The 115091-nt window shown below is 63.2% G+C and carries 105 protein-coding genes, 1 tRNA gene and 2 pseudogenes (2 of these 108 only partly in view); 40 read left to right on the top strand and 68 right to left on the bottom strand.

Annotated elements, in window-relative coordinates; translation table 11 throughout:
• Positions 1-436: the 3' portion of a sulfite exporter TauE/SafE family protein gene (locus X756_RS163200; RefSeq protein WP_023728418.1), read on the top strand. 329 nt of this gene lie to the left of the window's left edge; 436 of the gene's 765 nt are visible here — the last part of the coding sequence; its start codon lies off the left edge, out of view; its stop codon occupies positions 434-436.
• Here the strand turns inward: X756_RS163200 and X756_RS163205 are convergent.
• Both X756_RS163205 and X756_RS163210 read right to left on the bottom strand, forming a co-directional pair.
• Positions 433-1329 (bottom strand): MBL fold metallo-hydrolase, encoded by an 897-nt coding sequence (locus X756_RS163205; protein WP_023728417.1) that lies wholly within the window; start codon positions 1327-1329, stop codon positions 433-435. The two genes, X756_RS163200 and X756_RS163205, sit on opposite strands and share 4 nt — an antisense overlap.
• An 18-nt stretch (positions 1330-1347) precedes the next feature.
• Positions 1348-2397 (bottom strand): low specificity L-threonine aldolase, encoded by a 1050-nt coding sequence (locus tag X756_RS163210; protein WP_023728416.1) that lies wholly within the window; start codon positions 2395-2397, stop codon positions 1348-1350.
• A gap of 509 nt (positions 2398-2906) precedes the next feature.
• On the opposite strand from X756_RS163210, the gene gltB reads away from it, so the two are divergent.
• Together gltB and X756_RS163220 are read left to right on the top strand one after the other, a co-directional pair.
• Entirely contained in the window at positions 2907-7658 is a 4752-nt protein-coding gene (gene gltB, locus X756_RS163215) for a glutamate synthase large subunit (protein WP_023728415.1), read from the top strand.
• 140 nt (positions 7659-7798) lie between these two features.
• The gene (locus tag X756_RS163220) at positions 7799-9253 is read left to right on the top strand and encodes a glutamate synthase subunit beta (RefSeq protein ID WP_023686414.1); all 1455 of its coding nucleotides are present in this window, start codon (positions 7799-7801) and stop codon (positions 9251-9253) included.
• On the opposite strand, the gene X756_RS163225 is transcribed toward X756_RS163220, so the two are convergent.
• Both X756_RS163225 and X756_RS163230 read right to left on the bottom strand, forming a co-directional pair.
• Positions 9250-10455 (bottom strand): DUF459 domain-containing protein, encoded by a 1206-nt coding sequence (locus tag X756_RS163225; RefSeq protein ID WP_023728414.1) that lies wholly within the window; start codon positions 10453-10455, stop codon positions 9250-9252. The genes X756_RS163220 and X756_RS163225 overlap by 4 nt on opposite strands.
• 104 nt (positions 10456-10559) lie before the next feature.
• Positions 10560-11783, bottom strand: coding sequence for a lytic murein transglycosylase (locus X756_RS163230; protein WP_023691763.1), 1224 nt, complete (start codon positions 11781-11783; stop codon positions 10560-10562).
• A 199-nt stretch (positions 11784-11982) separates the two neighbouring features.
• Here X756_RS163230 and galU point away from each other — a divergent pair, with 199 nt between their 5' ends.
• Positions 11983-12888: a UTP--glucose-1-phosphate uridylyltransferase GalU gene (galU, locus tag X756_RS163235; protein ID WP_023671956.1), complete on the top strand. Its 906-nt coding sequence runs from the start codon at positions 11983-11985 to the stop codon at positions 12886-12888.
• Here the strand turns inward: galU and X756_RS163240 are convergent, their stop codons facing one another.
• Positions 12889-14673, bottom strand: coding sequence for an outer membrane beta-barrel protein (locus X756_RS163240; RefSeq protein WP_031201344.1), 1785 nt, complete (start codon positions 14671-14673; stop codon positions 12889-12891).
• Between the two features lie 150 nt (positions 14674-14823).
• On the opposite strand from X756_RS163240, the gene X756_RS163245 reads away from it, so the two are divergent.
• Positions 14824-15819, top strand: a complete 996-nt coding sequence (locus tag X756_RS163245) for a KpsF/GutQ family sugar-phosphate isomerase (protein WP_023728412.1) — start codon at positions 14824-14826, stop codon at positions 15817-15819.
• 88 nt (positions 15820-15907) lie between these two features.
• Here the strand turns inward: X756_RS163245 and X756_RS163250 are convergent, their stop codons facing one another.
• The 11 genes from X756_RS163250 to X756_RS163305 all read right to left on the bottom strand — a co-directional run bounded on the left by X756_RS163250 (position 15908) and on the right by X756_RS163305 (position 30200).
• Complete coding sequence (locus X756_RS163250) at positions 15908-16372, bottom strand: NfeD family protein (RefSeq protein ID WP_023671953.1); 465 nt, start codon at positions 16370-16372, stop codon at positions 15908-15910.
• Between the two features lie 37 nt (positions 16373-16409).
• Positions 16410-17360, bottom strand: coding sequence for an SPFH domain-containing protein (locus tag X756_RS163255; RefSeq protein WP_023695711.1), 951 nt, complete (start codon positions 17358-17360; stop codon positions 16410-16412).
• Between the two features lie 158 nt (positions 17361-17518).
• Positions 17519-18583 (bottom strand): ferrochelatase, encoded by a 1065-nt coding sequence (gene hemH / locus X756_RS163260; protein WP_023683248.1) that lies wholly within the window; start codon positions 18581-18583, stop codon positions 17519-17521.
• 155 nt (positions 18584-18738) lie between these two features.
• Positions 18739-20757: a bifunctional UDP-sugar hydrolase/5'-nucleotidase gene (locus tag X756_RS163265; RefSeq protein ID WP_023728411.1), complete on the bottom strand. Its 2019-nt coding sequence runs from the start codon at positions 20755-20757 to the stop codon at positions 18739-18741.
• 197 nt (positions 20758-20954) lie between these two features.
• Complete coding sequence (locus X756_RS163270; RefSeq protein WP_023671949.1) at positions 20955-21332, bottom strand: hypothetical protein; 378 nt, start codon at positions 21330-21332, stop codon at positions 20955-20957.
• Positions 21333-21520: 188 nt separating this feature from the next.
• A complete protein-coding gene (locus X756_RS163275) occupies positions 21521-22966 on the bottom strand; it encodes a homospermidine synthase (RefSeq protein ID WP_023691759.1) in 1446 nt (481 codons plus the stop codon).
• A 1368-nt stretch (positions 22967-24334) separates the two neighbouring features.
• A complete protein-coding gene (locus X756_RS163285; protein WP_023728409.1) occupies positions 24335-25258 on the bottom strand; it encodes a DUF3445 domain-containing protein in 924 nt (307 codons plus the stop codon).
• 52 nt (positions 25259-25310) lie between these two features.
• Positions 25311-25973 carry an aminotransferase class IV family protein gene (locus X756_RS163290; protein ID WP_031237768.1) on the bottom strand — a complete coding sequence of 221 codons (663 nt, stop codon included), beginning with the start codon at positions 25971-25973 and terminating at the stop codon, positions 25311-25313.
• The gene (locus X756_RS163295; RefSeq protein ID WP_023728407.1) at positions 25922-27067 is read right to left on the bottom strand and encodes an aminodeoxychorismate synthase component I; all 1146 of its coding nucleotides are present in this window, start codon (positions 27065-27067) and stop codon (positions 25922-25924) included. Before X756_RS163295 ends, X756_RS163290 begins: the two co-directional genes overlap by 52 nt.
• Positions 27068-27230: 163 nt before the next feature.
• Positions 27231-27947: an NADH:quinone oxidoreductase gene (locus tag X756_RS163300; RefSeq protein ID WP_023683256.1), complete on the bottom strand. Its 717-nt coding sequence runs from the start codon at positions 27945-27947 to the stop codon at positions 27231-27233.
• A gap of 414 nt (positions 27948-28361) precedes the next feature.
• The gene (locus tag X756_RS163305) at positions 28362-30200 is read right to left on the bottom strand and encodes a M3 family oligoendopeptidase (RefSeq protein WP_023728406.1); all 1839 of its coding nucleotides are present in this window, start codon (positions 30198-30200) and stop codon (positions 28362-28364) included.
• 145 nt (positions 30201-30345) lie between these two features.
• On the opposite strand from X756_RS163305, the gene X756_RS163310 reads away from it, so the two are divergent.
• From X756_RS163310 to X756_RS163320, 3 genes are all read left to right on the top strand, one after another.
• The gene (locus X756_RS163310; RefSeq protein WP_023728405.1) at positions 30346-31884 is read left to right on the top strand and encodes a sigma-54 dependent transcriptional regulator; all 1539 of its coding nucleotides are present in this window, start codon (positions 30346-30348) and stop codon (positions 31882-31884) included.
• Between the two features lie 389 nt (positions 31885-32273).
• A complete protein-coding gene (locus X756_RS163315; RefSeq protein WP_023728404.1) occupies positions 32274-34100 on the top strand; it encodes a DUF882 domain-containing protein in 1827 nt (608 codons plus the stop codon).
• Between the two features lie 120 nt (positions 34101-34220).
• Positions 34221-34294, top strand: a tRNA-Gln gene (locus tag X756_RS163320).
• A 136-nt stretch (positions 34295-34430) separates the two neighbouring features.
• On the opposite strand, the gene X756_RS163325 is transcribed toward X756_RS163320, so the two are convergent.
• On the bottom strand, positions 34431-35069 hold the full coding sequence (locus X756_RS163325; protein WP_023728403.1) for a 2-dehydro-3-deoxy-phosphogluconate aldolase: 639 nt from the start codon (positions 35067-35069) through the stop codon (positions 34431-34433).
• A gap of 174 nt (positions 35070-35243) precedes the next feature.
• Between X756_RS163325 and X756_RS163330 the strand changes: the two genes are divergently transcribed.
• Positions 35244-36170 carry a rhodanese-related sulfurtransferase gene (locus X756_RS163330; RefSeq protein WP_023728402.1) on the top strand — a complete coding sequence of 309 codons (927 nt, stop codon included), beginning with the start codon at positions 35244-35246 and terminating at the stop codon, positions 36168-36170.
• Between the two features lie 23 nt (positions 36171-36193).
• Here X756_RS163330 and X756_RS163335 read toward each other — a convergent pair whose 3' ends face one another.
• Positions 36194-36556, bottom strand: a complete 363-nt coding sequence (locus X756_RS163335; RefSeq protein ID WP_023728401.1) for a nuclear transport factor 2 family protein — start codon at positions 36554-36556, stop codon at positions 36194-36196.
• A 204-nt stretch (positions 36557-36760) separates the two neighbouring features.
• On the opposite strand from X756_RS163335, the gene X756_RS163340 reads away from it, so the two are divergent.
• Together X756_RS163340 and X756_RS163345 are read left to right on the top strand one after the other, a co-directional pair.
• Positions 36761-37498 carry a tellurite resistance TerB family protein gene (locus tag X756_RS163340; protein WP_023671935.1) on the top strand — a complete coding sequence of 246 codons (738 nt, stop codon included), beginning with the start codon at positions 36761-36763 and terminating at the stop codon, positions 37496-37498.
• 332 nt (positions 37499-37830) lie between these two features.
• Positions 37831-38592, top strand: a complete 762-nt coding sequence (locus X756_RS163345; protein ID WP_023728400.1) for an SDR family oxidoreductase — start codon at positions 37831-37833, stop codon at positions 38590-38592.
• A gap of 12 nt (positions 38593-38604) precedes the next feature.
• Here X756_RS163345 and X756_RS163350 read toward each other — a convergent pair whose 3' ends face one another.
• Entirely contained in the window at positions 38605-39789 is a 1185-nt protein-coding gene (locus tag X756_RS163350) for a pyridoxal phosphate-dependent aminotransferase (RefSeq protein ID WP_023728399.1), read from the bottom strand.
• Between the two features lie 83 nt (positions 39790-39872).
• On the opposite strand from X756_RS163350, the gene X756_RS163355 reads away from it, so the two are divergent.
• The 4 genes from X756_RS163355 to denD are packed head-to-tail and all read left to right on the top strand — an operon-like array spanning position 39873 to position 42806.
• A complete protein-coding gene (locus tag X756_RS163355; RefSeq protein ID WP_023728398.1) occupies positions 39873-40559 on the top strand; it encodes a GNAT family protein in 687 nt (228 codons plus the stop codon).
• A gap of 15 nt (positions 40560-40574) precedes the next feature.
• Positions 40575-41546: a cation diffusion facilitator family transporter gene (locus X756_RS163360; RefSeq protein ID WP_023728397.1), complete on the top strand. Its 972-nt coding sequence runs from the start codon at positions 40575-40577 to the stop codon at positions 41544-41546.
• Positions 41547-41604: 58 nt separating this feature from the next.
• A complete protein-coding gene (locus X756_RS163365) occupies positions 41605-41811 on the top strand; it encodes a hypothetical protein (RefSeq protein ID WP_023686390.1) in 207 nt (68 codons plus the stop codon).
• Positions 41812-41822: 11 nt separating this feature from the next.
• On the top strand, positions 41823-42806 hold the full coding sequence (gene denD, locus X756_RS163370; protein WP_023728396.1) for a D-erythronate dehydrogenase: 984 nt from the start codon (positions 41823-41825) through the stop codon (positions 42804-42806).
• A gap of 10 nt (positions 42807-42816) precedes the next feature.
• Here the strand turns inward: denD and X756_RS163375 are convergent, their stop codons facing one another.
• The 4 genes from X756_RS163375 to X756_RS163390 all read right to left on the bottom strand — a co-directional run bounded on the left by X756_RS163375 (position 42817) and on the right by X756_RS163390 (position 46851).
• Positions 42817-43995 carry a nickel/cobalt transporter gene (locus X756_RS163375; protein ID WP_023728395.1) on the bottom strand — a complete coding sequence of 393 codons (1179 nt, stop codon included), beginning with the start codon at positions 43993-43995 and terminating at the stop codon, positions 42817-42819.
• Positions 43992-44660 carry a DUF1007 family protein gene (locus X756_RS163380; RefSeq protein WP_023671926.1) on the bottom strand — a complete coding sequence of 223 codons (669 nt, stop codon included), beginning with the start codon at positions 44658-44660 and terminating at the stop codon, positions 43992-43994. The genes X756_RS163375 and X756_RS163380 overlap by 4 nt, the downstream gene beginning before the upstream one ends.
• An 89-nt stretch (positions 44661-44749) precedes the next feature.
• Positions 44750-45649, bottom strand: a complete 900-nt coding sequence (locus tag X756_RS163385; RefSeq protein ID WP_023686387.1) for a LysR family transcriptional regulator — start codon at positions 45647-45649, stop codon at positions 44750-44752.
• Between the two features lie 2 nt (positions 45650-45651).
• The gene (locus X756_RS163390) at positions 45652-46851 is read right to left on the bottom strand and encodes an amidase (protein WP_023728394.1); all 1200 of its coding nucleotides are present in this window, start codon (positions 46849-46851) and stop codon (positions 45652-45654) included.
• Positions 46852-47392: 541 nt separating this feature from the next.
• Between X756_RS163390 and odc2 the strand changes: the two genes are divergently transcribed.
• Positions 47393-48526, top strand: coding sequence for an ornithine/lysine decarboxylase (odc2, locus tag X756_RS163395; protein ID WP_023728393.1), 1134 nt, complete (start codon positions 47393-47395; stop codon positions 48524-48526).
• Between the two features lie 90 nt (positions 48527-48616).
• Positions 48617-49213, top strand: coding sequence for an N-acetyltransferase (locus X756_RS163400; protein WP_023728392.1), 597 nt, complete (start codon positions 48617-48619; stop codon positions 49211-49213).
• Between the two features lie 69 nt (positions 49214-49282).
• On the opposite strand, the gene X756_RS163405 is transcribed toward X756_RS163400, so the two are convergent.
• From X756_RS163405 to flhA, 7 genes are all read right to left on the bottom strand, one after another.
• Positions 49283-49567: an SCP2 sterol-binding domain-containing protein gene (locus X756_RS163405; protein ID WP_023683274.1), complete on the bottom strand. Its 285-nt coding sequence runs from the start codon at positions 49565-49567 to the stop codon at positions 49283-49285.
• A gap of 194 nt (positions 49568-49761) precedes the next feature.
• Positions 49762-50310, bottom strand: a complete 549-nt coding sequence (locus X756_RS163410; RefSeq protein WP_023683275.1) for a hypothetical protein — start codon at positions 50308-50310, stop codon at positions 49762-49764.
• Positions 50311-50338: 28 nt separating this feature from the next.
• Entirely contained in the window at positions 50339-50755 is a 417-nt protein-coding gene (locus tag X756_RS163415) for a hypothetical protein (RefSeq protein ID WP_023671919.1), read from the bottom strand.
• A 13-nt stretch (positions 50756-50768) separates the two neighbouring features.
• Positions 50769-51341 (bottom strand): rod-binding protein, encoded by a 573-nt coding sequence (locus tag X756_RS163420; protein ID WP_023683276.1) that lies wholly within the window; start codon positions 51339-51341, stop codon positions 50769-50771.
• Between the two features lie 291 nt (positions 51342-51632).
• Positions 51633-52016, bottom strand: coding sequence for a hypothetical protein (locus tag X756_RS163425; protein ID WP_023728391.1), 384 nt, complete (start codon positions 52014-52016; stop codon positions 51633-51635).
• Between the two features lies 1 nt (position 52017).
• Positions 52018-52770: a flagellar biosynthetic protein FliR gene (gene fliR / locus X756_RS163430; protein ID WP_023691740.1), complete on the bottom strand. Its 753-nt coding sequence runs from the start codon at positions 52768-52770 to the stop codon at positions 52018-52020.
• Positions 52767-54854, bottom strand: coding sequence for a flagellar biosynthesis protein FlhA (gene flhA / locus X756_RS163435; RefSeq protein ID WP_023671908.1), 2088 nt, complete (start codon positions 54852-54854; stop codon positions 52767-52769). The genes fliR and flhA overlap by 4 nt, the downstream gene beginning before the upstream one ends.
• 123 nt (positions 54855-54977) lie before the next feature.
• Between flhA and X756_RS163440 the strand changes: the two genes are divergently transcribed.
• A complete protein-coding gene (locus X756_RS163440) occupies positions 54978-55277 on the top strand; it encodes a putative quinol monooxygenase (RefSeq protein WP_023691739.1) in 300 nt (99 codons plus the stop codon).
• A 39-nt stretch (positions 55278-55316) separates the two neighbouring features.
• Here X756_RS163440 and X756_RS1000000168535 read toward each other — a convergent pair whose 3' ends face one another.
• Complete coding sequence (locus tag X756_RS1000000168535; RefSeq protein ID WP_155921527.1) at positions 55317-55631, bottom strand: hypothetical protein; 315 nt, start codon at positions 55629-55631, stop codon at positions 55317-55319.
• A gap of 170 nt (positions 55632-55801) precedes the next feature.
• Here X756_RS1000000168535 and X756_RS163445 point away from each other — a divergent pair, with 170 nt between their 5' ends.
• The 8 genes from X756_RS163445 to X756_RS163480 all read left to right on the top strand — a co-directional run bounded on the left by X756_RS163445 (position 55802) and on the right by X756_RS163480 (position 62596).
• Positions 55802-56071 carry a hypothetical protein gene (locus X756_RS163445; RefSeq protein WP_023728390.1) on the top strand — a complete coding sequence of 90 codons (270 nt, stop codon included), beginning with the start codon at positions 55802-55804 and terminating at the stop codon, positions 56069-56071.
• 90 nt (positions 56072-56161) lie between these two features.
• Positions 56162-56815, top strand: a complete 654-nt coding sequence (locus X756_RS163450) for an XRE family transcriptional regulator (RefSeq protein WP_027049833.1) — start codon at positions 56162-56164, stop codon at positions 56813-56815.
• Positions 56816-56852: 37 nt separating this feature from the next.
• A complete protein-coding gene (locus tag X756_RS163455) occupies positions 56853-57929 on the top strand; it encodes an extracellular solute-binding protein (RefSeq protein ID WP_023728389.1) in 1077 nt (358 codons plus the stop codon).
• A 22-nt stretch (positions 57930-57951) separates the two neighbouring features.
• Positions 57952-58824: an ABC transporter permease gene (locus X756_RS163460; protein WP_023728388.1), complete on the top strand. Its 873-nt coding sequence runs from the start codon at positions 57952-57954 to the stop codon at positions 58822-58824.
• On the top strand, positions 58824-59621 hold the full coding sequence (locus X756_RS163465) for an ABC transporter permease (protein WP_023695739.1): 798 nt from the start codon (positions 58824-58826) through the stop codon (positions 59619-59621). Before X756_RS163460 ends, X756_RS163465 begins: the two co-directional genes overlap by 1 nt.
• Entirely contained in the window at positions 59618-60733 is a 1116-nt protein-coding gene (locus X756_RS163470) for an ABC transporter ATP-binding protein (RefSeq protein WP_023728387.1), read from the top strand. The genes X756_RS163465 and X756_RS163470 overlap by 4 nt, the downstream gene beginning before the upstream one ends.
• Positions 60734-60783: 50 nt before the next feature.
• On the top strand, positions 60784-62169 hold the full coding sequence (locus X756_RS163475) for an FAD-binding oxidoreductase (RefSeq protein WP_023728386.1): 1386 nt from the start codon (positions 60784-60786) through the stop codon (positions 62167-62169).
• Positions 62170-62227: 58 nt separating this feature from the next.
• Positions 62228-62596 carry a cupin domain-containing protein gene (locus X756_RS163480; RefSeq protein WP_081725355.1) on the top strand — a complete coding sequence of 123 codons (369 nt, stop codon included), beginning with the start codon at positions 62228-62230 and terminating at the stop codon, positions 62594-62596.
• Between the two features lie 23 nt (positions 62597-62619).
• Here X756_RS163480 and X756_RS163485 read toward each other — a convergent pair whose 3' ends face one another.
• The 32 genes and pseudogenes from X756_RS163485 to X756_RS163635 form a co-directional block, all read right to left on the bottom strand.
• Positions 62620-64263, bottom strand: coding sequence for an MFS transporter (locus X756_RS163485; RefSeq protein ID WP_023728385.1), 1644 nt, complete (start codon positions 64261-64263; stop codon positions 62620-62622).
• Between the two features lie 223 nt (positions 64264-64486).
• A complete protein-coding gene (gene asnB / locus X756_RS163490) occupies positions 64487-66355 on the bottom strand; it encodes an asparagine synthase (glutamine-hydrolyzing) (protein WP_023728384.1) in 1869 nt (622 codons plus the stop codon).
• Between the two features lie 71 nt (positions 66356-66426).
• Entirely contained in the window at positions 66427-66693 is a 267-nt protein-coding gene (gene fliQ / locus X756_RS163495) for a flagellar biosynthesis protein FliQ (protein WP_023671896.1), read from the bottom strand.
• 24 nt (positions 66694-66717) lie between these two features.
• Positions 66718-67125 (bottom strand): flagellar hook assembly protein FlgD, encoded by a 408-nt coding sequence (flgD, locus tag X756_RS163500; RefSeq protein WP_023728383.1) that lies wholly within the window; start codon positions 67123-67125, stop codon positions 66718-66720.
• Positions 67125-67568, bottom strand: a complete 444-nt coding sequence (gene flbT, locus X756_RS163505; protein ID WP_023695743.1) for a flagellar biosynthesis repressor FlbT — start codon at positions 67566-67568, stop codon at positions 67125-67127. The genes flgD and flbT overlap by 1 nt, the downstream gene beginning before the upstream one ends.
• On the bottom strand, positions 67565-67912 hold the full coding sequence (gene flaF / locus X756_RS163510) for a flagellar biosynthesis regulator FlaF (RefSeq protein WP_023671893.1): 348 nt from the start codon (positions 67910-67912) through the stop codon (positions 67565-67567). The genes flbT and flaF overlap by 4 nt, the downstream gene beginning before the upstream one ends.
• Positions 67913-67942: 30 nt before the next feature.
• Complete coding sequence (locus X756_RS163515) at positions 67943-68986, bottom strand: flagellar hook-associated family protein (RefSeq protein WP_023728382.1); 1044 nt, start codon at positions 68984-68986, stop codon at positions 67943-67945.
• Positions 68987-68989: 3 nt separating this feature from the next.
• Complete coding sequence (flgK, locus tag X756_RS163520; protein WP_023728381.1) at positions 68990-70444, bottom strand: flagellar hook-associated protein FlgK; 1455 nt, start codon at positions 70442-70444, stop codon at positions 68990-68992.
• 176 nt (positions 70445-70620) lie between these two features.
• Positions 70621-71874 carry a flagellar hook protein FlgE gene (locus X756_RS163525; protein ID WP_023671890.1) on the bottom strand — a complete coding sequence of 418 codons (1254 nt, stop codon included), beginning with the start codon at positions 71872-71874 and terminating at the stop codon, positions 70621-70623.
• A gap of 91 nt (positions 71875-71965) precedes the next feature.
• Positions 71966-72634 carry a response regulator transcription factor gene (locus tag X756_RS163530; protein ID WP_023728380.1) on the bottom strand — a complete coding sequence of 223 codons (669 nt, stop codon included), beginning with the start codon at positions 72632-72634 and terminating at the stop codon, positions 71966-71968.
• A gap of 220 nt (positions 72635-72854) precedes the next feature.
• Positions 72855-73447 (bottom strand): annotated as a pseudogene (locus X756_RS01000000165090) (transglycosylase SLT domain-containing protein).
• Entirely contained in the window at positions 73374-74759 is a 1386-nt protein-coding gene (locus tag X756_RS163535; protein ID WP_023728379.1) for a flagellar hook-length control protein FliK, read from the bottom strand. Before X756_RS163535 ends, X756_RS01000000165090 begins: the two are co-directional and overlap by 74 nt.
• Positions 74756-76183, bottom strand: coding sequence for a chemotaxis protein (locus X756_RS163540; protein ID WP_023728378.1), 1428 nt, complete (start codon positions 76181-76183; stop codon positions 74756-74758). The genes X756_RS163535 and X756_RS163540 overlap by 4 nt, the downstream gene beginning before the upstream one ends.
• A complete protein-coding gene (locus X756_RS163545) occupies positions 76180-77526 on the bottom strand; it encodes a MotB family protein (RefSeq protein ID WP_023728377.1) in 1347 nt (448 codons plus the stop codon). Before X756_RS163545 ends, X756_RS163540 begins: the two co-directional genes overlap by 4 nt.
• Before the next feature lie 31 nt (positions 77527-77557).
• Positions 77558-78184 (bottom strand): hypothetical protein, encoded by a 627-nt coding sequence (locus X756_RS163550; protein WP_023728376.1) that lies wholly within the window; start codon positions 78182-78184, stop codon positions 77558-77560.
• Between the two features lie 3 nt (positions 78185-78187).
• Positions 78188-79828, bottom strand: coding sequence for a flagellar basal-body MS-ring/collar protein FliF (gene fliF, locus X756_RS163555; RefSeq protein WP_023683301.1), 1641 nt, complete (start codon positions 79826-79828; stop codon positions 78188-78190).
• 192 nt (positions 79829-80020) lie between these two features.
• Positions 80021-80905: a flagellin gene (locus tag X756_RS163560; RefSeq protein WP_023683302.1), complete on the bottom strand. Its 885-nt coding sequence runs from the start codon at positions 80903-80905 to the stop codon at positions 80021-80023.
• Positions 80906-81187: 282 nt separating this feature from the next.
• Entirely contained in the window at positions 81188-82072 is an 885-nt protein-coding gene (locus X756_RS163565; protein ID WP_023683303.1) for a flagellin, read from the bottom strand.
• Positions 82073-82282: 210 nt separating this feature from the next.
• Positions 82283-83014, bottom strand: a complete 732-nt coding sequence (fliP, locus tag X756_RS163570) for a flagellar type III secretion system pore protein FliP (RefSeq protein ID WP_023686348.1) — start codon at positions 83012-83014, stop codon at positions 82283-82285.
• Positions 83011-83511, bottom strand: a complete 501-nt coding sequence (locus X756_RS163575; protein WP_023673655.1) for a flagellar basal body-associated FliL family protein — start codon at positions 83509-83511, stop codon at positions 83011-83013. The genes fliP and X756_RS163575 overlap by 4 nt, the downstream gene beginning before the upstream one ends.
• Positions 83512-83528: 17 nt before the next feature.
• Positions 83529-84233 (bottom strand): flagellar basal body L-ring protein FlgH, encoded by a 705-nt coding sequence (flgH, locus tag X756_RS163580; RefSeq protein ID WP_023691727.1) that lies wholly within the window; start codon positions 84231-84233, stop codon positions 83529-83531.
• Positions 84230-84811, bottom strand: coding sequence for a MotE family protein (locus tag X756_RS163585; RefSeq protein ID WP_027049841.1), 582 nt, complete (start codon positions 84809-84811; stop codon positions 84230-84232). Before X756_RS163585 ends, flgH begins: the two co-directional genes overlap by 4 nt.
• A 3-nt stretch (positions 84812-84814) precedes the next feature.
• On the bottom strand, positions 84815-86056 hold the full coding sequence (locus X756_RS163590; protein WP_023728375.1) for a flagellar basal body P-ring protein FlgI: 1242 nt from the start codon (positions 86054-86056) through the stop codon (positions 84815-84817).
• Positions 86053-86580, bottom strand: a complete 528-nt coding sequence (gene flgA, locus X756_RS163595; RefSeq protein ID WP_023728374.1) for a flagellar basal body P-ring formation chaperone FlgA — start codon at positions 86578-86580, stop codon at positions 86053-86055. The genes X756_RS163590 and flgA overlap by 4 nt, the downstream gene beginning before the upstream one ends.
• 6 nt (positions 86581-86586) lie before the next feature.
• Complete coding sequence (gene flgG, locus X756_RS163600) at positions 86587-87375, bottom strand: flagellar basal-body rod protein FlgG (RefSeq protein WP_023673650.1); 789 nt, start codon at positions 87373-87375, stop codon at positions 86587-86589.
• 12 nt (positions 87376-87387) lie between these two features.
• Complete coding sequence (locus X756_RS163605; RefSeq protein WP_023673649.1) at positions 87388-87723, bottom strand: flagellar hook-basal body complex protein FliE; 336 nt, start codon at positions 87721-87723, stop codon at positions 87388-87390.
• The gene (flgC, locus tag X756_RS163610) at positions 87723-88139 is read right to left on the bottom strand and encodes a flagellar basal body rod protein FlgC (RefSeq protein ID WP_023686341.1); all 417 of its coding nucleotides are present in this window, start codon (positions 88137-88139) and stop codon (positions 87723-87725) included. The genes X756_RS163605 and flgC overlap by 1 nt, the downstream gene beginning before the upstream one ends.
• A 2-nt stretch (positions 88140-88141) precedes the next feature.
• Positions 88142-88522: a flagellar basal body rod protein FlgB gene (flgB, locus tag X756_RS163615; protein ID WP_023683310.1), complete on the bottom strand. Its 381-nt coding sequence runs from the start codon at positions 88520-88522 to the stop codon at positions 88142-88144.
• 84 nt (positions 88523-88606) lie between these two features.
• Positions 88607-89473 carry a hypothetical protein gene (locus X756_RS163620; RefSeq protein ID WP_031237708.1) on the bottom strand — a complete coding sequence of 289 codons (867 nt, stop codon included), beginning with the start codon at positions 89471-89473 and terminating at the stop codon, positions 88607-88609.
• Complete coding sequence (gene fliI / locus X756_RS163625; protein WP_023710976.1) at positions 89460-90881, bottom strand: flagellar protein export ATPase FliI; 1422 nt, start codon at positions 90879-90881, stop codon at positions 89460-89462. Before fliI ends, X756_RS163620 begins: the two co-directional genes overlap by 14 nt.
• A gap of 4 nt (positions 90882-90885) precedes the next feature.
• Entirely contained in the window at positions 90886-91611 is a 726-nt protein-coding gene (gene flgF / locus X756_RS163630) for a flagellar basal-body rod protein FlgF (protein WP_023691721.1), read from the bottom strand.
• A gap of 7 nt (positions 91612-91618) precedes the next feature.
• Complete coding sequence (locus X756_RS163635) at positions 91619-93430, bottom strand: DUF1217 domain-containing protein (protein ID WP_023728372.1); 1812 nt, start codon at positions 93428-93430, stop codon at positions 91619-91621.
• Between the two features lie 144 nt (positions 93431-93574).
• Between X756_RS163635 and motA the strand changes: the two genes are divergently transcribed.
• The 6 genes from motA to X756_RS163665 are packed head-to-tail and all read left to right on the top strand — an operon-like array spanning position 93575 to position 98432.
• On the top strand, positions 93575-94450 hold the full coding sequence (gene motA, locus X756_RS163640; RefSeq protein WP_023671751.1) for a flagellar motor stator protein MotA: 876 nt from the start codon (positions 93575-93577) through the stop codon (positions 94448-94450).
• Positions 94451-94485: 35 nt separating this feature from the next.
• Positions 94486-95418 carry a FliM/FliN family flagellar motor switch protein gene (locus X756_RS163645; RefSeq protein WP_023728371.1) on the top strand — a complete coding sequence of 311 codons (933 nt, stop codon included), beginning with the start codon at positions 94486-94488 and terminating at the stop codon, positions 95416-95418.
• A 33-nt stretch (positions 95419-95451) separates the two neighbouring features.
• Complete coding sequence (fliN, locus tag X756_RS163650) at positions 95452-95841, top strand: flagellar motor switch protein FliN (RefSeq protein ID WP_023671753.1); 390 nt, start codon at positions 95452-95454, stop codon at positions 95839-95841.
• A gap of 44 nt (positions 95842-95885) precedes the next feature.
• Positions 95886-96902 carry a flagellar motor switch protein FliG gene (locus tag X756_RS163655; protein ID WP_023728370.1) on the top strand — a complete coding sequence of 339 codons (1017 nt, stop codon included), beginning with the start codon at positions 95886-95888 and terminating at the stop codon, positions 96900-96902.
• 13 nt (positions 96903-96915) lie between these two features.
• Positions 96916-97998: a flagellar biosynthesis protein FlhB gene (flhB, locus tag X756_RS163660; protein ID WP_023728369.1), complete on the top strand. Its 1083-nt coding sequence runs from the start codon at positions 96916-96918 to the stop codon at positions 97996-97998.
• Complete coding sequence (locus tag X756_RS163665; protein WP_023728368.1) at positions 97995-98432, top strand: hypothetical protein; 438 nt, start codon at positions 97995-97997, stop codon at positions 98430-98432. Before flhB ends, X756_RS163665 begins: the two co-directional genes overlap by 4 nt.
• Positions 98433-98469: 37 nt before the next feature.
• Here the strand turns inward: X756_RS163665 and X756_RS163670 are convergent, their stop codons facing one another.
• Both X756_RS163670 and X756_RS163675 read right to left on the bottom strand, forming a co-directional pair.
• On the bottom strand, positions 98470-99240 hold the full coding sequence (locus tag X756_RS163670; protein ID WP_023728367.1) for a helix-turn-helix transcriptional regulator: 771 nt from the start codon (positions 99238-99240) through the stop codon (positions 98470-98472).
• Positions 99237-99947, bottom strand: coding sequence for a helix-turn-helix transcriptional regulator (locus X756_RS163675; RefSeq protein ID WP_023671758.1), 711 nt, complete (start codon positions 99945-99947; stop codon positions 99237-99239). Before X756_RS163675 ends, X756_RS163670 begins: the two co-directional genes overlap by 4 nt.
• Positions 99948-100454: 507 nt before the next feature.
• On the opposite strand from X756_RS163675, the gene X756_RS163680 reads away from it, so the two are divergent.
• Positions 100455-103355 (top strand): pitrilysin family protein, encoded by a 2901-nt coding sequence (locus X756_RS163680; RefSeq protein ID WP_023728366.1) that lies wholly within the window; start codon positions 100455-100457, stop codon positions 103353-103355.
• A 64-nt stretch (positions 103356-103419) separates the two neighbouring features.
• Positions 103420-104613: a TMEM43 family protein gene (locus X756_RS163685; RefSeq protein WP_023728365.1), complete on the top strand. Its 1194-nt coding sequence runs from the start codon at positions 103420-103422 to the stop codon at positions 104611-104613.
• Between the two features lie 112 nt (positions 104614-104725).
• Here X756_RS163685 and X756_RS01000000165085 read toward each other — a convergent pair.
• The 3 genes and pseudogenes from X756_RS01000000165085 to X756_RS163695 form a co-directional block, all read right to left on the bottom strand.
• Positions 104726-106038: pseudogene (locus X756_RS01000000165085) on the bottom strand (ImmA/IrrE family metallo-endopeptidase).
• 326 nt (positions 106039-106364) lie between these two features.
• Positions 106365-107396 carry a histone deacetylase family protein gene (locus X756_RS163690; protein WP_023728364.1) on the bottom strand — a complete coding sequence of 344 codons (1032 nt, stop codon included), beginning with the start codon at positions 107394-107396 and terminating at the stop codon, positions 106365-106367.
• Between the two features lie 24 nt (positions 107397-107420).
• Positions 107421-108074 (bottom strand): TetR/AcrR family transcriptional regulator, encoded by a 654-nt coding sequence (locus tag X756_RS163695; RefSeq protein ID WP_023686329.1) that lies wholly within the window; start codon positions 108072-108074, stop codon positions 107421-107423.
• 277 nt (positions 108075-108351) lie between these two features.
• Here X756_RS163695 and X756_RS163700 point away from each other — a divergent pair, with 277 nt between their 5' ends.
• The 6 genes from X756_RS163700 to X756_RS163725 all read left to right on the top strand — a co-directional run.
• Positions 108352-110031: an amidohydrolase gene (locus tag X756_RS163700; RefSeq protein ID WP_023728363.1), complete on the top strand. Its 1680-nt coding sequence runs from the start codon at positions 108352-108354 to the stop codon at positions 110029-110031.
• Between the two features lie 156 nt (positions 110032-110187).
• The gene (locus X756_RS163705) at positions 110188-111288 is read left to right on the top strand and encodes an ABC transporter ATP-binding protein (RefSeq protein ID WP_023699750.1); all 1101 of its coding nucleotides are present in this window, start codon (positions 110188-110190) and stop codon (positions 111286-111288) included.
• Positions 111289-111290: 2 nt separating this feature from the next.
• Positions 111291-112211, top strand: a complete 921-nt coding sequence (locus X756_RS163710; protein WP_023728362.1) for an ABC transporter permease — start codon at positions 111291-111293, stop codon at positions 112209-112211.
• Positions 112204-113004, top strand: coding sequence for an ABC transporter permease (locus tag X756_RS163715; RefSeq protein WP_023671766.1), 801 nt, complete (start codon positions 112204-112206; stop codon positions 113002-113004). Before X756_RS163710 ends, X756_RS163715 begins: the two co-directional genes overlap by 8 nt.
• Positions 113005-113027: 23 nt before the next feature.
• Complete coding sequence (locus X756_RS163720; protein WP_023671767.1) at positions 113028-114062, top strand: extracellular solute-binding protein; 1035 nt, start codon at positions 113028-113030, stop codon at positions 114060-114062.
• A gap of 62 nt (positions 114063-114124) precedes the next feature.
• Positions 114125-115091, top strand: the 5' portion of a protein-coding gene (locus X756_RS163725; protein WP_023728361.1) for a serine hydrolase. Its footprint extends 230 nt past the window's final position; the window shows 967 of its 1197 coding nt (coding positions 1-967); it begins with the start codon at positions 114125-114127; its stop codon lies off the right edge, out of view.

Genomic DNA, 115091 nt, shown 5'->3' with positions numbered 1-115091 from the left:
CGGGGCGGCGCTGATCGTCTATGCCGTCTATACGCTGCTGGCGCGGCAGTTGACGGTTCCCGCGTCAGCCGAGCGCTGGTCGTCGCCCATCGTCGGTTTCCTTACCGGCATCGTCACCGGCGGCACCGGCGTGTTTGTCGTGCCCGCTGTACCTTACATTCAGGCGCTGGGCTTGAGCCGTGACGATCTGATCCAGGCGCTCGGCCTGTCCTTCACCGTGTCGACGATCGCGCTCGCTGCCGGCCTTGCCTCGCACGGCGCGTTCCAGGTCGGGCATGTCGCCATGTCGTCGCTGGCGGTTGCGCCGGCCTTGCTCGGCATGTGGCTCGGACAGTTGCTCCGGCAGCGGATCAGCCCGGCGACCTTCCGGCGCTGGTTTCTTATTTTCCTGATCTTGCTTGGCCTCGAGCTTTTGGCGCGGCCTTTCCTTGCTTAGCGACCGGTGCCGGTTGCGAGAACGGCCTCGACGTTTTGCCGGTGGACGGGCTCGTACAGCGCGAAGTACTCGACCGCGCCCGTGGCGAACATGTCGGCGCCGAAGGTTTTCAGATCCTGCTTCGCAAGATCAGGCTCATGCCGGCAGCGAAGCAGTTTTTGAACGTAGGCTTGCGTGGCGGCGATGAGGCCTTTGTCGTAGCCGCCTCGCTCAATCGCTTCGAGCGAGCCGTGATTGGGCAAGATGCGGTCTATCGGCCACCCGCTCATGCGTTCGAGATCGACCAGATGTTGCGCCAGCCGATCCGCCTCGCTGACATAGGTGATTGGATCCTCGAGCGTGTCGCCCGCCAGCAGCAGGCCGTTCCCAGGCATGAACAGCACCGTGCCGTCATGGCTGTGGATTTCGACCTGACGCAGCTCGACGGCGATCGATCCAACGGTGAGGTCAAGACCGCCTGCGAAGGTCCTGTTCGGCAGCACGAGAGGCTTGATCGGTGGAACACTGCTTTCGATCTCCGCCCGGTTGTTCGCGAGCGCCGAGGCGGTGAGCGTGTTGGCGATAATCTCGCAATCCTGAAACACCTCATTGCCGGCAATATGATCGTCATGCCAGTGGCTGAGCACGACTCGGATCGATGTTGCGCCCATGTCTTCGAGCGTCTGCCTGATGAAGCGCGCGTGAGGCAGCGAAATATGCGTGTCGTAGACAAGCGCCTGCGAGCCATCGACGATCGCATAGGTGCAGATGCCGAGGGCATAGGCGCCGTCGTCCAGCCAGTTCGGCTCGTCCGACCAGGCGCGAACGCCGTCAACGCGGCCATCATAGAAGCCGAGCACGTTTGGCGCCGGGCGAACCAGCCGCATGGTTGAGCCGAGAGGTGGCTTTGTCATTGGCGCGGTCTCGCGGGTTCAGGCGATCATCTGCCCGAAGCGATCGACCTCATCTGAAGTCGTGGCAAAGCTCGTGACGAAGCGATAGAGCAACTCGTCGTCGCCGACATGGCCGTCGAAGCCGTGCGGCCTGTGCCAGTCGTAAAAGGCGGCGCCGAGGGATTGCAGCCTTTCGGCTTCCGCCTTTTTCATCACCGCGAACACCTCGTTGGCCTGCGGCAACCAGGCGAGCTTAGCCGTTGCCGAATCCTCGATCGCAGCCGCCAGGCGCGCGGCCATGGCATTGGCATGACGGGCCATGTCCAGCCACAGGCCGTCCGTGAAGTAGGCGTCGAACTGCGCTGCGATGAAGCGCGACTTGGAGAACAGCTGTGCGGCGCGCTTGCGCAGGAAGGACAGCTCCTTGGCGCGGTCTAGATCGAACAGCACCACCGCTTCGGCGCACCAGCAGCCGTTCTTGGTGCCGCCGAACGAGACGATATCGACGCCGCGCTTCCAGGTCATTTCGGCCGGCGTCGTCTCAAGCGCGACCAATGCGTTGGCAAAACGGGCGCCGTCCATATGCAGCGGCAGGGAAAAGCGTTTGGCGATCTCCGAAATGGTGGAAATGTCGTCGAGCCCGTACACTGTGCCGACTTCGGTCGATTGGGTGATCGAGACGGCCGTCGGGCGTCCCCAATGGACGATTTCGGGTGCGAAACGGGCGACGGCCCGTTCAAGATTGTGCGGGTCGATCTTGCCCAGGGCGCCGTCGACAGCATGGAGACGCGAGCCGCCGCTGAAATATTCCGGCGCGCCGCATTCGTCCTCGATGATGTGCGATTCGCGGTGCGCAAAGGAAATGCCGCCGGGCTTGTTGTAAGCGGCCAGGGACAGCGAGTTGGCCGCCGTGCCGGTAGCGACGAAGAACACCGCGACCTCGCGTTCGAAGATCTCGCTGAAACGCTGGTAGACGGCGCGGTCGAGATCGCCATCGCCATAAGCGGTCGAAAAGCCGCCGGCGTTGGCTGACAGCCCGGCGGCAATGTTGGAATGGACGCCCGCCCAGTTGTCGGATGCAAAGAACATCAGGAAAGTCCCTGTCTGGTTGAGAAAGTCTGGTTGCGACAAGAGCGCGACCATGGCCGTTTCGGGGTTTGACGCGCAAGGGCCAAGGGCTGAAAAAGCGGTAAAGCCAAAGGCGATCACGAAGGAGTGCCGGGACCGAAATTTCGTTTCGACAGCGCCTGACGTAATTTTCTGTCGCCAAACGTCCAAGAATTTGGTGAATCGGTCTTGTGTGCGCCCAGGATTTCTGCCATAAAAATTTAGGACAGTAGTGCTGTCTTATTTTGTCGCACAAGTCAGGCTGGATTGGCGTATCATTTGGGCCACTCCGGCCGTTGCCGCGAGCGACGGGTAGACGGCTCGGCTGTGGCCTGTACGATACCGGATACGAACCGGCGGTGCACCGCACGGTCCGCCAAGGATTTCGAAAAGACGTGCCGCAAGAATGAGAGCGGAAGCCAGTCGCTTCCCAAGGTAGACCAGCGCCCCAAATGCTAGACGTGCAAGGGGCCGGAACGGAGGACAGGACGATGACGGAACTGACGCCATCTGCGATTATCGGCCAGGCCGCGCAGACGAAAGCGGCAGCCGTTAAAAATACCGTTCTGACCAAAGAAGGCCAGACCACCAACGGCCTGACCACCAATGGCATGGCCGCGCAGGGTCTCTACGATCCGCGCAACGAGCATGACGCGTGCGGCGTCGGCTTCATCGTCAACATGAAGAACGTGAAGTCGCACCAGATCGTCAAGGACGGGCTCTTCGTGCTCGAAAACCTGACGCATCGCGGCGCTGTCGGCGCCGATCCGCTCATGGGCGACGGCGCCGGCGTGCTGGTGCAAATCCCCGATCGTTTCTTCCGCGAAGAGATGGCGGCCCAGGGCGTCGAACTGCCGGCGGCAGGCCAATACGGCGTCGGCCACTGGTTCATGCCGCAGGATGCGGCACTGCGCGCCCATATCGAAGAGATCATCGCCGAATCGGCGCTGTCAGAAGGGCTGCCGCTTTTAGGCTTTCGCGACGTGCCAGTCGACAATTCATCGCTGTCGAAGGCGCCCGATATTGCGGCCTCCGAACCGTTCCATCGCCAGGTCTTCATCGGCCGCACATCGGACATTCCAGATGACGAGGAATACGAGGCCAGGCTGTACCTGCTGCGCAAGGTGATTTCCGGCCGTATCTACGCCGAGAACAACAACAAGGATATCGGCGCCTACTGTGTGTCGCTATCGGCGCGTACCATTGTCTACAAGGGCATGTTCCTGGCCTACCAGGTCGGCGCCTATTACAAGGATTTGTCGGATCCGCGTTTCGAGACCGCGCTGATCCTCGTCCACCAGCGCTTCTCGACCAACACCTTCCCGTCCTGGAAGCTGGCGCACCCCTACCGCATGGTCGCGCATAATGGCGAGATCAACACGGTGCGCGGCAACAACAACTGGATGGCGGCGCGCCAGGCCTCGGTCGATTCCGAACTGTTCGGCAACAACATCTCGAAGCTGTGGCCGATCTCCTATGACGGCCAGTCCGACACGGCGTGCTTCGACAATGCGCTCGAGTTCCTGTTCCAGGGCGGCTACAGCCTCAGCCATGCCATGATGATGCTGATCCCCGAAGCGTGGGCCGGCAACAAGCTGATGGATGCCGACCGCAAGGCTTTCTACGAATACCATGCAGCCCTGATGGAGCCGTGGGACGGGCCGGCCGCGGTCGCCTTCACCGACGGCCGCCAGATCGGCGCCACGCTCGACCGCAACGGGCTGCGGCCGGCGCGCTACATCGTCACCGACGACGACCGCGTCATCATGGCGTCAGAGGCCGGCGTGCTGCCGGTGCCGGAGGAGAGGATCGTCAAGAAGTGGCGGCTGCAGCCCGGCCGCATGCTTCTGATCGACCTCGCCAAGGGCCGCATCATTTCCGACGAGGAGATCAAGTCGGAGATCGCCACCAGGCATCCCTACAAGACCTGGCTCAACAACACGCAGCTGATCCTCGAGGATCTGAAGCCGGTGGAGCCGCGCGCGCTGCGCAAGGATGTCAGCCTGCTCGATCGCCAGCAGGCTTTCGGCTACACGCAGGAAGACACCAAGCTGTTGATGTCGCCGATGGCGACCACCGGCCAGGAAGCCGTGGGTTCGATGGGCACCGACACGCCGATCTCGGCGATGTCGGACAAGTCGAAGCTGCTCTACACCTATTTCAAACAGAATTTCGCCCAGGTCACCAACCCGCCGATCGACCCGATCCGCGAGGAGCTGGTGATGAGCCTGGTGTCGTTCATCGGGCCGCGGCCGAACATCTTCGACCTGGTCGGCAATTCGCGCCGCAAGCGGCTCGAAGTGCGCCAGCCGATCCTGACCAATGGCGATCTGGAAAAGATCCGCTCGATCGGCCACACCGAGGACCGTTTCGACACCAAGACCATCGACATCACCTACGGGTCGAGCGAGGGCGCGGCCGGCATGCAGGGCGCCGTCGAGCGTCTGTGCGAGCGGGCGGAAGCCGCTGTCGCCGGCGGCTACAACATCATCATCCTGTCCGACCGCCAGGTCGGTCCCGACCGTATCGCCATTCCGGCACTGCTGGCGACGGCTGCCGTGCACCACCATCTGATCCGCAAGGGTCTGCGCACCGCGGTCGGCCTGGTCGTGGAATCCGGCGAGCCGCGCGAAGTGCATCATTTCTGCTGTCTCGCCGGCTACGGCGCCGAGGCGATCAACCCCTACCTTGCCTTCGATACGCTGCTCGACATGCACAAGCGTGGCGAACTGCCGGCTGAGGTCGACGCCTACGAGGTGGTCTCGCGCTACATCAAGTCGATCGGCAAGGGCATCCTCAAGGTGATGTCGAAGATGGGCATCTCCACCTACCAGTCCTATTGCGGCGCGCAGATATTCGACGCCATCGGGCTGAAGTCGGATTTCGTCGAGAAGTACTTCACCGGCACAGCGACGCTGATCGAAGGTGTCGGTCTGGACGAGGTCGCGGCCGAGACGCTCAGCCGCCACACCGACGGTTTCGGCAACGATCCGGTGCTGCGCAACAGCCTCGAGGTCGGCGGCGAGTACATGTACCGCATGCGCGGCGAAGCCCATATGTGGTCGCCCGACGCCGTCGCCACCTTGCAGCACGCCGTGCGTCAGGGCTCGTGGGAGACGTTCAAGGAGTATTCCGCGCAGATCGACAGCGAGACGGCCCGTGCCCAGACCATACGCGGCCTGTTCAGGATCAAGCTTGCGGAAGAGACCGGCCGCAAGAAGGTGGCGATAGAGGACGTGATGTCGGCGGCCGATATCGTCAAGCGCTTCTCGACCGGGGCGATGTCGTTCGGCTCGATCTCGCGCGAGGCACACACGACGCTGGCGCGCGCCATGAACCAGATCGGCGGCAAGTCGAACACCGGCGAGGGCGGCGAAGAGGCCGACCGCTATCTGCCGCTGCCCGGCGGCAGCAAGAACCCCGAACGTTCGGCGATCAAGCAGGTCGCCTCGGGGCGCTTTGGCGTCACCGCCGAGTATCTCGTCAATTCCGATGTCATGCAGATCAAGGTCGCGCAGGGCGCCAAGCCCGGTGAGGGCGGCCAGCTGCCCGGCCACAAGGTCGACGCCACCATCGCCAAGGTCCGGCACTCGACGCCCGGCGTCGGCCTGATCTCGCCGCCGCCGCATCACGACATCTATTCGATCGAGGATCTGGCGCAGCTGATCTACGATCTGAAGAACGTCAACCCGGCGGCCGACGTCTCGGTAAAGCTGGTGTCGGAAGTCGGTGTCGGTACGGTTGCGGCGGGCGTCGCCAAGGCGCGCGCCGACCACATCACCATCTCCGGCTATGATGGCGGCACCGGCGCGTCGCCGCTGACCTCGCTCAAGCATGCCGGCAGTCCATGGGAAATGGGCCTTGCCGAGACGCACCAGACGCTGGTACTGAACGGGCTGCGCTCGCGCGTTGCGCTGCAGGTCGATGGTGGCTTGCGCACGGGGCGCGACGTCATCATCGGTGCGCTGCTCGGTGCCGACGAGTTCGGCTTCTCGACCGCGCCGCTGATCGCGGCCGGCTGCATCATGATGCGCAAGTGCCACTTGAACACCTGCCCGGTCGGCGTCGCGACGCAGGACCCGGTTCTGCGCAAGCGTTTCAAGGGCACGCCCGAGCATGTCATCAACTTCTTCTTCTATGTTGCGGAAGAGGTGAGGGGGCTGCTGGCCGAGATGGGCTACACCCATATCGACCAGATCATCGGCGACAGCGACCTGCTGGAAAAGCGCGAGATGATCCAGCATTGGAAGGCGCGCGGGCTCGATTTCGGCAAGATGTTCTTCAAGCCGGACGCGCCGCATGAGGCGGTGCACTGGACCGAACGGCAGAAACACCCGATCGACGATGTACTCGATCGCAAGCTAATCGAACTGGCGAAGCCCGCGCTCGAAAGCAAGCAGCCGGTCAAGATCGAGGTCGACATCCGCAATGTCGATCGCTCCACGGGCGCCATGCTGTCGGGCGAAGTCGCCAAGCGCTTCAGGCACAAGGGCCTGCGCGAGGACACGATCCAGGTGAAGCTGACCGGCACCGCCGGCCAGTCGTTCGGCGCCTTCCTGGCGCGCGGCATCTCGTTCGATCTCGTCGGTGCGGCCAACGACTATGTCGGCAAAGGCCTGTCGGGCGGACGCATCGTCATCCGGCCGCCGGAGGAGTCCAGGATCGTCGCGGCGGAATCGATCATCGTCGGCAACACCGTCCTCTATGGCGCGACCGAGGGCGAGGCCTATTTCGCAGGTGTCGCCGGCGAGCGCTTCGCGGTGCGCAATTCGGGCGTCGCCGCCGTCGTTGAAGGCGTCGGCGATCATGGCTGCGAATACATGACCGGCGGCATCGTCGTCGTCATCGGCCAGACCGGTCGCAACTTCGCTGCCGGCATGTCGGGCGGCGTGGCCTATGTTCTGGATGAGGCCGGCGATTTCGCCGCGCGCTGCAACATGGCGATGGTCGAGTTGGAGCCGGTTCCGGAAGAAGACGATCTGATGGAAAGGCTGCTGCATCATGGCGGTGACCTCGACCACAAGGGTCGCGTCGACGTCTCGGGCGACATGACCACCCATGACGAGGAACGGCTTTACCAGCTTATCTCGAACCACGTCCATTTCACCGGTTCGGTACGCGGCCGCGAGATACTCGACGACTGGACGACCTTCCGGCCGAAATTCCGCAAGATCATGCCGGTCGAATACCGCCGCGCGCTGATCGAGATGGAACGCATGCGCATGGGCGTGGCGGCGGAATAGGTTTTTCGACTTGCCGGGAGGCGCAGGCTTCCCGGCGGAACTTTCAGCGACAGTTTGACCTCGGATGCAAGGTTGCCACGGCTGCCTCAAGGGGTTAACGGGTGCGAAAACCGCACCATCTGGACAGCAGGAACTGGACTATGGGCAAGGTAACAGGCTTTCTCGAAATCGACCGGCAGGTGCACAAGTACCAGCCGGCCTCCGACCGCATCCGGCATTTTCGTGAATTCACGCTGCCGATGTCGGACAAGGAGGTCGAGAAACAGGCGGCGCGCTGCATGGATTGCGGCATCCCGTTCTGCCACGGGCCGACCGGTTGCCCGATCCACAACCAGATCCCGGACTGGAACGACCTCGTCTACAATGGCGACTGGGACAATGCGATCCGCAACCTGCATTCGACCAACAATTTCCCCGAGTTCACCGGCCGCATCTGCCCCGCGCCCTGCGAGGAAGCCTGCACGCTGAACCTCGAGGACATTCCGGTTGCCATCAAGACTGTCGAACAGGCAATCGCCGACAAGGCTTATGAAACCGGCCATATCCGGCCTTATCCGCCAGAGAAGAAGACGGGCAAGCGGGTCGCTGTCATCGGCTCCGGCCCGGCAGGGATGGCGGCGGCGCAGCAGCTTGGCCGCGCCGGCCACGAGGTCAGCGTTTATGAGCGTGAGAGCCGTCCCGGCGGGCTGATGCGCTACGGCATTCCCGACTTCAAGATCGAGAAGCACTATATCGACCGCCGCATCGAGCAGATGCAGGGCGAGGGCGTGACCTTCCATTGCGGCGTCAATGTCGGCGTCGACAAGCCGGTGGCAGAGTTGCTCGCCGGATACGATGCGGTGCTCTATTGCGGCGGTTCGGAATCGCCGCGTCCGGCCAACATTCCGGGCGACGATCTCGGCGGCGTCTATGACGCCATGCCCTATCTGGTGCAGCAGAACCGTCGCGTCGGCGGCGAGCCGATCCAGTCGGTGGCCTGGCCGTCGCATCCGATCATCGCCGGCGGCCAGCATGTCGTCGTCGTCGGCGGCGGCGATACCGCGTCCGACTGCGTCGGCACCGCCTTCCGCCAGGGCGCGGTGCGCGTCACCCAGCTCGACATCCGCCCGCAGCCGCCGGAGAAGGAAGACAAGCTTTCGGTCTGGCCTTACTGGGCGACCAAGATGCGCACCTCGTCCTCACAGGCCGAAGGTGCGGAGCGCGAATTCCAGGTGGCGACGCTCGAATTCATCGGCGAGGACGGCCAGCTGACCGGCGTCAAATGCTGCGAAGTCGACGAGAAGCGCAAGCCTATCCCCGGCACCGAATTCGTCATCCGTGCAGACCTCGCCTTCATCGCCATCGGCTTTGCCGGACCGGCTGCCGCCGGCGTCGCGAAAGAGCTGGACGGTGAGATGAAAATCACCACCGACAGCCGCCGTTCCCGCAATGTCGAAGCCAACGATCGCGACTACAAGACCAGCGTCGACAAGCTCTACGCCGCAGGTGATGTGCGCCGCGGCCAGTCGCTGGTTGTGTGGGCGATCCGCGAAGGCCGCCAGGCCGCGCGCTCGATCGATGAAGCGCTGATGGGGTCGACGGTACTCCCCCGTTAACGGTTGATCGCCGTCGTCGTATCCGTCGCGGCAGCGGCCTTGGGCGGCCAGGAGAAGTCGTCGGCGCGACCGGGCGAGGCCTCGGGCGCCTTGCCTTCGAGGATTAGTTTTTCGCCGGGCAGATCCGGATTGGCTTTCGGCGCCGCCGCCGCACCGAGAAGCTCGGTCCCGCCGTCGAGCGCCGGATCGTTGAGCAGCATTGGAACGGTGCGGTCGACCACGATCGGGGCGGCGGGCAGCGACGGCGCCTCGACCGGGGCGCCGGCCGGTGCGGCAGCCGTCACCACGCTTCCCGGCGCTGCCAGGCCGAGGATCTTGGCCAGCGGCTTTTCGGTGTAGAAGGCGAGCTTTCGCTTGCCGGCTTTCGAGACGTTGATGCCGTCGTCGGAGCGCAGCCGCACGGCCTGGCCGTTAATGTCGGGGCCGGTCGAGACAAAGGCGCCGTTCTCGTCGACGAACCCATCCCAGACATCGACGAATTCGCCGCCGTTCTTCTCGGCAGCCGAGTGGTAGATGTCGTTGAATGCCAGCATGTCGGAGGTCATCTTCGGCGTCTTGAAGGCTGGCATGCCGACCCACAGATAAGGCACCTTGGTCGCCGCCAGTGCCTTTCCCAAGGCTTCGGTCCGGCGTTCGTATTCCTTGGTCCAGTTCTCGGAGCGCGGCTGCTCGCGCACATCGTTGACGCGCATCTGCTGGCGGTCGTTGGAGCCCAGCATGACGACCACGGCGGCGGGCTTCTCGGTCTCGACCAGCGATTTGACCTGTTCGGGCCAGTTGTAGACATCATCGCGCACGAAACCCGAAGAACCGTTGGCGCGCTCGACGATCCTGACGTTGGCATTGTCGGCAAAGGCTGTTTCGAGGCCTTCGGCCAGGCCGTTGGCCATGAAATCGCCGATCACCAGAACGACGCGGGAATCCGGTGTCTTCTCGACAATCGGAGCGGAAGGTTCAACGGGTGCACGGGGCTTCTTCTTGACCTTCGGCTTTGCCTTGCGGACGTCGAGCGGCGGCTCGATGCGTTCGCTGCGGCGCGGGAACAGAAGGTCGCGCAGCGACCAGCCGCGGTTCTGCGGTTGTTCCTGCGCCAAAGCCGGTGTGTGGAAAGTGCCGGCGAGTCCCGTCGCCAGGACAACGATGGCCAGAACGAGGATCGGCAAGCGGAAAACGATCACACGGATACGCGTTGCCGAAACCAAGCACCCTCTCCATCCCTTGGTGCATGGCCCTCGCAGGGGATCATGCACAGACCGATGCTACGGCATCCCTTGCGCGTCACAGATGCGCGCTGCCGTCGCCGGCTCTATTTCTTTCTGAGCCATTTGAGCACTTCCATGCTCGGATACCCGTCCTGGGTCAAGCCGACCGTTGCCTGATAGGTCATGATGGCGGTTTTCGTGCCGTCACCGATCTTGCCGTCGAACTTGCCGTCGTAAAGTCCGTGCTGCGAAAGCCGCTTCTGCAACTCCTGCCTTTCCTCGAAGGACAGTTTGGTGAAGGGCCGCTTCCAGTCCTGCACCAGACCATTAGAGCCGGCGATTTCGTCGGCAAGAAGGCCGACGGCCAGGGCATATTTGTCGGCGTTGTTGTAGGCCTTGATGACGGAGAAGTTCTTGATCATCAGGAAGGCCGGTCCGCCGCGGCCGTCCGGCACTTTCAGGGTCGCCTTGTCGGTTGCGTTCTTGAACGGCTTGCCATTGGCCCTGGCGACGCCGAGCGCCTGCCACTGCGCCAATGTCTTCGAGCCGGCCGGCAGTTTGCCCGCCGGAATGGTGACCTCGTAGCCCCAGGTCTTGCCGCCCTGCCAGCCATTCTTCTTCAGCAGATTGGCTGATGTCGCCAACGCATCGGGGATCGAATTCCAGATGTCGCGCTTGCCGTTGCCGTCCATGTCGACGGCATAATGCTGGTAGCTGGTCGGGATGAACTGGGTCTGGCCCATGGCGCCGGCCCAGGAGCCCATCAGGTGGCTTTCGTCGATGTCGCCGGTCTGCAGGATTTTCAGCGCGGCGACCAATTGGGTGCGGGCGAATTTCGAACGCTTCGGGTCGCCATAGGCGAGGGTTGCCAGCGAGCGGATGACATTGCGCATGATGTCGTCGCGCTTGAGGATCTCGCCATAATTCGATTCCATCGACCAGATGGCGAGCAGGATGTAGCGGTCGACGCCGAACCTCGCCTCGATCCGTTCCAGCCACGGCTTCCATTTTTTGGCCATCTGCTGGCCGACGGCAACGGACTGGTCGTGGACGCGGTTGTCGAAATAGTCCCAGGCAGGTGCGGTGAATTCGGGCTGGGTGCGTGCCTTTTCCAGCACCACCGGGTCGGGCTCATTGATGCCCCGGAACGCTCGGTCGTAGACCCCGCCGGAAACGCCGCCCGCCACGGCCGTGGCGCGGAAGCCGGCGACCCATTGCCGAAAACCGGCATCGGCGAAGGCCGGTCCGGCCGGCATCAGCAAGGCGAGCGAGAGGCTGGCCGCCGTCAGCACGCTGGTAAAGAGTTTTGCGGCACTGCGAACGGACATATTTTCCCCTTTCTCTATCTCAGGAAAGACCATTCATCGCCGAACCGGGTTAGCAATTGGTTTACCATAGGCGGCGCCTGGAACGAAAAGACACGTGGATGCTTTACCGGTTGATGTTTCCCTCAATGGCCCGATAATCCACAATTCCGGCGCGAGAATGTCGCGAGGCCGGGCACGCCCTCAAACGGATAATTGACGCATGAAGCGAGTTCGCAAGGCAGTTTTCCCGGTCGCCGGTCTCGGCACACGGTTTCTCCCGGCCACCAAGGCCATTCCCAAGGAGATGCTGACCGTCGTCGACCGGCCGGTCATCCAGTATGTCGTCGATGAGGCGCGCGAGGCCGGCATCGAACATTTCATCTTCGTCACCGGCCGCAACAAGGCGGTCATAGAAGACCATTTCGATATCCAGTTCGAGCTCTATGATACGCTGGCACAGCGCGGCAAGGACGATCAGCTGGCCCGCTTGCAGCGGCTGCAGCCGGCGCCGGGGCAGACCTCGTTCACCCGCCAGCAGGTGCCGATGGGGCTCGGCCACGCCGTCTGGTGCGCCCGCGAACTGGTCGGCGATGAACCCTTCGCGCTGTTGCTGCCCGACATGATCATGCAGTCGGAGAAGAGCTGCACGAAGGCCATGGTCGAGCTCTACGAGGAGACGGGCAACAACATCATCGCCGTACAGGAATGCGATCCGGCCGAGACCCACAAATATGGCATTGTCGGCCGCGGCGAGGACACGCATCACGGCTTCCGCATCACCGAGATGGTCGAAAAGCCGAAGACCGGCACCGCGCCGTCCAATCTCTACATCAACGGCCGCTACATCCTGCAGCCCGAGATTTTCAAGATCCTCGAAAGCCAGGAAAAGGGCGCCGGCAACGAGATCCAGCTCACCGACGCGATGCTGAAGCTGGAAAAGCAGCAGCCCTTCTTTGGCTACCACTTTCAGGGCCGCACCTTCGATTGCGGCTCGCCGGAAGGCTTCGTCGAGGCCAATGTCGCCTTCGCGCTGTGGCGCAGCGACATGAACGAGAACATGGCCGGCGTCATCCGCACGCTGCTCGATGAGATGAAGCCGTCCGAGCGTCGCGGCGCTGCTTTTTAGCTACCGCTGCAGCTTCAGCCCCAAATAGATGCTGTTGGCGGTGTAGTTGCGCCCGGGCAGATTGCTGGTCAGCTTTTCGGTGCGGGCGCGGCTGGTGAGGCCGACATAGCGGTTCAGCCACCAGGTCAGCCCGGCCTCTGCACTCAGCGTCATGTCATGGCCGTCGGAGCCGGTGTAATTGCGCCAGTCGAGCCCAAGGGCTGCGTTGCCGGTCAGGTCGGCGCGGATCTGCCGCTCGCCGGTGAGGCGGCCGGAATAGAGGATGTCGCCGCTCTTACCGGCATTCGTCGTGCCTTCGACCGTGGTTCGCCCGGTGAGGCCGATGATGGTACCGCGCTCGGGCGACCATTTGAGGTCGGCATTGATGGTGGCTCCCGAAATCGCCTCCAGGTTCTTGTCGTCGATCGCCTCCCTCAGCCAGCCGGCCGAGAACTCACCCTTGAGCTTCTCGCCCATGTCGACTTCGATACCGGCGCGCGCGCCAAGCCGGGTCGAAGAGCGCTCGAAGCCCTTGTTGTCGATCCGTTGGTCATATACCCGGCGGCCGAGCTCAATCTCAGCAAAGGGCGTCAGAGCCGGGGAAATTTCATAGCCGGTCCGCAACGTTGCGGTGTAGAGCGTGTTGTCCTGGTCCTTCTGCGACAGCGAGGTGCCATCGGTAAGTTCGGCATCGCCATAGATGTCGTGGGAGACGGCGCCGGTCAGCGCAAAGCGCATCTTGCCGACGTCCTTCTCGACGCCGAGGCTGCCGTCGACCGTCTGGCGGATCGGCTGCGATTTGACGCCGGCAATGGCGTCGGGCGCGGAGGCCGATTCCGGTGCAATCTCGTAGCCGAGCTTGGCGATGGCGCGCAGTTCATTGTCGAGGTCGACATTGTACGTGCCTTGGATACGGCCGCGTGCCTCATTGATCTTCTGGCCCGAAATGGTGTTGCGGAAATTACCGTAGCCGTCGATGACCGCCGAATTCTCGCGCCAATCGGAGGCGGCGGAGAAACGCAGCGCCGTTTCGGACAGCACCGCCGACTTGCCGCCAGCGCTGGAATCGGCGTTCGACGTGACGGCAACGCCCTGCTCGAGCGCCGGCCGCAGCAGGAACGAGCCGACCTTGATGCCGGTTGCCGCGTACGGGTCGTCCTCGAGCTTCTTCTTCAGGCCCTCGATGGCGTCGGTGCGCTCGGCGCCGGGGTCGAGCTTTCGTCGGTCGACGCCGTCGACGGTGAGGACACGGCGGTTGGCTATGTCCTGATCGGCGTCGCCTGCCGCAGTGCCGTCCGGAGTCGTTCCGGTGGTGGTCTGGTCCGTGGCTTTGCCAGGCTTCTTCTTGTCGGCAGCCTTGGTTTTGTCCTTGGCCTTGTCTGCATCCGCGTCGGCGCGTTGCTTTGCCGTCGACGGGCGGCGTGGCAGGACGGTTGGCGGCTTGTCGGCGAACGAATCGTCGATGGTCGCCGGCGGGTCGAAAATGCTGTTTGCGCCGGCCTGTGACGGGTCGGTGTCATCAGGCAAGGCGCCATCGCTGGCCGGCACATAAGCGGTTGGCGTGTTTCCCGTGGGGGCGGTGTCGGCAGGGGCGGGCTTGACCTGCGTGTTGGCCTTGCTCAATTGCCTGGCCCGGCGCTGCTGGTCGGACAGGATCGCCGATTCCGAAACTTCGCCGCGCAGCTCGGTCTCCTGGGCATGAAGCGCAGTTGGCCGCAGCAAAGCGAGCACGCTCGTCGCCAGAAGCAGAGCGCAAAACGCTCTGCCCGTTCGACCTTTTTTCTCTTGAGGTTGGGCCCGCGACATCGTCACCACTGCTTGCGCGGCGCAAGCGCGCCATACTTACCGAACCGTAAACGGGGATGGTTAACGGAGGGTTGAAGGGGTGCCTGTCGGACATGGCTGGACGGCAATTCTGTTGGACAGGCGAACGGCAAAGCGCTAATCGCATCAGCCATGCATGCGGGATCCCAAGAAAAGAAGCCTTTGGAGGCTTCGATCGCCTCGGCGCTGAGAACGGTAGCCACGGAACAGGCCGGCGTGGCGGCATTGGCCGCCGCGCTGGAGAACGAACTGGCCGAACCTTTCGCCCGCGCCGTCGACATGGTGTCGCGCATCAATGGCCGCGTCATAGTCACCGGCGTCGGCAAAAGCGGCCATATCGGCACTAAGATCGCGGCCAGTCTGGCTTCGACCGGCACGCCTGCCTTCTTCGTCCATCCGGCGGAGGCCAATCATGGCGACCTTGGCATGATCGCCAGAGACGATGCCATCATCGCCATGTCATGGTCCGGCGAGAGCAGAGAATTGATGGGCATCGTCGCCTATTCCAGGCGCTTCTCGATCCCGCTGATTGCGATTACCGCGGGCGCGGCCTCGGCGCTGGCGCGCGCGGCCGACGTGGTGCTGCTCCTGCCGTCCGTGCCGGAAGCCTGCCCGCACGGCCTGGCGCCGACGACATCGACCCTGCTGCAACTGGTGGTCGGCGATGCGCTGGCTATCGCGCTGCTCGAAGCGCGCGGCTTCACGCCCGACCATTTCCGCACATTCCACCCCGGCGGCCAGCTCGGCGCCAATCTCACGCAGATCCACGAGATCATGCATGTCGGCGACAGGCTGCCGCTGGTGTCTTCCGGCACGGGCATGCGCGAGGCGATCCTCGAATTGTCGAACAAGGGCTTCGGCTGCGTGGCGATCGCGACGGCGGATGGCGCGTTGGTGGGCATCATCACCGATGGCGACATCAGGCGTCACATCGGCAGCAATCTCATGGAAATGAGCGTCGATCAGGTGATGACGAAAAAGCCGAAGACGGCCACACCGGACACGCTGGTGGCGACGGCGCTGCAGATTATCAACAATTCGGCCATTACGAGCCTGATGGTGGTCGAAGGCAGGCGGCTCGTGGGACTGGTTCATCTGCACGACCTGCTGCGCATCGGCGCCGCCTGAAAAAATCAAAGGACGCGTCGCGTTCGGGAAGCCCTAGGCGACGCGGCCTGATTTTTCCGGATCGAAAGCGCCATGCGCTTTCGAAATGTCAAACTGCCTCGACGGTCAGTTCCAGATCGGTGTCGGCCGAACTGACGACGCGCACCTGCGTGCCGGCCGGCAGGTCGGGACCGGAGACGCGCCACAGTGTGTCGCCGAGTTTGATGCGGCCGCGACCGTCCTTGATCGGCTCGGCCAGCGTTGCCATCCTGCCGACCAACTGCGCGCCGCGCCGGTTGAGCAGCGGCTGGTCGCTAGGGGTATTACGCCCACCAACCAGCTTCTTTCCGGCAAAGGCCGAGACCAGCGACAGGGCCAGGAAGGCGAGGACCTGGACTTCCCAGGCCCAGAAGCTTGCGTCCCAGACGAGCAGGGAAATCACACCGATCACCAATGCGGCGATGCCGATCCACAGCATGAATATTCCTGGCGCGATGACCTCCATCACCAGGAGGACGAAGCCCAGAACCATCCAGTTCCACGGACCAAGTTCGGAAATGATGCGGTCGAACATGGGAGTGCGCTCCTATGATCTCAGTTCTCAGCTAGCCTCAATTCTCGCCTGGGCGAACCACCGGAGGGCGGGCGGCCTGCCTGGCGGCGCCGGCGGTGCCTTCGCTGCGGAACACCTCCCTGGCGATCTCGCTTATGCCGCCGAGCGTGCCGATCAGCGCCGAGGCTTCCATCGGCATCAGCACGACCTTGCTGTTGTTGGCGGTACCGATCTTGCCCATCGCTTCGGTGTATTTGAGCGCCACGAAGTAGTTGAGTGCCTGCACGTCGCCCTTGGAGATGGCTTCCGATACAACCTGGGTGGCTCGCGCTTCGGCCTCGGCCGAGCGTTCGCGTGCCTCGGCGTCGCGGAAGGCGGCTTCCTTGCGGCCTTCGGCCTCAAGGATCTGCGACTGCTTGAGGCCTTCGGCGGCGAGGATCTGCGCACGCTTGTTACGTTCAGCCGTCATCTGACGACCCATCGATTCGATGAGGTTGGCCGGCGGATTGATGTCCTTGATCTCGACGCGGGTGATCTTGATGCCCCACGGATGCGCCGCTTCGTCGACGACGCGCAGCAGGCGCTCGTTGATGGCGTCGCGGTTCGACAGCAATTCGTCGAGGTCCATCGAGCCCATGACGGTACGGATGTTGGTCATCGTCAAATTGAGAATGGCGTTCTCCAGGCCGGCGACCTGGTAGGCGGCCTGCGCCGCATTGAGGATCTGGTAGAAGGCGATGCCGTCGACGCCGACAATGGCGTTGTCGCGCGTGATGATTTCCTGGCTCGGAACGTCGAGCACCTGCTCCATCATGTTCATCTTGGCGCCGATTCGGTCGACGAACGGCACGATGAGGTTGAGGCCGGGGCTTAGTGTTTTGGTGTAACGACCAAAGCGCTCCACCGTATAATTATAGCCTTGCGGGATTGTCCGGATGCCTTTGATAAGAAGCACCAATACCAGAAAGGCAAGCGCACCAATCGCAATACCGAAACCACTGAAGTCCATTTGAATCTCCCTCAGATGCCGGCCATGGCGTTGATTCCATGCAACCGACTTCACCAAACACTTAGGTGTGTTTCAATAATGTTACAATCAGGTGATCGTTGATTATTAGTGCATGGAATAGCGCAACTGCGGCGATCGATCGCCGCAACGTGGCGGCCTCAGACCCAGCCCGACAGCTCGCGCCGCACCATCGCCTCGATCACCGCCATGCCTTCTGCACTGTCGTTGAGGCACGGGATGTGGGCGAATTTCTCGCCGCCGGCGTGATGGAAGGTCTCGGCCGCCTCGCGGCCGATTTCGTCCAGCGTCTCGATGCAGTCGACGGAAAAGCCTGGGTTGACGATGGCGATCGATTTCACGCCGTCCTTCGCCAGTTTCTCGACCGTCTTGTCGGTGTAGGGCTGCAGCCATTCCTGGGCGCCGAAGCGCGACTGGAAGGTGATGATCAGCTTCTTTTCATCCCACCCCAGTCGTTCACGCAACAGCCGTGTCGTCTTCTGGCAGTGGCAGTGATAGGGATCGCCCTTCTCGAAATAGGGCTTCGGGATGCCGTGATAGGAGGTGATGACCACCTCGGGCTCGAAGTCTAGCGTTGCCAGATGCCGTTCGATCGAATGGGCGAGCGCCTCGATGTAGACCGGCTCGTCATAGTAGGGCGGAACACTGCGCACGGCAGGCGCGCGGCGCATCTTCATCAAGGCGCGAAACAGCTGGTCGTTGGCGGTCGCGGTGGTGGTCGCGGAGTATTGCGGGTAGAGTGGGAACGACAGGATGCGGTCGCAGCCTTGCTCGACCAGCCTTTGAGCGACGCTCGCGGTCGAGGGGTTGCCGTAGCGCATCGCCCAGTCGACCACGACATCGGGTAGGTCGATGAGCGCTGCGGCCAGCTTTTCGCCCTGCGCCCGGGTGTAGGTGCGCAGCGGCGACTCGTTCCTCTCGCGGTTCCATATCCTGGCGTAATTGGCGCCGGACTTGTTCGGTCTCGTGGTCAGCACCAAGCCGTAGAGGATCGGATACCAGATCGCCTTGTTGAGCTCGATGACCCGCGGATCGGACAGGAATTCGCGGAGATAGCGCCACATCGGCTTGAAGTCGGTACCGTCCGGCGTGCCGAGATTGACCAACATGACGCCGATCTTGCCTGCCTTTACCGGCGGATGTCCGGCCGGCAGCGGGTCGAGCGCTTTCGCGGCTTTGGGGTCGACAGGCGTGGAAAGCGTCATGAAGGTCTCCCGACACCGCGAAACCGACGATGTCGGGCGAACCTAGCAATGTGGCGCGAGTTTTCAATGCCGCCTCTGGCCGCACCTTACCCTGAAAGCCAAAAACCCGCCCGTTTTGCCGGACGGATTTTGCTGGTCGCAAGCGCGAAGCGAGGTTACTTCGCCGGAATGGTCAGGGTCGCGCCGACAGGAAGCCGGCGTGGCTCGTAGCCTTTGTTGGCCTCGGAGATCACCTTCCACTCGGCGCCGTCGCCATAGGCCTGCTTGGCGAGTTCCCAAAAGGTATCGCCGGCGACGATGACATGGCTGGCTTCGGCCGGGGCGGCGTCAGCCGGCTTTGCCGGAGCAGGTTCGGCTTCGGCCGGTTTTGCCGGTGCCGGCGTTGCCGGGGCGGTTTCCGCCGGGACAGTCGGCGGCGTGGTGGTGATGTCGCCGGAGCCTGCCGGCAATGCGGGCATCGCCGGCTCCGCCGGTGCAGCCTCGGCCGGTTTTGCCGGTTCCGCTGGAGCAGGTGCCGGTTCGGCTGGTTTTGCCGGCTCGGCGGCCGGGGCAGCCGCTACGGTTGCGGCAACCTCGGTGATGCGGCCGTCGAGCTTGGGCGTGTAGGGCCGGTGCGCGGCGAGATAGTCGGCGACCACCTGTTCGAGGCCCGGGCCGTAATCATAGGCGTTCTTGGCCTTCTCGGCGAAGACCTTGTAGCCGTCGCCGCCCTGGCGGACGTAATTGTTGGTGGCGACCAGATAGTCCTTGTCCGGTTTGATCGGCGCCCAGGTACCGTTCTGCATCACCTCGACCGACTTGACTCGGCCGGCATTGGGCGCGACCGACTTGTCGAAGGAGTATTTGAGACCTGCCACCTGCGGGAAGCGGCCGCCGCCGTCCTCGACCTGGCTGACGCCGTTTTCCAGCCCGGCAACCAGATCCTTGCCGGAAATCTGGAAGGTCGCCAGCGTGTTCTGGAACGGCAGCACGGTCAGCACCTCGCCCATGGTGACGGTGCCCTTGTCGATCGAAGCACGCAGGCCGCCGCCATTCGAGACGACGATCTCGACGCCCTGTCCCTTGACGCGGTCGAGGATGGCGTCGGAGACGAGGTTGCCCATCGCGCATTCCTTGGTGCGGCAGCTTTCGCGGCTGCCGTCGATGGCCTCGGTGGTCTCGGCCACTTCCTTGTTCTTCAGCGCCTCGATCGGCGCGCCAAGCTCCTTGATGCGGGCAAGAACGGCCGGATCGGGAGTGATCGACTTGTCGAGGAAGATCGGGTCGCCGCTGGCTTCCTTGACGTTGCCATTGTCGTCGAACACGACCTTGAATTCGCCGAGATATTTCGAATAGGACGCGGCCTGCACCACAGGCACCTTGGAGCCGTCGGGGTTGTCGACCATCGTCGGGTAGGGGCCTTCAGCCTTCGGGTCGGTGTTGGACAGAAGCGAATGGCTGTGGCCGCCGACCACCACATCGATGCCCGGGATCTTGGCGATGACATCGCGCTCGCGCCTGTAGCCGATATGGGTGACGGCAATGATCTTGTTGACGCCTTGCGCCTTCAGCTTCTCGACCTCGGCGGTGATCGACTTGACGTCGTCCTCGATGGTAATGTTGGGGCCGGGAGAGGCGAGTTCCGGCGTGTCGTTGGTCACGGCGCCGACAATGCCGATCTTCTGGCCGCCGACCTCAAGCACAATCGACGGCTTGATCTTGCCTGCGGCGCCGGACTTGTCGTTGGGCACGACATTGGCGCTGACGATCGGGAACTTCGCCTTGTCGAGATAAGGCACCAGCGCGCTCTCGCCATCGTCGAATTCGTGGTTGCCGAGCGTCACCGCGTCGGGCTTGATCTGATTGAGGAATTCCTCCTCCGCCGTGCCCTTGTAGGTGATGTAGAACAGCGATCCCTGAAAGCTGTCGCCGGCATTGAGCAGCAGCACGTTCTGGCCTTCGAGCTTCTTGCGCTCCTGTGCGATCGCGGTGACCAGCCGGCCGGCGCCGCCGATGCACTCACCCTTGGTCTCTTCCTCGGCCGAGCAGGTCGACTCGTATTTGTTGTTGCCTTCGATGCGGCTGTGCCAATCGTTGAAATGCAGGATGTTCAACGTGTAGTCGGCAAAGGATGGTGCGGCCGACAGGCCGAGTGTCGAGGCAGAGAGGGCGGCAATGGCGGCGAGCTTCTTCATCTTCGTCTCCCGGATATGATCAAAGGCGTTTAACGCTCTTGCCCGACTGCAGGATAACAGCCAGCATTTCGGGTATGTTCACATCGCGGTTGTGGCGATGCAAGAAGAATCAGGGCGGATAACCGGCATCGGTTTGCCGGCATAAAAGAGGCGGCGGCATCGCGGCGCCGCCATCCGCAAAGCCGCATGGGAAAGGTTCAGCCGCGCCTGGTCAGCACGAAGTTCTGCCCGGCGGAGCTGGTGCAATTCAGCTGGTTTATGGACACCAGCAGGCAGTTGAAAGCGATTGGCTGCTGCCGGATAAGCGAGGTTCCGTTGATCTCGACCGAGGTGGCGCCGGTCTTGGTGTAGCTGCCGTCAGCGAATTTCTCACCGGTCTCCGCCGAAACGGTGGTGAAGACGCCGCCGTTCAATGTCGAGACCGCCTTGCCTTCGGCGTTCAGCCATGAGCCTTCGACGCCTCGCGCCTGCGATGAGATCGGTGGCCCGTCGGAGCCGCCGGTGGTGCAGGCGGCAAGCATCGTCGCAAGAACGCCCGCCGCGCCCGCAGAAAGAATTTTGCGCGCAATCGTCATATCAAATCCTCTCCTGACGCATCGGCCCAATCGTCAAACGACGTTTTGGGGAACACGATGTGCGTGGCCTCAAGTTTCCAGAGCCGTCCCTCGTGCGTCCAAATGGATGCACACTGCTCTCGTCCGCATCCCTTCAATCGCCCGATTTCCGGGCGATTGCAAGGCAGTGAGGCAGGGGTATGGAACCGCTATCGAACGAGGATGTTGCGGAATTGCCACGGGTCGCTTTTGTCGAGGTCTTCGGGAAACAGGCCCGGACGGTTATCGAGCGGCGTCCAGTCGGTGTAGTAGCCCTTGACCGGTCCGAGATACTGGGACTGCACTTCCAGGCAGCGCTTGTAGTCCATCTCGTCGGCCTCGACGATGCCGGCTTCCGGGTTTTCCAGCGCCCAGACCATGCCGGCGAGCACGGCCGAGGTGACCTGCATGCCGGTAGCGTTCTGGTAGGGCGCCAGCTTGCGGGCTTCGGCCAGCGACAGCTGCGAACCGTACCAGTAGGCGTTCTTGGCATGGCCGTAGAGCAGCACGCCAAGCTCGTCGACGCCGTCGACCAGCTCGTTTTCGTCGAGCACATGGTGGACCGGCTGCGGCTTGCCGGCAGCGCCGAACATTTCGTGGAGTGACAACACGGCGTCGTTGCAGGGGTGATAGGCATAGTGGCAGGTCGGGCGGTATTGGACCTTGCCCTTCTTACCGCGCACGGTGAAGAAGTCGGCGATCGAGATCGCCTCATTATGCGTCACCAGGAAACCGTATTGCGCGCCCGGCGTCGGGCACCAGGAGCGCACGCGGGTGTTGGCGCCGGGCTGTTCGAGATAGATCGCAGCCTTGGAGCCATGCTTGTGCTCCTTGCCGTTCTTCGGCATCCATCTCTCATGCGTGCCCCAGCCGAGCTCGGCCGGCTGCAGCCCTTCCGAGATGAAACCTTCGACCGACCAGGTGTTCCAGAACACGTTCATCGGCTTCGGCTTCTTGGTGCGCTGGGTGTCGCGCTCGGCGATGTGGATGCCCTTGACGCCGGCCTTCTTCATCAGCTTCGCCCAGCCGTCACGGTCGTCCTGCGCGGGTTCGGAAAACTCGAGGCCGAGGTCGCCGGCAAGGTTCAGCAGCGCCTGCTTGACGAACCACGAGACCATGCCCGGATTGGCGCCACAGGTCGAAACCGCGGTAGCGCCGCCGGGCTTGTCGTGCTTCTCCTTGATCAAGGCTTCGCGCAGCGCGTAGTTGGTGCGGCTGGCATTGTCGGCCTTGGCGTCGAAATAGAAGCCGAGCCACGGCTCGACGACGGTGTCGATGTAGAGCACGCCGAGCTTGCGGCAGAGCCGCATCAGGTCGACCGAGCCGGTATCGACCGACAGATTGATGCAAAAGCCCTGGCCGCCACCATTGGTCAAAAGCGGCGTCAGCAGTTTCTTGTAGTTTTTCTCGGTCACGTGCTCCTGCACGAAGGCGATGCCGCGCTCGTCGAGCAGCTTGCGGTCGGTGTCGAGCGGGTCGATGACCGTCATGCGCGACTTGTCGAATTTGAAATGGCGCTCGATCAGAGGCAGCGTTCCCCGTCCGATCGAACCAAAGCCGATCATCACGACAGGGCCGGTGATTTCACCGTAAACGGGCCAGTTTTCATTCGCCATTTTATCGAGCACTCCTTCAAGCAACGCGCCAAAACGGCCGTTCGACCGCCGCGCGACAAACCATAGATCATTGTCACAATAAAGCGAAAAGCAGGGATAAGGTTAGTTCCCGACGGCGCAGATGCGCGCCTACGGTTCGAGCAGTTTCGCGAATTCCGGTGTGAACAGCGCTTGTGCTTCGGAGACCGGCATTTCAACGAGATCGTCGCCGCAAGCCTGGATGACGTTGGGCAAACCTTGCAGCCCGAAGACCAGAACCNCTGTCGCCATCGCGCTTCAGGCTGGCGTCTAGATAGTCGCCGATCAAATCGTCGATGCCGCATTCGGCCTCGTAATCCACCGCGGTCTGGTCGCTTGGCTTCTTGCGGTTTTCCCTGACGAAGGCGGCCAGCGAGGGGCCTGGCTTGCCGTCGCCCGTATCGGAAAACATGTCCTGAAGGGTAAGCAAGGCGCCACGGCGCACGTCCATGACATAGGCGTCGGAATAGTTGTTCGGATGCGCACCGCCGCAATAGAGGCTGCCGGATTCCGACCAGCTCATCAGCTTCGGCGTCAATGACGTCACTTTGGACGTCGTGTCTTCGTAGCCGCCAAGCGAATCGTCATCCATGCCCTCCATCGGTGGTCCATCGTGGAAGCCGGCGTATTGCAGCGCCGCGCAGGTCAAGGCGCTGAGGCTGTCATGCCAATGGCGGTTCTGCAGCAAGGCATTGGCGGCTTCGATCGGCGCGCCGCCGGCGAGATCGACGATGCGCGGCCTGGCGAATTTGGTGCGTGGATCGGTGACATAGCTGTAGGCTGCATCCGGCCAACCTTCCTTGGCGTCTGCCTCGGGCGCGAAATCCAGCTTGAGATAGTCGTAGGGCGATGCCGCCATGGTGATCGGCGCATCGTCGCCCGAGAATGTCATGTCGGTGAAATCATAGAGATCGCGTGGCGTCGTCGCCGGCGTCTCTGTCTGGGCACGGCTGGCGATCCTTGTCAGCTTCAGCGGCAGGGTCTTTTTGGCCGTCCAGGTGCCTTCCAGCGTCTTGCCCTTGTCGGCGGAACTCAACCGCCAGACGGCGCCGATGGGTGGAGCCTGGCCGTCGCCGCACTTCTTGGCATCGCAGGCTTCTTCCTCGGCCAATTGAAAGGTGGCGCCCTTGCTCGACTTCGCCTGCAGAGGAATATCGATGCCCTTGGAGCGGTAGAAATAGCGCGCCGCCAGTGCCTCTCCAGCCGTCGCCGGATCGCCGGTAAACTCGACGACGATGTCGATGTTGCCGAGCTTGCCGGCATAGGTGACGGGGTCGGCGAGCGCCGTTGCCGGCAACGCCAGCAATGCACCGAGCAATACGGCTTGCTCCAGGATTTTTCGGATCATCGTCACTCCAGCGTCATGGCTTGCAGGCGTTGCACCAGCCTGTCACGGTCTGACGTCATCCCCTTATAGTCGAGTTGAGCCTCATCCAGCGCCTGCAATTGCGCCGCGAAAGAGGCGGCAAGCGTTGCCCGGTCGGGATGCCGCGCCAGCACTTTCAGCGGGTCGAGGTGGATGCGGATGGTGAACAGGATGTCGCGCGACAGAGGCAGTTTGCGCAGCGTCTGGCGCTCGACGCGGATGAAGGCGTGGATGTTGACGTCGCCGTCGGGAAATCGCGAGGGGCGCCTGGTGGCGCGGTCGATGCGCTCGACATTGGAGAGCGGATGATAGAGCGCGTCGTCGGCCTGGATCGACCAGTTGAAGCGTTCGACAGCCTGACCCTGCAGGCCGTCGAACATGCGGTTGATGAGCTCGGCCGGCCTGGTGCCCGGACCGAAGCCCGGCACCGGTGCGTGGATCTGCTGCAGCGGCCGGCCGAATTTTTCGACCAGCGACCAGGATGACGGGAAGCACAGCGAGCCGGCGGCGAGTCGCCAGCCGGTGTCGTCACGGCGCATCAGGATCAGGTCTTCCTGGACGAGCAGCGACGCTGCGACCAGCGGGGCATCGGGGAAGGTGGCGTCAGAGTCGGCTTTGGCGCCAATGACCTCAACCCCGGCATTGGTGCGCCGGTACATCCCGGGAAATGTCGACAGCAGATGTGCTTCGATGAGGCCGCGCACTTCGCGCTGGGCGTCGCGCGTGCCGTCTTCCTCGACAAACACCTTGTCGGGGATTTCGGCATACAGCCGGCGCTTTTCGGCGAGATGGTCGAAGAGATACCGGTCGACCTCGATCCACTTGTCGAGTTCGAGCGGCTTCAGCCCGATGGTGAAGAGCTTTGAGGAGCCATCATAGGGCGTGTGCGTGGGCTGACGAGAATTCATGCTTCGCTAGAAAGTGTCCAATGCCGGCGGTTATTCTCGCAGCCGCTTCGTATCAGGCCAATGTTGCCGGGATCAAGCCGCGCAGAGAATTGCCGACGAACAGTGTTTTGGCGGATTTCAACTCGTCATAGCTGTAGATCGCCTCTTGGGCGCGGCCTTCGTCCAGCAGCTCGGCGCGCAATACGCCAGGCAGCAGGCCGCAGTCGAGCCTGGGTGTCATCAGCATGCCATCACCGAAATCGGCGAAGACGTTAGTGATGGTGCCTTCGCAGATTTCGCTGCGCTCATTTGCGAGCAACACTTCGTCGGCCTGGGTGATCAGATATTCGGAGCGGGCGTGGGTGTAGATCTGTCGCCGGCTGGTCTTGTGGCGCAGCAGCGCGTCCGAGGAAGAGAGCCGGACCCGCGCCAGTCGCAGCCGCCAGACCTTGTCGGCGGCGAACGGCTCATAGGGCTGGACCGAGGCGGTCACTTCGCCATTGCGCTGCAGGACGAGCCGGGTGCGCAGCGCCGTCTGCTGCGCCCCGATAGTATTCGCCAGCACCTCGCCGATCCGCTGCGGATCGCAGGCAAAGCCGAGTTCTTCCGCCGAGCCGTAAAGGCGCGCGAGATGGCGTTCGAAGCGCAGAAAGCCCTGGCCGGGCTCCCAGCGCATGGTCTCGATCAGCTCGAAATCGGCGGTGTCCCCGTCGCGAAGCGCGCCTTCAGCAGACACTCCTGATACTCCTCTTGCGCCGTCGAATCGAAGACGACGCCGCCGCCGACATTGTAAACGGCCTCGCCACTGGAAAAGAGCGATATGGTGCGGATCGCCACCGAAAAGCGCATCATGCCGCCAGGCGCGATCCAGCCGATGGCGCCGCAATAGACGTCGCGCGGTGTGTCTTCCAGCTCGTGCAGGATTTCCATCGCGCGGATTTTCGGCGCGCCGGTGATCGAGCCGCAGGGAAACAGCGCGCCAAAGATTTGGCGGATGCCGAGATCAGGCAGAAGCTTCGCCCGCACACGGCTCACCATCTGGTGGACGGTCGGGTAGCTCTCGATGCGGAACAGTTCCGGCACTTCCAGCGTGCCGACCTCGCTGATCAGTGAGATGTCATTGCGCAGGAGATCGACGATCATCCGGTTCTCGGCCTGGTTCTTTTCGTCGCTGCGCAAGAAGGACTTCAACCGCGCGTCCTCGGCCTTGGTCGCGCCGCGCGGTGCGGTGCCCTTCATCGGATGGGTTTCGATCATGCCTTCGGCATTGATCTCGAAGAACAGCTCGGGCGAACGCGACAAGACGATGGGATCGCCGAGCGAAATCAGCGCGCCATACTTGACCGGCTGGCGTCCTGTCAGTGCGTCGAAGGCAGCAAGCGGATCGCCCGACCATTGGGCACGGACCGGAAAGGTCAGGTTGCCTTGGTAGCAATCGCCCTTGCGGATGTGGTCGTGAAGGCGCGCGAAGCGTCTGGCGTAGTCCTGAGCGGACCAACTGGCCCTGGCGTCGAAGATGGGGCCATTGGTGGCCGGCGCATCGTTGCGCGGCACGGCCTCTTCGGCCGGAGCATCGAAGACACCCAGACAAACCAATGGCGCGCGCCGGCCTTCAGGCAGCAGCGGCACGAGTTTCGGTTCGAGCAGATAGCCCGCTTCGTAGGAGAAATAGCCGGCCAGCCATTTGCCGGCATCGCTCGCCGCCTGCGCGGCCGCCAGCGCCGGCAGAAAATCCTTGGCATCATAGGCAATGATGATGTCGGCCGGGTGGTCGAATACCAACTGACGGCCGCTTTCATCGTTGCGGAAAATGGCAGAGGGCAGGGGCATGGGGCTCGGGTACTGCGGTCGACAACGCCAGAACCGCTCTATATGGGGGCCGGGCGGCGTGCAATCGAGGGAGCGGCGTCGCAGGGCGCAAAGACAGTGGCGAATGCAAAAACAAAGACGGCGCCCGAGAGCGCCGCCTTCTGGTTATGTTGCCGATGACAGATCAGCTGTTGTTGGCGGTCCCGGCGCTCGGGAATTGGCGTGCGAACTCCTTTTCGTCGCCGGCGGCAAGCAGCTTGGCCTGCTCGACCCACTTTTCGCGAGCGATGCGGCCGTCGAAATTCAGCGTGTCCTCGATGCGCTTGACGTCGGCCGCGGTCCAGCCGGCGATCTGCGCGTAGGTCGTGACGCCAAGGCCCTTGAGCAGTTTGTCGTTGACCGGGCCGATACCGATCAGGCGACGCAAATTGTCGGCCTTCCCAGCTGCCGGGGCGGCCTTCTTCGGGACGGCGGCGGGCTTTGAAGCCGCGGCTTTGGGCGCGGCCTTGGCGGCGGCAGGTTTGCTGGCCGCTGGTTTTGCGGCCGCGGATTTGGCCGCAGCTGGTTTGGCCGCGGCGGGTTTGGCGGGGGCAGGTTTCGCGGCCGAGGCGGACTTGGCCGTTGCCGCTGTCGACACCAGCGCGGCCGGCGCCGAACTGGAAGGCTTGGCGGATGGAGTCGATGTTTCACGCAGCCGGCGTTCGAGATCGGCGCGGGTCTTGCCGCAGGCGTCGAGTTCGCCAGTCAGACGATCGGCGTCGGCACGCAGTCTGTCACGCTCGCTGCGGGTGCGGTCGAGATCGCCGCGCAGGCTGTCAAGTTCGCCGCGCAGCCGGCCCCAGATAAACCAGCCAACCAACACACCTACAAGGAACGCCAGGACAATGTAAAAGAAGGTCATCGTCTCTCTCCAGTCGGATCCGTCCGCCGCCGTCCCAAGTCATGACCTTGGCAGATCGGATCATCCAATGTGGTTCGGCGGCTCAGGGAACAGCCGGTCTGTCGTCGACTGTCGGCGTTCGGCTTTCCCGCCCATTGCCAACCGTCGCTGTCGCATTCGTCAGACCGCTGCCGTGGGCCGGGATGCTGTCCGGCCTTAAGCCGCGCGCCCGGCTGAGCTTCGGTCGGAAAGCTATCATACGGCTTCGGGAAAGCTAACGGAAAATTTCGCCGGAGAGTTATTCAAGAACAGATATTTAGAACAAGAACAACGCTGCCGTCACATGCATTCCGGCTAAACTGTTCTGCGATTCCGCAAAGTCGAGACCGCTCCTGAACCTGTCACTCTGCGCCATCGGTCCAATGGGTGCGCGCATTAACTGTCGAGCGCTTCCAACTCGTCGATCAGGCCGCCGATCACGCCAAGCCCGATCTGCCAGAAGGCGGGGTCGGTGGCGTCGAGGCCGAAGGGGGCGAGAAGCTCCGAGTGATGCTTGGTGCCGCCGGCGCGCAACATCTCGAAATACTTGTCCTGGAAGCCATGCTCGGCGTTCTGGTAGACCGCGTACAGCGAGTTCACCAGGCAGTCGCCAAAGGCATAGGCGTAGACGTAGAAGGGGGAGTGGACGAAGTGCGGGATGTAGGTCCAGAAGACCTCATAGCCCTCGCGCAGCTTGATCGCCGGCCCCAAGCTTTCTGCCTGCACCTCGAGCCAGAACTGGCCGAGCTTGTCGGAGGTCAGTTCGCCGTTCTTGCGCTCTGCATGCACCTTGCGCTCGAACTCGTAGAAGGCGATCTGGCGCACGACCGTGTTGATCATGTCCTCGACCTTCTGGGCGAGCATCGCCTTGCGCTCGCGCTTGTCGGTGGTCTGGTCGAGCAGCGAACGGAAGGTCAGCATCTCGCCGAACACCGAGGCCGTCTCGGCCAAAGTCAGCGGCGTCGAAGCCATCAGGGCGCCCTGGCCGCCGGCCAGCACCTGATGCACGCCGTGGCCGAGTTCATGCGCCAGCGTCATCACATCGCGCGGCTTTCCCATGTAGTTTAGCAGCACGTAAGGGTGCGCCGAAGGCACGGTCGGATGGGCGAAGGCGCCGGGCGACTTGCCGGGCCTGACCGGCGCGTCGATCCAGTTGCGGTCGAAGAAGGTGCGGGCGATCTCCGCCATGTCGGGTGAAAAGCGCTGATAGGCCGACAGCACAGTGTTCCTGGCATCATCCCAAGGAATCACCGCTTGCGGCGTTTCGGGCAAGGGGGCGTTGCGGTCCCAGTGGTTCATCACCTCCATGCCGAGCCAGCGCGCCTTCATCGCGTAGTAGCGATGAGACAGGCGCGGATAGGCCTCGCGCACGGCCGATGCCAGCGCGTCGACCACGCTGCGCTCGACACGGTTGGCGAGATGGCGTGAGTCGGCGATGTCCTCGAAGCCGCGCCAGCGGTCGGAAATCTCCTTGTCCTTGGCCAGCGTGTTGGTGATCAGCGTGAAGGTGCGCAGGCTCTTGCGGAAGGTTGTGGCCAGCGCTTCGGAGGCGCGGCGGCGGACCTCCCCATCGGCGTCCTGCAGGCGGTTCAGCGCCGGCTCCAGCGCCAGTTCCTCGCCGTCTATGTCGAAACGCAGATCGGTCATCGTCTCGTCGAACAGCCGGTTCCAGGCACCGCGCCCGGTGATCGACTTCTCATGGAACAGCTGCTCGACCCGATCCTCGAGCTGGTAGGGCTTGTCCATTCTGAGGTCGAGCACCCAGGGCCGGTAATGGGCAAAGCCGGCGTCGGCGGCGAGGGCGGATTCGAGCGCCTTGTCATCGATCAGGTTCAGTTCCAGCGCGAAGAACAGAAGATGCGCGCTGGCGTCGGTCATCTTTTCCTGGATGTCGCCATAGAGCTTTGCGCGCTGCGGATCGGCGGTGTTGCCGGCATAGATCAGGCCGGCATAGGAGACGATGCGGCCGATCAGTTCCTCCAGCGCCTCATAGGCTGTCAGCGCCTCGCCAAGCCTGCCGGCGCTGCCGCGCTCGGCCTCCGCAGCCAGCGTGCCCTTCCAGCGGTTCTCGAAGGCGACGGCATCGGCCGCCGCCTTGGCAAGGTCGCGCTTCAGTTCGGGTGCTTCCATGCCGGAATAGAGGTCGGCGAGATTCCATTCCGGCAGGTCGCCGAGTTCCGCCGCGCCCTGACCGGACGCTACCGCCGCAAGCTGCCGACCGAGAATCCTGCTCATCAACAATTACCTTCTGGAATCAAGGGGAAAGGACAAGCCGGTCAAATCCTAAGGAATTCGTTCACCGGGTTTTTTGAAACCTTGTTTAGAACCCTGTGCCAAGATGATCCATGGGAATTTCCCAGGCGGGCAACTCAAATCAGTCATGACAGGTTCCATTCTTATAGTCGATGACGATCCCGTGCAGCGCCGGCTGCTCGAGGCGGCGGTGACGAAATTCGGCCACAGCGCCATCGTTGCCGATGGCGGCGAGGCCGGTCTGAGCGCGCTTGACGGACCCAATGCGAGGGATATTTCGGCAGTCATCCTCGACCTTGTCATGCCGGGCCTCGACGGCATCGGCGTGCTGAAGGCGATGCGCGAGCGCGGCATCACTGTTCCCGTCATCGTGCAGACTGCGCAGGGCGGCATCGAAACGGTGGTTTCGGCGATGCGCCACGGCGCCTTCGATTTTGTCGTCAAGCCGGCGTCTCCCGACCGGCTGCAGACCGCGATCGGCAACGCGCTCAAGGTCGAGGCGGTCGAGGACGAGGTCAAGCGCACGTCGCGGCGTCGCGGCGGCCACCTGACCTTCAAGGACATGATCACGCACAGCCCGGCGATGGACCGGGTGATCCGCCTCGGCCAGAAGGCTGCGGCCTCCAACATCCCGATCCTGATCGAGGGCGAATCGGGCGTCGGCAAGGAATTGGTGGCGCGCGCCATCCAGGGCAGCGGCGAACGCCGCACAAAGCCGTTCGTCACCGTCAATTGCGGCGCCATCCCCGACAATCTGGTCGAATCGATCCTGTTCGGTCACGAAAAAGGTTCGTTCACCGGCGCCACCGAAAAGCACACCGGCAAGTTCGTCGAGGCGCATTCGGGCACCCTGTTCCTGGATGAGATCGGCGACCTGCCGCTCGACGTGCAGGTCAAGCTGTTGCGCGCCGTGCAGGATGGCGAGGTCGATCCGGTCGGCGGCCGTTCCACCGTCAGGGTCGACATCAGGCTGATCTCGGCCACGCACCGCAACCTTCTGCAGCAGGTCAAGGACGGCAAGTTTCGCGAGGACCTGTTCTACCGGCTCAACGTTTACCCGATCGTCGTGCCGCCGCTGCGCGACCGCCGCGACGACATCCCCTATCTGGTCAAGCATTTCATGGACAAGGTGGCGCCGGCGGGCAATCGCCTGCACGGCATCTCGGATGCCGCACTGGCCATGCTGCAGGCCTATGATTGGCCGGGAAACATCAGGCAGCTGGAAAACGCCGTGTTCAGGGCCTCGGTGCTTGCCGAAGGCGATGTGCTCACGACTGACGAATTTCCGCAGATCCGGGCGCAGGTCGACGGCACCGTCAATCTCGACGCCGATGCGTCCTTGTCGGACCCCGGCATGGCCTTGAGCACCGGATCGCAAGGCGATGGCGCGCAGACTGATGACGCCGGTACTGCAGCTGCCGAGCTCGCCGCTCCGGCCAGGTTGCTTCAGCGTTTCGGCACATTGAGGGCGCTGGACGAGCGTGGCAATGTGCGTGCGCTGGCCGATGTCGAACTCGAAATGATCAAGCTCGCCATCGACCATTACAACGGCCAGATGAGCGAGGTCGCACGGCGTCTCGGCATCGGCCGCTCGACGCTCTACCGCAAGCTCAAGGAATACGGCATCGACCCGGAAACCGGCCGCCTCGACCGCCTTGCCTCCTGAACGCCGAATTCCACAGCTTGCCAACGCAAGGCCGGGACCAGCTTGCCATGCCACATCCGGCGCTGCATAAGGGTTGGGGCGGGAATATGGCTGATGCGGACAGCGTTGTTCACGCATTAAGGCCAGCGGTAACAGATCGTGTAGCGCGAAAAGGCTGAATCTTGATCTAAACCAGCAGTTTACCAAGAAATCCTGTGTATTATTTTTGACGGGATATCGCCACGGTGTTACCGCATTTCGGCTTCAATAAGCGATGATTAACCATTAGGATCGATATTCGGATGTGAGAACCACGCATCCGTTTGGACAAATCCGGGGACAAACGGCAGCCTGCAAGGCCTTTTGATTTGAACAAAGTCGAACGACACAGAAACGGGCGGCGCGATCACATGGGCGTCTGGCCGAGATGGCTGGCAGCGTTGATCGTTGCGTTCGCTTTCCTCGCCGCAACTGCTGCCGGCGCCAGCGCTGAAACGCGCTCGCTCAAGCTCTATCACCTCCACACGCACGAAAAGGCCGAGATCGTCTACAAGCGCAATGGCCGCTACGATCCGGCAGGCCTCAGGAAGATCAACATCATCCTGCGCGACTGGCGTCGCAACGAACCGACCAAGATGGATCCGCGCCTGCTCGATCTGGTGTGGGAAGCTTACCGGCAGGCCGGCGCCACCGACTATATCCAGGTCGTCTGCGGCTATCGCTCGCCGTCGACCAATTCGATGCTGCGCAGCCGCAGCCGCGGTGTCGCCAAGGAAAGCCAGCATATGCTGGGCAAGGCGATGGACTTCTACATTCCGGGTGTGCCGCTGAAAAAGCTGCGTAACATCGGACTGAAGATGCAGGGCGGCGGCGTCGGCTACTATCCCTCGTCGGGTTCGCCCTTCGTCCACATGGACGTCGGCAATGTGCGGCATTGGCCAGGCATCAGCCGCCAGGAACTGGTCAGCCTGTTCCCCAATGGCAAGACGCTGCATGTGCCGAGCGACGGCAGGCCGTTGCCGGGTTATGACCAGGCGCTCGCCTCCTACAAGGCGCGCAAGGGCGCCGGTTCTCCTGCCATCATGATGGCCAGCGCAGGCGGCAGCACCAAGAAATCCGGTGGCTTCCTGTCCGCGTTCTTTGGCGGTGGCGGTGAAGACGAAGCCGACGACAGCGCCGATGTCGCTACCGCCGCGCCGCCGCCGAGAAGCGTGAAGCCGGTGCTGGCTGCCACGAGCAACAACAACAGCAATCTGCCTGGCATCGCGATCGTGTCGCCGCAGAACGCCAAGCGCGCCAACATTCCGCAGCTTGCCGACGACAGCGCTGACGATTCGGAGCCGCAGGACACGCCGGAGACGATCATCGCCGCGCTGCCCGCCAAGGAAGTGCCGCTGCCCGCTTTCGCACCGCGGCCGAAGGCCGATGTCGGCGCGCAACAACCTGAGACCGTGCCGTTCGGCGTGGCCGATGCCACCACCGAACAGACGGTGGCGACGGCGCAGGCGCCGGCCAATGTGCCGTTCGGCACGGCCGATGCGAGCAATGCCGACCAGGGGGCCGATCAAGCTGCCGCTCCGGCGCAGGTCGCGGTCAACGTCCCGTTGCCGACCTGGCGTCCCGACCGCTCTTCGCCGCCGGCTGAGCTTGCGCCGCAGGACAAGGGCGTTCTGCTGGCGCTGGCCGATACGGCTGCCCACAAGCAGACCGCAACCGACGCGTTCTCGGTGCTGCCGTCGCAGCGTCCGGACGAGGTCAAGGCGGTTCTCGAACAGGCCAGCGCCGCCGATACAGCCGGTGCTACCGACGACTATCAGGTTGCGTCGCTCGAGCCTCGCTCGGCGTTCAACGATCCGTCAGGTGTCGATGCCGCATCGCCGCGCGGTGCTATTGCTGCCCGTCCCGCCGGTACCGATCCAGCCTCGGTGATCGGCGCCGGCGTCAAGACGACACGCAAGGAAGCAAGGGCTTCGGCTCGCGACCTGAAGCCAGGACCGAAGGCAGTGGTGGTGGCGGCCGAACCGCAGGCGGCGCGCTGGGCGCTGAGCAGCGGCGACAACATCGCCACCGTTTCCAGCCCGACGACTGCGCCGCGCTATGCCTACAACATCGTGCATACGCCGCCGAGCGAGGTCTACACCGCAGGCTTCCAGGCGGACAACCAGATGGCCGATGCCAACCGCTTCACCGGCAATGCCGTAAAATTCCTTTCGGTCGCCCGCTTCCAGACGAAGTAAGGGCGTGACCGGGGCGTTATCGACTCGAAGCCGCGCTGGGCAACCTGTGCGGCTTTTGTTTTTAGCGAGATCTCGAGCACTGGCTTCCATCGCCACAGAATGCTAACCACCAAGCTGCATTCCCGCTTCGTCTAATGGTAGGACAGCGCCCTTTGAAGGCGTGAATCGTGGTTCGAGCCCATGAGCGGGAACCAAAATCTCAACGCGTAGCAAACCCGGTCGGCGCAGCTGGCGGGTTTTGTGCCGAGTGCAATCCGGGAACACTGTGATTTTCCCGGAAAAGCGCGGAGCGTTTCCCTTGGGAATTGCGCAAAGATAAAGTAGCGGAGGTTATTTTCCGAGCTTGCTCGCGGTCTGTGCGAGCGCCTCGATCTCATCCCACTTGCCGGCCTTGACCAACTCGTCCGGCGCCACCCACGAGCCGCCGACGCAGATAACGTTGGACAGGCTGAGATAGTCGGCCGCGTTCTTGGCCGAGATGCCGCCGGTCGGGCAGAATTTCACGTCGGCCAGCGGCGAGGCAAAGGCCTTCAGCGAGGCGATGCCGCCGGATTGTTCGGCCGGGAAGAATTTCAGGAACCGCAGGCCGGCCTCGCGGGCAGCCATGATCTCGCCGGGCGTGATGGCGCCGGGCAGCAAGGGAACGTCGCTGTCCTTGGCCGCCGCCAGCAACTCTCGCGTGATGCCGGGGCTGACGATGAATTTCGAGCCAGCGGCCGCTGCCTCGTCGAACTGCTTGGCATCGAGAATTGTGCCGGCGCCGACAATGGCGCCCTCGACCTCACCGGCGACGCGGCGGATCGCTTCCAGCGCATCGGCGGTTCTCAACGTGATCTCGATTGCCGGCAGGCCGCCGGCGGCTAGCGCCCGGGCGAGCGGGACGGCGTCCGCGACTTTGGCGATCTTCAGCACCGGAATGACCGGCTGGCCATTGAGCAGCGACAGGAGCGTTTCGGTCTTGCTGAGCATTGGCTTGTCTCTCCCTAGGTGATTTCAACCGATTAGCAGAAGGCCGATTCCGAGTCCACGAAACCCGGCCTGCCGCGATGTCACGTGTCGGCCAACGAGCCTGCGGGCGAATACCGACGAAGTGTCCTTAGCTCTGCCTTGAATCCGCTTTGACCACGGTTTAGTGGCTTGGCGATGACCAACCGTGAACCCGTGCGCGTTGCCGCACTCTACAAATTTGCGAGGCTGGGCGACTTCGAGGCGCTGCGGGTCTTGCGCACGCCACTTGCCGCCTTCTGCTGCGGGCGGGGCATCAAGGGCACATTGCTTCTGGCGCAGGAAGGTATTAACGGCACGGTCGCCGGCAGCGAAACCGACATAGCCGACCTGATCGCTTATCTTGAGGCCATCGAGGGTCTTGCCGATCTCGAGGTCAAATACAGCACTGCCGCCGAAATGCCGTTCCATCGCATGAAGGTGCGGCTGAAGCGCGAGATCGTCACCATGGGCGTCGAAGACCTCGACCCGGCGACGGGTGCGGGGACCTATGTCGCGCCGGCCGACTGGAACGCGCTGATCTCGGACCCCGGCACCATCGTCATCGACACACGCAACGCGTACGAAGTGTCGATAGGCACGTTCGAGGGTGCGGTGGATCCACGCACGTCGAGCTTTCGCGAATTCCCGGCCTGGGTGGAAAAACACCGCGACCAACTCGACGGCCGCAAGGTTGCGATGTTCTGCACCGGCGGCATCCGCTGCGAAAAGGCGACGGCCTATGTGAAGTCGCTCGGCTTCGAGGATGTGTTCCATCTCAAGGGCGGCATCCTCAGATATCTTGAAGAGGTGCCGGCCGAAGACAGCCTGTGGCAGGGCGAGTGTTTCGTCTTCGACGAGCGGGTCTCGGTGTCGCATGGGTTGACCGAAGGCGAGGCCGAACTCTGCCGCGCCTGCCGGCATCCGCTGACGCCGGAGGACCGGCTGTCGCCGCATTTTTCCACCGGCGTGTCATGCCCGCATTGCTACGAGGCACGCTCGGATGAGGATCGCACCCGCTATGCCGAGCGCCAGCGCCAGGTCGAACTTGCGCAGGCGCAGGGCAGGGGACATATCGGCAGTTAAGTGCCGCCGACGCCCTGACTGGATCACCACACGACAGAATAGCGGTCGATCACCCACAGCCATGTGCCGTCGGCCTGCCGGCGCGCGATCTCTGAGGTTATCGATCCGTCGGCAAGCCTGGTCGACGTCAACGCGAGGTCGCCGTTGATCGCCGCCGGGCGCTGCTCGCCGCGCTGGAATTTTCGCCCGCTCGCGGCAAAGGCTTCGAACAAAGCGCGGACCGCCTCGTGGCCACGCGTCAATTCGGCTGCTCCGGTGTCGATGACGGCATCGGGTTGGAACAACGCCACCATGCCGTCAATGTCTCCGGCCCACTGCCGGTCGATCAACAAACGTTCCAGATCCTGCGGATCGCGCGCCGGTTCCCGGCCAGGTTGATCGGTCACAGCAAGGTTCCTCCCTCGGCAATGCGGCGGCGACATTAGCGCAAGCCGAGGCCGGTATCGACACACGGATCACCGATTTGCGGCATTGCCGGCGCCGATAGCAAAGCGCGCCTCCGTCATTGTAATGTCAGTGTGCGGGACCTACGTCTGCAACGTCCAAAACCTGCCCGTCCACGTTGGTGCGGGCCCTTTTCTGGAGGCACCATGTTCGACCCCAAGAAGCTTCTCGACGATCTGCTCGGCTCGCAAGTTCCCGGCACAACCGGCACCGTTCGCGACAAGGCCGGGCAGGCTGTGCAGATGGCCAAGGACAATCCGCTGGCCGCCGGTGCGCTGGCCGCGGTGCTGCTTGGAACCGGCACGGGACGGCAGGTCACCGGCACGGCCGTGAAGCTCGGCGGACTGGCTGCGATCGGCGGTCTCGCCTACAAGGCCTACCAGAATTACAAGGCCGGCAATGCACCCGAGCAGGCGCCGGCGGCCGGCCAGCCGGAATTGCTGCCGCCGCCCGCCGACACCGGCTTTCATCCTTCACAGGCGCCACAGGGGGAGGACGAGTTCACGCTGACCCTGGTGCGGGCGATGATCTCGGCGGCCAAGGCCGATGGCCATGTCGATGACGCGGAACGCCAAAAGATCGCCGGCAAGCTCAGTCTGGCCGGCATCGGCACGGAAGCGGAAAAGTTTCTGATGGCCGAGCTGGATAGCCCGCTCGACCTCGATACGCTGGTCGCAGGCGCCAAGACCGATGAGCAGAGGCTCGAGCTCTACACGGCGTCGCGACTGACGATCGACCCCGATACGCGCGCCGAACGCGGCTATCTCGACCTGCTCGCCGGCCGGCTCGGCCTGCCGGATGCGCTCGTCGATCATGTCGAGGCGACGGTGTCGGCGGCCAAGGTGCCGGTTCCGTCAGGCACGGCGCCGAACCCGCGCTGGTAGACAACGCAGCCGCGGCGGGAAAAGCGTTAACTGCTCGTTTACCGAGGAAGCGCATGATTTTAGTCAGTCGGATCGGCTTTTCCTCCTCCCAAGCCCGGTTCAGATCAGGGGGCGGTCGCCAATGACCGCCCTTTTTGTCGGACCGATCACATAAAGCGCGTGGCGCTTCATGTTTTTGTCCTGATGCATGTCGTTCTCTCAGAACCGGGGCCACTTTTGAGCGACATGCATTAGTGTCCGACTTGCCATGATCGCCTTCATTTGCGATGGGTCGGTGCATTCGGATGCACCCCGATCTGTGCCGGGATGCGCGGCGCGCAGGAGCAAAATCCATGACAGCCTTCCCAGAGAAAACCGCCATCGTCACCGGCGCCGGCACCGGCATCGGCAAGAGCGTCGCCACGGCGCTGCTGAAGGCGGGCTGGAACACGGTGTTTTGCGGCCGCCGCAAAGCGGTGCTCGACGCCGCCATTGCCGAAGCCGGGAAAACGGACGCCAAGGCGCTGGCGGTTGCCTGCGACATCAGCAAGGCCGGCGAAGTCGATGATCTGTTCGAGACGGTGGCCGCAGCCTTCGGCCGCGTCGACCTGCTCTTCAACAATGCCGGTATGAGCTACAAGTCGACGCCGATCGACGAGATACCGGTCGAGGTTTGGAACGATATTGTCGGCGTCAATCTCACCGGATCCTTCCTGTGCGCCCGCGCCGCCTTCGGCGCCATGCGCAAGCAAAAGCCGATGGGCGGCCGCATCATCAACAATGGCTCGGTGTCGGCCTATGCGCCACGGCCGGGCTCGGTGCCCTACACCGCGACCAAGCACGCCATATCGGGGCTGACCAAGACGCTGGCGCTCGACGGCCGGCCTTATGATATCGCCTGCGGCCAGATCGACATAGGCAACGCGCTGACCGATATGGCGCATGCCATGACGGTCGGCGTGCCGCAGGCCAATGGCACCATCGCCGCCGAAGCGGTGATGGACGTCCAGCGCGTCGCCGACGCAGTCGTCCACATGGCCAGCCTGCCGCTCGACTCCAACGTGCTGTTCATGACGGTGATGGCGACCAAGATGCCGTTCGTTGGGCGTGGGTGAACAGCCGAAGGCCTACTTCTTCAAAAACGCCTCGATCCGCTCCAGCGCGTGCAAGATGTTCTCTTCGGAATTGGCGTAGGAGAGCCTGATATAGCCTTCGCCTAAAATGCCGAAATCGGGGCCGCCGATCAGCGCCACGCCGGCATCTTCGAGCAGCGCCGAGGCAAGTTTCTTCGCCTTCCAGCCGGTCTTCGAGACATTGGGGAAGGCATAGAAGGCGCCCTTGGGCGTGATGCAGGAGACGCCGGGCAGCGCGTTCAGGCCCTCGACCACGATCTTCCTGCGGTTGTAGAAGGCGCGCATCATCTTGTCGACATCGTCCTGCGCGCCGTCGATGGCGGCGATGCCGGCGAACTGGCTCGGCGCGTTGACGCAGGACCAGCAATTGACCGCCAGCTTGCGGACCTTGTCGTAGAGATGCCCGCCCTTGTCGCCATTCGGCCAGATCGACCAGCCCATGCGCCAGCCGGTCATCGCCCATGTCTTCGACCAGCCGTTGAGCACGATCAGCCGGTCGCGAATTTCCGGAAAATTGAGCAGCGAAAAATGCGTCTCGCCGTCATAGGTCATGACGTCGTAGATTTCGTCGGAGAGGATAGCGACCTGCGGATGCGCTTGCAGTCCCTTCACCAGCTTCTCGATCTCGGCGCGCGGCGTGACGCCGCCGGTCGGGTTGGCCGGTGAGTTGAGGATTAGCAGTCTGGTCTTCGACGTGATCAGCGCCAGCGTCTCTTCTGCCGAGAAGGCAAAGCCGTTCTCCTCGCGGATCGGCACCGGAATGGGCGCGGCGCCGGTGAACTCGATCATCGAGCGGTAGATCGGAAAGCCTGGGTCTGGATAGAGGATCTCGGCGCCGGGTTCGCCGAACATCAAGATGGCCGCGAACATGGTCGGCTTGCCGCCGGGCAGGATCATTACATTCTCGGGCGAGACCTCGACGCCGGTGGTGGTCAGCGTGCGCCGCACCACCGCTTCGCGCGTCGCCAGCAGGCCATTGGCCGGGGTGTAGCCATGGTGGCCGTCGCGCAGCGCCTTGATCGCGGCCTCGACAATGTGCTGCGGCGTTTTGAAGTCGGGCTGGCCGATGCCGAGATTGACGATGTCGCGGCCCTGTTGAGCCAGTGCGGTCGCCCGCGCCAGCACGGCAAAGGCGTTTTCCTCGCCGAGACGGTCGAAGGCCGAAATCGTGTGGAGCATTTTTCCCGTCCGTGTGGTTCTTGCTGTTAGGTCGCGTTTTTGCGAGCGTCTGCTCACAAAAGTCAAACGGATTGGAGTTTTGCGTGTCGGAAAATCTCAAAGATTGGCAAGCGCGTCCGCGGCCCGAGCGCAAGCCCATTGACGGCCGCTATGTCCGGCTCGAACCGCTGAGCGCCGAAAAGCACGGCGATGGGTTGTACGAGGCGTCCTCCGTGCCCGACATCGATGGACGCTTTGCCTGGCTGCCCGACTACCCGCCACAAACCCGCGCCGATTTCCAGCCATGGCTAGACAAGGTCGAGGCGAGCGAGGATCCGCTGTTCTTCGCCGTCATCGACAAGGCCAGCGGCAAGGTCGCCGGGCGACAGACGCTGATGCGCATCGATCCCACCTATGGCGTCATCGAGATCGGCAACATCTATTGGGGGCCGCTGATCTCGCGCAAGCCGGCAGCGACCGAAGCGCAGTTCCTGTTCATGAAGTACATTTTCGACGGGCTCGGCTATCGCCGCTACGAGTGGAAATGCAACAACCGTAACGACCCTTCGAAGCGCGCTGCGGAGCGGTTCGGCTTCAAGTTCGAGGGCATTTTCCGCCAGCATCTTGTGGTCAAGGGTGAAAACCGCGATACGGCATGGTACTCGATCATCGACAAGGAATGGCCGGCGCTGCGCAAAGCCTATGAGGCATGGCTCGATCCTGCCAATTTCGATGGCGAAGGCCGGCAGAAGCGGCGGCTCGAGGATTTCCGCGCCGAGTTCGGCGCGTAACAGGAGTTTTTTCCGATGGCGCACAGCCATGATCATGGTTTGCATGCTGGGCATGGCGCCGGCCACGTGCATGGCTCGACCGACAAGAAGCGTGTGCTGATCGCAGCCTGCCTGACCGCCGGCTTCATGGTGGCCGAAGGGCTTGGCGGCCTTTTGACGGGATCGCTGGCGCTGCTGGCCGACGCCGGCCACATGCTCGCCGACTCGATTGCGCTTGGCCTTGCCTGGTACGCCTTCCATCTTGGCGGGCGGCCGGCGACGGTGCGCCTCACCTACGGCTTCGGCCGAGTCAAGACGCTGGTTGCCTACACCAACGGCATTGCCATCTTCGCGATTGCGCTGTGGATCGTCTACGAAGCCTGGGGCCGGCTGATGACGCCGGCGCCGGTGCTGGGCGGGCCGATGCTGGTGGTGGCGATCGCCGGCCTTCTGGTAAACTTCGCCTCGTTCTTCGTGCTGCATGGCGGCGACCACGACAGCCTCAACATGCGCGGCGCCATCCTGCATGTGCTGGGCGACCTGCTCGGTTCGGCGGCGGCGATCGTGGCGGCGCTGGTCATCCTGGCCACCGGCTGGACGCCGATCGACCCGATTCTGTCGGTGCTGGTCTCGGTGCTGATCCTGTCCACCGCATGGTCATTGATGCGCGAAGCCGCCCACGTCCTTCTCGAAGGCGTACCGGCAAGCCTCGACCGCGACATCATCGCCAAGGACATTGCCGGCACCGTCAAGGGCGTGCGCGAGGTGCACCATATGCATGTCTGGTCGCTGGACGGCTCCAGCAACATGGCGACGCTGCATGCCTGCCTCAACGATGGCGTCGATCCGCACCAGGCGGTCAGCGCCATCAAGAAGCGGCTCGCCGCCGAACACGGCATCAGCCACGCGACGGTCGAACCGGAATTCGGCCAGTGCGCCGACAGCCATGACGAGCACGATCATGACCACGACCATGGTGCGCCACCGCATCACGGCCATTATCACTGACAGGGAATTTCATGGCATTGGCATCCGAGTTGACGAGTTCCCGCTGTGGCGGGACGGCATGATGGATCGCGACACGCGAAACGCGCTGATTGCCGCAGCCTGGATCATGCTGCTGTTCGGCATCGCGGCGTTCTATCTGCCGACCGTGATGCTGGCCGTCGGCAATGTCTCGACCGTACTTGCCGGCATCGTCGGCATCGCCTTCGTGCTGGCATTCTTTCTGGTGTTCTGGTTGCGGGGCCGCAGCCAGAACAAGGGCAAATAAGAGGCTTTGAAATGCGCATCCTGATTACTGGCGCCGCCGGCATGGTCGGCCGCAAACTTGTCGACCGGCTGGCCAAGGACGGCACGCTCAACGGCCGCAAGATCACCGGGCTCGACCTGCACGACATCGTGCCGCCGCAGGCGCCGGCGATGGACGGCGTCAGCATCGCCACGCATACCGGCGACCTTGCCGACGCCGGTGCTGCCGAGAGCCTGGTCGCCTCACGCCCCGACGTCATGTTCCATCTCGCCGGCATCGTGTCGGGTGAGGCGGAAGCCAATTTCGATCTCGGCTACCGCGTCAATCTCGACGGCACACGGGCGCTGTTCGACGCCGTGCGGCTGGCGGGCTTGTCGCCGCGCCTCGTCTTTACCTCGTCGATCGCGGTGTTCGGCGCGCCGTTCCCGGATGTGATCCCGGACGATTTCCACCCGACGCCGCTGACCTCCTACGGCACGCAGAAGCAGATGAGCGAAGCGCTGCTTGCCGACTATTCCAGGCGCGGCTTCTTCGACGGCATCGGCATAAGGCTGCCGACCATCTGTGTGCGGCCGGGCAAGCCGAACAAGGCGGCTTCGGGCTTTTTCTCCGGCATCATCCGCGAGCCGCTCGCCGGGCAGGAGGCGATCCTGCCGGTGCCGCGTTCGGTGCTGCATACCCATGCCAGCCCGCGTTCGGCGGTGAACTTCCTGATCCATGCCGCTGGGCTCGACGGTGCCGCTGTCGGGCCGCGCCGCAACCTCACCATGCCCGGCGTTGCCGTCACCGTCGGCGAGCAGATCGAGGCGCTGGAGCGCACTGCAGGCGCCGAGGTGGCGAGCCTGATCCGTGAGGAGCCCGACGAAACGATCTGGGCGATCGTCAAGGGCTGGCCGACGCGCTTCGAGGCGCGCCGTGCAAGGGACCTCGGCTTCAGCGCCGAAAACAGTTTCGATGAAATCATCCGCGCTCATATCGAGGATGAGCTGGGCGGAGATATCGCGGGTCAGGCCTGACCCGCCGAGGTCACACAGCTCCGGACAGGCTCGCCGACAACAGCAACAGCCCGAACAGGAAGACGAAGGCGGCGCCGCCGATTTCGACGACTGTGTGGATGCGGTTGCCCATGCGGCCATCGCCGGCGAAATAGACCGCCCAGTTCTTGGCTGTCACCGCGATCGTCGCCAGCGCCGAGACTGTGATGGCGGTGCCGATCGACATCGCCAGCACCGAGAGCAGGCCGCCGAGCCACAGGCCGTTGAGCAGCGCGAAGCTGAGCACAATCAGCGCGCCGGAGCAGGGACGGATGCCGACGGCGGCTACTGCCGACCAGGCCGTGCGCCAGTCGAAGCGATCGCCCGACAGCAGCGCCGGATCGGGCGCATGCGAATGGCCGCATGTGTCGCAGACCTCGCCGGCTGGGTGATCGTGAGCGGCGTGATCGTGATGGGCGTGGTCGTGATGGGAATGATCGTGCGTGTCGTCGTAGTGCGCTGCGTGATGATCATGCGAATGGTCGTGATGCACATGCAAGGCGTGCGAATGCGCCTGCGCCGCGTGGCTGTGACCGGCATGCGAATGGCCGCTATGGGAATGACCGGCGTGGGCTGCCGACAGGCTGTAGGCGGGCGCCCTGCCGAACCAGCGCTGGACCGTGGGCCCAAGCTTGCGCCACAGCAGCCAGGCGCCGAACAGAGTGACGAAGACATAGCTCATGATCTCCATGAACCAGGCTGCGTCGGTCATCGAGATGGCGGTGCCGCGCAGGACGAAATAGGCAAGCAGCATCACCAGGATCGCGGTCAGGCCCTGCAGCAGCGCCGAGACGAAGGACAGCAGGATACCGCGCCTGAGCGCCACTTCATTGGCCACCATGTAGGACGAGATGACCGCCTTGCCGTGGCCGGGGCCTGCGGCGTGGAAAATACCATAGGCGAAGGACAGGCCGATCAGCAGCCACATCTTGCTGCCGTCCTCGCGCATCGCCTTCATCGCGGTGGCCAGTGCGCGGTAGAATTCCTGCTGGCGCAGATTGATCCACATCAGGATGTGGGCGAACGGGCCGGTGGTGGGCGCCATGCCGTCATTGACACCGATGCCGAGTGAACTCTGGGCATGGGCCTGCCCGAGAAAGTGCGTCATCAGCAGGGCAGCGGCCACGAGGCCGAATGCCAAACGCAGGGACGTTTTCATCACCGGATCTATCCTTCTGGCGGGCAATTCAGTTCGAGCTTGGTGGCGAAGATCTTGCTCATGTCGGTGCCTGTCGGGTCGTTGAAGAACGCGTCCGTCAGGGTCTTCTGGTTTTCCTTGATCGCCTCGTCTGGATCCGGCCGGATGACGCTCTTGGTGCAGTTCGAGGGCAGGCCTTCCACGGTGATGTTGCTATCCTCGGTGAAGTCGATCGCTGTGTAGAAGGTTGGATCGTAGACGCCGAAATCGATCTTGCCGGCGAGCTTGATCGGCACCTTGGGTTCGGATTCGAACAGGATGATCAACTGGTCGTTGTCGAAATTGGCCATCAGATGCGGTGGCGGCGTCATAGGCACGTCCTTGCCGTCGACGGTGACGAGCTGGAAATAGTTGAATTCGGCCAGCGAGGCATGAACGGTGTCGGCGACATCCTTCAGCTCCTTGTCGTCAAGCTTCAGGTCGGAGTTCTTGTCGAACTCCATCATCACCGTACTCGAAAACAGATCATCGAAACGCCAGAGGTGACGCAGCGCTTTCACACTTTGGTGATCCGGCGAGAGGATCACGTCGAGGCGGGCCTCGGCGAAGACATGAGGATGCGCGCCAGCCGCTCCGACGGAGGCAAAAGTCGTCGCCAGGGCCGAAGCCAGCATGATTGCGTGCCGTTTCAGATGCATTCTCGGTCGCTGTTCCATCGGCCTCGGAGAGATTTCGAGAGGTTACCAGAAACGGGGCGAAATTGGGACCGCGGCACGGCAGGACCGGCTCAAGCGCTCTCGCGGTTCCTGAACCATTGCACCAGGAAATCGACGAAGACACGGACCTTGGCCGGCAGATAGCGGCGGTGCGGGTAGACGGCGAAAATGCCGCTGCCCGACTGGATGCGGTCGTCGAGCAAGGACACCAGCAGCCCGGATGCGAGGTCGGGCGCGGCGATGAAATCCGGCAGGATGGTGAAGCCCAGACCGGACACGGCGGCGGCTCGCGCGGCCATCGGGCTGTTGACCTCGATCGGACCCGATACGTTGACACTGACTGACTCCTCGCCATCGCCCCTGAAGCGCCAGTTGGCGAGCGAGCGGCCATTGGTGTCGACGATGCAGGGCAAGTTGGCGAGATCCTGCGGGCGAGTCGGCTTGCCGTGCTTGGCGATCAGCTCCGGCGAGGCGCAAAGCTTGATCGAAAACGGCCCCAGGCGGCGGGCGATCAGCGATGAGTTCTCCAGGCGCGAGATGCGCACGGCAAGATCGAAACCTTCCTCGACCAGATCGACAAAACGGTCGTCGAGATGGATGTCGAGCACGATGTCGGGATGCTGTTTGGCGAAGTCGATGAGCGACTGGCCAATCGGCGCATCGGCGAAGGTGCGCGCCGCCGACAGCTTGATCCTGCCGCGCACGTCGCCGGAGGATTCGCGCACGGCGTCGGCCAGGCTGTCGACCTCGCGCACGATTTCCGAAGCGCGGCTGTAATAGGTATGGCCGGCCTCGGTCAACGAGAACTGCCGCGTGGTGCGGTTGAGCAGCAGCGCGCCGAGTTCGTCCTCGAGTTCGCGCACATATTTCGACAGCAGCGCCTTGGAGCGACCGATCTTGCGCGCGGCCGCCGAAAAGCCTTCGGCCTCGACGACGTCGATGAAGGCGCGCATGCGGGTCAGTGTATCCATCATCAGGCCTTTCGTGCCGCATCGAGAATTCGCCGGCCGAGCCGTATCAGGGCAATGTCGCTGCCGGGAGGGCCGAGCAGCGAGAGGCCGAAAGGGGCACCGTCAACCGAGCCCAGCGGCAGGGTGATTTGCGGGAAGCCTGAAAGACCCGAAAGGCACAAAAGATGCAAGGCCCTTTCGCGGTAGGCCTGGAGCTGCTGCGGCTCGCTTTTGACCAGAGGTGCGGGGCCTGGAACGGTGGGCAGGACAAGAAACCCGTCCTGGCCGAGCAGCGCGGCTAGCTCGGAGCGGAACGTCAAGCGGCGCACCGCCTCGGCCCGCGCGGTCTTTTCGTCGATTGTCCGGCCGAAACCAAAGCGCTCCTCGACGCCCGGCCCGAGATCGCGCTCGCCCGAAATGATCCAGGCGCCATGCTGCTGCCAGGCCTCGGCGGCCTGGAGGCGGCGAAAGCACCAGTAGAGCTCGTCGGGGAAGGAGGCGAAGCTGTATTCCACCGGCGCCGGCTCGCCGACAAGGCCGGCCGCCAGCGCTCTCATCCCGGCGTATTCGGCTCCCTCGGCCGGGCCGGCGACGAAGGCGTCCAGCCAGCGGATCGACAGCGGCCGGTTGAGCGGATGCTGGTGCGGGTCGCGGCCAAGCAGCAATTTGCCGATCGTCTCATAGGTTTCGATGTCGTCGGCGAACCAGCCGAATGTGTCGAAGCTCGGCGCCAGCTTCATCGTGCCTTCGAGCGAAATGCGGCCATGCGTGGTGCGCAGCCCGATCAATCCGCAAAAGCTCGCCGGGGCGCGGATCGAGCCGCCGGTGTCGGAGCCGGTGGCGATGTCGGCAAGCTTGCCGGCCACCGCCGCGGCCGATCCGGAGGACGAGCCGCCGGTGACGCGGTCGGGGGCAGCCGGGTTCACCGGAAACGGAAAATGCGCGTTCTGGCCCATCAGCGAGAAGGCGAACTCGTCGGTCTGCGTCTTGCCGATGAAGCGCGCGCCGGCGTCGAGAATCACCTGCACGGCCGGTGCCGTGCTGGACGCGGCATGCGCCTCGTCGAACTTCACCGGATTGCCGCAACCGGTGCGGTAGCCGGCGACGTCGTAAATGTCCTTCACAGCCAGGCGCAGCCCGGCCAGTGGCCCCAGTTCCGCATTGGCCACCGGCATGCGACGAAGGTCGAGGAAGGCGTTGAGCGGGCCGTGCGTGCCTGTCATCGTTCGATATCCGTATACGGTTGGCGAAGCATTGTTCGATGGCAGGAATTTTACAACCTGGGATACGATTTTTATTGATTGTGAAATCTTTCGACCCTATATCGCGCTTGCCCAAAGTCGCACGTGCCTGTGGGTGTCCGCCGATCCTCGAATGGTGAGGGAAATCGGTAAGGTAACTGGAGCTAACCCCTCCAGTCGGTCTAGCGGCCAACCGCCAGCCCGAGGACACCTTGAAGCAACGACGGTGCGGGCCTTTCTGGTGTTCTGCCGGTCGTCCAAAGACCGGGGTTACTGAAGAGGCACACCTTCATTGCCGGCAGTGCGGACGGGTCTCCCATCCAAGCCAAGGCAGACAAAGCGAACCGAGGCCGGGCAAGGCCAAGGTTCACCGCCGCGAGATGGCGTTTCATGGTTCCGGGGTCTCCACCGGCTGGTTCCATGGATTTCCGTCCCGCCTTTGTTTGACCGCGTGTTCGCGAGGCCGAAAGCCCGCGTCCCGCAGCCTTATTGCGCGCCGCAAGGCGTTAATGGAGAGACCCCGATGGCCACTCAGCGCATCCTCGACTTCCTCGCCACCCGACGTCCGTCCGGCCCCTGCCTCGTCGTCGACCTCGATGTCGTGCGCGACAATTTCCGCGCCTTCGAAAAGGCGCTGCCCGATTCCCGGATCTACTATGCGGTGAAAGCAAATCCGGCGCCGGAAATCCTGCGCCTGCTTGCTGCGATGGGCTCGTCTTTCGACACCGCTTCCGTTGCCGAGGTCGAGATGGCGATGGACGCCGGTGCGCCGGCGGACCGTATCTCCTTCGGCAACACCATCAAGAAGGAGCGTGACATTGCACGCGCCTACCAGCTCGGCATTCGGCTGTTTGCCGTCGATTGCATCGAGGAGGTCGACAAGATCGCCCGCGTCGCTCCCGGCGCCCGCGTGTTCTGCCGCGTGCTGACCGACGGCGAAGGCGCCGAGTGGCCGCTGTCGCGCAAGTTCGGCTGCGTGCCTGCGATGGCCGTCGACGTCCTGCGCCATGCCAGGACGCTCGGCCTCGACGCCTATGGCGTGTCGTTCCATGTCGGCTCGCAGCAGACCGACCTGACGGCGTGGGACCGTGCGCTGGCCGACGCCAAGAAGGTGTTCGCCACGCTCGCCGACGAAGGCATCGTCCTCAGGATGGTCAATATGGGCGGCGGTTTCCCGACGCGCTATCTGCGTGACGTGCCGGCGGCCCAGGCCTATGGCCAGGCCATCTTCTCGGCGCTGCGCAAGCATTTCGGCAATGCGATCCCTGAGACCATCATCGAGCCGGGTCGCGGCATGGTCGGCAATGCCGGCGTCATCAAGTCGGAAGTCGTGCTGATCTCGAAGAAGGCCGAAAACGACAATGTGCGCTGGGTGTTCCTCGACATCGGCAAGTTCGGCGGTCTGGCCGAGACGATGGACGAGGCGATCCGCTATCCGATCGTCACCCGCCATGACGGTTCGGAGACCGCACCTTGCGTGCTCGCCGGCCCGACCTGCGATTCGGCCGACGTGATGTACGAGAAGACGCCGTATCCGCTGCCTCTGTCGCTGACCATCGGCGACGATGTGCTGATCGAAGGCACCGGCGCCTACACGACCACCTACTCGGCGGTCGCCTTCAACGGCTTCGAGCCTCTCCGATCCTACGTGATCTGACGGCTTCGGCCTTCAGATCACCTCAGACGGACGTTTGCGTCCGCTCGGGTTCGCCTGTGGAACAAGCTCCGCTCGTGAAGGATCGCGGAAATGGACATTGTAAATTACATTGACGGCATTGGATTCTCCCCCTCGAGGGGGGAGATTGCCGGCGCCATTCCCATCGTCGCCGAAACTGCGGCAGACATTGCATCGCGTGAAGCGTTGCTCGATCGCGCCATGGGGCCGATGCGGCGCAAGAAATCGTCGGAGAAGCTGCGGCGTGGCCGCCGGCCTTCCGAAGGTCTCGCTTTTGTCGTGCGGGATGCCGCCGGCGCGGTTGCCGGCACGGTGCGGCTGTGGGACGTACGTCTGGGCGAGGGCGGCCCGGGAGCACTTCTGCTCGGACCGCTCGCCGTCGATCCGGCGCTGAAGAACGCCGGCATCGGCTCGGCGCTGATGCGCCATGCTTTGGCCGAGGCCGCGCGTCTCGGCCATGCCGCGGTGCTGCTGGTCGGCGATGCGCCTTACTATGGCCGCTTCGGCTTCTCGGCGGAGAAGACCGGCGCGCTCGCCATGCCTGGTCCGTACGAGCGGCACCGCCTGCTGGCGCTGGAACTGATCGATGGTGCGCTCGACGGCGCGCGTGGCACGCTGAGGGCTGCAGGTCGCAAGCTCAAGGCACAGAGGCTGTCGCTGGCCGCCTGATTGTCCAAAAACAAACGCCGCCGGTCCTTTGCATTTCAGCGAGGGCGGCGTTTTGTTTTTGCGAAGGGCTCAGCCGATCAGTTGGCTGAGCGCCATGGCGACCGACATATCGCCTTCGACCTTTATCTTGCCGGACATGAACGCCATGGTCGGGTTGAGGTCGCCGGCGATCAGCGAATCCAGATCGTCGAGCGACAGCTTTATGGTGCAGTCGGTCGGCGCGTCGGTGGTCGAGACGGTTGCGCCGTCGATGACGATGACGCCGTTGCTGCCGGTATCGAACTTCACGGAATGTTCGAACCCGGCGCTCGCCACGCGCGACCTCATCTTCTCGGCAATGTCCTGAACGCTCATGACTGTTCTCCTGGTCTCGTTGCGTTTTGCCGCGCTTCAGTGACCGGCGTCCGCCGAGTCGCTGTCTCGCGCGTGCCGCGATCCTGGTCGCCTGGCGCATATAGCTTCGAGTTGACGTAAACGTCAACGCGCGATGCGTCATCTCGTTTCAGTCGGAAGGAATGCGGCAGAGAACATTCGCCCTGCGACGAAGGTTAGTGTTCAGCAGCGGGCTTCGCCGCCTCGGCCTGGGCCGATTCCGCCGGGGCCGGTTCGGTCGGCGTGGCCGGATCCTTGCGGCGGCGCATGGCGTTGTCGCGGATTTCGTCCTTGGTCAGGAAGTTGACCTGGTCGATCAGCACTTCATGCACCAGGTCGGCGCCGACGCGGGCGTTGACGGTGTCGCGTATGGCCTTGCGGAAGGCATCGAGATCGATGGTTTCCTTCTTGGTGAAGTCGATCTGAGGATTGGAGTAGAGATAGGAATAGACCTGATCGGTCATCAGCGCTTCGGCCGGAATCGACATCTTCTTTATCTCGGCCGGCTCGACCGTGTAGACGAGCTTGGTGAGGAAATAGCCGTCGATCTTGGAATCGCGGATCAGCGGCACCGAGATGATGTCGGTCTTGACGTAGTCGAGGCCACCCAGCATCGGTTTCGGCGTCTCGCCGACGCCGCGCTCACCGGCCGCCTGGAACGAATAGAACACCGCGCCAAGCGTGGCGGCGCAGATCCAGATCGCGGCAGCGATGAATTTGATCACCGGTTGTTCCCGCCTGTTGCCGAGATCATCAGCTCGCCCAACCGAATTCGCCGGCCGAATAGGTGCCGTCGGCTTCGGCGCGCTGAATGGCGTTCTTCAACAGCGTGGCGACTTCGTTGACCGCGTTGAGGTGGGCGAGGATTGCAGCCTCGTTTTTCGCGAGCTTCTGGCGCAGCCGCGCCAGACTGTCGCGATGCTGTTCCAGGAATTCGATCTCGTTGGCGCCCTTCATGGCGCGGGTCAGCTCATAGAGGTAGCGGCTCTTGCGGGCGTTGGAGGCCTTGAGGTCATAGCTGGTGTCGTTCTTCAAACCGGCCGTCTCTTCCTCGACCGCTTCCTCGATGCGGCCGATGATGGCGGCAAGGTTGCCCGGCCGTGCAAACGGGATCGGCGCTTCGGACGTACGCGCCGGCAGGTTGGAAGAGTATTTTGAAAAATCGGCCATTGAAAATCCTGGTCTAGATCTTGATTTCGGTTTTGATGGTCGTCTCGTCGCCGGTCATCGACCGTGCGGCCTTGCGCTGCAATTCCTCGACCAGCGAGGTGGACAGCCGGGTCTGCTGGTCGATCTCGGTCTTGTGCGGCCCGGTTGACACCGGGCCGATCGGCACGGTGCGCTTGCCGTCCTTGTAGTGGTCGGCGAGCAGCGATTTGGCGATGCCGATCCCGCCGCGCTCGGCCATGACGTCGGCGACACGCTCGGCAAGCTGCGATTTCCACATGTCGCCGGCCAGCCCCTTGCCGTAGACGCCCTCGGTGTCCTTGGGCAGCATGTTTTGGATGAAGGTCTGCAAGACCATCGCCTCGAACTTCTTGAACTTGCTGGCGGGATCGGCATTTGCGGCGGCCTTGTCGGCGGTAGCGCGCGACAGGATCGAGCCGGCATCGACCGAAGCAGCCATGTCGACAGAAAAATTACCGCCAACGCCGTTGGCCCGCTTGGCCAGCGCGGCACGGGCAGCCTCGATATCCGTCGGGTCGACGGCTCGGGCAACATCGAGAACGATGTCGCTGGGTGGAGAAATCGCCAAGAAAGTCCGCCTCTTTGCCGGGTTTCCTGAGCGACCATGCCGCAACAAGCTTGTGGCAGGCTTGCCGGTTTGAAATCCTTCGCCGGATGCTGGGCCATTGCTATCAGCAGCGGCAAGTCCGGCTGGGTCGATGCGATCTGGTCGTTTGCGGTGGGCGCTGCCGGCGTCGCCATGGTCAGATCGTAGGTGGCGTAGGCGCAGAGGCCGAACACGGCGCCGTACACCCAATACAGCCCGCCGCACGGAACGAAACCGAACGCCGTCCGCAAGTGACGCGGCTTTAACTTTCGATTATTCCTGCCCGCGCCTCTGCGCGATCAGATCGAGCCGGTCGCGGTCGGAGCGTTCGCGTTCGTCCTGTCGGCGCACGTCCTTGTAGGCGCGCTCGACCATGTTGGTGCGCGCCGTCGCAGTGGCGATGAGCGTGACCTCCTGCCTGGCGCTTTCCAGGCTCGCTTCCTGCCGGACCAGCGCATTGGCGATGCGGCGATGGTAGAGGTCAGGGAACAGCACCGCCATCGACTGGTCGGCGTCGAAATGCTGGACAAGTTCCCTGGCCTCGGTTTCGGCGGTTGCCGCTGCCGCCAGGAAGGCCGCATGGCGCGTCTCGTGCAGGGCCTTCAACTGCTCCTGCACCTTGACCAGTTTCTTCAGCCGTTCCTTGCGCGTGCTCATCTCACCTCGCCAGCGTCAGGTCGACAAAGCCGTCGACGAACAGCGACAGCATGGTGCCGATGGCGAAGTAGAAGATGATCATGCCGCCGGCGATGACGAAAGGCAGCGAGATAAAATAGACCGGGATCTGCGGCGTCAGCTTGTTGACGAAGCCGATCGTCAAATTGACGAGAATGGCATAGGCGATGAACGGGCTGCCGAGCCGGATGACCAGGAAGAAGGCGTCCGACACCGTGTCGGTGAGATCGACCAGGGCGGCCTGCGGATTGAAGAAGACGTTGACCGGCGCCACCGTGTAGGAGGCGACCAGAGCGCGGATGATCTCGTGGTCGAAATCGAAGACGAAGAGCAGCAGCAACGCTGAAAACGAGATGATGGCGGCGAGAGCCGCCTGCGGTTCTGGCTCCTCGATGGCGGGGCCGCCGGTGCCGCCATAGCCGATCAGCATGGCGATGGCCGAACCCATGAAGCGCAGAGCCTCCATGTAGAGCCTCGTCATCGCGCCGATCAGCCCGCCGACCAAAAGTTCGGAGATGATCATCGGCGCCAGCACCTGCGGACGCGCATCGACGAAGGGAAAGATCTTGTCCCACAGGAAGGCGAGCAGGCCACCGGTGGCGGCGATCGACACGAACAGCCGGACCTGGACCGGCACGCGGGCGCTGGACAGGCCCGGCATCAGCATGAAGCAGGCGCCGATGCGACAGAAGGCGAGGAAGGCGGCGATGACGACGCCTTGCGACAGTATGTTCACGAGATCGTCCCGAGCACCTTGATCTCGACGCCCTTGGCGATTTCGACATGGGAGAGAACGGGAAGCGTCGTGAACAGGCGCTCGATGATCATGCGCACATAGGGGCGAGCATCGGGCGCGGTGACGAGGACAAAACGCTCGCCGGCCTCGAGATGCTTGCGGATCGCCTTGGTCGCGTCCTGGCCGAATTCCTCCAGCTGGCGCGGGTCGATGTCGAATTCGCGCACCTCGCCCTTGGCGTCGCGCTTGAGGCTCTGGTGGAAGGCGAGGTCCCAGCGGTTGCCGAGGCGCAGCACCTTGAGCATGCCGCCCTCGGAGAGATCGCCGCAGATCTGCTGGGCCATGCGGATGCGGACATGCTCGACGATCTGCTCGGTGCGGCGCACATGCGGCGCGATCTCGGCGATAGCCTCGATGATCAAATGCAGGTTGCGGATCGATACGCGTTCGGCCAGCAGCAATTTCAGCACCGCCTGCAGGCCGGGATAGGAGATGTGCGAGGTGCAGATCTCGTCGGCGAGCTTGCGGTATTCCGGATCCTGGCGCTCGAGCAGCGCCTTCATGTCCTTGTAGGACAGAAGCTGCGGCAGGTTGTTGCGGATCACCTCGGACAAATGGGTGAGCAGCACCGACATGTTGTCGGCAAAGGTATAGTTCTCGCGCTTCAGATCCTCGGCGAAGGTTTCGAGCACCGAGAAGGCGCGCATGCCGAAGGCCGGCTCGCGGATTTCCTCGCCGGGAACGTCGGGCAAATCCCGGTTCCCCAGCAGCACCATGATCTCGCCGACGCGCATCTGGTATTCGGCGACGACGGTGCCGTGGACCTTGATCTGATAGCTTTTCGGCGGGATGCCGAAATCGTCGGCGACGCGCACTTCCGGCACGACGAAGCCGTATTGCGTGGCAAATTTCTTGCGCATCTTGGCCATGCGGAACACCAGTTCCTGATGCGACACCAGCAGCCGCGTCGACAGCTGCTTGCCGATCAGAAGCTCGATCTCGGCGGTGGTCAGCGAAGCCTTGACCGAGTTCTTCTCTTCCTCGACTTTGTTCGCCTTCTCCAGATCCTTGATCGCTTCGGCGGCGGCAGCCTCGCGGTTGGCGCGCATCGGGATGACGTAGCCAAGACCGGCCATGCCTGCAGCCAGCGTGAAGAACGGGAAGAACGGCAGGCCGGGCATCAGGCCGAGCAGGACGAGCAGCGAGGCCGCGACATAGAGCGCGCGCGGATGCGCGCCGAGCTGGCCGAACACCGCCTGGTTGGTCGAGCCGCGCGTGCCGCCCTTGGACACCAGCAGGCCGGCGGCGAGCGAAACGATAAGCGCCGGGATCTGGGTGACCAGGCCGTCGCCGACCGACAGCTTGATGAAGACATCGGCGGCTTCGCCCATGCCCATGCCGTGCCTGATGTAGCCGATGGCGATGCCGCCGACGATGTTGATGGCGGTGATGATGAGGCCGGCAATGGCATCGCCGCGCACGAATTTCGAGGCGCCGTCCATCGAGCCGAAGAAGGACGATTCTTCCTCGAGTTCTCTGCGGCGCAGTTGCGCTGTCTTGTCGTCGATCATGCCGGCGGACAGGTCGGCGTCGATCGACATCTGCTTGCCGGGGATAGCGTCGAGGGTAAAGCGGGCGCCGACTTCGGCAATACGGGTGGCGCCCTTGGTGATGACGATGAAGTTGACTACGATCAGGATCATGAAGACGATCAGGCCGATGACGAAATCGCTGGCCATCACCAGTTTGGAGAAGCCGGCGATGACATAGCCGGCGGCGTGCGTGCCCTCATTGCCATGCGACAGGATCATGCGCGTGGTGGCGATGTTGAGCGACAGCCGCAACATGGTGGCGATGAGCAGCACGGTCGGGAAGGACGAGAAATCGAGCGGCCGCTGGATCCACAGCGCCACCATCAGGATCAGCACCGACAATGCGATCGAGAAGGCGAGGCCGATGTCGATGAGGAAGGCCGGGATCGGGAGGAACAGCACGGCCAGGATGATGACGATGCCGATGGCGAAGAAGACATCGCGGCCGTTCTTGGCCACTGTTCCTGTCGCTAAGCTTTCGCTGACTGCCATGTCGTCCCCAATCACAAGCCTGCCGAGCACGCGACAGCCCTTCGAGCCTAACCGGTCAAGCTTGCGCGAGGGTGGGAGGACTGGTTAGTTGCCAGGACGACAGAGGCCTTGAGGAGAGAGATCATGCTGGTGATCATCGGCACCATTCGCTTGCCGGCGGAACGGCTCGACGAGGCAAGGCCGGCCATGCGGCGCATGATACTGGGCAGCTGGGCGGAGCCCGGCTGCATCGAATACTCCTACGCGCAGGACGTGCTCGACGCCGGGCTCATCCATGTAATCGAGGTGTGGAGCGACAGGGCCGCGCTCGACGCGCATTTCCGCTCGCCTCACATCGCCGATTGGCGGGCGAGCTGGGCATCGCTCGGCATAGGCGAGCGCAACCTCATGCTCTACGAGGCCGGCGAGCCGAAGCCGATCTGAGGACCGGGCACAGTCAAGAAGGCGTAGGCCCAAGAAAGTCTAGCAGGCGTTGACCTGTCTGCAGGACCATCCGCCGCCATCGGTATCGTGGCAGTCTTCATAGCTGCCGTAGCAGGTGTTCGTCGAATTGCGATACCAAGGGTAGCCGCCAGGACAGCAAACATCTTGTTGTGCAGTCTGGATAAATTCCTTTGCCGGCCGGCTTTGGTTTTCCGGATTGCCTCCCGCCAAAAAAAGAGACATCGGGTGTGACACAACAGACCTAACCGGCATATCCATGCTTGAATTGCTCACCGCAGACGAGCTCAAAAAAATCATGCCAACAGCTAATGAAAAAAATCCCCGCGCACTCATCTTCTCCTCCTTGAGGGAAATGGAGACGGCCAAAAATAACACAGCTGCGTCGATTGCGTAAGCGATCGCTCATATACCTCGACACGCTCGCGGGGAATTGAAGCGGGGCGGCAAGCCTGACTGCGCCTCAGCGCCAGAATGGCGCCGCAAGCAGCCGGCATTATGTCGGCGTGCTGATCGTCGCCGAACTGCACAGCGATCCGTTCGATGGTGAGACGCCGGTGCTGGCGCCGGCCAAATTCCGGCATGCGGTGCTGGTGCCGACCATGAACGTCCAGTCCACCGCCGAAACCATCCAGCGCGCCGTCGCGGAGGAACTGGCGGTGGTCGAGAATTTCGACAACCCGGCCGTTGTCGGGCTTTTGACCGAGGGCCATCTGATACGGCGCTACGCCGAGGAACTCGACAAGGCGCGGCGCGACCTGTCGGGCGAAGACTAGGCCTCGGCCGGCATCTTAAATGTCCCTACTCGGCGCTTGCCACGTGTACAGTGTCACTGTACAAATTGTTCAGTGGGAGAAAAAGACGGGATGAGCACCGACCAGGCTCCGGTCAAGAATGGCGTCGCCTCGACGGCGACGCATGCCCATCAGATGCTGGGCCAGCGGCTGAAGAGCCTGCGTCTCGGCCGGCGGCTTTCGCTGCGCGAACTCGCCGAGCTGACCGGGACCAGCGCCAGCTTCATCAGCCAGCTCGAGCGCGGCCTGACCGGCGCCAGCACCGCCTCGCTCAACCAGATGGCCTCGGCGCTTGGGGTGAGCGTGGCGATGCTGTTCGAGGATAGTGCCGCCGGGCAGCGCGGGGTCTTGCTGCGCAGCGAGCGGCCGAGCCTGCCGCCCAGCGACGGCTGCCGCAAGATGCTGCTCTCGCGTCCCCCTTTAAGCGACATGGAAGTCTATGTCGGCGAGTTCGAAATCGGCGGCTCGACCGGCCCAGCGCTCTACACCCATGGCGACGCGCACGAGATGCTCGTCGTGCTGCGCGGCATCGTCGAGGTTTCGCTCGGCGATGTCAGGCATGTGCTGGAAGAGGGCGACAGCATCGAATACGCGACATCGACAGCACATCGCTCAGAGAACATCGGCAGTGGCCGAGCCGAGGTGATGTGGATCATTGCGCCACCGACTTCGGTGCGCGCCGAACTCGATCAATACAGGGCCTGGAAACCGCTCGCAGCCAGGTAGGTTCAATCCATGCGGGTCAAATGGGAGAACAATAATCATGCTGAAAACAAGACATCTTGGCCTTGGCGCCGTGCTGGCGCTCGGCGTTCTGGCAACCGCAGCGTTCGCGCAGGAAAAGCCTGTCGCGGGTGAGGTCAAGGAAGGCTCGCTCAAGGGCAAGACGCTGACGCTCGTCTCCTATGGCGGCATCTACCAGGACGGCCAGGCCGCCGCGCTCAAGGAGTTCGTCGAAAAGTCCGGCGCCACGCTGCTCAATGACGGGCCGACAGAGATCGCCAAGCTGCAGGCGCAGGTCGAATCCGGCAACGTCACCTGGGACGTCGTCGACACCGCCGACCTGCCGCCTTACGTCTATTGCGGCAAGCTGTTCCAGAAGCTTGATTTCAGCAAGCTTGACGTCTCCAAGGTGCCCGAGGGCCAGGTCGGCGAATGCTCGGTGCCGGCCATGAACTACGGCGTCGTGCTGATGTACAACAAGGAGAAGTATGGGGATAACCCGCCCAAGAACTGGGCCGATTTCTTCGACACGGCAAAATTCCCCGGCACGCGCGCGCTCGACGGTTCGGGCGACCCGACGGGCGGCCTGCTGGAGCAGGCGTTGAAGGCGTCTGGCGGCGACCCGAAGGCGATGACGGCGGCCGACATCGACAAGGCCATCGATGTCATCCGCAAGCTCGGTCCCGACACGATCTATTGGAAGACCGGCGCTGAGTCGCAGCAGCTTGCCGAATCTGGCGAAGCCGACATGCTGATGATGTGGACCGGACGTGCCATGACGGCGGTGAAGAACGGCGCCAAATATGCGCCGGCCTGGCAGGACTGGCTGGTGGTGATGGACCAGATGACCATTCCGGTCGGCGTCAAGGATACGGATGCGGCTTATGCGCTGCTCAATGCCTATCTCGGCAAGGGGGCGCAGGAGATCCTGGCGCAGCAGACCTCCTATACGCCGATCAACAATGACGCGCAGCCCAAGGTCGATGCGTCGGTCGCCGCCTTCCTGACCAACACGCCCGAGCGCCAGAAGCAGGGTTACAAGCAGAACATCAAGTTCTGGGTCGAGAACTTCCCGGTGGCGCAGGAGAAGTGGTCGGCGCTGATGGCAGGCAACTGAACAGCCAAGTGAGAGCCAGGCCGTGAGCGCGTCCGAACCCATCGCCCAACCCGCCGCCCATGCGCGGCCGGGTCGGGCATGGCGGCCGTTCGCGCTCACGGCGCCGGCGCTCATCCTGCTCGTCGCGGTGATCGGGTATCCGCTGCTCACCATCGTGCTGCGCAGCCTGTCGGAACCTGAGTGGGGGCTGCAGAACTATGCCTGGTTCTTCGGCGCGCCGGTCAACCTGACAGTGCTGCAGCGGACTTTCGTCATTTCGGCCTGGGTGACGCTGGTCTGCGTCATCGCGGCCTATCCCTATGCCTATCTGATGACCGCGGTCGGGCCGCGCGTCCGGCTGGTGCTTGTGCTTTGCGTGCTGATCCCGTTCTGGGTGAGTGGTGTGGTGCGAACGCTGTCATGGGTGATCCTGCTGCAGGATTCGGGCGTCATCAATTCGTTGCTGCGCTCGGTCGGGTTCGGCGGCGTCAAGCTGATCCGCACCCAGACCGGCGTGGTCATCGGCATGGCGCAGGTGCTGTTGCCGTTCATGATCCTGCCGCTCTATTCCGTGATGCAAGGCATCGACCTCAGGCTGATGCGTGCGGCGCAAAGCCTCGGTGCGCGGCCGTCGCGCGCGTTCTTCACCGTCTATCTGCCGCTGTCGCTGCCCGGCGTCTATGCCGGCGCGATCATCGTCTTCATCCTGTCGCTCGGCTTCTACATCACGCCGGCTTTGCTCGGCGGCCCGCGCTCGACCATGCTGTCGACGCTGGTGCAGACGCAGGTGCTCAGCCTGCTGCAATGGGGCAGGGGCGGCGCCATGGGCGTCGTTCTGCTGGTCACCACCTTCGTGCTGCTGGCGCTGGCAGCACCCGTGATGCGGTCCAGGCATCGGGAAGCGGGGCGGCGCTGATGGAGATGAAGCCGCTCACGCGCGTTCTTCTCGGGCTCGTCTGCCTGCTGGTGGCGATATGGCTGGTGGCGCCGACGCTGGTCGTGGTGCCGATGTCGTTCAACGAAAACAAATCGCTGGCGTTTCCGCCGCAAGGCTTTTCCTGGCAGTGGTACCAGAATTTCGCCACCAATCCGGACTGGTCGAACAGCTTCCTGAACTCGCTGAAGGTCGCCTCGATCGTGGCGGTGCTGGCGACGGTGCTCGGCACTCTTGCCGCCTTCGGCCTCGACCGCATGAAGGCGCGGCCGGCGAACCTTTTGCGTATGCTGATGCTGACGCCGATGGTGGTGCCGGGCGTGGTGCTGGCGATCGGCATCTATGCCGTCTATCTCGACACGCAGCTCGTCGGCACGCTGCTCGGCTTCGTGCTGGCCCACACCATCCTTGCGCTGCCCTTCGTGCTGATCGCGGTCTCGGCCAGTCTCGAAGTGTTCGACCGCCGGCTGGAGACAGCCGCCGCGAGCCTGGGCGCCGGCGCACTGACCACGTTTCGCACGGTGACGCTGCCGCTGATCGCGCCGGGCGTGCTCTCAGGCCTGCTGTTCGCTTTCGCCACCTCGTTCGACGAGATTGTCGTGTCGCTGTTCATCACGAACCCCTATCTCAAGACATTGCCGGTGCAGATTTTTGCCTCGATCACGCGCGACGCCGATCCGACGGTGGCGGCTGTCGGCACGATCCTGCTTTTCGCTACCACGATCCTGATCGGCGGCGGCATGCTCCTTCTTGGCCGCGAGCGGAAAGGACGCCAATGAATCCGAAGCCGACAAGCAAGGGCGCGGCGATCGATCTCGAAGCGATCAGCAAGGCCTATGGCGGCTTCAAGGCGCTGGACGGCGTGTCGCTGCGCATCGAGCCCGGCGAGTTCATGACGCTGCTCGGCCCCAGCGGCTCGGGCAAGACGACGACGCTCAACGTGATTGCCGGTTTCACCGATGTCACCAGCGGCAAGCTTCTGGTCGGGGAAAAAAGCGTCGTCGGCGTGCCGGCGCACAAGCGCAACATCGGCGTCGTCTTCCAGCATTACGCGCTGTTCCCGCATATGAGCGTCGGCCGCAACGTCGCCTATCCGCTGACGCTTCGCGGCGTCGACCAGGCGACGAGGCAGACACGCGTGGCAAGGGCGCTCGACATGGTCAAGATGGGCGATTTCGCGCATCGCTATCCCAGCGAATTGTCGGGCGGCCAGCAGCAGCGCGTGGCGTTGGCACGCGCCATCGTCTTCGACCCGCCGCTGCTCCTGATGGACGAGCCGCTCGGCGCGCTCGACAAGAAGCTGCGCGAATGGCTTCAGCTCGAGATCAAGCGCATCCATCGCGAACTCGGCACCACATTCGTCTATGTCACGCACGATCAGGAAGAGGCGCTGGTGCTGTCGGACCGCATCGCCGTGTTCAACCGCGGGCGCATCGAGCAGGTCGGCACCGGCCGCCAGCTCTATGACGAGCCGGCAACGCTGTTCGTCGGCCGCTTCATCGGCGATTCCACCGTGCTGCGCGGCAAGGCGCGCAGCGATGGCAACAGCACCGCGCTGAGCATCGCCGGCGAGACGGTGACGGTACCGCGTAAGCTGTCGGGGGAAGCCAGCCCGGTGATGCTGCTGCGTCCCGAAAAGCTCGCGATCCGAAGAGCCGGCCAAAGTCCTGCCAATGGCGCCAACCGCCTGTCGGGGACGATCGCGGAAGCCATCTATCTCGGCTCGGTATCGAAATACGAAGTCAAGCTCGCCGACGGCTCGGCCGCGATCGTGCGCTCACCGGTGACCGGCGAGAGTTTTGGCCTCGGCGACAAGGTCGAGCTCTGCTTCGACGGCAGCGACGCCAAGCTGCTGGCGGACGACGCAAGCGCCGACACCACACTCACCTGATTCCATCTGGCCTGATCCCATCTGACCTGATCCCATCTGAAAGTCATTCCATGCAAGCCAAGCGCAACGGCGACATATCGTTCTGGTATGCGGATCTGGGGGCGGTTCCCGTTCCGCGCCCGCCCTTGCCTGGAAACATCGAGGCCGATGTCGCCATTGTCGGCGCCGGCTATACCGGCCTGTGGACCGCCTACTATCTGAAAAAGGCGAAGCCATCGCTGCGCGTCGTGATCGTCGAGCGCGAATTTGCCGGCTTCGGCGCTTCGGGGCGCAATGGCGGCTGGCTGTCGGGCGGCTTCAGCTGGTCGCGCGAAAAATATCTCAAGACATCGAGCCGCCAAGGCGTGATGGCGATGCAGGCGGCGATGGCAGGCTGCGTTGATGAAGTGATCCGGGTCGCGACCGAGGAAGGCATCGACGCCGACATTCGCCGCGTCGACAATCTGACGGTGGCCACCAACGCAGCGCAGTTGGAGCGCGTGCGCGAAGAATGCGAGACGATCCGTTCCTGGGATGTCGACCCGAACCGCGTCGAGATGCTGGACGCCGCCTCAACGCGCACGCGCATCAACATCCGTAACGTCATGGGCGGCTTCGTCGTCCATGGCCAGGCGCGGGTGCAGCCGGCCAAGCTGGTGCGTGGGCTTGCCGATGCCGTCGAGCGGCTGGGCGTGCCGATCTATGAGAAGACGACGGTGACAAGCATCGCCAAGGGCAGCGTGACGACAGACCGCGGTACGGTGCAGGCGGAGACGATCATCCGCGCGACCGAGGGCTTTACATCAGGCATCCCCGGCGAGGAGCGGACCTGGCTGGCGCTCAACAGCGCGCAGATCGTGACTGAGCCGCTGCCTGCCGACCTGTGGCGCGACATCGGTTGGGAAGGGCACGAACTGCTCGGCAATGCGGCGCATGCCTATTGCTATGCCCAGCGCACGCGTGAGGGACGCATCACGATGGGCGGACGCGGCGTGCCTTATCGCTACGGCTCGCGCACCGACGTCAACGGCCAGACGCAGCAGGCCACGATCGACCAGCTGCACACGATCCTGACGACGCTCTTGCCGCAGACCAAGGGATGCCGCATCGATCACGCCTGGTGCGGCGTGCTCGGCGTGCCGCGCGACTGGTGCACCACGGTCGGCCTCGATCCCGCGACCCGCATCGGCTGGGCCGGCGGCTATGTCGGCCTCGGCGTGTCCAGCTCCAACCTTTCGGGGCGCACGCTGGCTGACCTTGTTCTCGGGGCAAACACCGAGCTGACGAAGCTGCCCTGGGTCAACCGCAAGGTCAGGCCATGGGAACCGGAGCCCTTCCGCTGGCTGGGCGTGCATTCGATGTACCAGCTTTATCGCATTGCCGATGGCCGCGAGGCGGCAGGGCTTGCGCGCACCTCGAAGCTGGCCGCGTTGGCCGACAGCATCACCGGCCACTAAAGCCATTTGTTCTCACGCAATTCCGGGGCAGACCCCTTTCCTGGAATTGCTCTTATCCATGGAGCTAGACTTGATCGATCTTTCGACCTTCCACGATCTCGCCAAGGCCGAGATCGGCGCGTTCTCTCCTAAGCCAAGCTCGATTGAAGGCGATCAGGTCGAGGCCGTGCGCTCGTTCTTTCAATCGCCTGACGGGACTGTCGATGTCGGCATCTGGGAATGCACGCCCGGCCGCTTCACCGCCGATCGTTCGGACTCGTCGGAGATCTGCCACATCATTTCGGGGCGCGTGGAACTGAGCCGCATCGATGGCGAGGTGCGGGAACTCGGTCCGGGCGATCTCCTCGTCCTGCCGCAGGGCTGGAAGGGCGAGTGGCTGATACGCGAGACCACGCGCAAGCTCTACATGATCCAGAGCGCCGGCTGACCGGCGCTACGGCTATGGCGAGCTCAGTGATCGATCGGCCCCTTCGGCGAGACCAGCGCGGTGCCGGCGGTCGTCGGGCGCTCGATCAGGCGGCGCACGCGCGGCGGTTCGTCGCCGCTGTGCAGCGCCCGCACCCGCTCGCCGACGACGGCGTCGGCATGGGTGGCGCGCCGGTTGTGGCGGATGTATTCCAACCAGGTCGGCGTGTGGTAGTGTTCGATCCAGACTGCGGGATTTTCTAGGTCCCGAGCCAGCGTCCAGTTGCGGGCGCCGTCGCGGCGGCGGATGCGCCCGCGCTCGGCCATGGTGGCGAGGAATTCGGGTACATCTTCGTCGCGGATAATGTACTCTATCATGATGGCGATGGGGCCGCTGCGCGGCTTCAGGTCGAGGCCGAGATGCGGCTCCTTGAAGCGGTTGAGCGGGTCGAGGTTGAGAGTCGTCTGCTGCGGCAGCGGCAGGAACAGGCCGATGGCGCCGCCAACAAGCATCGCGATGGCCGCCGCAATCAGCGCGGTTTCGGCGCCATGCGCATCGGCAACGACGCCCCAGATCCAGCTGCCCAGCGCAATGCCGCCGAAGGTCGCCGTCTGGTAGACCGACAGCACCCGGCCGACGACCCAGCGCGGCGTCGACATCTGCACCGTGACGTTGAAATGCGACAGCGCGATCACCCAGCAGGCGCCGCCGATGAGCAAACCCGCCGCAGTCTGCCAGGCATTGAGGCTGATGGCGGCATTGAAGGCGCAGACGGCAAAGCCGGCGAAGGCCATCCGCACCATCGTCTCGCTGGACAGCAATTGTCTGAGACGCACGCTTATCAGCGCGCCGCCGACGGCGCCGATGCCGAAGGCGCCGAGCATGATGCCGTAGGTCAAGGCATCGCCCTTGACGACGTCGCGCGCCACCAGCGGCAGCAGCGCCAAAACCGCGCCGGCGCTGAAGCCGAAGGCGGAGCCCCTGACCAGCACCTTGCCGATGTTGGGCGACATGGCGACATAGCGCAGGCCGGCGCCCATGGCGGCGCCCAGCGTCTCGCGCGGCAGCGTCGAGACCGGCAGCTCCGGCTTCCAGCGGAAGAGCACGATGATAAGACCTATATAGCTCAGCGCATTGGCGGCGAACGCAGCAGCCGCACCAGCGGCGGCAACGATGATGCCGCCGATCGCCGGGCCGACGCTGCGTGTCAGGTTGAAGCCCAGTGAATTGAGTGCAACCGCGGCCGGCAGCTTGTTGCGCGGCACCATGTCGCCGACCGATGCCTGCCAGGACGGGTTGTTGAGCGCCGTGCCGCTGTCGATCAGGAAGGTGAAGGCAAGCAGCGTCCACGGCGTCATCCAGCCGTTCCAGGTGAACAGCGTTAGAAGTGCAGAGACGACCAGCATGAAGATTTGGGCGATCAGCATCACCTTGCGCCGGTTGAAGCTGTCGGCGATGGCGCCGGCGACGAGTGCAAACAGCATGATCGGCAGAGTGGCCGAGGCCTGGACCAGCGCCACCTGATAGGGCGACGTGGCGATGGTGGTCATCATCCAGGCGGCGCCGACGCCCTGGATCAGGCCACCGAAATTCGACACCAGGCTGGCCGACCAGACGGCGCGGAAGATGCCGTGCCGGAACGGCGCCAGCGCCGAAACGCGTTCGCTGTCCGTCTCGTCATCGATCATCAGACCTGTCCCACCTTAACGTGCTGGTTTCGTCCGCCGGGACGACAATCATGGCATCCGTTTGAAATAGAGCACGACATCCAAAAGGGCGAACGCGTCTTCGAAAAAGATCATGGTCCAACAACAGGATAGCAAGGCGAAAATACGTCAGCCGGGAAGGGTTCGCTACCCAGAGCGATGTTCTCATTGGTCCACTGCTCGGGGCTGTCGGCCGCGCGCGAAGTCAGCTTCTGTCCCGGGCAGCGGTATGCAAGGCTTCGGTCAGCGTGCCTGTCGTCTCGCCGCCGGCGTGAAGGCGCAGGAAAAGCTCCATGCCGACAAGCCGCAGCCTGGACGGTTGCTCGCGCCGCGCCAACTGGACCATGTCCTCCAAATTCGCGGCGGGCCATTTCAAGGCATCGCGCAGGAAACCGCCGCGTAGCAAAGTCTCCGTGCCGGCCGAAAATTGCGACGACATCTCGAAGCCGATCTTGCGCGCCTGGACGTTCTGGCGCGGAATATGCTTTTCAGCGACCTTTCGCAAAAGCCATTTTCCTGTCTTGTCGCGGTATTTCTGCCGCCTCGGCAAATGGATGGCGAAGTCGATCAGGCGGTTTTCCAGGAACGGGACCCGCAGTTCCACGGACGCCGCCATGCTCAGCCGGTCGTGCCGGTGCAGTATGTCCTGCAGATGCGAATAGAGGTCGTAGAGGCAACTACCGAGAAAGGCGCGATCCGCGGGCGGCATAACCGGCTCCAGGCGGTCGAAGATCTCGGTTTGCAGGAAATTCAGCTCCGGCGACAAAGCACGCAGGACCATGCTGCGATCCATTTGTGAGTGGCTTCCAGCCGAGACCTTGTAGGGGGCATGACGCTGTTGCTCGAATCTCCGGTCGAGCGAGCGTTTCGAATGGACCAGGCGCCGGGGCCACGACCAGGAACGCCACTTCTTCATGCTCAAGGCCTGCAATGGGTAGCCGCCAAACAATTCGTCTGCGCCTTCGCCGGTGAGCAGCACCTTGACGCCATCGGCCCGGCATCGTTCGGCAAGCGCCAGCAGCGCGACATGGCTGGCGTGCCAGCCATCGCTTTCAAGATGCCAGATTACCCTTGGCCAAAGTTCGAAAAACCGGTTCCTGTCGACCTGCACCCGGCGCAAGGGCACGCCCACATGGCGGCCGGTGCGTTCGGCGTCTTCGGCCTCGCTGTGACCGAGCTGCGGGTCGACGACATAACCATGGACTTCCGGCCTGAACCGCTTTGCCAGCGCCGTTATCAGGCCGGAATCGACACCGCTGCTGCAAGCGGTGGCAACGCTGGTATCGGCGATGCAGTGAAGCCCGACGCTGTCCTTGAGCAACGCCTCGAGCGTCGCCATGTGTTCAGCATCAGCGGATGCATCGCCGGTAATGCGCGCGGTCTCCAGCACGTCCAGCACATGCCAGAAGCGGCGCTTCTCGATAACGCCATCGGTGATCTTCCACAGGCCGGCGGGCGGCAGGCGCTCGATGCGGTCGAACAGGCTGTAGCTGGAATCGCGGCTCTGCCAGGCAAGCCGCAAGGTGATCTCGCGGCTGTCGATGTCGCGCGGAAAACCGTCGCAGGCGAGGATCGCCTTGTCCTCCGAGGCGAACAGGATTCGCTCCGGCGTGTCGGCCACCGACATCGGCTTGATTCCAAGACGGTCACGCGCAAGCCACAGCGCACTGCTGCGAGCGTCGAAATAGGCGAAGGAAAACATCCCGTCGAACAGCGGCACGGCTTTTTCGGGACCCCAGTGATGCAAGGCTTCGAGAACCACTTCGGCATCGCAGATGGTTCGAAAGACGACGCCTTGCGCCTGCAGCGTTTCGCGCAACGAGCGGTAATTGTAGACCTCGCCATTGTAGACGAGAACGCCATCGCCGGAAGAAGTCAGCATCGGCTCACGGGCGGCGGGCGAGGGATCGATGATGGTCAGTCGGCGGTGACCGAGGGCCAGCCGATTGTTGTGCCAGCTGTCATGATCGTCGGGGCCGCGATGTACCAGCGCCTGCATCATGCTGGCGACATCCGACAGGTCGTTGGCGTCGATCGGGTTTCGTTTGCGCCAGACGCCGGCTATTCCGCACATGGCCTGCCGGTGAGTTCTGCCTGAGTCATGGCCTGCAATCTAGCCGGAACACAGCCGCCTGCAAGCGCTGCCTAGAACCCGTTTTCAATGCGCTCGAAGATGACGTTGGTGAAGGCCGATATCTGGCTGCCGATGAACGGACCGGTCAGCGCCACGACCAGCATGATGGCTACGATCTTGGGTACGAAGGTCAGGGTGATTTCCTGGATTTGGGTCAGGGCCTGGATCAGCGCGATGCCGATGCCGACCACCATGGCAACCAGCACCACCGGCGCGGACGCGACGAGCACCGTCCACACCGCATACTGGACGATGTCTAGGGCGTCGGCCTCGTTCATGTGAGCGCACCTCTATGGAACTGTCTAGCTGGCCGGCTTTATCGAAACGCCCGCGCCGACCGGCACTTCGGTGCCGTTCTGCAGTACGGCGATCACGCCGTTGCTTGCAAGCTTGACCGAGGCCACGACGCCGGTCGTCTTGCCGTCGGCCGAGGTGATCGAACGGCCGATCAGGGCATCGGCCTGCGATAGCGCCGACGACTGCATGATCTGGTCGAGCTTGGTGTTGGTCTGCACCGATTGCTCTACCTGCGAGAAGGTGGCGAGTTGGGCGACGTACTGCGTCGAATCCATCGGTTTCGTCGGATCCTGGTTCTTCATCTCGGCGATCAACAGCTTCAGGAACGACTGGTAGTCGACCGCTGTCTTCGATGTCTGCTGGGTACCCTGGTTGGCACCCATGGGGATCGTCGTCGTCATGTCCACATTCATCAGTATTGTGCTCCCACGGCCAGCGGGCGCTTCGCACCCAGAACATCGTCATTGCCGCCAAGTGCGCGGCGTTCGAGCGGATAAAGCGCACGGATAGCCTTCAGCGCTTCATAGATATGGTCTTCGCCGACCATGCGGTCGATCTGCTTCAGCGCGCCACTGATCTGCTCATCCTCGAAGCTTGCCAAAAGCAAGGGCAGCGAGCGGCGGAACATGGCGCGCGCCTCAATGGCGCCGGCCGGGTTCATCAGCATCACCTGCAGGATGAAATAGAGCTGCTTGAGCGGCGTCGAGGCATCGTCGGCCTGGATGACATGGTTCTCGAGCAGGAACTGTACGTCGTTCATCAGCTCGACGGTGACCTTGCGGTCGACGCGGATGACGGCGCCGTTGATGTAGATCTTCTCGTTCGGCTTCAGCGATATCTTCAGCGTGTTGGTCATTGAATGCCGTCCCGGATGATCTGGGACACTTCGATCAGCCCTTCGAAATTGTCGGTGCGGCCCTGGCGGATGTCCTCGGCCTCGCGCAGCAGCCACAGGCCGATGGAGATGAGGTTGGCGCGCAGTTCCTTGGGCAGGACATTGTCGCTGGAACCGAGATCCTCGACGAAGGTGGTCCAGACCCGGTTGGTGAAGTGCAGCGCCTCGACCGCTTCCATCGAGGTGTGGCCGACCGCCGCCGCCGCCGCCAGCATTTCGATCGAGCGGGTCAAAAGCTGCCGCTCGCGATCTTTCGCATCGGCAACGGAGTCTGTCTGGATGTCGGCGTAGGAGAATTGGTACATCGTTTGGCTCTACCGTTGCGGTTGAGATTGTCAGGTCAGGTAGTTCAGCAGGCTCATCTGCTGCAGGCGCGCGGTCAGCGCGAAGGACGTCTCGATATGCTGCGTCAGATCCGCGACGCGGGTGGCTGCCTCGGCGGGGTCGACGCCTTCCAGATCGAGAATATGGCGCTCGAACAGGTCGACCTGCGTCTTCATGCGGTCGCTGGCGTCGGAGACCCGCTTCTCGGCAAGGCCGGTCTCGGCCTGCAACTGGCCGAGTCCGCCCAGCGCCTCGCCGACCATCGCCTGGGCGCGACCGACGACGGTGGTCTTCGCCGCCTGGCTGATGTTGCCGGAGAGCAGGCCGGTGACCAGGGCGGAAGCCATGGCGAGCTTGCGGATGCTGTCTTCATTGGCGCTGGCCGAGGTCTGGGTGGTTTCGCCCAGCGAAATGCGGCTGACGATCTGCTGGTCGGTGGCGTTCGACCAGTTGGCCTGCCAGCCGGCGCCAATGAACTGCGGCACGACATTGCTGGTGATGAAGCCGTCCATCTGGGCGGCGGTGATGTTGGCGGCGAGCGGATCGGTCTGCGTGAAGCCGAAATACGACGAGAAGGAAGCGTCGAACGCCGCCTTGGCCGGCGAGCCCGCGGCGGTGAAATCGTCGATCGGCTTGACGTCGGTGTTGGTGCCGGCAAACAGATATTCGCCGTTGACGCTGGCATTGAGGATAGAGGTCATCTGCTGCACGGCGGCCTTGCCGGCTTGCTGCGTGATGGTGCTCGAGGAATTGCCGGCGGCGGTCAGTGCGGTCAGCAAATTCTGCGCAGTGTCGGAAAGCTGGCCAAGCGCAGCCTGCGTCGAGGACAGCCGAGCGGTGACCAGCGAATTGGAATCGATGATGACGTTCAACCGGTCGAGGTCGCGCGAGAAGGTGACCGCCTGCGAGGTGCGCGCGCCGAGCGCCAGACCGACATCGGCGACGGTGCCGGTCGTCGATTCCTTGGTGGCTTTGACCAGTTCGCCCTGCATGCGCATCTGCTGATAGCGCGCGGCGTTGGAGAGAGCGGCTGAGGAGACGGATGTGGCTTTCATGGCTTATCCCACGGCATCGAGCAGGGCCGACAGCATGTCGTCGACGGTTTTCATCATGCGCGCCGAGGCCTGATAGGTGTGTTCGAGGTCGAGCAGCAGCGACATCTCCTGGTCGACATTGACGCCGGTGTCGTTGGACAGCGCCTCGGCAGTGCGCGATGCCAGCGCTTCCTTGGCGTCTGCATTGCTCGAGGCCTGCTGGCGCTGGCCTTCGAACCAGCCAATGGCATTGGCGGCGTAGTCGGAGACGCTGGACGTCACGGTGATGCCGGCCGCAGCGTCGAAAGGCATCGGCTTGTCGAGCTTGTCGCCATAGCCGATCAAGAGCTGCGAATAGGAGGCGTCGCCGGCGGTGTTGGCGACATAGGCCGCACCATTGGCGCCGCCGTCGCGCAGCAGCACCGGATTGCCGCCGACGCTCGGGTCCATTGCGGCGTTGACCTTGATCGAGCCGGCAAGCCCGTCGATCAGCGTGCCGGCGGCCGGAATGGCGGGCGCACCCGACCAGGTGAACAGGCCGGTTCGGTCGGGCTGCGAAGGTGCTGTTTCGGCAAAGGCGGTGATGAGGCCGCGCGCCACTTCGTCGAGCTGGCTCTGCATCGTCGCTGCGACGCCGTCGCGCAAGGTGATGAGCCCGGCGAGCTTGCCGTCGGCGCTGGTGTTGCCGCCAGCCCCGGCGCTGACCGGCACATTGTCGATGTAGATGGTGTTGCCTGGTGTGCCGGCCGTGTAGCCCGCCGACGGGGTGAAACTTACCGAGCGCGGAATGGTCTCGAACAGCGTCGTGCCGTCCTTGGTGGTTATTACCATGTCGTTGTCGCCGCGCGTGAAAGTCGACACAGGCACATAGTCCGCGATCTTCTTCAGCAATGCGTCGCGCTGGTCGAGCGCGTCGGATGCATCCGTGCCCGATCGGGTTGCGGAAATGACGGCCTTGTTGGCGGCCTGGAACTGGCTGAGCAGCGAGTTGAGATCGTCGACCGCCGTTGATATCTCGCCATCGGTCTGGGTGCGGAAATCCTGGATCGCGTTGGTGCCGTCGTTCAGAGCGCGCACCACCTGCTGGGCCGCGTCGATGACGCTGGAGCCGAGGTTCTGGTTGGATGGCGTAGCGGCGTAAAGCTGCAGCGCGTTCTGCAGCTTGCCGATCGCGGTCGAGGCAGAGGAGGCGTTGTCGACGCCGTTGACGGCAACGGCGAGGCGGTCAATTCCGCTGTAAAGCGTGCTTTGGCCGCTCCATGCCGATTGCGCGCTAAGGTTCTGGCGAAACAGCAGGGCGTTGGTGGCGCGCTGGATCTCGACCGAGCGGGCGCCGGGCGCGCTGCTGACGACGACCGCCGTGCGGCGGGCATAGTCGGGGTTGCTGGCGTCGGCAATATTGCGGGAAAGGACGCTGGTCTGCTTCGATGTGGTCTGAAGCGACTGTTGGGCTATGGTCAATGCGGAAGTCAGCGACATGCGGGTCTTTCACGAGGCCAGTGGGGAGGGGATGACGTCTCTGCCCTGTCGGCGGCGTCGGCGTTCGGAAACCTGCAATTCCAGACCACCCCGGCCGGTTTGCCGGTGTGGCCTTGAATTCGAAATCCGCGCACCGCGCTGCTCTGGTTTGGGTTCATTCCCCTGGCGCCCGTCGTTTATCTCTTCAGGTTGACAAGGACATCCATGAGGTCGGAACCGGTCTGGAACACTTTCGAGTTAGCGGTGTAGCTGCGCTGCGCCGCGATCATGTTGGTCAATTCCTCGGCGATATCGACGTTGGAATTTTCCAACGCGCCGGAGATGATGCTGCCGAGCTTGCCTTCATTGGCGAAGCCGATGCGCACGGTGCCGGAGTCGGTGGACTGTGCATAGACATTGCCAGGCAGTGCGGTGAGGTTGTCGGCGCTCTGGACGTCGGCCAGTGGGATCTTGAACAGCGGCTTGGTCGAGCCGTCCTGATACTGGGCGTAAATGACTCCGTCCTCGCCGATCTGGATCTTTTCGATCGTGCTGGGCGCGTTGCCGTTGACCTTGGCTTCGGAGACCGTGAAGCCGGTGCCGAGCTGAGTCAGCTTGGACAAATCGAGGTCGAGCGACGCACCGCCCGGTACGGGGATCGTTATGCTGTCGACCGCGCCGGTTAGCTTGCCGGTGGTGGTGTCGAAGGTCAGGTTGGCCGTGGCCAGCGCGCCGCCCGTATAGGGGAAGGATGTGCCCGGCGTCGCCTGGGACTGGTCGAACACAGAGACCGACCAGGCGCCGGTGCCGGTGTTGGTGAAATAGACGTCGAGCAGCTTCTTGTTGCCGAGATTGTCGTAGGTGACCATCGAGGACTTCGACGTGTATTCGGCGGTCGGGCTGTTGGTGGAAGGCAGCGGACCGGCGGGCGGCGTGGCGCCAGCCGGCAGATTGGCGTTGAAATTGCCTGTGGTGCTGGGCGTCGCCGTCATTTCCTGGTCGGAGATCTGGACCGGAACCAGCCCTTCGAAGCCGTTGGCGGTGGCTGCCGGCGTGCCGTTGGCGTAGCTGTATGCCATCAGCTGGTAGCCGGCGGCGTTGACCAGCCTGCCCTGAGCGTCGGGAACGAATGCGCCGGCGCGGGTGAGGAAAGGCGTTCCGCTGGGGTCCTGGACGACGAAGAAACCGTTGCCGTTGACCGCAAGGTCGGAAACCGAGGTCGTGTACTGCAGCACGCCCTGGGCGCTGATGGCCGAGCGGATGGTGGTGTTGACGCCGCCGGAATTATAGGCGCCGCCGACCTGCGGCATGATCAGCGTCGAAAACTCGGCCGAGGATCGCTTGTAGCCGGTGGTGTCGGAATTGGCGATGTTGTCGGCTGTCGCCGAAAGGCGGTTGGCCTGCGCGTTCATGCCGGAAACGCCGGTCCGCATCATTCCGTAAAGGCTCATCGAACGTCTCCTCAATGCCCAAGATCGTTAGGCCCATCTGTGGTCGCGAGGATATAATTTCTGTCTTGCGCGAGGCTGGCGCAGACCGCCATCAGAACACCAGCCGGTAGCCAAGGAAGCGCTTGGAATCTATCGGGTCCTGGCCAAGCTTTTCGCGCAGCTTCTTGCGCAATTTGGAGATGTGGCTCTCGACCACGTTCTCCTCGACCTCTTCGTCGAAGATGCCGTAGATGGCGTTGAAGACCTGGGTCTTGGTGACGCGGCGTCCGCGGTTGCTCGCCAGATATTCGAGGATGCGGCGTTCGCGGCGCGGCAGAGGCAGCGGCTGGCCATCGATCTCGGGATCGCGGCCATCCATGAAGATGCGCATGGCGCCGATCTCGGTGTAGCTGACGTCCTCATGGGCGCGGCGGCGGATGGCGGTGATGCGGGCCAGGATCTCCCGGATATGGACCGGCTTGCGTATGACGTCGTCGACCCCGCTCTCGAACAGCCGCAGCGTATTCTCGAGCGAGTGCTGTTCGCTCAGCGCAATGACCGGAGCGCCGGTGCGGTCGCGGATCTGGCGTGGCGAGATGGTGCCTTCGCGGCAGTCGCCGATGAGGAAGGCTCGGACCGATCGCAAATCCGTGTCGGGGGCCGATGTCACCCACTCGCCGAATTCACCGGACGCGAAGCCTGCACAGGCGACGCCCTCACGATCGAAAAGTGAATTATAGCCTTCAGTTACGAGCTCACGCTCGTCAACGATTACAATCATCGGCCCCGCCTCCGAATCAGATCATCTGCCCCGTGGGAAGAGCCGTAACCGGTGCCGGGAATCCTGAACAACCATCATTTCTTGTAGCTATTTTCTTGGGAGTTATTTCGAGTTTCGAAATAACCGCAATCAGGAGGTTGTATCGTTGGTTGCCGAACGGGTGACGTGGCACGTCACCCGCCGGGCGTGGATTTGCAGCCGTTCGGAAGAGATGATTCACCTAAGGGTTGCAAAAGTTGCGGGCGTTCGGGGTCCATTTGCCGAAGCCGGTGGCGACCATATTGGCGATGACGCGGCAGACATAGAATTTCTGCGCGGGGTCATTGTCGGGGCCGGCGTGGTAGCGGGCGACGGCCATCGACCAGCTGACATGACGAGCATGCAGGCTGGCCAGGAAGCGCGCGGCATAGTCGACATTCTGGCGCGGGTCGAGCATGTCGCCGACGCTGCGGAAATGCGCGGCGTGATAGTGATGGTTGATCTGCATGCAGCCGAGGTCGATCAGCGTCTTGCCCTCACGTCGGGCTGCTTCGAAGGCGGCCAGGGCCTCGGTGCGGCTCCTTGGAAATACCGCTTTTCCCTCTATTTCAATGCGTTAGGTTGCAAGCTACCCTTCTTGCCGGTCTCGGTCAGTCCGACCGCATAGAGGATGCCGGCCGGCACGCCATAGCGATCGGCGGCACGCAAAATCTCGGGCTCGCAAGGGTTGGTGGCGGCGGTGGCCGGCTTGGTGGCGAGGCTAGATAAACATATCGTCGCCAGCACGCTCGCGAGCAGGCGCGCCAGCGCGGCCGAATTCCTGGGCATCGTCATTGCGGTTTCTTCCCGACTGGTGGCCGCCCGAACCCGTATTGTTGCCGCTCGAGTTTCCGGGCTGAAAAGCGGACTGGTCGCGGCCTTGCGGCATTGGCTGCGAGTTCGCTGCATCGCTGCGGGCCGCTGCGTGGATCGCTATCGAGGGTTGCAGGATGGTGACCTTGTCGACATCGAAGCCGAGCCCGCGCAACGACTTCACGATGGCGTCGCTGTCGGTGGCGAGACGGCGGTAAGCCTCATGGGTTTCGGGCTTCAATTCTATCGAAAGTTGTTCTCCGGAAAGCCTCAGACTGGCGGTGACCATGCCGAGCTCTGCCGGGTGAAGCTCGATCTTCAATATATGTGTCGGAACGGCAACAGAACCGGCCGTCTGGGCGGTCGTCGACGGCGTCGAAACCGCTTGCCGCAGGCCGTTGTCCGAAGCCAGCGCGTCGAGAAGCGCCGAAGTCGTCTGGTTCATCGGGCTTTGCGCCGGGGCCGGGAAACTCTGCTCGGCGACAATGTCGACGCGCGCAGCGGATAGCGCCTGTTTCCCCGGTGTGGACGATGCCGCGGAATGGGCTCCATCGACGGCCTTCGCCGACGGCGCGGACCGTTTTGCCTCGGGTGCCGAAACGTCGCTTGCCGTCTGGTCCGCCGGTAGAGGAGGCGTCGGACCATCCTGGTGCGGCAGTTTGCCGGACTGGAGCCCGATCGCGGGCAGCTTTTGCCCCTGATCCCTTGCTGATACGCTGGTACCGGTCTTGGCCCGTTCGGATCGCGTCGTCGTGTCGAGTCTGTCGTCAATGCCGGAAGCTGCGCGGTGTCTCTTCAGAGGCGACGTCTGTGCAGAAATGGCCTCGCCAGCGGGCGCCGGTTGCCCAGTCTGTCCATTCGTCGCGATGCCGTTCCCGCTTGTCCGGACCGTTGAGAAATGCCTGATATCGTGCAGCGCCAGCACCAATGGCAAAAGATCCTGCAGCGGTCCTGCATCCGCGTCTCGTCCGGCCACTTCAGCGTCGTTGGATGGTTTGTCCGGGCCACTGTCGGCATGTTCTTTTGCGGCCTTGCCGGCAGCGGACTTCGCCACCGTCTTGCCAGACTGGGTGTGTGGGATTTCGCTTTTGCCGGGACCGGCAGGGCTGCGTTTGGCCCAATGCGGCTCGTGCGACGCGGCCTCAATTGCTCCCTGGCCTATCGGTGTCGGCGCATCGTCGTCGCCGCGCACCATGTCACCGAAGCTTTTGTCGCCACCTTTGGCGTTTGAGGCCGACTGCTTCGATCCGGCGTGCGCGGGAGCCGGCAGGGCCTGGCCAACATTGGTGGTCATTTCGGGGCTGCTCCAAGCATCTGGTCGATCAAATCGAGCTGGCGACGCGTCCTCGCCATGGCGGCGTCGGTGGGATCGGCTGGCTCTACGGCGGCGGGGGCCGGCGCCGATGCCGGCACGACCGGAGCCGCATCGCTGGCCGGGGCGACTGCAGGCGTTTCCGCCGCCTTTGCCTCTGGCGTGCTTGGTGCCTGCGCGGCCGGTTCACTTGCCGCCTTCAGTCGGTCGGTTGCTGCCGGTTCACTCGATGTTGTGGCGGCTGGCTGTTCCGGCACCGCGCCTTCGACCGGCGGCAGCTCTGGCTCGTCGGGTTTTTCCACTGCCGCGGTCTTGACCGGCTCCTGCCTGGCCGCGGCAGGTGCGGGCTTTTCGGCAGGCAACGGCGCCGGGGGGGCGATGACTTCACCGGCTACGGCCTGCGCGGCATCGAGCAGGTCGCGGTCGCTTTGCGAAAGCTGGTTGCGATCGATCTTGTCCAGCTTGGCGCGGACCTCGCCGATGGTGCCGGACGTTACCGTGGACAGGCTGGAATAGAGCTGGGCGCGCGGATCGTCCTGATTGTGGATGCCGTCGCGGCCCCGTTCAGCCCTGGCCGAGGCAAAGGCGGAGAGATCGGCAAAGCCGTCGATGGCGGCGCGGCGGGCGATGCGCAGATAGATCACCTTCTCGCGCTCGGGATCCATCATTGCGGTGATGTCGGCGAGCTTGTCCTGGCTGATTGCCATGTGCAGCGTGATGACGCCGGAGACGAATGCGTCGGCGAACTGGCTGGCATAGGGCGAATAGAGATAGTCTTCGACATATTGGGTTGAGGCAAGCGCGAAACGCGCACCGTCGCCTTGCGCGGCGGCGATGCCGACCGAGCGGCGCAGCGCTGCTTCCTCGACCAGCGTGCCGGGGCTGAGCAGGCGAGCATCGTCGAGCAGCGCAAGCGCGCTAACCGGTTGCTCGGTGGCGAGAAGCGAGCCCTTGACCAGCGCCAGAAAGGCACCTAGATCGGGGGGCAGGGTCATCGGATCGATCGACTTCAGCGCCTCGATTGCAGCCGCCGGCCGGCCGTTCAGATAATCGACAATGCCCTTGGCGATGGCCAGGCTTTGCGGGTCGGCCTTGGCGCGCGACACCGCCGCCTCGACGGTGACGGGGTTGCCGCCACTCATGCCATAGACCAGCAAGGCGCGAAAATTCTTCGGGTCGCGGAAATCGTCTGCGTTCGCCGCGCGCAGCCTTGTGTCGGCCATTTCGAGCAGCTTGGCCTGCATCGGCAGCGCGGCGTGATCGCCTGCGGCTATGCGGTCCTGCACAAGCTGCAGCGAGCGCACCAGCTGATAGGGCTGCAAGCCGTCCTCGGCGAAGGCCGATGGCGGATGGACAGCGCTCAGCAGCAGCAGCCCGACGCCGCCGATGATGGCGGCGCGCCTCATCCGTCGGTCGCCATCAGGATTTCGATGCGGCGGTTCGCTGCAGCCATCGGGTCGGCCGCGATTTTCGGCTCGCGGTCGGCGAAGCCGGCGACCTCGGTGATGCGGCGCTCGTCGACGCCGCCGCGAACCAGCATGTAGTAGGCGGAATGGGCGCGCGCCGTGGACAGCCGCCAATTGTCATAAGTGTCGCTGCGGAACGGCCGCGCGTCGGTGTGGCCGTTGATGCTGATCGTGCCTTTCTGCTCGTTGACGATGCGGCCGATCTTTTCCATCGCCAGCACCAGTTCACGCCTAGGCACCGCCGATCCGATCTCGAACATGCCGAAATCGAACTGGTCCGTGATCGAAATGACGACACCCTTGTCGGTGGCCTCGACGGAAACGCCGTCATGCAATTTGTCGCCGGACTTGAAGGCCTCGGCCAGTTCCTGCTTGACCTGCGCCGCGGCTCTAACAGTGGCGGCCGTCGCCGCTTTTTCCGCCGCTTCGGGTTTGGGTGCGGGTTGTACTTCGGCGGCTTCGGCCTTTGCAATTTCGGCCTTCGCTGCTTCAGCCTTGGCCTCTGCTTTTGCTTCAGCCTTGGTCAGTGGCTTATCGGAAACGGATTTCGCCAGCGGCTCGAGCGGCGCCGCGGCCACTGGCGGCGCGGCCGGCACGGCCTTCACCTCCGCCACTTGCGTCTGTGCCGCTTTGTCACCCGGCTTCAGCGGATCGCCTTCGATCTTGGTGCGTTCGGCGGTGGCTTCGGCGCCTGGTGCAGCCACCTGCTGCGACCAGAAATCCGGCGCGAACGGGTCGCGGTAGGATTGGCCGCCGGATGCGCCGGTAGCCGGGCCGGACGCCTGCGCGCCGCCATCGCCCTTCTCGCTGACATTTTGCATGACGCCGGTGTCGGTGGCGATTTCCGACAGCACCGCATAGGGATCGGCAAACAGATGCTCGTCGGAAAGATCGGTCTTCGGCGCCGATTCCTTCGATTGCTTCTTGTCGGAAGTACCGGCGCCGCCGATGCCGTCCTGTCCGGCCTTGCTGGTCTTGTCCCGCGGGTCGTCGGCCGTCAGCCCGACCTTGCTCGGACCATCGCCGAGGTCTTCAAGGCCCTTGCGGCTGGCGTTGCGATCGACCAGCTTGACCGGGTTGAAATAGCTGGCAACGGCGGCCTTGGTCTGCTCGTTGGCGGCGTTGATCAGCCACATGACGAGGAAGAAGCACATCATGGCAGTCATGAAATCGGCAAAAGCAATCTTCCAGACGCCGCCGTGGTGGGCGTCGTCGTGGTCGTCGTGATTGCGCCGCACGATGATGATCTCGTGCCTGGGCTCAGCGGCGTCGGCAACGCTCATGACGTCCACTCGTTCATAGGAGGGCCCTCGCTCATGATAGGGCTTCCGACAAGGCGGCCGACCATTCGGCAATGCGGGTTTCGAACACCGCCTCGTCAATGGCGACGGTAAGGTCGAAGCCGGGCGCCTCGACGAAATCGAGATTGGCCGCGCGTGGGCCGAGCGAAGCCTTCAGTGCCTCGAACAATGACAGCGGTCCGCGCACGGCGATGCGCACCGCCTCGCTGTCGCCGACGGCTTCGCGGATCGTGCCGGCAAGGGCTTCCAGCGAACGCTTCTGCAGATCGTCGCTGACAAGGCCGCCAATGATGCGCGCAATGGTGGCGCCGACGAGGTCGCTGACCTTCGCCTCCATGATCTCGATACGGGCAGTGACGACCGCGCCGAGATCGCCGCCGAAACTTTCCAGAAAGGCCTTTGCTTCATCGGCGTTGGCTTGGCTCTGCGCCTCGAGCGCTGCCTGGTGGGCGATGGCAAGGCGGGCTTCAAGGGCGGCTTCGGCATCGATGACCGCTTCGGCGATCAGCGCGCCGATGTCGGCCTGCGGCGCCGACGTCTCCGGCCTTGGCTCGGCCATGGCCGCGAGCGAGGGCTGGCCGGCACGCTGGCTGCGTGCGCCGAAATCCGGCAAAAGGTCGAAAAGCGCTGCCGAGGCCATGGTCTATACCGCTGCTTCCTGGGCCGCCCATTTGCGCAGGATCTGCGCGGTGCGCTCCTCATTGATGTCGACCATGCGGGCAAGCCGCTCCTGTGGCGCCGGCCTGATCTTCTGGCGAAGATCATCGAGTGGAGTCGGGCCGGGGCGGCTGCCGGGCAAGGCAGCCGGCGCCGGTTCGGCGCCGGCGGCTTCGGGTGTCGGCAGCGAACGCTGGACGTCGTCGAAGCTCGGACCGGCAAGTGCCGGCGTCGGCCGCGCGCTCAGCGCGGTGGCCATTGGCCTCAGGCCGAAGAAGGCGACCAGGAACACCACGACGATGAACGCGCCGGCGTTGATCATCGTACCGGCATGGGTTCCGATCGACGCCATTATGCCCGGCTGTTCGACCGGCTCGCCGTCCAGCCCGTCGATGAACTCGACCGCCGAGACATCGATGATGTCGCCGCGCTTGTCGTCGAAGCCGGTGGCTGAGGCGACCATTTTCTGGATGTCGGCGACGCGCTTGGCGATCTGTTCGGGTGTGGCGTCCTTGCCGAGGATGGTCATCAGCCGCTGCTGGTTGACGACGACGGCGATCGACATCTTGGTGACGGAATAGCCGTTGGAGACTGTGGCGATCTTCTTGGAGTTGATCTCGTAATTGGTGATCTCCTCCTTGCGATCATTCTCCGATGACGTCTGCGGACCATCGGTGCTGGTCGCCTGGGTCTCGGGCAGGTTCTGCTCGACGGTGGCCGGGGTCGAGGCCTGCCTCTGATTGCTGTTTTCGTTGGCGCGCACCGACTGCACGGAACGCTCCACGCGTGACTCCGGATCGAAGATCGTCTCTTCGGTCTGGCGGGTGTCGGTGTTGACGTCGGCCTTGACGCTGGCGCGGAAATTGTCGGGGCCGAGATAAGGCGTCAGCGCGCGGCGGATGTTGTCGCCGATCTGCGCCTCGACGGTCTGCTCGACGCCGAGCGTGCGGGCAGCACTTGTGTTGGAGGGATCGTCGCCGGCGGCGAGAAGGTTGCCGTTGGAATCGAGCACGGTAACCTTGTCGGCCGACAGGCCCGGCACGGCGGCGGCGACGAGATGGCGGATCGACATGGCGCTCTTTTCGGCGTCGATGCCGGAATAGCGGATGACCACCGAGGCGGAGGGTTGCTGTTCGTCGCGGCGGAAATTGGCGCGCTCGGACATGACGATGTGAACGCGGGCGGCCTTGATGCCGGATATCGACTGGATGGTGCGGGCGATCTCGCCTTCCAGCGCGCGCACGCGGGTGATCTGCTGCATGAAGGAGGTCAGCCCGAGCGAGCCGACATTGTCGAACAGTTCGTAGCCGGCATTGGCGCTGGTCGGCAGGCCCTTTTCGGCGAGCAGCATGCGCGCCTGCGCGGTGGTGCCGGCCGGCACCAGCACGGAGGTGCCGTCGGAGCCGACGTCGAAGCCGATGCCGGCCTCGCCGAGCACCAGGCCGATCTGGTTCACGTCGGAGCGATCGAGCCCGACATAGAGCGTCTCATAGGCAGGGCGGTTGAGATAGACCGAGCCGATGCCGATGACGGCCATCACCAATGCGGCAATGCCGGCCAGCATGGCAAGGCGCCTGACGCCAAATGCCCTGAGATTCGAGATGATGCTCTGGATCTGTTGCGGCACGATTCAAGCGCTCCCAGCATGATATTCCGTGGGAACACTAGACCGCGAAGCTTGTGCGAAGATGATAGAGCATGTCGCCCGGAAGTGCAGCGGTTCCGGGTCAACGACATGCGTCAAAACACAGCCACAAAGCGAAAGGGCCGCGCTGTCGGCGCGGCCCTTCAATTCAAGAAGGAGAAAGCCGGGTCAGGCTTACTGCTTGAACAGCGCCAGGATCGACTGCGAGTTGCCGTTGGCGATCGACAGCGACTGGATGCCGAGCTGCTGCTGGACCTGTAGGGCCTGCAGCCGCGTCGATTCCTTGTTCATGTCGGCGTCGACCAGCGCGCCGACGCCCTTGTCGATCGAGTCCGACAGGTTCGACAGGAAGCTCTTCTGGGTATCGATGCGCGACTTGGCGGCGCCGAGATAGGCAGCGCCCGTGGACAGCTTGGCAAGCGCCGTTTCAACGGCGCCAAGTGCGGTGTCGATGGCTGCCGGAAGGACCTGGGTTGTGCTGGGATCGAAGAAGGTCGTCGCCAGCAGAGCGCCGACGATGCCGCCGGTGCCGGGAAGATCGAGGACCTGCGTGTCGGCCGCCTTGACGTCGATGGTGTCGATGGCGACGGTCGTGCCGGTGCGGTTATAGGACGCGACGATCTTCAGGTCGGAGGTCGCAGCAGCGTCGTTCTGCAGCAGGTTCGAGCCGGCATAGGAGGCGTTGGTGACCGACGACTTGATCTGGTCCTGGATAGCCTTGATCTCAGTGGCGATCTTCTGCTGGTCGTCCTTGCTGGCGCTGCGTGCAGTGACCAGCTTGGCCTTGATCAGGTCGACCTGGTCCTTGATGTCGGTGATGGCGGTGTAGGCGGTGTCGACCTTGCCGGCGCCGAGGCCAAGCGCGTCCTGAACGGCCGAAAGCGCCTTGTTGTCGGACTTCATCGTGGTGGCGATCGACCAGTAGGCGGCGTTGTCGCTGGCGGTGGCGACGCGGTAGCCGGTCGAAATGCGTGACTGGGTGGTTTCAAGCTGCTTGTTGGTGTTGTTCAGGCTCTGCAGCGCGGTCAGAGCCGAAGCGTTCGTCATGATGCTAGCCAAGATATTTACCCCTTTTCAAACACTGGCGTGTCCCGAACACGCCGGATCAACTTCATCAAGGGGGTAGGCATAAGCCCATCGACCGTATGGTCTGCCCGCCATGGAATGGTTAACCATGACTACCGGGATATGGTTAACGGCCTGTTAAACCAAGCCATTCAGGGCGCTGGCCAAGAGCAAAAATCGGCAGCCATTTAGCAAGAAAATCAACAGCCGCAAAAAGAAATTGGGCCGCGCTGTTGGCGCGGCCCGACGGATGGTGTCAGTCGTAATGTCGAGAGATCAGCCGCGGAAGAGCGACAGGATCGACTGCGAGTTGCCGTTGGCGATCGACAGCGCCTGGATGCCGAGCTGCTGCTGGACCTGGAGGGCCTGCAGACGGGTCGATTCCTTGTTCATGTCGGCGTCGACCAGAGCGCCGACGCCCTTGTCGATCGAGTCCGACAGGTTCGACAGGAAGCTCTTCTGGGTGTCAATGCGCGACTTGGCGGCGCCGAGCGAGGCAGCGCCGGTGGACAGCTTGGCAAGCGCGGTTTCAACAGTGCCGAGCGCGGTGTCGATGGCGGCGGGGGTAACCGCCGTGGTGCTCGGGTCGAAGAAGGCAGCGGCGAGCAGGCCGCCGACGATGCCGCCCGTGCCGGCGACATCGAGAACCTGCGTATCGGCAGCCTTGACGTCGATGGTGTCGATGGTGACGGTCGCGCCGGTACGGTTGTAAGCCGCAACGATCTTCAGGTCGGACGCAGCGGCAGCGTCGTTCTGCAGCAGGTTCGAGCCGGCGAAGTTGGCGTTGGCGACCGAGGACTTGATCTGCGCCTGGATGGCGTTGATTTCGGTCGCGATCTTCTGCTGGTCTTCCTTCGAGGCGCTACGGGCAGTGACCAGCTTGGTCTTGATCAGGTCGACCTGGTCCTTGACGTCGTTGATGGCGGTGTAGGCGGTGTCAACCTTGCCGGCGCCGAGGCCGAGGGCGTCCTGCACGGCCGAGTTGGCCTTGTTGTCGGACTTCATCGAGGTCGCGATCGACCAGTAAGCGGCGTTGTCGGAAGCGGTGGCAACGCGGTAGCCGGTCGAGATGCGGGCCTGCGTCTGCTCGAGGGATTTGTTGGTGTTGTTCAGGCTCTGCAGCGCGGTCAGCGCCGAGGCGTTCGTCATGATACTGGACATGGCTACTCGTACCTTGATTTTTACAGGGTGTTTTTGACATACCGGCTTTTCCGGTATGACGGAGCGGCATCATGCCAATGATCGTGAGATCCGATCACCCGCCATCTGCGAGCAATATGCGGGCAAGTCCCTACCAAAGGGCTAAACGGGACGGTTAACCGGAAATATATTGCATAAAATTTTAGCAAGGCGCCAAGGGCGCGCGGACGGTCAGGTGAAGGAGCGCACCAGGCTGCCGACAAGCAGGTTCCAGCCGTCGATGAGGACGAAGAACAGAATCTTGAAGGGCAGCGAAACGACGGTCGGCGGCAGCATCATCATGCCCATGGCCATGGTGATGGTGGCGACGATCAGGTCGATGACGAGGAACGGCAGCACGATCAGGAAGCCGATCTCGAAGCCGCGGCGAATTTCGGAGATCATGAAGGCCGGCACCAGGATGCGGAGGTCGACGGTGTCCCTGGCAACGACCTGGCCGCGTTCGCGGGCGAGATCGGCGAACAGGTCGAAGTCCTTGTCGCGGACATTGTGCAGCATGAAGGTGCGGAACGGGTCCGAAATCTTTTCGAACGCCTCGGTCTGGCTGATCTGGTTGTCCATCAGCGGCTTGACGCCGGTGTTCCAGGCCTGGTCGAAGGTCGGCGCCATGACGTAGAAGGTCATGAACAGCGACAGCGAGATCAGGATCAGATTGGCCGGCGTCGACTGCAGGCCGATGCCGGCGCGCAGGATCGAGAAGGCGATGACGAAGCGGGTGAAGCTCGTCACCATGATCAACAGGCCCGGCGCCACCGACAGCACGGTGATCAGACCGAACATCTGGATGATATAGCCGACGGTGGCGCCGTCGGCCTTGCCGATGCCGCCGAGATCGAGCTGCTGGGCGGCGGCGACAGAGGTGGCGGCGACGACGATCGCGGCGGCGAGGACGAGTTTTCTCATTCGAGCAGCAATGTCCTGATCAGAACCTGTTTGGCATGGCCACCGCTGCGGATTGCGGCGCGCTCCTCGAGGTCGGCTTTCAAATGCTGGTAGCCGCTGGCGCCTTCGATCTGATGCATCTTCAGGGTGCGGACCATGGCAAGCAGGTCCTGGTGAATGCTTTCGGTAAGTTCCGGCGGCTGCGGCGCATCGTAGACCACCGACGCTTCCAGCCTTATCCAGGTGTCAGCAGGCGAAGCCAGATTGGTGGTGATCGGCGCCAGCTGGACAAGCGTCGGCCCGGTGCCGGGAGCATGTTCGGCCGCCTTGCTCGGTTGCTCGGCATTGGACTGGTTCTCCGGTGCGGCGGGCACAGGCACCGGTCCCCCGACGCCCTTCAGATAGCCGCCGGACATCCAGCCCATGCCGATCGCGGCGCCCGTCACCGCCAGCAGCATCGCAAGCTGGATGACAAGCGACGGGCCCTTTTTTTGCTGAACCTGTTCGACATTTGCCACGGCGCCGTTCTCCAGTCCTAAAAGGGGAGGACTTGGTCGAGGATCTGCTGACCGTAAGCGGGCTGCTGGATTTCGCTGACGCGGCCGCGGCCGCCATAGGAGATGCGCGCCTCGGCGATGCGTTCATAAGAGATGGTGTTTTCAGCGCCGATATCGGATGGACGCACCATGCCGGCGATGGTCAGCACTCTGAGCTCGTAATTGACGCGCACCTCCTGTGAGCCCCGGATCATCAGATTGCCGTTGGGCAGGACTTCGGTGACGACGGCGGCGACGTTGAGCTCGAGGTTCTCCGAGCGCTTGATTTCGCCGTCCGCATTGGTTTCGGTGGTGGAGCTCAGCCCCGCGTCGCCCTTGCCGCTGGTGGTGGCACCTTCCCATCCGAGGTTGACGTCATAGCCGAGCTTGCGCCCGGCGGTGCGGCTGCGATCGTTCTGGTTCTTGAAGTTGGCCTTGTCGTTGAGCTTGATCCTGACGGTCAGGATGTCGCCGTCGCGCAGCGCGCGCGGGTCGGTGAACAGCCGGCTCTGGCGGTCGTCCCACAGCGAGAATTTCTTCACCGGCGCGGCTGGCGTTTCGGGATAGGAGTAGGGCGCATTGACGCTGCCGGTAATGCCGGTGCCGACCGGCGACAGCGCCGGCTCCCTGCCGATCTCCCTGGGGTCGGAGGCGCAGCCGGCAAGTGAAGCCGTGGCGACCAGGGCGAGAATATGCGACTTCATGACGGATCTACCCTTCGGGCCGCGCTGGCCATGATGCCGGTGAGTGTGGCCGCTGCCTTCTGGTCCATCTCGTTGAGAATGACGCCGGCCTTGCGCGAATCGAGTTTCATCAGGATGGCGGCGGCGAGATCGGCGTTGACCATGGCCAGGCGCTCGGCCGCGGCATCCGGTTTCATGCCGGCATAGATCTTGACGACGCCATCCTCGGCGCGGGCCAGGAAGACTTCACGCCGTTTCAGCCATTGCTCGTATTCGGCGCGCTTGTCGTCCAGCGCCTTCATGCGCAGGTCGATGCCGGCCTGCAGCTGCTTCAGCTCTTCGGCCTGCAGCGCGTAACGGCGGTCGCGGGCGGCGTCGGCGATGTTGGAGCAGAAGCGCTGGATCTCGCTTTCATCGGGCACCTTCTCGCGGACCAGCTGCTGCACTGCCGCCGGCTGTTGCCCGCCAGGCAGAACCTGCCGCACCGCTTCTTCCGCGCGGACAGTGCCGCCGGCAAGGACGGTGGCGGCGATGACGCAAGCTGCCAAGGCTGCGCTGCGGCGGTGCTGCTTTTGGGAGAAGAAATCGATCATCGGCATGGCCTATTGGAGAACCAGATCGGCCTGCAAAGCGCCGGCCGACTTGATGCCTTGCAAAATGGCAATGATGCCGTCCGGCTTGACGCCGAGACGGTTGAGGCCCGACACCAGCGTTTCGAGGTTCGGTCCGTCGAGCACATTGACGCGGGCGTCAGGCCGCGTGGCATCGATGGTGGTGAAGGGTTCCTCCGCTGTCACGCCCTTGGAGAACGGTTCCGGCTGGACGATCTTCGGCTGTTCGGTGATGCGCACGGTGAGCGTGCCGTGGCTGATCGCCACCCGCGAGATCTTGACCTCGTTGCCGATGACGATGGTGCCGGTGCGTTCGTCGATGACGACGCGTGCCGGCGTGTCGGTCTCGACCACCAAATTCTCGATCTCGGCGTAGAAGCGCGCCGCCGAAACATTCTTCGGCCGCCTGATCTGCACGGTGCGTGCATCGCGCTCCGCCGCCACGCGCATGCCGAAGCGTTGCGAGGTGTAGCCGTTGATGGCGTCGGCGATGCGGACGGCGGTGGAGAAATCGGGGTTGCGCAATTGCAAGGTGAGCAGCGCCTGGTCCTCGAATTCGGCGCGCACAGTGCGCTCGACGATGGCGCCGTTGGGCACGCGGCCGGCCGTCGGCACGCCCTGCGTCAGCTTTTCGGCATCGCCCTGGGCAGTGAAGCCGGAAACGATGACCGAGCCTTGCCCGACAGCATAGATCTCGCCATCGGCCGCCTTCAGTGGCGTCATTATCAGCGTGCCGCCGGCAAGCGATGTGGCGTCGCCCATGGAGGAGACGTCGATGTCGATGCGGGCGCCCGACTGCACGTAAGGCGGCATGTTGGCGGTGACGATGACGGCGGCGACGTTCTTGGCCCGCGCGCTGCCGCCTTCGGTGGCGATGCCGAGATTTTCGAGCATGGCGCGGATCGACTGTTCGGTGAAGGGCGAATTGCGCAGGCTGTCGCCCGATCCGGCGAGGCCGATGACGAGGCCGTAGCCGACGAGCTGGTTGTCGCGCGAAGCCTGCAGCTGCGCAATGTCCTTGATGCGCGATGCGACCTGGCCGGGTGGCAGAGAGCCTGGGCCGTTGGAGACCCTGAACATGCGGTTGGTGGTGGCCGGATCGTATTCGGGATCGACAAAAGCGCCGCCATTCTGGCCGGCAAGATCGCGCTTTTGCTTCGGCGTAAGACCGTCGGCCAGCACCGGCTGCAGGCCGACAACGGCCGCGAGCAGAAGGGCAGCTCCGCGTCTCATGACGCGCTGACCCGGATGGTGCCGTCAGCCATCACCGTGCCGGAAAAGATCTTGCCGCTGTCTGTGTTGCGGACCTTTATCAAATCGCCGGCGGCACCCGGCTGCAGCGACACCGCCGTGGCCGAAATGGTGAGGTCGCCGGCGATGAAATAGACCTGCACGTCGGCGCCCTGTTCGACCAGCCAGGCGTCGCGGATGGCGGCGACCGGGATATAGCGGCCGGGCAGCAGCGTGCGCTTGGCGACCTTGCCCTGGAGTTCCATGGCCTGCGTGGCGACCGCATCCGGCCTGTGCTTTCCGGGGAGCAGCGTCACCGGTTTCAGCGCGCCGGTATCGATCATCTCGCCGGGATAGATAACCCGGTTGGGGATCAGAACGATCTCGCCGGTCGCCTGACTGCTCGCGACCTGGGTGCTGGTCTGCTGGTCTGCGCTCTCCTGGGCAAACGCCGGCACACCGCCGGCCACCAGCGCCAGGATCAGCGCGGTGCGGCAAAGCGCGGAGCGGAAGGCCGGAGAGACCATCAAATCTTACCTGATGTTCTTGGACACGACGGAGGCCATGTCGTCGGCGGCCTGGATGACCTTGGAGTTCATCTCATAGGCGCGCTGCGCCGAGATCAGCTCGGTGATTTCCTTGACCGGATCGACGTTGGAGGCCTCGAGATAACCCTGCTCGACTGAGGCGAAGCCGGGATCGCCGGGCACGCCGACATTGGCCGGGCCGGAGGCCGGCGTCTCCTGGAACAGATTGTCGCCGAGCGGCGCCAGGCCTGCTTCATTGGCGAAGTTGGCGAGCTGCAGCTGGCCCAGCAGCTGGAGGTCGGTCTGGCCGTCGATGCGGGCAAAGACCTGGCCGGTCTTGTTGACGACAACTTCGATGGCATCGGTCGGCACGGTGATGGCCGGGATGACATTGGCGCCGTCGACGGTCACCAGCTGGCCGGTGGCGTTGGTGTTGAAGGCGCCGGCGCGGCTGTAGAGCGTGCCGCCGTCGCCGCCCTCGATCTGGAACCAGCCGCGGCCCGTCAGCGCCATGTCGAAACTGTTGCCGGTCGAGGTCAGTTCGCCCTGCGTATGGACGTTGCGCACCGCCGTCGTCTTGACGCCGAGGCCGATCGACACGCCTTCCGGCACAAGCGATGAATTGGAGCGGTTGGGCACGCCCTGCGTGCGGTCGACCTGGTAGAGCAGGTCGGAGAATTCGGCGCGCGCGCGCTTGTAGCCGGTGGTGTTGATGTTGGCGATGTTGTTGGCGATAACTTCCAGATTTGTCTGCTGGGCATTCATGCCGGTCGCTGCGATGGCGAGTGCTTTCACGGCAAGTTCTCCTCAGATGCCCATACGGCTGATTTCGAGATAGGCGGAGACGACCTTGTCGCGAATGGCGATCGTGGTCTGCAGGGCCTGCTGGGCGCTCATGACGGCGTCGACGACCTGGCGGGTGTCGGCGTCGCCCCTCAGCGCCTGGATCGACACCTGCTCGGCATTCTGCAAGGTGTTGACGGTCTTTGAAGCAGCCTGGCTCAGCGCTTCGGCGAAGGTGGTGCCGATTTCGCTGCCGGCCATCGGCGCCCTGGTGCCCTGGAACAGGTCGGTCGTGGTATCGGCGCCGCCGATCTCCGGCTTGAGGGGAAGCGATCCGATACCGCCAATGCCGCTGATCATTACTGGTTCCTCATCAGGTCGATGGTCATGGAGATCAGATCACGCGCCTGCTTGATGACCTGAAGGTTGGCTTCGTAGGAGCGGTTGGCTTCGCTCATGTCGGCCATCTCGACCAGCACGTTGACATTGGGCATCTTGACGTAGCCCTTGTCGTCGGCGGCCTCGTTGCCGGGCTGGAATTCGACGGGAAAGTCGCTGGGGTCGCGGTCGATGGAGTTGACCTCAACCGTCGTGCCACCCGAGGCACGATCGAGTTCCGAGACGAAACTGATGGTCTTGCGGCGATAGGGGTCGGCGCCCGGGGTGTTGCCGGTCGACTGCGCGTTGGCAAGGTTTTCCGAAACGACGCGCAAACGGTCAGACTGGGCGCTGAGGCCGGACGCGGCGATCTTGAGGGCTGAGGTCAAAGCGTCCATGGTCAGCTCTTCACCGCCATCATCATCATCGAATGGAAGGCCTTGACGATCGCGGTGTTGAGTTCAAACGAGCGGCGGACCTCGCCGGCCTTCATCAGTTCGTTCTCGACCACGACCGTGTTCTTCGAGGGCATGATGGCGCCGGTCGTCTCTTCTGGCTTGACCGTGAAGCCGGCATTGGTGGCGGCAGTGCCGAGGTGGCCTGCCTGGGTGGCGGTCAGCGACACTGCCGTGCGGTCGAGCACCTTCTCAAACGGCTCGACATCGCCGGCGGTGTAGCCCGGCGTGTTGACGTTGGCGATGTTGCCGGCAATGGCGGACTGGCGCACCGACAGCCATTGCGACTGCTTGGCGGCGAGATCGAAAAGATTGACGGGCTCCATGGGGATCTCCAGGCTGGTACGTACAAGACTAGGCTGCCAGTCTTGCGCGGACCTTGCGCGGGCCAGGCGTAAGCCGGTGTGCCGCTATTTGGAGAGTTCGATCACCTGGTCGGTGCTGGTGACCATGACCCACTTGCCGCCGCGTTGCTCGATCGACGAGACGACGCTGGAGTCGGGCAGCTTCGAGCCGCGCTGGACAATCCACAGGCCGGCATCGTCCTCGATCATGGCGCGGCCATTGGCGACATGAACCATGCGAAATTTGGGATCCGCCGGGAAGGGCTGCTCGTCGACGCCGGGAGGCTGGGTCTTGTCCCCGGGGTCCTGCAGCGTGCCGGTGGCGAACAGGTCGACATCGGGAACATCGTTTGCCGTCAGCGGCTGACCGCTGTTCTCCATCTGCGAGCCGCCGCTGACCCGCCCTGCATTGGTGCCGCTGCCGCCGAACTTGATCGCCTGCACGCCGAACTGGTCCTGATTGAAGAAGATATACCAGGGAAACAGCGCGCAGATCAGGCCAAGCGTGATGCCGAGCGCGGCAAAGACGATATCGCTGCGGCGGTCGGATTTCTTGTCGAGCCTGGGATATTGCGGCCTTGGCGGCTGCGGCCATTCGGTGACCGGGAACAGCCCGTCGAGAAGCGAGTCACGACTGGTCTCGATCGCTTCTTTGGGGCCGGCGCGAGGGGTCCTTGGCAATTCAGGCTTGACGACGCTGGGCAAGGCAGGCTCGGCCAAGCGAGGCACAGTGGACTCGACTACGCTGGCTACCCTGGGCAAGAATGGCCTGGCGGCCCTGGCCAGAATGGCCTCAGCCTTGGCGGCCTTGTCGAGATCGGCCTTTGCCCTGACAGCTCTCGCTTCGTTGGCCCGGGCTTCCTCGGCGGCACTGGCCTCTGCGATCATCTCGCGCAAAAGCCGCTCGGTGTACTGAAGCTCAGTCTCCTGCATCGACACTTTGCTTGCCTTTCAGATGACGGGCGAGGTCGGAGAATGCGTCGCTCGAGGCGCGATCCCTGGGCGACTGCGTCAGCGCCTCGTAGATCAGCGGCACCTGGCGCACGGCAATATCGAGCTCGGCATCGGCGCCGCCCTGATAGGCGCCGAGCAGGCGGATGTCGCGCGTGTCCTCGAAGCGCGAGATCATCGACTTCAGCCTGGTCACCAGCATGCGTTGCTCGGGGCTCCATGCCTTGTCGGCGAGGCGCGAGATCGACGACAGCGGATTGACCGGGGGGTAGCGGCCCTGTTCGGCAATGGCGCGGTCGAGCACGACATGGCCGTCGAGGATGCCGCGTACCGAATCGGCGACCGGGTCGTTGTGGTCGTCGCCGTCGACCAGCACCGAGATGATGGCAGTGATTGATCCCTGTCCTTTGATACCGGGGCCTTCAGCGCCCGGGCCAGCGCGTTCGAGCAGCTTGGGCAGATCGGTGAAAACCGAAGCGGGATAGCCGCGGGCGACCGGCGGCTCGCCGGTGCCGGTCGCTACCTCGCGCAGCGCATGGGCAAAGCGGGTAATCGAATCCAGCACCAGCAGCACGCGATGGCCCTGGTCGCGAAAATGTTCGGCAACGCGCATGGCGGTATCCGGCGCGCGCCGGCGCATCATGGCGCTCTCGTCGCTGGTAGCGACGACGGCGACCGTCTTGGCCATGCTCTCTGCGCCGATCGTGTCTTCGAGGAATTCGCGTACCTCGCGGCCGCGCTCGCCGATCAGCGCCACGACCACGGTGTCGAAGGCGTCGGCGCCGGCCAGCATAGCGAGCAGCGTCGACTTGCCGACGCCGGAACCGGCAAAGACGCCGAGGCGCTGGCCGAGGCAGAGCGGCGTGAAGATGTCGATGACCTTGACCCCGGTCGTGAAGGCGGTGCCGACGCGCTGCCGCGCCATGGCGCCGGGCGTTGTGCCGTCGCCGCTCGCAGCCTCGCCGATCCTGATCAGCGGCGGGCCGCCGTCGATGACGCGGGTCAGCGCGTCGATGGCGCGCCCGCGCCACGAAGCATGCGGCGTTACCGTCAGCGGGCCGCGGCGAAACACGGCGTCGCCGATGCCGGCGTCGGCGCTGCGTTCGAAAGGGGCGATGACGACTTCGTCGCGGCCGATCCTGACGATCTCGCCGCGGCGCGTGCCGGCATTGCCGCGCTGCTCGACGAGGTCGCCAAGCCTGGCGACTTCAGACAGGCCGCGCACCTTGTAATGCGTTGGCGAAACCTCCGAAACACGGCCGCCGCGCCGCAGCAACGTCTCGGTGTCATCGAAGCGGCGCCAGATCCGCTCCAGCGCAGCCAGCCGGTTTTCCGGTGCTGTCTCCGGTTGCCGTTCAAGCGCGCGTATCGATGATTTGCTGCTCGACATGCTGCTACGACTTGGAGCCGAGCGTCTTGATGGCGTCGTCGGTCGAGGCGTCGGTCTGGCGCATCAGCGCAGCGGTGTTCTCGAAGGCGCGCTGGACCATGATCAGCCGCGTCATTTCGAGCACCGGATTGACGTTGGATTCCTCGACATAGCCTTGCGCGACGCCGAGATCGGAACGGTCCGTGACCGGCTCCGGCGCACGCGCGGGCACGATGCCAGAATTGCCGTAGCGGACGAAGTTCGGACCGGGGTCGAAATTGAACAGGCCGATGGCGCCGACAAGCTTGTCGCCTTGGCGCAGCGAGCCGTCGGCGCCCGCCTTGGGCGGACCGTCGCGCGGGTCAAGCTGGATCGGCGCGCCGCCGGCATCCAGCACCGGATGGCCCTCGAGCGACATCAGCTCGCCGTTCTCGTTCATCGAAAACCGCCCGTCGCGCGTCATCACGGTGCCGGCCGGAGTGTCGATGCCGAACCAGGCATCGCCCTGGACGGCGAAGTCGAACGGGTTGCCGGTCTGCGTCATCGCGCCATGGGCGCCGGACAAATAGGTCTTGCCGGAGGACGCGAAGGACACGGACTTGGGACCTGTGCCGGAGACGACATCCTCGAACTTCACGCCGGTGGCGCGAAAGCCGATGGTCGAGGCATTGGCAACATTGTCGGCGATGGTGTCGAGACGGCGCTCAAGCGCGATCTGCGAGGAAAGGGCGACGTAAAGGCTGTCCTGCATGGTGTTCTCAGAATCTCAGTTTCTGCATGGCCATCATCAGATCGGTCGAGATGCCGACGGTGGTCGGCTGCGCAAACAGCACACCGATCGATGTCTGGGCGGTCGAGGTCGGATGATTGATTTCCCAAAGGCTGGTGAAGCGGGTGAGGAATTTCTCGAGCTTGGCCGGGTCGGTGAAATCGGTGAGGTCGAGCTTTGCCTCGAAGGCCTGCGCCTGCTTGTCGATATCTGCGGCAGCGAAGGAATCAGGCAGGCCGATGGCGGTGCGTACCACGCTGGCCAGGGCCGTGTCGGCCAGCACGTCGTACCAGTTGGTGATGGTCGAGGCCTTGCGCTCGAAATAGAGCGCCAACCGCACGCCCTCATTGGTCTTGCCGGCGTCTTCTTCCAGGGTCTGGCGCATGTATTTGTCGACCACCGGCTGCTGCGACGGGCTGCGGGTCGTTGCCGCTTCGCCGTAGGCCTCGAAATTCAACGAGGTGGCGAGCCTGGCATAGGCCTTGTTGGAGAGCTTGTTGGCGACACTGGCGGGATCGCGGACACCGCCCTCAAGGACATCACGGACGAGATCCTTGTTGGTGGTCGCCGGATCGAGCCCGCTTGCGGACAGAGCATAGTTATAAAGGCGGCTGTCGGCCATCAGGTCGTCGACCGATTTCACCTTGGTGATGTTGGCGAGGTAGTAGCTGGTCTCGGCCTGGACGGCGTCCGCATTCGGCTTGATGAGGCCAAGACTGGACTCGGTCGTGTAGAGCTTCGGCGTGGTCTTCAGCACCGCGTCGCGCGTGGTCGTCTGATCGCCATACTGGGCAAAATCAAAGGCGCTGACGAAGTTGGCGTAGCTCTTGTCGGTCAACAAATTGGCGGGACTCAACGGATCGGTGACGCCGCCATTGACCATGGTGCGGATCTGCTTCGTCGTCTGGGTCGATGCATCAAGCCCATAGGCAGCCATGGCGAAGGTCAGCAGGCGCTTGTCCTTCAGCAGGTCTTCGATGGACTCCACCTTGGAGATGTTGGCTGCGTAGTAGTCGGCCTCGCCCTTGATGTATTGCGCGGTCGGCTTGACGAGCAACAGTCCGGTTCCGCCGATCACAGCCTTCGGCACCGCCTGCTGGACGGCGTCGCGCGCCGTAGCCTGGTCGCCATATTGGGCAAAGTCGAAAGCCGCGACGAAAGCCGCATAGCCCTTGTTTGTCGACGTGTTTGCGGGGCTGTTCGGGTCGGTGACGCCGCCTTCCAGCATGGCCCGCACGGTCGCAGCCGGCTCGGCGTCGGCGTCCAGGCCGAACGCGGCCATCGCATAGGTGAGCAGGCGATCGTTGCCCATCAGGTCGTCGATCGATTTTACGTTGGAAATGTTGCTCAGGTAGTACGAGGTTTCGCCCTTGTAGTAGGTGAAGCCGTTCTGCGAAGGGCCGACCGAGACCTGGAGACCATAATTGTTGGTCACGCCCTGCTGTGCCGAATTGTAGCTCGTGGCATTAGCGCCAAGTGCGGCGAAATTGAAGGCCGACACGAACTCGGCATAACGCTTGTCGCTCAGTTTGTTGGCGAAGCTGTCGGAATCCGACACCCCTTCCTTCAGCGCTTTGACCATGAAGGCCTTGGCGTAAGCCATGTCGCCGAGACCGAAGGCTTTCATGGCATATTTGAACAGCCGGTCGTTCTTGACGAAATCGTCGATCGATTTCACGCTGCCGATGTTGGCGAGATAGTAGTCGGTGTCGCGCTTGGTGATCGGCTCCGCCTCGATGCGGTCGATCGCCTTGGGGATGTCCCTGGCGATGAGCTGGTAGCTGGTAAAAGTGCTCAACACGACATGCCTCCGGTCGCAGCTTCAAAAGCAAGAGTATGCGGACTTGCTTGCGCGAGGCTGAATCGCCTCACCTTGCATGATTCAAGCCTCACACAAGGCACGGGGGCTATCGGTTAGGCCTGACGTGATGCGGAAGGATCTGGCGTGGGCATTCTGATCGGACTTGTGGTGACGCTCGGCTGTGTTCTCGGCGGCTTCATGGCGATGGGCGGCCATCTGCATGTGCTGATGCAGCCTTGGGAAGCGGTGGTCATCTGTGGCGCCGCACTTGGCACCTTTCTCGTCGCCAACCCGATGAAGACGGTCAAGGACACCGGCAGGGGTATCCTCGAAGCGTTCAAGCAGGCGGTACCGAAAGAACGCGACTATCTGGAGACGCTGGGCGTGCTGCACAGCCTGATGCGCGAACTGCGCTCGAAGTCGCGCAGCGAGGTCGAGGCGCACATCGACAATCCGGAGGAGTCGGCGATCTTCCAGGCGTTCCCGACCGTGCTGAAGAACCACGACCTGACGAATTTCATCTGCGACTACTGCCGCATCATCATCATCGGCAATGCCCGCTCGCATGAGATCGAGGCGCTGATGGACGAGGAAATCCAGACCATCAAGTCCGACAAGATGAAGGCTTACCACGCGCTGGTGGCGGTGGGCGATGGTCTGCCGGCGCTCGGCATCGTCGCCGCCGTGCTCGGCGTGGTCAAGGCGATGGGCGCGCTCGACCAGTCGCCCGAAATCCTCGGCGGCCTGATCGGCGCCGCCCTTGTCGGAACCTTCCTCGGCATCTTCCTGTCCTATGCAGTGGTCGGGCCGGTCGCCACCAAGATCAAGACGGTGCGCGAGAAGAAGAACCGCCTCTATATCATCGTCAAGCAGACGCTGCTTGCCTACATGAACGGCGCTCTGCCGCAGGTGGCGATCGAGTTCGGCCGCAAGACCATCTCGTCCTATGAGCGGCCGACGATCGATGCCGTCGAGCAAAGCACGATGAACACAGCTTCCGCCGAGAAGAAAGCGGCTTGAGCCATGCATGACGACAGACAGGACCGCACGCCGTCATGACAAGTCCTGGCAGCCCCTCGCAAGCCCGCTCGCTGATCATCGAGCGTCTGGTCGGTGACAGCGGTGAGGCCGCTCACGTCATCGGCACCGGGCGCTCGATGGGGGAGCGCGCACTGCCGCTGCTGCAGAAGAGCCTGGCCGGCGAGCTCGGTGCACCGGTCACCGTCGACCTGCGCACGGTCGAGATCAGCCGTGTTCCCGATGCCCGCACGAATGCCGGCGATGCCTTTGCCATGGCCATCATAGCATCGCCGACGTCTTCGGATGCGATGACGCTGGTGGCTGATGCGCCGGCCATCGCCGTGATGGTGTGCGCGCTGTTCGGCGGCGATCCGGATCAGCCGGTTTCGCCGATCGAGCGCGCTCTGTCGCAGATCGAGACCGATGTCGCGACCACGGTCTTCCAGGAAGTTGCGCAGGCGTTGAACGGATCAGGCCGGCGCTCGCTCGAGCTGCGGCTGCCGGTGCCGCGGGCACTTTCGGGCAGCGAAGCCAAGCGCCGCGTGCTGCGCGATGGCGCGGCGGTGCGCATCGTCTTCGGCATCTCGACGCCGACCGACAGCGGAACGGTCACGGTGATGATCCCGCAGCGCATCCTGCTGGCCACACGCGGTATCGCCGATGTCCACGACAGCGAAGGCACGACCTCCGACTGGCGGGCACGTTTTTCCGAAGAGGTGATGCGCTCGACGGTGACGCTCGAAGCGACCATGCCGTTGGCACGCCTGACGCTCGGCGATCTCGCCGGTTTCGAGCCGGGCCAGGTCATCGAGTTCGAGGAAACCGCGCAGTCGCACGCCAAGCTGAGCGCGCGCGACAAGACGCTGTTTGTCTGCGAGTTCGGCAAACTCGGGCAGAACTACACCGTCCGGATCAGGCATCCTTACGATGCCGGTCAGGATTTTATCGACGGGCTCATGCCGGGCTGACGCCGGGCAAGCTCAAGCATTTGGAGACGACTGATGGCCAAGACCAAGGTGGAAGCCAATATCGACCAGCCGGACGAACAGCTCGACCGCGCCATCGAGGAATTGCGCGGTGTCCTCCAGGAGGAGGAAAAGCGCCCCGACGCCGCCTTGCGGGCTGCCACGTCCGGCGCCAATTCGAACATCATCATGAGCATCCCGGTCGATGTGCAGATCATCCTCGGCAGTACGGAAATGCCGGTGTCGGACCTGATGGCGCTGCAGAAGGGCTCGACGGTGGCGCTCAACCGGCGCATCGGCGAACCGGTCGATGTCGTGGTCAACGGCCGCAAGATCGCGCGCGGCGAAATCACCGTGCTGGAAAGCGATCCGTCGCGCTTTGGCATCAGGTTGACCGAAATCATCGCTGCCGCCAAGAGCGCCTGAGGATTAGACGACATGCGGTCTCAGCAGCGATCGGAGCTTATGCCATGACGACGCCGGTGACGCTCACGCGCCCGCAAAAGGCCGCCGCCATCCTGGTGGCGATGGGCAAGCCTTCGGCCAGCCGGCTGCTGAAATTCTTCAAGCAAGAAGAACTGAAGGCACTGATCGAAGGGGCGCGGCTGCTGCGCACCATTCCGCAAAGCGACCTCGAACGCATCGTTGCCGAATTCGAGGCCGAGTTCACCGAAGGTGCGGGCCTGCTCGATTCCGCCGACCGGATGGACACGATCCTCAATGAATCGCTGTCGCCCGAAGAGATGAGCGCCATCATGGGCGACAAGCGCTTCGAGGTTGCGCCGGAAGGACCACCGCCGATCTGGCCGGAGCTGGAAAAGCTCGAGCCGACGCGTCTGGGCACGTTCCTTGCCGCCGAGCATCCCCAGACCGCGGCCATGGTGCTGTCGAAGCTTGCGCCGCAGGCCGCCGCCAACATTCTGCTGACGATGGAAAAGCCGATGCGCAGCCAGATCATCAAGCGCATGGTGACGATGGCGACCATTCCGGACGCGGCGACCAGGATCATCGAGAACCAGCTGCGCGCCAGCGTGCTGGCGCAGACAGCGACCAAGGACATCTCGGCGGGACAGGCGCGCGTCGCCAGTATGCTCAACGAGATGGACAAGCCTCAGTTGGAAGAGGTCATGCAGGATCTGGAAGAGGCCGGCACGCCGGACCTCGGCGGTGTCCGCTCCAGGTTGTTTGCCTTCGACGATCTGCCGCTTTTGACGCAGAAGGCGCGGGTGCTTCTGTTCGACGGGCTGTCGACCGAACTGATTACGCTGGCGCTGCGCGGTGCACCACCCGCATTGACGGAATCGGCGCTCTCGGCGATCGGCGCACGGTCGCGGCGCATGATCGAGTCCGAGCTCGGACAGGGCTCGGAAGGCATTCAGCTTGCCGACATCATGACGGCGCGCAAGAACATCGCGGTGGCGACAATCCGGCTTTCGCGCGAGGGGGCTTTCGAACTGCCCTCATCGCAGCAGAGCGAAGCGGCTTAACGCCGAGCGCTGAATGGCTGAAGCGGCGGACAAAGACTCCAAAACCGAAGACGCGACCGAAAAGAAGATCCGCGACACCGTCGAACAGGGCAAGCTGCCCCATTCGCGAGAGGCCGCACTTCTGGCGTCCTTCATCGCCATACTGGTGTTCACCGTCTTCTACGCCAGGGACGCGGTCGTTGATCTCGGCATGTTCCTGTCGATGTTCCTGGAAAAGCCCGAGGCGTGGCCGATGGACACCGAGACCGACGTCATCGCGCTCTACAAGACCGTGATGATGGAGATCGGCCATGCCGTTGTCAGCCTGCTGGCGCTGCTGGTGGTGGCCGGCATCGGCGCCTCGGTGCTGCAGAACATGCCGCAATTCGTCGGCGAGCGGATCCGGCCGCAGCTGTCGCGCATCTCGATAGCCAAAGGCTGGACCAGGATGTTCGGCACTCAGGGCTGGGTCGAGTTCCTGAAATCGCTGGGCAAGCTCGGCTTCGCCAGTATCGTGCTCTACTTCACGCTGTCGCAGGACTACCGCCAGCTCCTGGCCGGCATGATCACCAACCCCGTCGCTTTCGGCCTCGTCATCAAAAGCATCACCGTCGACATATTGGTGGCGATCGTCTTCGTCATGGGGCTGATCGCGGCGGTCGACGTCGTCTGGTCGCGCTTCCATTGGAAGCAGGATCTGCGGATGACCAAGCAGGAGGTCAAGGACGAGTTCAAGCAGTCCGAGGGCGACCCGATCATCAAGTCGCGGCTGCGCTCGCTGGCGCGTGACCGGGCGCGCAAGCGGATGATGACGGCGGTACCGCGCGCGACGCTGATCATCGCCAATCCGACGCACTTTTCCATCGCGCTCAGATATGTCCGCGACGAGGATTCAGCACCCATGGTGCTGGCCAAGGGCCAGGACCTTGTGGCGCTCAAGATTCGCGAGATCGCCAAGGAGCACAACATCCCGATCTTCGAGGACGTGGCGCTCGCCCGCTCCATGTACAAGCAAGTTTCGGTTGATAGCGTGATCCCGTCGCAATTCTACCAGGCCGTCGCCGAACTGGTGCGGATCGTCTACTCCAAAAAGGCTGAGCGGAGACAAATTTCATGAACCGCCAACCGCACGCAAAATCCCGCGAACTCATCGTCGCCAAGGCCATCGAGCAGGTGGTCGACGAGTTGCGGCTGATCGATGTCGCCGACTACATCGCTTTCATCCGGCTCGAGCATTTCGCTTGCCTGTCGGATCTGGTGGATTCGGCGGTGGAGCTGTTCTTCCTGCCGGGCACGCTCAGGCTCGGCCATGGCGGAGAGGCACATGTCGACTGGAGCGGCAGCCCGCGCATCGTGCTCGATCTCGAGCTTCGGCCGCCGGGCGTCACCGTCTATTTCCAGCTGACGCTGAGCGAGGAGAGGTCTTCGGTCGTGGTCAACTATGTGTCGTTCGAAAAGCCGGGCGAGGACCCCGAGCACAACACCGCCTTGCTGGAGACGGTCATCGAAGAGGCGCGCATTCGCCGGACCGAGCCGCTCGCCTATCGCTGATCTTTTGTCTTATCCCAATCGCCGGACGCGGCTTTGATCACTCGATCAGACCCAGGCGCAGCGCCTTGGCCACCGCCTGGTTGCGGTTGACCGCGTTGAGCTTCTGCGTCGACTGGGTGAGATACTGGTTGGCGGTGTGGACCGACAGCTTCAGCAGCCTGGCGATCTCTTCGCTGGTGTTGCCGTTGGCGGTCAGCTTCAGGCACTCCAGTTCACGCTTGGAGATCGACCGCATCCGGCCGGCATCGTTCGGACGAATGCGGGCGACGGCGGCGAACAGCGAAAAACAGCGGGCGTGGATTTCGTAGAGCGTGTCCTCCGGCAGAGCGATCGTCGAGCCGAGGAACACCACCAGCCCGCAATGGCCGCGATCGGCATGGACGGGAAAGGCAATGCCGTTGGTGCCCGGCGCCAGCGGCGCCGTCCGCTCCGCCCAGGCGAGGTTCTGGAAGACGGCGTCCGAGCCGGCGATGCCGTCATCGGCCCACCAGCGCGGCGCTGTCGAGGCGCCGCTGTGGCGCACCATCTCCTCGCCATTGGCGCCGGCGATGAATTTGGTCGCAACAGCAGTGGCTGGATAGTCGGAATCGAAGCTCGGCACCAGGCGCGCCCGTTCCGGCGAGGGGCTGACGAAATAGAGGCCAAACGCCGACGCGTTGATGTCGACGGCGATCCAGCGGCAGCGGCGCACCGCGTCCGGGATGGTGACGGCATGGTGCGTCTCGGAACCGATGGAGAAGGCGCCGAACGGATTGCGCTGCTCGTTGAAAAGGGCTTCGGCCGCCGCCTTGATGTCAGCGTGTTTCAAATGATGCCGCTCCTGATCGCCGTGGCGATGGCCATAGCGCGGTTCGAGGCCGCGAATTTCTGGATGGCGTGGGTGATGTAGCTGTTGACGGTGTTGGACGAGACCCCGAGGATCACCGCGACCTCATCGGTGGTCTTACCTTCAGACACCCAGAACAGGCATTCGCGCTCGCGGTCGGACAGCGGGTCCTGCATGGCGGCGGCGGCGATCAATTGCGGGATGGCGGACAGCGCGTAGCAGCACTTCAACTGAGCCTTCATCAGCGCCGGCTGGTCGATACTGCCGGCCTCGGCCGCGGAGAAAAGCGCAAACAGCCGCTGGCGGCCGACATTGAGCCGCAATGAATAGACTTCGGCATGGCCAAGCACATCGAGCAGGCGCGCCTCTTCGCCGGTGAGCAGTCCGCCGGCGTCGGGCGCCGCGGCGGCGACCAGCGGCCTCGGGCGGATGCCAGGTGCAACGGTCAGCGGTCCCTGGGCAAGGCCGGCGATAAGCCGCTTGCCGATCAGTTCAATGGCGTCGAAGATCCAGTTGGATGAGACGATGCGGGCGTCGTTGCGATCCTGGTCGTGGACGATGGCGACGAGCATGTAGCTGTCGGCGCCGATCTCGGCGGCAAGCTGCATGAAAAAGGAGGTGAGATCGCCGCGCGATTCGAGGCGCGAGCCTAACGTATCGGATTGGAGAAGCGCGGCGGAACTGCTCATTGGATGCTTTGGTTGTATGTCATGGCCGGAGTCTTTTCTTGAGCCCGGACGCTGGGGTTAGCAGCGGCCGAACTTGAAGACGCATCACGTTTACGAAGCACTCACACGGCGCGGCGGTCGCGCTGATCGCCGAATCCATTCAGGGAACGCGAAGCCGTCCGCGTCTGGTGCCGGTCATTGGCCGGAACTTGAGACTTTGGGTGGTCGCCGCGCCCCCCAAGGACCGGCTGATTCGGGTCTAATCTACCCGCAGATGAATCCGACATCAAACGCGATTTGACAAAATCAATATTATTGGACTCAAGCGACTCAGGGGCGGCTTTCGCGGCCTTTTCCGCTGCAAAAGGCCTGAAACGCCGACACGAAAAAGCCAGAGGGTGTTGCGATACTGCCGTATCGAGGGCCGATCGATTCCGATAGGGTCTCGGCAGCCGGCAGGGGTGGGCATCCCTTCGGTCATACGGCGGATTTGGCGGCGCTTGCTCGCGGCCATCAGCATCGGGGCTCATGATGAAGCAGGTTTTCCTGGCGTTCACGGTGGTGCTTGCGGTTCTTGCCGGCATGGCAGCGCCCGCCAAGGCTGAGCCGACCGTTACCTATGCGCTCGACAACGGGCTGCAGGTGGTGCTGGTGCCCGACCATCGCGTGCCGAAGGTGGTGATGAACCTGCGCTACCGCGTCGGGTCGATGAATGAACCCGCGGGACGCTCGGGCTTTGCGCATCTGTTCGAACATCTGATGTTTTCCGGCACGCCGGCCTGGCCGAACGTGTTCGGCGCGCACGCCGCGCTCGGCAACGAGATCAATGCCTGGACCACCGAGGACGGCACGGTTTATTATGTCGACGGGCTGTCGTCGTCACTGCCGATGATCTTGTCGCTTGAGGCAGACCGCATGGCCAATCTCGGCCGCTCGGTGACTCAGGCCAAGCTCGATCTGCAGCGCTCGGTGGTCAAGAACGAGATGCGCCAGAACGTGCTCGACAAGGCCGGCGCATCCGGCTGGGAAGCTTTCTGGTCCGGGCTGTTCCCGAAGCCGCATCCCTATAGCCGCATGGTCATCGGCTCNGATCTCGATGCGGCGACGCTCGACGATGTCAGGGGTTTCTTCAACAGCTACTATCTGCCCAACAATGCGGTGCTGGTGCTGGTCGGCGACTTGGAGATCGACGACACCAAGGCGCTGATTGCCGACACGTTCGGCCGCGTGGCGCGCGGCGCCGATGTGGTGCGGCCCGCCGTGCCGGCACCGACGCAGGCCCGGCTCAAGCTGGTGCTCGAGGATCGTGTGCCAAGCCCCATCGTCGTGGTCGGCTTCAGTGGCCCGGTGGCGCAGTCGCCCGACAATGGTGCGCTCAGCATTGCCGCCGAACTGCTCGGCAACGGCGAATATGGGTTTTTGCGCAACCGGCTGGTTTCGCAGTTGGGCATTGCCACCTATGCCAGCGCGAGCTGGACCGGCGGTCTGCTCGGTGGCCGCTTTACCTTCGAGGCGGGTGCCGCCGAAGGTGTGGCGCCGGAAGCGCTGGAAAGCGCGATGAAAACGGCGTTCGCGAATTTCCTGAAGACCCCGCTCGATCCGGTCGATGTCGAGCGTGCGCGCACCGGCATCTTGCAGGCAGCGCGGCTCGGCAGCGAAGCACTGAAGGATCGCGCCGGCGTCGTCTCCTACAATGCCGACGTGCTCGGCGATGCGCAGAGCGCGCTGGTCGACGCCCCGCGGGTGAAGGACGCCAGCGTGGCGGATGTCGAGGCAACGATGAAGCGGCTGTTGAAACCGGAAGATGCCAGCGTACTGATGCTGAAGCCCGGCCCGCGGGGCAGCTATCCCGATGCACTGATCGGCTCGTCCGGCACACCGCAGCCGTTCACCGCACCGGAGCGAGCGGCGATCGACATTCCGAAGCATGCGGCCGGGCAAGCGCCTTCGGCAACACTGCCCGCCATGGAAACGGCGACGCTCTCGAATGGCATCAAACTCGTCCACTACACAATGCCGGAAGCGCCGATGGTCTATGTCGCGGCCAGTGCCGCCGGCGGCTGGAACAGCGTGCCGGAAGGCAAGGAGGGATTGCTGGAGCTTGCAGCAAGCATGGCGACACGCGGGGCCGCCGATCGCGGCTCGGCTGATTTCGCCAAGGCGGCCAGCGACATCGGCGCCGGCGTCAGCCACCAGGCCGGAACGCTGACCACGATGATGACGCTTGGCGTGCCGCCGGAAAAGCTCGACCAGGGTATTGGCCTGCTCGCCGACGCGGTACTGAAGCCTCGTTTCGACAAGACCGAATGGACGGTGCTGATGGCGCAGACGGTCGACTGGCTAAACGGCCGCGAGGCGGATCTGCCCGGCGTTGCCGGCCGCATGGCAAAGGCGACGCTGATCCCGCAGGTGCCGGGCAAGGCAGCGGTGGACTGGTCGGCAAAGGCGCTGACCTCGATCTCGCTCGACGAGGCGAGGGACGCATTCAAGGCGGAGTTCACGCCGAAGGCGGTGACCTTCTACAGCGTCGGCCCGATGCCGGTCGCGACCGTCGCCGCCAGCCTTGAAAAAGCATTCGGCGCGTGGACAAGCGACACCGCCGGCTATGCCGTCGAGCCGTCGCCGGCGGCGCATTTCAACGGGGGACAGAAAGTGCTGCTGGTGCCCGAACCCGGCGCCAGCCAGTCGGCGCTGTTCGTGGCGCGGCCGGCGCCCGGCACCGACGAGAGCGAGCGCGCTGAATCGACCGCGGTCTCCAACCTGCTTGGCGCCGATTTCTCCAGCCGGCTGAATTCGGTGATCCGCGAGGAGAAGGGCTACTCCTATGGCGTGTCGAGCTATCTGATGAGCCCGATGAAGGCCGGCTCGGGATTGGTCGTGGCAACCACCGTCGAGCGCGCCAACACCGGGCCGGCGATTACCGAAATCCTGAAAGGATTTGCCGGCCTGACCACCTTGCCGGTGGCGCAGGACGAAGTCGACCGCACGGTGACTGTCTATCGCCGGGCGCTGGCTGGATCGGCCGAGACGTCGGCTGGTCTGTTCTCCTCGCTGATTGGCGCGGTCGGCAGCGGATCGACGCTGGAGGACCAGCAAACCCGCATGGCGGCGCGCACAAAGCTGACGCTCGATGCGGTTCAGAAACAGGCGCTGGCCCTGGCGTCGCTCGATCCGTCGCTGATCGTGGTGGCGGGCGACCCTGATGTGGTGATGCCGCAGCTTGCCGCGATCGGCCTCAAGGACGTCGAGATCGTCAAGCGTGACGAGGCGGAGGAGCAGACCGCTATGCGGGCGCTTGATCTTCTGGGCAATAAGAGGCAAGCGCCACTGTCCGCTTCACCGTGGCGGGTTGGCGATGGCGGCACGACGCGCGCGGTGCACGCCTGCGCCGGCGAAAGGGATTGCGGCGCGCAGATCCACGCCGATTGACGGGCTAAACGCGCAGCCGCCGGCCGCGTTGTAATTTTGGGGTAACTTTGTTTCGGGGGAAACGATGAGCGATTCATTTCGGGAAGTCACATCCGTCTCGTGGTTCGGGCGGATCAAGCGCGCGGTCGGCGGGGTCATCTTCGGCCTTATCCTGATCGTGCTGATGGTGATCGGGCTGTTCTGCAACGAAGGCCGCGCCGTGCAGACGGCGCGCTCGCTGGCCGAAGGTTCTGGAGCGGTGGTTTCGGTCGGCGCCGACAGCGTCGATACCGCCAATGACGGCAAGCTGGTTCATGTCAGCGGACTGGTGACGGCGGACAGCGGCCTGGCGGATCCGGATTTCGGCATCGCCACGCAAGGGCTGCGGCTGTCGCGCAGTGTCGAGATGTATCAGTGGAAGGAAGGTTCCAAGTCGGAGACGACCAAGAAGCTCGGCGGTGGCGAAGAGACGGTGACCACCTACAGCTATTCCAAGGTGTGGGACGAAAGCCAGATCGACTCGTCGGACTTCAAGAAGCCGGACGGCCACCAGAATCCGCCGATGGAAATCCACGGCCGGACCTTCCAGATTCCCGAGGGCAAGCTTGTCGCCTTCGATCTCGATACGCCAGTGCTGGACCGTATCGAGGGTGACAAGGACTATTCGCTCTCAGCCGACCAGTCGGCGGCGATAAAGGCTGCCTATACCGGAACGAAACCGCTCAGCATCGTCGATGGCAAGATTTTTCTCGGCAATGACAACACGACGCCCGCTTTGGGCGACTATCGCATCGGCTACGAACTGGCGCCGCTGGGCGTGATCAGTATCATCGCGCGCCAGGCCGGCAGCCGCTTCGAGCCCTACCAGACGCAAGCCGGCGATGCGCTGCTGATGGTCGACACCGGCAACGTCCCGGCCGAAAAGATGTTCGCCGACGCCGTCAGCGCCAACACGCTGATCACCTGGCTGCTGCGCGGCGGCGGCTTGCTGTTGCTGACCATAGGCTTTGCGCTGTTCCTCAGCCCGATCGGGGTGATCCTCGACGTCATACCCTTCCTCGGCAGCATGGCGCGGATGGGCACCGGCATCATCGCCTTCGTCCTGGCGATCCTGGTCGGCACGGTGACGATTGCGATTGCCTGGTTCTGGTACCGGCCGTTGCTGGCGGTGGCCATCCTGGCGGCAGGCGTGATTGCGGCGGTGATTGTCTACCGCATCGGCCGGTCGCGAAAGGCAGCCGCGCCGATGGGCACGGCAGGCACCGACGCACCAGCGTAGCTCGCGAAGCAATAAATGGAGGAATGACCGACATTGGTGAAGCGGATAGGCAGGTTTCAGGATGGCGACGCTACGGCAGCTGTCCTAAATTCTGTCGCCTCGCGACACGCCTTCATATTTTTTGTTGATACAACTCAATGCTTTTGAAATGGACGTTAATGAGGCTGGCTATCGGTGGAATTTCATTCCTTCTTCTTTGATCGGTCAGCATTTTCGACTTCTTAAATTTCACTTCGATTGCCTGCTTCGAAACCGCAAAGTACGTTGATAGGCGCGAAAGTAATTCATTGTAGACAAGAAAATTGCATGGCTGGTCGTCGACAAATATATACCCGTGCCCTCGATCTTTTATATCTAATTGTCGGCGAGTCTGTGCTGTTTTTTGTAGAAAAATTTCATCGGGTAATATCAGTTCAGCCGAGAATGCGTTTGCCTGATACTCTAATCTTTCATAGTTAAATCTGTTAGAATTCTCATTCGTAATGAAAAGGTCTCGCTCGACAATGGTCTCAGAGCGTAGATATCGTTCATGGTCCAAAACGAAATGGCCAATCTCGTGTGCAACCGTAAAGCGCTCTCGTGTCTGGAGCGAGTGTGAGTTTATCATAATCATTTTTCGCCTGAAGTTTGCCGACCCCAAGATCGGGGTCCCGTCAACGTCGATCATTTCACGATCAGAAAACTGTAAATCGATAGATAGCATTTGGCAAAGCTTGGGTAAGTCTACTGCATCGGACGTGTAATCGATTGATTTGAGCGCTTTCTCTGCGGCCACTTTGATTTGCTCTATCGATAAGAAGGGCACCGATCGACCCCCGGCTTCGAGATCGTATCGAGAGAGAGCGGCTGCCTCTGGATCCAGATCTGTCAGCAACTCGTCTAAGGTTGCGAAAAATTTGCCGTCATGGAAACCGGAGAACTTTAGAGACTTAGCGACATCATCGCTTCTGAAAATTGGGCGCGCACGAAGCCATGTTCCAGAAAAGAACTTTTGCGATCCGCAACGATTTCCAAACCATGCTCGTCGAATTTTACAATGCCCATCGCGCCATTTCTGGCGACCATCTCTGCTCCAGACTGCAGCCTCGAAGTTACTACTATGACCCCTTTCGACGCATGCGGAAATATCCGGCCAATCTTCGATGAAAAATCGTTGACGTATATTTCGGAGACGCTGGCGTCATGATTCTTGCACTCGAATATGACGTATAGGTGTGGGACATCGCTGCCAGTTCGGTACAGTTCCAAAACGACATCGAATTCAACGTATGCCTCGCGTTCGCGACAATAGTATTCTTTCTTCTTATAAATTTTGCAGTTTTGCGATGGATACGCGCCAAAAACTAGCTCCCCGCGATCTTTTTGGTCGACAAGGTAGCGGTGGAATGCGTCTTCTAGTTTATCACCTTTGCTGGTCGAATTCACGCTTGCCTCGAGGCTAAGAGTTCAGGAAAGCCGCATATGTTCTACTTTGCCAGCAGCTTTTGCAAAGTGAATTTATCCCTGGAGGAATCGCGTGAACAAGACGCTTCGCGAGAACAATCAACCTGTTGCGTAGAAGCATTACGCTCCAGCGCGACAGGCCAATTCCAAGGACCGGCTCTGCCGTTGCTAGGCCACGGACGAACGGCAGGTTCGGGTAACGACTGAAGCACTCTGAACGGCGGCAGGGTTGGATTGCCGACTAGCGGCTTCCATCTCGCGCCAGCGTGCCGCGAATGAAGGGCGTCTTGCTGACGCCCTCGTTGCCCCTACTTGTCCTCGAAGCCGGTCAGCACGCCGACGGCGTTGATGCCGATCTCCTCGACGGCATAGCCGCCTTCCATCACGAACAGCGTCGGCAGGCCGAGCTTTGCGATGCGCCGGCCGATCTTCGGATAGTCCGGGCTTTTCAGCTTGAACTGGCTGATCGGGTCCTTCTCGAAGGTGTCGACGCCGAGCGACACGATGACGATATCGGGGGCGTAGGCGGCGAGCTTGGCGCAAGCGTCCTCCAGCGAGGCGTTCCAGGCGTCCCAATTGGTGCCGAAGGGCATGGGATAATTGACGTTGAAACCTTCGCCGGCGCTGGCGCCGCGTTCATCGGCATGGCCGAGGAAGAACGGATACTCCACCATGGGATCGCCATGCAGGTTGAGAACCTGCACGTCGGCGCGTTCATAGAAGATCTCCTGCGTGCCATTGCCGTGGTGATAGTCGACGTCGAGGATCGAGACGCGTTTTGCGCCCTGATCGAGGAACCACTGCGCGGCGACCGCGGCATTGTTGATGTAGCAGTAGCCGCCCATGAACCCGGCACCGGCGTGATGGCCGGGCGGGCGGCAGAGCGCGAAGGCCGACCGCTCGCCACCCTTGACCAAGGCCGCCGCCGTCAGCGCCACGTCATAGGACGATTTGATCGCGGTCCATGTGCCTTCGACGAAGGTGGCGCCGGCGTCGAAGGAATAGTAGCCGAGCAAGGCGTCGACGCGCTTGGGTGGCACGTCGCCGCGCAGGCCGCGCGTCGGCCAGGTGAAGGGCATCGCCGTGCCCTCGAAGCCGGCGGCCTTCCACGCCGGCCAGACGGTCGGCAGGAAGTCGATATAGTCGGCCTTGTGGATGCGCTTGGCGGCTGTGAGATCGTGCTCGACCGGTCCGATGATCGGCCCCAGCTTCTCGCTCTCGACCCGCGCCTTGATGAACTCGGCCCGCGACGGCTTTTCGAAACCCGGCACGATTGCCGACGTGACCAGTTCCATCTGGCCGGCATGGCCGGCATGAAGCGGCGAATAGACAGTCTTCATGAATTTCCTCTCGAAATAGCGAAATCAGTCAAGGTTGAGATAGGGGGTGACCAAAGCGAGCCACATTCTTTCCACATCGTCCTCGATGAGGTCGTATGTCTTGCGATCCCGCTTCAACCCCACAAGCCGGCAGGCGTGCCCGACATCCATCATCAGCACGCCGAGCCGGCTGGCGATCTTGTCTTCAAGGGCCGGGTTCACATGCTGCAGCCACGCGGCGTAAAGCGCGATGATCTGCTCGTCATATTCGTCCTGGATCGGCCTGAGGTCGGCATTGCCGGATATCGCCTCGATCACCGGCATCAGGGTGGCGTTTTCGAGATATATTCTGGAGGTATCGATGAAGAGCTTGCGCACCTCCTGCCGAAACTCGTCGCGGTTGGTGGGTGGGGTGACCTCGATGCGCCTGGCGATCACCTCGGGAAACGACGACAGCCAGCGCCGGGCGAGGTCGAGGAGAATGGCTTCCTTGTTGGGAAAGTACTGGTAGACCGAACCGACCGACAGGCCCGCGCGCCGGGCAATGGCGAGCGTCGTCGGCGTCTTGGTTCCTTGCTCCCGCGTCAGGATCAGCGCAGCGTCGAGTATCCTGTCGACCACCTTGCTCGACCGTTCCTGCCGCGGCTGCTTGCGCGGTTCGAGCGCCATCCTGGTTTCGCGGCTGAGACTGCGCTTCACGGATTGATGCCTTCGTTCCCTGCCGGTTTCAACACAGGTCCCGGTCTCAACATTGGCGTGGTGTGTTGTCCACAATACATTCGAAATTCGGCACGTTGACAAACGCGAATAATTAGTCGCATTCTTTTATCCACGCTGTTTTGAGAGATCACAAGGGGAATTTCGAAACAGCGCACTGGCATCAGTTTTCGTCCGATAACGCCGCTCCAGCGGAGTGGCAGCTTGTTGGACAAGAGGGTTGTCGGTCTCAGCCAGTCGTCAAAAGCGCGGAGTCGCGATGTCTGTCACGGGTGCGGGTCAAAATGCTGATCTGATCGTCATCAATGGTCGCGTGCGGACCATGGACGATGACAATCCCGCCGCCGAGGCGATTGCCGTCAAGGACGGCGCCATCATCGCCATAGGCAACCACGCCGCCATCGAAAAACTCAAGGGAACGACCACAGAGGTGATCGACGCCAAGGGCGGTTCGGTCCTGCCCGGTTTCATCGAAGCCCACATGCATCTGTTCTCGGGAGGGGCCGAGCTCGCGCATCTTCAACTCGGCGGTATCCATGGCTTCGAGGCGCTTCAAAGCGCCATCCGCGACTACGCAACGACGCGGCCCGAGGCGAAAATGCTTGTGGGCCAGGGCGTCGACTACACCGTGCTCGGCGGCGAGCGGGTGACACGCCATCATCTCGACGCCATCCTGCCCGACCGCCCCTTCTGCATGGCAGCGCCCGACCACCATACGATGTGGGCCAACACCAAGGCGTTGGAGATAGCCGGCATCCTGAAGGGACGCACGCTCGGTCCGGGCAACGAGATCGTGATGGGTGGCGACGGCCTGGCCGCGGGCGAATTGCGCGAGGGCGAGGCCTTCGGTCCGGTGCTCGACCTTGCCGGCGAAAGCCGGGTGCGGCTGGGGCTGTCGACCGGCGGTGAGCCCGACCCAATGCCGTCGGCCGCCGAGCGGGCCGCCGACCGCGACATCATGCGGCGCGGGCTTGCATGGTGCGCGCGCCACGGCATCACCTCGATCCAGAACATGGACGGCAATCTCTACCAGCTCGAACTGCTTTCCGAGATCGAGGCCGAGGAGGGATTGCCCTGCCGCGTCAAGATCCCGTTCCACTACAAGAATTTCATGACGCTCGACATGCTCGAGAAGGCGTCCGTCATGGCCGAGCGCTACCACAGTGAGTGGCTGTCATCGGGCATGGTCAAGGTGTTCTATGACGGCGTGCTCGATTCCTGGACCGCTGTTATGGTCGAACCCTATGCGGATCGTCCCGACTGGGTCGGCGAGCCGCTGTTCACGCCGCAGCAATTTATCGATCTCGCCGTGGCTATCGACAAACGCGGGCTGCAGATCGCGGTGCACTCGATCGGTGACGGCGCGGTGCGCGCAGTGCTCGACGGTTACGAGGCGGCGCAGAAGCTCAATGGCAGGCGCGACAGCCGGCACAGGGTTGAGCACATCGAGGTCACCACAGCAGCCGACGTGCCGCGTTTTGCCGAACTCGGCGTCATCGCCTCGATGCAGCCGTCGCATCCGCCCGGCGCCATGGATTTTCCACTGGAGCCGACGGTGTCACGCATCGGACCGGCCCGCTGGCCGCTGAGCTATGCCTGGCGCACCCTGAAAAGCGCCGGCGCCCATGTCGTGTTCGCCTCGGACTGGCCGGTGGCGGCGATCGACCCGATCCTGAGCATTCAGGCGGCAGTGCAGCGCAAACCATGGGCAGAAGGCGATCCTGACCAGAGTTTCTCGCTGCAGGAAGCGATTGCCGCCTACACGGTCGAGGGCGCCTATGCCGAATTCGCCGAGCATCGCAAAGGCGTTCTGAAACCCGGCTACATGGCGGATCTGGTGGTTTTGTCGGCCGATATCGAGAAGACGGCGCCGGCCGATCTGCACAAGCTGCGACCGGTGACGACGGTCTGCGGTGGCAAGGTCACCTACCAGGCCTGACAATGGCATGCGGCTTGCACAGCTTGCCGCTTGCAAGACGAAATGACCGACTGAACTGTGATTCAATGCCGGACTTGCCAACCTACCGGCCGTGTGGTCACATCGAACAGGGGAAAAACTCCGCCAGCAAGAGCGGGGTCAACAGTGAGGCGTATCGTGCCGGAAAAACCGGATCGGAATGCAATTGAAGTCGTAAACGTCAGTAAAATTTTCGGATCGGGTGAGGGGCAGGTCGCTGCCCTCGATACGGTCTCGGTATCCATCCGCGAGAATGAGTTCTTCACCCTGCTGGGACCATCCGGCTGCGGCAAGACCACGTTGCTGCGGCTGATTGCCGGCTTCGACTTTCCAACCGCCGGCGAAATCCTCCTCTACGGCCAGGACATCGCACCGTTGCCGCCCTTCAAGCGGCCGGTCAACACCGTCTTCCAATCCTACGCGCTGTTCCCGCATATGACGGTCGCCGACAATATCGGCTTTGGCCTGGAAATGCTGGGCAAGCCGAAGGCCGAGATCAAGGCGCGCGTCGCCGAGATGCTGAAACTGGTGAAGATGGAGGCGCTGGCGGGTCGCCGAACCAGCCAGATCTCCGGCGGCCAGCAGCAGCGCGTGGCGCTCGCCCGGGCGCTGGCGCCGCAGCCCAAGGTGCTCCTGCTCGACGAACCGCTCTCGGCGCTCGACTACAAGCTGCGCAAGGAAATGCAGATCGAATTGAAGCGGCTGCAGCACGAGACCGGAATTACCTTCATCTTCGTCACCCACGACCAGGAGGAAGCTCTGACCATGTCGGACCGCATCGCGGTGATGTCGTCGGGCAAGATCCTGCAGGTCGGGTCGCCGCGCGACATCTACGACCGGCCGGCCGAGCGTTTCGTCGCCGACTTCATCGGCGAGTCGAACTTCCTCAAGGCGGATGTGGTTAGCGCGACTGGTGGCCGGGCGACGGTGAAGCTGCCGTCTGGTGTGGAAATCCCAGCCTCGCTGCCGGAAGGCTTCAGCCCCAGCGGCAAGGTCACCATCGTCGTGCGTCCAGAGCATGCGCAGTTGGGCACGGCCAGCCCGAGCGCTTCGCTGTCCGGTACCGTCGAAAACATCGTCTATCTCGGCACCGACACGCACTTCCATCTGCGCCTTGCCGGTGGCGAGCCGTTCATCGTGCGGCGTCAGAACAGCCGCGGCGCCGGTGACGGCTTCGTGCAGGGCGGCCAGATCGGCATCACGATCGGCAACGACGCCGCGCAAGTGCTGAAGGACTGATCATGGCGACCGCGGAACAAGTCGCCAAGGCAGCGGAGCGGCGCGATGTGCGCGACCGCTGGCTGCTGTCAGCGCCAGCCTTGCTGGTGATCTTGCTCGCCGCGACCGGCCCCTTGCTGATCGTGCTGATCTACTCGTTCCTGACGCCTGGCCCCTATGGCGATGTGAAGTGGCAGTTTTCGCCCGATGCCTGGCTGTCGGTGTTCATGGAACGCGACATTTTCGACGATACGCTTTCGCTTGCGGCAGCGCATGTCACCATCTTCTGGCGCTCGATCAAGCTGGCGGTGATAACGACGATCGCCACTTTGGCATTGGGGTTTCCAACCGCCTATTTCATGGCGACGCGCAGCGAGAAAACCAGGGATCTCTGGCTGTTCCTGATCACCATTCCGTTCTGGACCAACCTGCTGATCCGCACCTTCGCCGTGCTGCAGATCATCCGCAACGAAGGCATCATCAACACCATCCTTATCAAGCTTGGTATCGTCTCGGCGCCGGTGCAGATCCTCTTCACCGACACGGCGATTCTGATCGGCATGGCCTATGTCTATCTGCCGCTGATGGTGCTGCCGATCTATGCCAGCATGGAGAAGCTTGATTTTCGCCTCGTCGAGGCGGGCTACGACCTCTACGCGACCCGATTCAAGGTATTGCGGAAGATCATTTTCCCGCTGGTCAAACCCGGCGTCATTGCCGGCTCCATCCTGGTCTTCATTCCAGCCCTTGGCGCCTATGTGACGCCGAGCGTGCTTGGCGGCGGCAAGAATATGATGCTGTCCAACCTGATCGAATTGCAGTTCGGCCAAGGCCGCAACTGGCCGCTCGGCTCGGCGCTGTCGATCACGGTGATGATCATCGTCATGGTGGCGCTGCTTGCCTATGTGCGCAATGCCGGCAAGTCGGGGGCGCGGCATGGCTAAGAACTTTTCCATCAAGCACCAGACCGGCTTCACGGTGATCGCTGCGACCTGTTTTATCGTGCTCTATCTGCCGATCATCGTGCTGGTCGCCTATGCCTTCAACGCGGCGAACTCGACGTCCGAATGGGGCGGCTTTTCGATGCGCTGGTTCCAGTCGGCTTGGCAGAACGTGCAAGTTATCGACGCGACGCTACGCTCGTTCCAGATCGGCGCCGTCGCTGCGGTGCTGTCCACAATCTTTGCCACCATGGCCGCGCTCGCCACCACGCGCACCGCGTCCTATCCGGGCCTCACCTTCAAATATGCGGCGATCAACCAGCCGCTGATGGTGCCCGAGATCGTCACCGGCGTGGCGCTGCTGATCTTCTTCTCGCGCATCAAGATCTTCACCGGCTATTCCGGCATTGGCTATCTGATCGCCGCGCACACGGCGTTCTGCATCCCGTTTGCCTATCTGCCGATCCGGGCGCGGCTGGAAAACATGGACCTGACGCTGGAGCGCGCGGCCGCCGATCTGTACGCGACGCCTTGGAAGACCTTCCGCCGCATCACGCTGCCGCTTTTGTGGCCCGGCATACTGGCCGGACTGATGCTGGCCTTCGTCATCTCGCTCGATGACGTCGTCATCACCGAGTTTGTCAAATCGGGCGGCCAGGATACGCTGCCCACCTACATGCTCGGCCAGATCCGCCGCGGCATCACGCCTGAGATCAACGCGATATCGACCGCCTTCCTGCTGCTTTCGGTCGCGATCGTCACGTTGTTTTTCTTCGTCAGCAGGAAAAGAGACTGAACCGACAAATGGGAGCTAAAACCATGAACTGGAAAACAACGACAGCCGCCATCGGGTTGGCGCTGCTCGCAACGACGAGCCTGGCCCGCGCCGATGGCGAGCTGAACATTTACAATTGGGGCAACTATACCAGCCCCGATGTGATCAAAAAGTTCGAAGCCAAATACAACGTCAAGGTGACGATCACCGATTACGATTCCAACGATACGGCGCTCGCCAAGGTACGCCAGGGCGGCACCGGCTTCGACATCGCCGTTCCGTCGCAAACCTACGTGCCGATCTGGATCAAGGAGGGCCTCGTGCAGGAGACCGATCCGGGCAAGATGGAGAACTTCAAGAACGTGGCGCCGGAATGGGCCAATCCAGACTTCGACCCCGGCCGCAAATATTCCGTGCCGTGGGCGCTGGGCACCGTCGGCGTCGTCGTCAACACCGATGCCTACAAGGGACCAGCCGACAGCTGGGGCATCATCTTCAACACGCCGGACGAGCTGAAGGGCAAGACCAATGTCGTTCCCGAGATGAATGACGTTATCTTCGCGGCGATCAAATATGTCGGCGGCCAGCAGTGCACCGACGACAAGACGGTGCTGAAGAAGGTGCGCGACACGCTTGTCGCGGCCAAGCCGAACTGGATCGCCATGGAATACAACACCATCGAAAAGATGGGCGCCGGCGACTTCAAGGCGACCAGCGACTGGAACGGTTCGGCGCTGCGTCAGCGGCTGGCCAATCCGGCCATCCATTACAATTATCCGAAGGAAGGCTACGGCCTGTGGAGCGATAACGTCGTCGTTCTCAAGGAAGCCAAAAATGTCGAGAACGCCAAGCTGTTTCAGAACTTCATCATGGATCCGGAAAACGCGGCCGGCCTCTCGGCCTTCCATCGCTACGCAAACGCCATTACCGGCTCGGACAAGTACATGCCGGCCGATATGAAGGATGCCCCGGAAGTCGTCATTCCGGAGGCTGCGAAGGCACAAGGCGAATTCCAGAAGATGTGCGCGCCTGAGATCCAGGACATCTACACCAAGATCTGGACCGAACTGCAGAAATAACCGCAGTCTGACAGACCCGGCGGCATCCGCCGCCGGGCCTTTTCTTTTCCGGAATGGCTTTCATGGACTCCTATCGCAACAGCGATCCGCGGCCACCGATCATGCAGGGCTCGCCGCCGCAAATGGTGCCGCCGAAGCTCGATTGGGACCGGCCGCCATGGAATCGCTGGGCCTTTCAGCACATCCGCGAATTCCTGCCGACCATCGAGGTCTGGCGCGGCAGCGGCCATCGCCATCGTCTTGAGCGCGCAGAGACCAATCTCGACATGCTGGCGGTCGAGGACAGCGAGGGGCGTCCGACGACGCTCGTTGGCCTGCTGGACGAGACCTACACGGACGGTTTCCTGGTGCTCAAAAACGGCAAGGTCGCCTATGAGCGTTATTTCAACGGCATGGCCGAGCGCACGCTGCATCTGTCGCAGTCGATGGCGAAGCCGGTAACAGGCACCGTGTTCGGTATTCTGGTTGGGCGCGGCTTGATCGACCCGGCCAAACCGGTGACCGCCTATCTGCCGGAGCTCGGCGCGACCGGCTGGGCCGGCGCCAGCGTGCAGCATGTGCTGGATATGACCACCGGTGTACGCTTTTCCGAGGAATACACCGATCGCTATTCCGACATCGGCCAGGTTGATGTCGCCACGGGCTGGAAGCCGGTGCCGACGGACAGCGATCCGGATTTCCAATGGCCGCCGCATCTGTTCGAGTTGATCCTGCAGCTGAAGGACAAGGTGCGGCCGCATGGCGCCGCGTTCGAGTACCGCTCGATCGAGACCGACGTGCTTGCCTTCATCATGGAGCGGGTCACCGGTAAACGGCTGGCGCAGCTGGTGTCCGAGGAGCTGTGGCAAAAGCTCGGCGCCGATGAAAGCGCTTGCTTCACGGTCGACAGCGCCGGCTATGCGCTGGCCGATGGCGGCTTCAACGCGACGCTGCGCGATTACGCCCGCTTCGGCCAGCTGATCCTCGACAAGGGCCGCGGCATCGTGCCGGCCGACTGGATCGAGGCGACGCGCAACGGCAGGCATGGGC

It is taken from the genome of Mesorhizobium sp. LNJC405B00, assembly GCF_000502615.1.
Lineage (GTDB): Bacteria > Pseudomonadota > Alphaproteobacteria > Rhizobiales > Rhizobiaceae > Mesorhizobium.
The sequence above is the reverse complement of the archived record's forward strand: the minus strand, read 5'-3'. Positions and strand labels throughout refer to the sequence as shown.

What these genes read in the sequence shown, in the direction of transcription:
- X756_RS163205 (WP_023728417.1), bottom strand. Translation starts at nt 1,329, where the DNA reads ATGACAAAGCCACCTCTCGGCTCAACCATGCGGCTGGTTCGCCCGGCG.
- X756_RS163210 (WP_023728416.1), bottom strand. Translation starts at nt 2,397, where the DNA reads ATGTTCTTTGCATCCGACAACTGGGCGGGCGTCCATTCCAACATTGCC.
- gltB (WP_023728415.1), top strand. Translation starts at nt 2,907, where the DNA reads ATGACGGAACTGACGCCATCTGCGATTATCGGCCAGGCCGCGCAGACG.
- X756_RS163220 (WP_023686414.1), top strand. Translation starts at nt 7,799, where the DNA reads ATGGGCAAGGTAACAGGCTTTCTCGAAATCGACCGGCAGGTGCACAAG.
- X756_RS163230 (WP_023691763.1), bottom strand. Translation starts at nt 11,783, where the DNA reads ATGTCCGTTCGCAGTGCCGCAAAACTCTTTACCAGCGTGCTGACGGCG.
- galU (WP_023671956.1), top strand. Translation starts at nt 11,983, where the DNA reads ATGAAGCGAGTTCGCAAGGCAGTTTTCCCGGTCGCCGGTCTCGGCACA.
- X756_RS163240 (WP_031201344.1), bottom strand. Translation starts at nt 14,673, where the DNA reads ATGTCGCGGGCCCAACCTCAAGAGAAAAAAGGTCGAACGGGCAGAGCG.
- X756_RS163245 (WP_023728412.1), top strand. Translation starts at nt 14,824, where the DNA reads ATGCATGCGGGATCCCAAGAAAAGAAGCCTTTGGAGGCTTCGATCGCC.
- X756_RS163250 (WP_023671953.1), bottom strand. Translation starts at nt 16,372, where the DNA reads ATGTTCGACCGCATCATTTCCGAACTTGGTCCGTGGAACTGGATGGTT.
- X756_RS163255 (WP_023695711.1), bottom strand. Translation starts at nt 17,360, where the DNA reads ATGGACTTCAGTGGTTTCGGTATTGCGATTGGTGCGCTTGCCTTTCTG.
- hemH (WP_023683248.1), bottom strand. Translation starts at nt 18,583, where the DNA reads ATGACGCTTTCCACGCCTGTCGACCCCAAAGCCGCGAAAGCGCTCGAC.
- X756_RS163265 (WP_023728411.1), bottom strand. Translation starts at nt 20,757, where the DNA reads ATGAAGAAGCTCGCCGCCATTGCCGCCCTCTCTGCCTCGACACTCGGC.
- X756_RS163270 (WP_023671949.1), bottom strand. Translation starts at nt 21,332, where the DNA reads ATGACGATTGCGCGCAAAATTCTTTCTGCGGGCGCGGCGGGCGTTCTT.
- X756_RS163275 (WP_023691759.1), bottom strand. Translation starts at nt 22,966, where the DNA reads ATGGCGAATGAAAACTGGCCCGTTTACGGTGAAATCACCGGCCCTGTC.
- X756_RS163285 (WP_023728409.1), bottom strand. Translation starts at nt 25,258, where the DNA reads ATGAATTCTCGTCAGCCCACGCACACGCCCTATGATGGCTCCTCAAAG.
- X756_RS163295 (WP_023728407.1), bottom strand. Translation starts at nt 27,067, where the DNA reads ATGCCCCTGCCCTCTGCCATTTTCCGCAACGATGAAAGCGGCCGTCAG.
- X756_RS163300 (WP_023683256.1), bottom strand. Translation starts at nt 27,947, where the DNA reads ATGACCTTCTTTTACATTGTCCTGGCGTTCCTTGTAGGTGTGTTGGTT.
- X756_RS163305 (WP_023728406.1), bottom strand. Translation starts at nt 30,200, where the DNA reads ATGAGCAGGATTCTCGGTCGGCAGCTTGCGGCGGTAGCGTCCGGTCAG.
- X756_RS163310 (WP_023728405.1), top strand. Translation starts at nt 30,346, where the DNA reads ATGACAGGTTCCATTCTTATAGTCGATGACGATCCCGTGCAGCGCCGG.
- X756_RS163315 (WP_023728404.1), top strand. Translation starts at nt 32,274, where the DNA reads ATGGGCGTCTGGCCGAGATGGCTGGCAGCGTTGATCGTTGCGTTCGCT.
- X756_RS163325 (WP_023728403.1), bottom strand. Translation starts at nt 35,069, where the DNA reads ATGCTCAGCAAGACCGAAACGCTCCTGTCGCTGCTCAATGGCCAGCCG.
- X756_RS163330 (WP_023728402.1), top strand. Translation starts at nt 35,244, where the DNA reads ATGACCAACCGTGAACCCGTGCGCGTTGCCGCACTCTACAAATTTGCG.
- X756_RS163340 (WP_023671935.1), top strand. Translation starts at nt 36,761, where the DNA reads ATGTTCGACCCCAAGAAGCTTCTCGACGATCTGCTCGGCTCGCAAGTT.
- X756_RS163345 (WP_023728400.1), top strand. Translation starts at nt 37,831, where the DNA reads ATGACAGCCTTCCCAGAGAAAACCGCCATCGTCACCGGCGCCGGCACC.
- X756_RS163350 (WP_023728399.1), bottom strand. Translation starts at nt 39,789, where the DNA reads ATGCTCCACACGATTTCGGCCTTCGACCGTCTCGGCGAGGAAAACGCC.
- X756_RS163360 (WP_023728397.1), top strand. Translation starts at nt 40,575, where the DNA reads ATGGCGCACAGCCATGATCATGGTTTGCATGCTGGGCATGGCGCCGGC.
- X756_RS163365 (WP_023686390.1), top strand. Translation starts at nt 41,605, where the DNA reads ATGATGGATCGCGACACGCGAAACGCGCTGATTGCCGCAGCCTGGATC.
- denD (WP_023728396.1), top strand. Translation starts at nt 41,823, where the DNA reads ATGCGCATCCTGATTACTGGCGCCGCCGGCATGGTCGGCCGCAAACTT.
- X756_RS163380 (WP_023671926.1), bottom strand. Translation starts at nt 44,660, where the DNA reads ATGCATCTGAAACGGCACGCAATCATGCTGGCTTCGGCCCTGGCGACG.
- X756_RS163385 (WP_023686387.1), bottom strand. Translation starts at nt 45,649, where the DNA reads ATGGATACACTGACCCGCATGCGCGCCTTCATCGACGTCGTCGAGGCC.
- X756_RS163390 (WP_023728394.1), bottom strand. Translation starts at nt 46,851, where the DNA reads ATGACAGGCACGCACGGCCCGCTCAACGCCTTCCTCGACCTTCGTCGC.
- odc2 (WP_023728393.1), top strand. Translation starts at nt 47,393, where the DNA reads ATGGCCACTCAGCGCATCCTCGACTTCCTCGCCACCCGACGTCCGTCC.
- X756_RS163400 (WP_023728392.1), top strand. Translation starts at nt 48,617, where the DNA reads ATGGACATTGTAAATTACATTGACGGCATTGGATTCTCCCCCTCGAGG.
- X756_RS163405 (WP_023683274.1), bottom strand. Translation starts at nt 49,567, where the DNA reads ATGAGCGTTCAGGACATTGCCGAGAAGATGAGGTCGCGCGTGGCGAGC.
- X756_RS163415 (WP_023671919.1), bottom strand. Translation starts at nt 50,755, where the DNA reads ATGGCCGATTTTTCAAAATACTCTTCCAACCTGCCGGCGCGTACGTCC.
- X756_RS163425 (WP_023728391.1), bottom strand. Translation starts at nt 52,016, where the DNA reads ATGAGCACGCGCAAGGAACGGCTGAAGAAACTGGTCAAGGTGCAGGAG.
- flhA (WP_023671908.1), bottom strand. Translation starts at nt 54,854, where the DNA reads ATGGCAGTCAGCGAAAGCTTAGCGACAGGAACAGTGGCCAAGAACGGC.
- X756_RS163440 (WP_023691739.1), top strand. Translation starts at nt 54,978, where the DNA reads ATGCTGGTGATCATCGGCACCATTCGCTTGCCGGCGGAACGGCTCGAC.
- X756_RS1000000168535 (WP_155921527.1), bottom strand. Translation starts at nt 55,631, where the DNA reads ATGAGTGCGCGGGGATTTTTTTCATTAGCTGTTGGCATGATTTTTTTG.
- X756_RS163450 (WP_027049833.1), top strand. Translation starts at nt 56,162, where the DNA reads ATGAGCACCGACCAGGCTCCGGTCAAGAATGGCGTCGCCTCGACGGCG.
- X756_RS163455 (WP_023728389.1), top strand. Translation starts at nt 56,853, where the DNA reads ATGCTGAAAACAAGACATCTTGGCCTTGGCGCCGTGCTGGCGCTCGGC.
- X756_RS163465 (WP_023695739.1), top strand. Translation starts at nt 58,824, where the DNA reads ATGGAGATGAAGCCGCTCACGCGCGTTCTTCTCGGGCTCGTCTGCCTG.
- X756_RS163470 (WP_023728387.1), top strand. Translation starts at nt 59,618, where the DNA reads ATGAATCCGAAGCCGACAAGCAAGGGCGCGGCGATCGATCTCGAAGCG.
- X756_RS163475 (WP_023728386.1), top strand. Translation starts at nt 60,784, where the DNA reads ATGCAAGCCAAGCGCAACGGCGACATATCGTTCTGGTATGCGGATCTG.
- X756_RS163480 (WP_081725355.1), top strand. Translation starts at nt 62,228, where the DNA reads ATGGAGCTAGACTTGATCGATCTTTCGACCTTCCACGATCTCGCCAAG.
- X756_RS163485 (WP_023728385.1), bottom strand. Translation starts at nt 64,263, where the DNA reads ATGATCGATGACGAGACGGACAGCGAACGCGTTTCGGCGCTGGCGCCG.
- asnB (WP_023728384.1), bottom strand. Translation starts at nt 66,355, where the DNA reads ATGTGCGGAATAGCCGGCGTCTGGCGCAAACGAAACCCGATCGACGCC.
- fliQ (WP_023671896.1), bottom strand. Translation starts at nt 66,693, where the DNA reads ATGAACGAGGCCGACGCCCTAGACATCGTCCAGTATGCGGTGTGGACG.
- flgD (WP_023728383.1), bottom strand. Translation starts at nt 67,125, where the DNA reads ATGAATGTGGACATGACGACGACGATCCCCATGGGTGCCAACCAGGGT.
- flbT (WP_023695743.1), bottom strand. Translation starts at nt 67,568, where the DNA reads ATGACCAACACGCTGAAGATATCGCTGAAGCCGAACGAGAAGATCTAC.
- flaF (WP_023671893.1), bottom strand. Translation starts at nt 67,912, where the DNA reads ATGTACCAATTCTCCTACGCCGACATCCAGACAGACTCCGTTGCCGAT.
- X756_RS163515 (WP_023728382.1), bottom strand. Translation starts at nt 68,986, where the DNA reads ATGAAAGCCACATCCGTCTCCTCAGCCGCTCTCTCCAACGCCGCGCGC.
- flgK (WP_023728381.1), bottom strand. Translation starts at nt 70,444, where the DNA reads ATGTCGCTGACTTCCGCATTGACCATAGCCCAACAGTCGCTTCAGACC.
- X756_RS163525 (WP_023671890.1), bottom strand. Translation starts at nt 71,874, where the DNA reads ATGAGCCTTTACGGAATGATGCGGACCGGCGTTTCCGGCATGAACGCG.
- X756_RS163530 (WP_023728380.1), bottom strand. Translation starts at nt 72,634, where the DNA reads ATGATTGTAATCGTTGACGAGCGTGAGCTCGTAACTGAAGGCTATAAT.
- X756_RS163535 (WP_023728379.1), bottom strand. Translation starts at nt 74,759, where the DNA reads ATGACCACCAATGTTGGCCAGGCCCTGCCGGCTCCCGCGCACGCCGGA.
- X756_RS163540 (WP_023728378.1), bottom strand. Translation starts at nt 76,183, where the DNA reads ATGAGGCGCGCCGCCATCATCGGCGGCGTCGGGCTGCTGCTGCTGAGC.
- X756_RS163545 (WP_023728377.1), bottom strand. Translation starts at nt 77,526, where the DNA reads ATGAGCGTTGCCGACGCCGCTGAGCCCAGGCACGAGATCATCATCGTG.
- X756_RS163550 (WP_023728376.1), bottom strand. Translation starts at nt 78,184, where the DNA reads ATGGCCTCGGCAGCGCTTTTCGACCTTTTGCCGGATTTCGGCGCACGC.
- X756_RS163565 (WP_023683303.1), bottom strand. Translation starts at nt 82,072, where the DNA reads ATGTCCAGTATCATGACGAACGCCTCGGCGCTGACCGCGCTGCAGAGC.
- fliP (WP_023686348.1), bottom strand. Translation starts at nt 83,014, where the DNA reads ATGAGAAAACTCGTCCTCGCCGCCGCGATCGTCGTCGCCGCCACCTCT.
- flgH (WP_023691727.1), bottom strand. Translation starts at nt 84,233, where the DNA reads ATGAAGTCGCATATTCTCGCCCTGGTCGCCACGGCTTCACTTGCCGGC.
- X756_RS163585 (WP_027049841.1), bottom strand. Translation starts at nt 84,811, where the DNA reads ATGCCGATGATCGATTTCTTCTCCCAAAAGCAGCACCGCCGCAGCGCA.
- X756_RS163590 (WP_023728375.1), bottom strand. Translation starts at nt 86,056, where the DNA reads ATGAGACGCGGAGCTGCCCTTCTGCTCGCGGCCGTTGTCGGCCTGCAG.
- flgA (WP_023728374.1), bottom strand. Translation starts at nt 86,580, where the DNA reads ATGGTCTCTCCGGCCTTCCGCTCCGCGCTTTGCCGCACCGCGCTGATC.
- X756_RS163605 (WP_023673649.1), bottom strand. Translation starts at nt 87,723, where the DNA reads ATGATCAGCGGCATTGGCGGTATCGGATCGCTTCCCCTCAAGCCGGAG.
- flgC (WP_023686341.1), bottom strand. Translation starts at nt 88,139, where the DNA reads ATGGACGCTTTGACCTCAGCCCTCAAGATCGCCGCGTCCGGCCTCAGC.
- flgB (WP_023683310.1), bottom strand. Translation starts at nt 88,522, where the DNA reads ATGGAGCCCGTCAATCTTTTCGATCTCGCCGCCAAGCAGTCGCAATGG.
- X756_RS163620 (WP_031237708.1), bottom strand. Translation starts at nt 89,473, where the DNA reads ATGCAGGAGACTGAGCTTCAGTACACCGAGCGGCTTTTGCGCGAGATG.
- fliI (WP_023710976.1), bottom strand. Translation starts at nt 90,881, where the DNA reads ATGTCGAGCAGCAAATCATCGATACGCGCGCTTGAACGGCAACCGGAG.
- flgF (WP_023691721.1), bottom strand. Translation starts at nt 91,611, where the DNA reads ATGCAGGACAGCCTTTACGTCGCCCTTTCCTCGCAGATCGCGCTTGAG.
- X756_RS163645 (WP_023728371.1), top strand. Translation starts at nt 94,486, where the DNA reads ATGACAAGTCCTGGCAGCCCCTCGCAAGCCCGCTCGCTGATCATCGAG.
- fliN (WP_023671753.1), top strand. Translation starts at nt 95,452, where the DNA reads ATGGCCAAGACCAAGGTGGAAGCCAATATCGACCAGCCGGACGAACAG.
- X756_RS163655 (WP_023728370.1), top strand. Translation starts at nt 95,886, where the DNA reads ATGACGACGCCGGTGACGCTCACGCGCCCGCAAAAGGCCGCCGCCATC.
- flhB (WP_023728369.1), top strand. Translation starts at nt 96,916, where the DNA reads ATGGCTGAAGCGGCGGACAAAGACTCCAAAACCGAAGACGCGACCGAA.
- X756_RS163665 (WP_023728368.1), top strand. Translation starts at nt 97,995, where the DNA reads ATGAACCGCCAACCGCACGCAAAATCCCGCGAACTCATCGTCGCCAAG.
- X756_RS163675 (WP_023671758.1), bottom strand. Translation starts at nt 99,947, where the DNA reads ATGAGCAGTTCCGCCGCGCTTCTCCAATCCGATACGTTAGGCTCGCGC.
- X756_RS163685 (WP_023728365.1), top strand. Translation starts at nt 103,420, where the DNA reads ATGAGCGATTCATTTCGGGAAGTCACATCCGTCTCGTGGTTCGGGCGG.
- X756_RS163690 (WP_023728364.1), bottom strand. Translation starts at nt 107,396, where the DNA reads ATGAAGACTGTCTATTCGCCGCTTCATGCCGGCCATGCCGGCCAGATG.
- X756_RS163700 (WP_023728363.1), top strand. Translation starts at nt 108,352, where the DNA reads ATGTCTGTCACGGGTGCGGGTCAAAATGCTGATCTGATCGTCATCAAT.
- X756_RS163710 (WP_023728362.1), top strand. Translation starts at nt 111,291, where the DNA reads ATGGCGACCGCGGAACAAGTCGCCAAGGCAGCGGAGCGGCGCGATGTG.
- X756_RS163715 (WP_023671766.1), top strand. Translation starts at nt 112,204, where the DNA reads ATGGCTAAGAACTTTTCCATCAAGCACCAGACCGGCTTCACGGTGATC.
- X756_RS163720 (WP_023671767.1), top strand. Translation starts at nt 113,028, where the DNA reads ATGAACTGGAAAACAACGACAGCCGCCATCGGGTTGGCGCTGCTCGCA.